The organism is Gordonia sp. NPDC003950 (genome assembly GCF_053605205.1).
The window spans coordinates 1-115,343 of sequence record NZ_JBSGIT010000003.1; the positions used below are offsets into that span (position 1 = coordinate 1).

The 115,343-nt window shown below is 67.7% G+C and carries 95 protein-coding genes, 1 tRNA gene, 1 other RNA gene, 1 pseudogene and 1 riboswitch (1 of these 99 running past the window's edge); of the genes and pseudogenes, 46 read left to right on the forward strand and 52 right to left on the reverse strand.

From position 1 onward, the window contains the following. The first annotated feature begins 302 nt into the window (after positions 1–302). Entirely contained in the window at positions 303–3,476 is a 3,174-nt protein-coding gene (locus ACWETB_RS03110) for a P-loop NTPase fold protein (protein WP_452209228.1), read from the forward strand. 135 nt (positions 3,477–3,611) lie between these two features. Here the strand turns inward: ACWETB_RS03110 and ACWETB_RS03115 are convergent, their stop codons facing one another. Beyond that, positions 3,612–4,349: a GntR family transcriptional regulator gene (locus ACWETB_RS03115; protein ID WP_452209230.1), complete on the reverse strand. Its 738-nt coding sequence runs from the start codon at positions 4,347–4,349 to the stop codon at positions 3,612–3,614. Continuing rightward, a pseudogene (locus tag ACWETB_RS03120) lies at positions 4,306–4,738 on the reverse strand (acyl-CoA dehydrogenase family protein); the annotation flags it as partial. The gene ACWETB_RS03115 and the pseudogene ACWETB_RS03120, both read right to left, overlap by 44 nt. Positions 4,739–4,843: 105 nt before the next feature. Here ACWETB_RS03120 and ACWETB_RS03125 point away from each other — a divergent pair. Then, positions 4,844–5,848: a hypothetical protein gene (locus tag ACWETB_RS03125; protein WP_452209232.1), complete on the forward strand. Its 1,005-nt coding sequence runs from the start codon at positions 4,844–4,846 to the stop codon at positions 5,846–5,848. 13 nt (positions 5,849–5,861) lie between these two features. Here the strand turns inward: ACWETB_RS03125 and ACWETB_RS03130 are convergent, their stop codons facing one another. Continuing rightward, positions 5,862–7,085, reverse strand: a complete 1,224-nt coding sequence (locus ACWETB_RS03130; protein WP_452209234.1) for a TetR/AcrR family transcriptional regulator — start codon at positions 7,083–7,085, stop codon at positions 5,862–5,864. A 187-nt stretch (positions 7,086–7,272) separates the two neighbouring features. Here ACWETB_RS03130 and ACWETB_RS03135 point away from each other — a divergent pair, with 187 nt between their 5' ends. The 5 genes from ACWETB_RS03135 (at position 7,273) to ACWETB_RS03155 (ending at position 12,625) form a co-directional block, all read left to right on the forward strand. Further along, complete coding sequence (locus tag ACWETB_RS03135) at positions 7,273–8,082, forward strand: enoyl-CoA hydratase-related protein (RefSeq protein WP_449743885.1); 810 nt, start codon at positions 7,273–7,275, stop codon at positions 8,080–8,082. 96 nt (positions 8,083–8,178) lie between these two features. Further along, entirely contained in the window at positions 8,179–9,783 is a 1,605-nt protein-coding gene (gene fadD5, locus ACWETB_RS03140) for a fatty-acid--CoA ligase FadD5 (protein ID WP_452209236.1), read from the forward strand. A gap of 208 nt (positions 9,784–9,991) precedes the next feature. Beyond that, positions 9,992–11,122: an NDMA-dependent alcohol dehydrogenase gene (locus ACWETB_RS03145; RefSeq protein ID WP_348804198.1), complete on the forward strand. Its 1,131-nt coding sequence runs from the start codon at positions 9,992–9,994 to the stop codon at positions 11,120–11,122. Positions 11,123–11,146: 24 nt separating this feature from the next. Beyond that, positions 11,147–11,965 (forward strand): serine hydrolase domain-containing protein, encoded by an 819-nt coding sequence (locus ACWETB_RS03150; protein ID WP_449743774.1) that lies wholly within the window; start codon positions 11,147–11,149, stop codon positions 11,963–11,965. Between the two features lie 141 nt (positions 11,966–12,106). After that, positions 12,107–12,625, forward strand: coding sequence for a DUF3145 domain-containing protein (locus ACWETB_RS03155; protein WP_348804196.1), 519 nt, complete (start codon positions 12,107–12,109; stop codon positions 12,623–12,625). A gap of 82 nt (positions 12,626–12,707) precedes the next feature. Here ACWETB_RS03155 and ACWETB_RS03160 read toward each other — a convergent pair whose 3' ends face one another. The 7 genes from ACWETB_RS03160 to aceE form a co-directional block, all read right to left on the reverse strand. Continuing rightward, positions 12,708–13,454 (reverse strand): hypothetical protein, encoded by a 747-nt coding sequence (locus tag ACWETB_RS03160; protein ID WP_452209239.1) that lies wholly within the window; start codon positions 13,452–13,454, stop codon positions 12,708–12,710. A 95-nt stretch (positions 13,455–13,549) separates the two neighbouring features. Continuing rightward, the gene (locus ACWETB_RS03165) at positions 13,550–15,001 is read right to left on the reverse strand and encodes an acyl-CoA carboxylase subunit beta (RefSeq protein WP_452209241.1); all 1,452 of its coding nucleotides are present in this window, start codon (positions 14,999–15,001) and stop codon (positions 13,550–13,552) included. Between the two features lie 30 nt (positions 15,002–15,031). Then, complete coding sequence (locus tag ACWETB_RS03170; protein WP_452209243.1) at positions 15,032–16,303, reverse strand: KasA/KasB family beta-ketoacyl-ACP synthase; 1,272 nt, start codon at positions 16,301–16,303, stop codon at positions 15,032–15,034. Continuing rightward, a complete protein-coding gene (acpM, locus tag ACWETB_RS03175) occupies positions 16,300–16,605 on the reverse strand; it encodes a meromycolate extension acyl carrier protein AcpM (RefSeq protein WP_348804192.1) in 306 nt (101 codons plus the stop codon). Before acpM ends, ACWETB_RS03170 begins: the two co-directional genes overlap by 4 nt. A 131-nt stretch (positions 16,606–16,736) precedes the next feature. Beyond that, the gene (locus tag ACWETB_RS03180; protein WP_348804191.1) at positions 16,737–17,645 is read right to left on the reverse strand and encodes an ACP S-malonyltransferase; all 909 of its coding nucleotides are present in this window, start codon (positions 17,643–17,645) and stop codon (positions 16,737–16,739) included. A 195-nt stretch (positions 17,646–17,840) separates the two neighbouring features. Beyond that, complete coding sequence (locus tag ACWETB_RS03185) at positions 17,841–19,112, reverse strand: PucR family transcriptional regulator (RefSeq protein ID WP_348804190.1); 1,272 nt, start codon at positions 19,110–19,112, stop codon at positions 17,841–17,843. A 326-nt stretch (positions 19,113–19,438) separates the two neighbouring features. Further along, positions 19,439–22,390: a pyruvate dehydrogenase (acetyl-transferring), homodimeric type gene (aceE, locus tag ACWETB_RS03190; protein WP_452209246.1), complete on the reverse strand. Its 2,952-nt coding sequence runs from the start codon at positions 22,388–22,390 to the stop codon at positions 19,439–19,441. Between the two features lie 105 nt (positions 22,391–22,495). On the opposite strand from aceE, the gene ACWETB_RS03195 reads away from it, so the two are divergent. The 4 genes from ACWETB_RS03195 to ACWETB_RS03210 all read left to right on the forward strand — a co-directional run bounded on the left by ACWETB_RS03195 (position 22,496) and on the right by ACWETB_RS03210 (position 25,194). Next, positions 22,496–23,092 (forward strand): hypothetical protein, encoded by a 597-nt coding sequence (locus ACWETB_RS03195; protein WP_449743771.1) that lies wholly within the window; start codon positions 22,496–22,498, stop codon positions 23,090–23,092. A gap of 129 nt (positions 23,093–23,221) precedes the next feature. Beyond that, positions 23,222–23,659: a DUF3052 domain-containing protein gene (locus tag ACWETB_RS03200; protein WP_348804187.1), complete on the forward strand. Its 438-nt coding sequence runs from the start codon at positions 23,222–23,224 to the stop codon at positions 23,657–23,659. After that, the gene (locus ACWETB_RS03205; protein ID WP_452209249.1) at positions 23,656–24,186 is read left to right on the forward strand and encodes a peroxiredoxin; all 531 of its coding nucleotides are present in this window, start codon (positions 23,656–23,658) and stop codon (positions 24,184–24,186) included. The genes ACWETB_RS03200 and ACWETB_RS03205 overlap by 4 nt, the downstream gene beginning before the upstream one ends. 117 nt (positions 24,187–24,303) lie before the next feature. Continuing rightward, the gene (locus tag ACWETB_RS03210) at positions 24,304–25,194 is read left to right on the forward strand and encodes an SGNH/GDSL hydrolase family protein (RefSeq protein WP_348804185.1); all 891 of its coding nucleotides are present in this window, start codon (positions 24,304–24,306) and stop codon (positions 25,192–25,194) included. A gap of 30 nt (positions 25,195–25,224) precedes the next feature. Here the strand turns inward: ACWETB_RS03210 and ACWETB_RS03215 are convergent, their stop codons facing one another. From ACWETB_RS03215 to ACWETB_RS03270, 12 genes are all read right to left on the reverse strand, one after another. Further along, positions 25,225–28,005 carry an acyltransferase family protein gene (locus tag ACWETB_RS03215; RefSeq protein ID WP_452209251.1) on the reverse strand — a complete coding sequence of 927 codons (2,781 nt, stop codon included), beginning with the start codon at positions 28,003–28,005 and terminating at the stop codon, positions 25,225–25,227. Between the two features lie 182 nt (positions 28,006–28,187). After that, complete coding sequence (locus ACWETB_RS03220) at positions 28,188–31,163, reverse strand: acyltransferase family protein (protein ID WP_452209253.1); 2,976 nt, start codon at positions 31,161–31,163, stop codon at positions 28,188–28,190. 230 nt (positions 31,164–31,393) lie between these two features. Further along, a complete protein-coding gene (locus tag ACWETB_RS03225) occupies positions 31,394–32,212 on the reverse strand; it encodes an SGNH/GDSL hydrolase family protein (RefSeq protein WP_348804182.1) in 819 nt (272 codons plus the stop codon). Positions 32,213–32,365: 153 nt separating this feature from the next. Next, the gene (locus tag ACWETB_RS03230) at positions 32,366–34,462 is read right to left on the reverse strand and encodes a protein kinase domain-containing protein (RefSeq protein WP_452209256.1); all 2,097 of its coding nucleotides are present in this window, start codon (positions 34,460–34,462) and stop codon (positions 32,366–32,368) included. A 52-nt stretch (positions 34,463–34,514) separates the two neighbouring features. Further along, positions 34,515–37,034: a protein kinase domain-containing protein gene (locus tag ACWETB_RS03235; protein ID WP_452209258.1), complete on the reverse strand. Its 2,520-nt coding sequence runs from the start codon at positions 37,032–37,034 to the stop codon at positions 34,515–34,517. Positions 37,035–37,175: 141 nt separating this feature from the next. Continuing rightward, entirely contained in the window at positions 37,176–38,090 is a 915-nt protein-coding gene (locus ACWETB_RS03240) for a YfaP family protein (protein WP_449743764.1), read from the reverse strand. Positions 38,091–38,438: 348 nt separating this feature from the next. Continuing rightward, positions 38,439–38,513, reverse strand: a tRNA-Val gene (locus ACWETB_RS03245). Between the two features lie 93 nt (positions 38,514–38,606). Continuing rightward, positions 38,607–39,308, reverse strand: coding sequence for a CPBP family glutamic-type intramembrane protease (locus ACWETB_RS03250; RefSeq protein WP_449743763.1), 702 nt, complete (start codon positions 39,306–39,308; stop codon positions 38,607–38,609). A gap of 4 nt (positions 39,309–39,312) precedes the next feature. Beyond that, positions 39,313–40,383, reverse strand: a complete 1,071-nt coding sequence (locus tag ACWETB_RS03255; RefSeq protein WP_452209261.1) for an NAD(P)H-binding protein — start codon at positions 40,381–40,383, stop codon at positions 39,313–39,315. Between the two features lie 95 nt (positions 40,384–40,478). After that, positions 40,479–41,462, reverse strand: a complete 984-nt coding sequence (locus ACWETB_RS03260) for a helix-turn-helix transcriptional regulator (protein ID WP_449743761.1) — start codon at positions 41,460–41,462, stop codon at positions 40,479–40,481. Between the two features lie 77 nt (positions 41,463–41,539). Continuing rightward, positions 41,540–43,393 carry a protein kinase domain-containing protein gene (locus ACWETB_RS03265; protein WP_452209263.1) on the reverse strand — a complete coding sequence of 618 codons (1,854 nt, stop codon included), beginning with the start codon at positions 43,391–43,393 and terminating at the stop codon, positions 41,540–41,542. A gap of 4 nt (positions 43,394–43,397) precedes the next feature. Beyond that, positions 43,398–44,375, reverse strand: coding sequence for an alpha/beta hydrolase family esterase (locus ACWETB_RS03270; RefSeq protein ID WP_452209265.1), 978 nt, complete (start codon positions 44,373–44,375; stop codon positions 43,398–43,400). Between the two features lie 176 nt (positions 44,376–44,551). On the opposite strand from ACWETB_RS03270, the gene ACWETB_RS03275 reads away from it, so the two are divergent. Continuing rightward, positions 44,552–45,373, forward strand: coding sequence for a maleylpyruvate isomerase family mycothiol-dependent enzyme (locus tag ACWETB_RS03275; protein WP_452209508.1), 822 nt, complete (start codon positions 44,552–44,554; stop codon positions 45,371–45,373). A gap of 97 nt (positions 45,374–45,470) precedes the next feature. Here ACWETB_RS03275 and ACWETB_RS03280 read toward each other — a convergent pair whose 3' ends face one another. Continuing rightward, the gene (locus tag ACWETB_RS03280) at positions 45,471–46,274 is read right to left on the reverse strand and encodes a spermidine synthase (RefSeq protein ID WP_449743758.1); all 804 of its coding nucleotides are present in this window, start codon (positions 46,272–46,274) and stop codon (positions 45,471–45,473) included. A 42-nt stretch (positions 46,275–46,316) separates the two neighbouring features. Between ACWETB_RS03280 and ACWETB_RS03285 the strand changes: the two genes are divergently transcribed. Beyond that, on the forward strand, positions 46,317–46,949 hold the full coding sequence (locus ACWETB_RS03285; protein ID WP_449743757.1) for a Type 1 glutamine amidotransferase-like domain-containing protein: 633 nt from the start codon (positions 46,317–46,319) through the stop codon (positions 46,947–46,949). After that, positions 46,949–47,911, forward strand: a complete 963-nt coding sequence (locus ACWETB_RS03290; protein WP_452209268.1) for a cobalamin biosynthesis protein — start codon at positions 46,949–46,951, stop codon at positions 47,909–47,911. Before ACWETB_RS03285 ends, ACWETB_RS03290 begins: the two co-directional genes overlap by 1 nt. On the opposite strand, the gene ACWETB_RS03295 is transcribed toward ACWETB_RS03290, so the two are convergent. After that, positions 47,889–48,926: an SURF1 family cytochrome oxidase biogenesis protein gene (locus ACWETB_RS03295; protein ID WP_449743755.1), complete on the reverse strand. Its 1,038-nt coding sequence runs from the start codon at positions 48,924–48,926 to the stop codon at positions 47,889–47,891. The two genes, ACWETB_RS03290 and ACWETB_RS03295, sit on opposite strands and share 23 nt — an antisense overlap. Positions 48,927–48,998: 72 nt before the next feature. Here ACWETB_RS03295 and ACWETB_RS03300 point away from each other — a divergent pair, with 72 nt between their 5' ends. Beyond that, positions 48,999–50,039, forward strand: a complete 1,041-nt coding sequence (locus ACWETB_RS03300) for a zinc-binding metallopeptidase family protein (protein ID WP_452209270.1) — start codon at positions 48,999–49,001, stop codon at positions 50,037–50,039. A 12-nt stretch (positions 50,040–50,051) separates the two neighbouring features. On the opposite strand, the gene ACWETB_RS03305 is transcribed toward ACWETB_RS03300, so the two are convergent. Beyond that, positions 50,052–50,528, reverse strand: coding sequence for a low molecular weight protein-tyrosine-phosphatase (locus ACWETB_RS03305; RefSeq protein WP_348804163.1), 477 nt, complete (start codon positions 50,526–50,528; stop codon positions 50,052–50,054). Next, a complete protein-coding gene (locus ACWETB_RS03310; protein WP_348804162.1) occupies positions 50,521–51,306 on the reverse strand; it encodes an HAD hydrolase-like protein in 786 nt (261 codons plus the stop codon). The genes ACWETB_RS03305 and ACWETB_RS03310 overlap by 8 nt, the downstream gene beginning before the upstream one ends. A gap of 9 nt (positions 51,307–51,315) precedes the next feature. Here ACWETB_RS03310 and cobC point away from each other — a divergent pair, with 9 nt between their 5' ends. The 4 genes from cobC to ACWETB_RS03330 all read left to right on the forward strand — a co-directional run bounded on the left by cobC (position 51,316) and on the right by ACWETB_RS03330 (position 55,139). Further along, positions 51,316–52,413, forward strand: a complete 1,098-nt coding sequence (cobC, locus tag ACWETB_RS03315; protein WP_452209273.1) for an Rv2231c family pyridoxal phosphate-dependent protein CobC — start codon at positions 51,316–51,318, stop codon at positions 52,411–52,413. After that, positions 52,400–53,551 carry a Nif3-like dinuclear metal center hexameric protein gene (locus ACWETB_RS03320; protein WP_452209275.1) on the forward strand — a complete coding sequence of 384 codons (1,152 nt, stop codon included), beginning with the start codon at positions 52,400–52,402 and terminating at the stop codon, positions 53,549–53,551. The genes cobC and ACWETB_RS03320 overlap by 14 nt, the downstream gene beginning before the upstream one ends. A gap of 194 nt (positions 53,552–53,745) precedes the next feature. Further along, a complete protein-coding gene (locus ACWETB_RS03325; protein WP_348804159.1) occupies positions 53,746–54,483 on the forward strand; it encodes a zinc ribbon domain-containing protein in 738 nt (245 codons plus the stop codon). Positions 54,484–54,521: 38 nt separating this feature from the next. After that, positions 54,522–55,139: a histidine phosphatase family protein gene (locus tag ACWETB_RS03330; protein ID WP_452209510.1), complete on the forward strand. Its 618-nt coding sequence runs from the start codon at positions 54,522–54,524 to the stop codon at positions 55,137–55,139. Between the two features lie 102 nt (positions 55,140–55,241). Here the strand turns inward: ACWETB_RS03330 and rnpB are convergent. Beyond that, positions 55,242–55,645, reverse strand: an RNA gene (gene rnpB / locus ACWETB_RS03335) — RNase P RNA component class A. Positions 55,646–55,799: 154 nt separating this feature from the next. Here rnpB and ACWETB_RS03340 point away from each other — a divergent pair. Then, on the forward strand, positions 55,800–57,218 hold the full coding sequence (locus ACWETB_RS03340; protein ID WP_452209278.1) for an RNB domain-containing ribonuclease: 1,419 nt from the start codon (positions 55,800–55,802) through the stop codon (positions 57,216–57,218). Between the two features lie 15 nt (positions 57,219–57,233). Here ACWETB_RS03340 and ACWETB_RS03345 read toward each other — a convergent pair whose 3' ends face one another. Beyond that, a complete protein-coding gene (locus tag ACWETB_RS03345) occupies positions 57,234–58,727 on the reverse strand; it encodes a CYTH and CHAD domain-containing protein (protein ID WP_452209280.1) in 1,494 nt (497 codons plus the stop codon). A 68-nt stretch (positions 58,728–58,795) separates the two neighbouring features. Then, entirely contained in the window at positions 58,796–59,764 is a 969-nt protein-coding gene (gene pip, locus ACWETB_RS03350; protein ID WP_452209282.1) for a prolyl aminopeptidase, read from the reverse strand. Between the two features lie 189 nt (positions 59,765–59,953). Between pip and ACWETB_RS03355 the strand changes: the two genes are divergently transcribed. Beyond that, entirely contained in the window at positions 59,954–60,571 is a 618-nt protein-coding gene (locus tag ACWETB_RS03355; RefSeq protein WP_452209284.1) for a variant leucine-rich repeat-containing protein, read from the forward strand. Between the two features lie 80 nt (positions 60,572–60,651). On the opposite strand, the gene panB is transcribed toward ACWETB_RS03355, so the two are convergent. Then, entirely contained in the window at positions 60,652–61,518 is an 867-nt protein-coding gene (gene panB, locus ACWETB_RS03360) for a 3-methyl-2-oxobutanoate hydroxymethyltransferase (protein ID WP_449743746.1), read from the reverse strand. Positions 61,519–61,839: 321 nt separating this feature from the next. Between panB and glnA (ACWETB_RS03365) the strand changes: the two genes are divergently transcribed. From glnA (ACWETB_RS03365) to ACWETB_RS03380, 4 genes are all read left to right on the forward strand, one after another. Next, on the forward strand, positions 61,840–63,180 hold the full coding sequence (gene glnA, locus ACWETB_RS03365) for a type I glutamate--ammonia ligase (RefSeq protein WP_449743745.1): 1,341 nt from the start codon (positions 61,840–61,842) through the stop codon (positions 63,178–63,180). A gap of 103 nt (positions 63,181–63,283) precedes the next feature. Continuing rightward, positions 63,284–66,295: a bifunctional [glutamine synthetase] adenylyltransferase/[glutamine synthetase]-adenylyl-L-tyrosine phosphorylase gene (locus tag ACWETB_RS03370; RefSeq protein ID WP_452209287.1), complete on the forward strand. Its 3,012-nt coding sequence runs from the start codon at positions 63,284–63,286 to the stop codon at positions 66,293–66,295. 2 nt (positions 66,296–66,297) lie between these two features. After that, a complete protein-coding gene (locus tag ACWETB_RS03375; protein WP_452209289.1) occupies positions 66,298–67,239 on the forward strand; it encodes an endonuclease/exonuclease/phosphatase family protein in 942 nt (313 codons plus the stop codon). 83 nt (positions 67,240–67,322) lie between these two features. Continuing rightward, on the forward strand, positions 67,323–67,979 hold the full coding sequence (locus ACWETB_RS03380) for a biliverdin-producing heme oxygenase (protein WP_449743742.1): 657 nt from the start codon (positions 67,323–67,325) through the stop codon (positions 67,977–67,979). A 16-nt stretch (positions 67,980–67,995) separates the two neighbouring features. Here ACWETB_RS03380 and ACWETB_RS03385 read toward each other — a convergent pair whose 3' ends face one another. Further along, a complete protein-coding gene (locus ACWETB_RS03385; protein WP_449743741.1) occupies positions 67,996–68,757 on the reverse strand; it encodes a TetR/AcrR family transcriptional regulator in 762 nt (253 codons plus the stop codon). Positions 68,758–68,856: 99 nt separating this feature from the next. On the opposite strand from ACWETB_RS03385, the gene ACWETB_RS03390 reads away from it, so the two are divergent. Continuing rightward, positions 68,857–70,383 (forward strand): MFS transporter, encoded by a 1,527-nt coding sequence (locus ACWETB_RS03390; protein ID WP_449743740.1) that lies wholly within the window; start codon positions 68,857–68,859, stop codon positions 70,381–70,383. 7 nt (positions 70,384–70,390) lie between these two features. Here the strand turns inward: ACWETB_RS03390 and ACWETB_RS03395 are convergent, their stop codons facing one another. The 3 genes from ACWETB_RS03395 to glnA (ACWETB_RS03405) form a co-directional block, all read right to left on the reverse strand. Beyond that, positions 70,391–70,804 carry a hypothetical protein gene (locus tag ACWETB_RS03395; protein WP_449743739.1) on the reverse strand — a complete coding sequence of 138 codons (414 nt, stop codon included), beginning with the start codon at positions 70,802–70,804 and terminating at the stop codon, positions 70,391–70,393. A gap of 79 nt (positions 70,805–70,883) precedes the next feature. After that, complete coding sequence (locus ACWETB_RS03400) at positions 70,884–71,069, reverse strand: hypothetical protein (RefSeq protein ID WP_348804146.1); 186 nt, start codon at positions 71,067–71,069, stop codon at positions 70,884–70,886. 189 nt (positions 71,070–71,258) lie between these two features. Beyond that, the gene (glnA, locus tag ACWETB_RS03405; RefSeq protein ID WP_452209292.1) at positions 71,259–72,692 is read right to left on the reverse strand and encodes a type I glutamate--ammonia ligase; all 1,434 of its coding nucleotides are present in this window, start codon (positions 72,690–72,692) and stop codon (positions 71,259–71,261) included. Between the two features lie 374 nt (positions 72,693–73,066). Here glnA (ACWETB_RS03405) and ACWETB_RS03410 point away from each other — a divergent pair, with 374 nt between their 5' ends. Next, positions 73,067–73,564: an RDD family protein gene (locus ACWETB_RS03410; RefSeq protein WP_449743738.1), complete on the forward strand. Its 498-nt coding sequence runs from the start codon at positions 73,067–73,069 to the stop codon at positions 73,562–73,564. A 74-nt stretch (positions 73,565–73,638) separates the two neighbouring features. On the opposite strand, the gene ACWETB_RS03415 is transcribed toward ACWETB_RS03410, so the two are convergent. The 6 genes from ACWETB_RS03415 to ACWETB_RS03440 all read right to left on the reverse strand — a co-directional run bounded on the left by ACWETB_RS03415 (position 73,639) and on the right by ACWETB_RS03440 (position 80,723). After that, positions 73,639–74,385 (reverse strand): DUF4191 domain-containing protein, encoded by a 747-nt coding sequence (locus ACWETB_RS03415; protein ID WP_452209295.1) that lies wholly within the window; start codon positions 74,383–74,385, stop codon positions 73,639–73,641. A 65-nt stretch (positions 74,386–74,450) separates the two neighbouring features. Continuing rightward, the gene (gene lipA / locus ACWETB_RS03420) at positions 74,451–75,497 is read right to left on the reverse strand and encodes a lipoyl synthase (protein WP_452209297.1); all 1,047 of its coding nucleotides are present in this window, start codon (positions 75,495–75,497) and stop codon (positions 74,451–74,453) included. Further along, entirely contained in the window at positions 75,494–76,276 is a 783-nt protein-coding gene (gene lipB, locus ACWETB_RS03425) for a lipoyl(octanoyl) transferase LipB (protein WP_449743735.1), read from the reverse strand. Before lipB ends, lipA begins: the two co-directional genes overlap by 4 nt. 40 nt (positions 76,277–76,316) lie before the next feature. Further along, on the reverse strand, positions 76,317–77,204 hold the full coding sequence (locus ACWETB_RS03430) for a TIGR01777 family oxidoreductase (RefSeq protein WP_449743734.1): 888 nt from the start codon (positions 77,202–77,204) through the stop codon (positions 76,317–76,319). Between the two features lie 7 nt (positions 77,205–77,211). Continuing rightward, complete coding sequence (sucB, locus tag ACWETB_RS03435; RefSeq protein ID WP_452209299.1) at positions 77,212–78,975, reverse strand: 2-oxoglutarate dehydrogenase, E2 component, dihydrolipoamide succinyltransferase; 1,764 nt, start codon at positions 78,973–78,975, stop codon at positions 77,212–77,214. A 221-nt stretch (positions 78,976–79,196) separates the two neighbouring features. Next, entirely contained in the window at positions 79,197–80,723 is a 1,527-nt protein-coding gene (locus ACWETB_RS03440; protein WP_452209301.1) for a leucyl aminopeptidase, read from the reverse strand. Positions 80,724–80,893: 170 nt separating this feature from the next. Here ACWETB_RS03440 and ACWETB_RS03445 point away from each other — a divergent pair, with 170 nt between their 5' ends. From ACWETB_RS03445 to ACWETB_RS03460, 4 genes are all read left to right on the forward strand, one after another. Beyond that, positions 80,894–81,466: a CHAP domain-containing protein gene (locus tag ACWETB_RS03445; protein ID WP_449743881.1), complete on the forward strand. Its 573-nt coding sequence runs from the start codon at positions 80,894–80,896 to the stop codon at positions 81,464–81,466. Positions 81,467–81,581: 115 nt separating this feature from the next. After that, positions 81,582–82,691, forward strand: a complete 1,110-nt coding sequence (gcvT, locus tag ACWETB_RS03450; RefSeq protein WP_452209303.1) for a glycine cleavage system aminomethyltransferase GcvT — start codon at positions 81,582–81,584, stop codon at positions 82,689–82,691. Between the two features lie 65 nt (positions 82,692–82,756). Further along, positions 82,757–83,863 (forward strand): branched-chain amino acid aminotransferase, encoded by a 1,107-nt coding sequence (locus ACWETB_RS03455; RefSeq protein WP_449743730.1) that lies wholly within the window; start codon positions 82,757–82,759, stop codon positions 83,861–83,863. A 128-nt stretch (positions 83,864–83,991) separates the two neighbouring features. Continuing rightward, positions 83,992–84,552 carry a mycothiol transferase gene (locus ACWETB_RS03460; protein ID WP_452209305.1) on the forward strand — a complete coding sequence of 187 codons (561 nt, stop codon included), beginning with the start codon at positions 83,992–83,994 and terminating at the stop codon, positions 84,550–84,552. A gap of 29 nt (positions 84,553–84,581) precedes the next feature. On the opposite strand, the gene ACWETB_RS03465 is transcribed toward ACWETB_RS03460, so the two are convergent. The 3 genes from ACWETB_RS03465 to ACWETB_RS03475 are packed head-to-tail and all read right to left on the reverse strand — an operon-like array spanning position 84,582 to position 87,877. Next, positions 84,582–85,370 (reverse strand): adenosylcobinamide-GDP ribazoletransferase, encoded by a 789-nt coding sequence (locus ACWETB_RS03465; protein WP_449743728.1) that lies wholly within the window; start codon positions 85,368–85,370, stop codon positions 84,582–84,584. Between the two features lie 11 nt (positions 85,371–85,381). Then, complete coding sequence (gene cobT, locus ACWETB_RS03470; protein WP_452209307.1) at positions 85,382–87,184, reverse strand: nicotinate-nucleotide--dimethylbenzimidazole phosphoribosyltransferase; 1,803 nt, start codon at positions 87,182–87,184, stop codon at positions 85,382–85,384. 9 nt (positions 87,185–87,193) lie between these two features. Further along, positions 87,194–87,877 (reverse strand): DUF3043 domain-containing protein, encoded by a 684-nt coding sequence (locus ACWETB_RS03475; RefSeq protein ID WP_452209309.1) that lies wholly within the window; start codon positions 87,875–87,877, stop codon positions 87,194–87,196. 101 nt (positions 87,878–87,978) lie between these two features. Here ACWETB_RS03475 and ACWETB_RS03480 point away from each other — a divergent pair, with 101 nt between their 5' ends. From ACWETB_RS03480 to ACWETB_RS03490, 3 genes are all read left to right on the forward strand, one after another. Continuing rightward, positions 87,979–89,040, forward strand: a complete 1,062-nt coding sequence (locus tag ACWETB_RS03480; protein WP_449743725.1) for a glycerate kinase family protein — start codon at positions 87,979–87,981, stop codon at positions 89,038–89,040. 225 nt (positions 89,041–89,265) lie between these two features. Next, positions 89,266–89,625 carry a HesB/IscA family protein gene (locus tag ACWETB_RS03485; RefSeq protein ID WP_348804129.1) on the forward strand — a complete coding sequence of 120 codons (360 nt, stop codon included), beginning with the start codon at positions 89,266–89,268 and terminating at the stop codon, positions 89,623–89,625. Positions 89,626–89,762: 137 nt separating this feature from the next. Continuing rightward, positions 89,763–90,734, forward strand: a complete 972-nt coding sequence (locus tag ACWETB_RS03490) for a carbohydrate kinase family protein (protein WP_452209311.1) — start codon at positions 89,763–89,765, stop codon at positions 90,732–90,734. Positions 90,735–91,118: 384 nt separating this feature from the next. Here the strand turns inward: ACWETB_RS03490 and asnB are convergent, their stop codons facing one another. Then, positions 91,119–93,044, reverse strand: coding sequence for an asparagine synthase (glutamine-hydrolyzing) (asnB, locus tag ACWETB_RS03495; protein ID WP_452209313.1), 1,926 nt, complete (start codon positions 93,042–93,044; stop codon positions 91,119–91,121). A gap of 426 nt (positions 93,045–93,470) precedes the next feature. On the opposite strand from asnB, the gene ctaC reads away from it, so the two are divergent. Both ctaC and ACWETB_RS03505 read left to right on the forward strand, forming a co-directional pair. Continuing rightward, a complete protein-coding gene (gene ctaC / locus ACWETB_RS03500; RefSeq protein ID WP_348804261.1) occupies positions 93,471–94,526 on the forward strand; it encodes an aa3-type cytochrome oxidase subunit II in 1,056 nt (351 codons plus the stop codon). A gap of 6 nt (positions 94,527–94,532) precedes the next feature. Beyond that, a complete protein-coding gene (locus ACWETB_RS03505) occupies positions 94,533–94,949 on the forward strand; it encodes a cytochrome c oxidase subunit 4 (protein WP_348804126.1) in 417 nt (138 codons plus the stop codon). A 226-nt stretch (positions 94,950–95,175) separates the two neighbouring features. On the opposite strand, the gene ACWETB_RS03510 is transcribed toward ACWETB_RS03505, so the two are convergent. From ACWETB_RS03510 to ctaE, 5 genes are all read right to left on the reverse strand, one after another. Next, positions 95,176–96,690 carry a diacylglycerol kinase family protein gene (locus ACWETB_RS03510; protein WP_452209315.1) on the reverse strand — a complete coding sequence of 505 codons (1,515 nt, stop codon included), beginning with the start codon at positions 96,688–96,690 and terminating at the stop codon, positions 95,176–95,178. A 175-nt stretch (positions 96,691–96,865) separates the two neighbouring features. Then, positions 96,866–98,488: a cytochrome bc1 complex cytochrome b subunit gene (gene qcrB, locus ACWETB_RS03515; protein WP_348804124.1), complete on the reverse strand. Its 1,623-nt coding sequence runs from the start codon at positions 98,486–98,488 to the stop codon at positions 96,866–96,868. Beyond that, positions 98,485–99,660 (reverse strand): cytochrome bc1 complex Rieske iron-sulfur subunit, encoded by a 1,176-nt coding sequence (gene qcrA, locus ACWETB_RS03520; RefSeq protein ID WP_348804123.1) that lies wholly within the window; start codon positions 99,658–99,660, stop codon positions 98,485–98,487. Before qcrA ends, qcrB begins: the two co-directional genes overlap by 4 nt. After that, entirely contained in the window at positions 99,657–100,586 is a 930-nt protein-coding gene (gene qcrC, locus ACWETB_RS03525; RefSeq protein WP_449743719.1) for a cytochrome bc1 complex diheme cytochrome c subunit, read from the reverse strand. The genes qcrA and qcrC overlap by 4 nt, the downstream gene beginning before the upstream one ends. 92 nt (positions 100,587–100,678) lie before the next feature. Next, complete coding sequence (gene ctaE / locus ACWETB_RS03530; protein WP_348804121.1) at positions 100,679–101,296, reverse strand: aa3-type cytochrome oxidase subunit III; 618 nt, start codon at positions 101,294–101,296, stop codon at positions 100,679–100,681. Positions 101,297–101,442: 146 nt separating this feature from the next. Between ctaE and ACWETB_RS03535 the strand changes: the two genes are divergently transcribed. Together ACWETB_RS03535 and trpD are read left to right on the forward strand one after the other, a co-directional pair. Then, a complete protein-coding gene (locus tag ACWETB_RS03535; protein ID WP_449743718.1) occupies positions 101,443–101,949 on the forward strand; it encodes a hypothetical protein in 507 nt (168 codons plus the stop codon). 154 nt (positions 101,950–102,103) lie between these two features. Further along, complete coding sequence (trpD, locus tag ACWETB_RS03540) at positions 102,104–103,168, forward strand: anthranilate phosphoribosyltransferase (protein WP_449743717.1); 1,065 nt, start codon at positions 102,104–102,106, stop codon at positions 103,166–103,168. Between the two features lie 45 nt (positions 103,169–103,213). Here trpD and ACWETB_RS03545 read toward each other — a convergent pair whose 3' ends face one another. Continuing rightward, positions 103,214–103,492, reverse strand: coding sequence for an Lrp/AsnC family transcriptional regulator (locus tag ACWETB_RS03545; RefSeq protein ID WP_348804118.1), 279 nt, complete (start codon positions 103,490–103,492; stop codon positions 103,214–103,216). A 42-nt stretch (positions 103,493–103,534) separates the two neighbouring features. Further along, positions 103,535–105,457: a DEDD exonuclease domain-containing protein gene (locus ACWETB_RS03550; RefSeq protein WP_452209320.1), complete on the reverse strand. Its 1,923-nt coding sequence runs from the start codon at positions 105,455–105,457 to the stop codon at positions 103,535–103,537. Between the two features lie 644 nt (positions 105,458–106,101). Then, positions 106,102–106,270, forward strand: a riboswitch (cyclic di-AMP (ydaO/yuaA leader). A 16-nt stretch (positions 106,271–106,286) separates the two neighbouring features. On the opposite strand from ACWETB_RS03550, the gene ACWETB_RS03555 reads away from it, so the two are divergent. From ACWETB_RS03555 to ACWETB_RS03570, 4 genes are all read left to right on the forward strand, one after another. Beyond that, positions 106,287–106,874, forward strand: a complete 588-nt coding sequence (locus ACWETB_RS03555; RefSeq protein WP_348804115.1) for a C40 family peptidase — start codon at positions 106,287–106,289, stop codon at positions 106,872–106,874. 133 nt (positions 106,875–107,007) lie between these two features. Beyond that, positions 107,008–108,084 carry an NlpC/P60 family protein gene (locus ACWETB_RS03560; protein ID WP_452209322.1) on the forward strand — a complete coding sequence of 359 codons (1,077 nt, stop codon included), beginning with the start codon at positions 107,008–107,010 and terminating at the stop codon, positions 108,082–108,084. 11 nt (positions 108,085–108,095) lie between these two features. Continuing rightward, on the forward strand, positions 108,096–109,526 hold the full coding sequence (locus ACWETB_RS03565) for a hypothetical protein (RefSeq protein ID WP_452209324.1): 1,431 nt from the start codon (positions 108,096–108,098) through the stop codon (positions 109,524–109,526). Positions 109,527–109,558: 32 nt separating this feature from the next. Beyond that, a complete protein-coding gene (locus ACWETB_RS03570; protein WP_449743713.1) occupies positions 109,559–110,686 on the forward strand; it encodes a glycosyltransferase family 4 protein in 1,128 nt (375 codons plus the stop codon). A 24-nt stretch (positions 110,687–110,710) separates the two neighbouring features. Here the strand turns inward: ACWETB_RS03570 and ACWETB_RS03575 are convergent, their stop codons facing one another. Then, a complete protein-coding gene (locus ACWETB_RS03575; protein WP_452209326.1) occupies positions 110,711–112,516 on the reverse strand; it encodes an AMP-dependent synthetase/ligase in 1,806 nt (601 codons plus the stop codon). Between the two features lie 132 nt (positions 112,517–112,648). On the opposite strand from ACWETB_RS03575, the gene ACWETB_RS03580 reads away from it, so the two are divergent. The 4 genes from ACWETB_RS03580 to ACWETB_RS03595 all read left to right on the forward strand — a co-directional run. Beyond that, positions 112,649–113,062 carry a hypothetical protein gene (locus tag ACWETB_RS03580; RefSeq protein ID WP_449743711.1) on the forward strand — a complete coding sequence of 138 codons (414 nt, stop codon included), beginning with the start codon at positions 112,649–112,651 and terminating at the stop codon, positions 113,060–113,062. Continuing rightward, on the forward strand, positions 113,062–113,499 hold the full coding sequence (locus ACWETB_RS03585; RefSeq protein ID WP_449743710.1) for an SRPBCC family protein: 438 nt from the start codon (positions 113,062–113,064) through the stop codon (positions 113,497–113,499). The genes ACWETB_RS03580 and ACWETB_RS03585 overlap by 1 nt, the downstream gene beginning before the upstream one ends. 20 nt (positions 113,500–113,519) lie before the next feature. Then, a complete protein-coding gene (locus ACWETB_RS03590) occupies positions 113,520–114,701 on the forward strand; it encodes an ArsA-related P-loop ATPase (RefSeq protein WP_449743880.1) in 1,182 nt (393 codons plus the stop codon). Between the two features lie 171 nt (positions 114,702–114,872). After that, a protein-coding gene (locus ACWETB_RS03595; protein WP_452209329.1) for a hypothetical protein crosses the window boundary here: on the forward strand, positions 114,873–115,343 show its 5' portion. 96 nt of this gene lie beyond the right edge of the window; only the first 471 of its 567 coding nucleotides appear in the window; its start codon is at positions 114,873–114,875; its stop codon lies beyond the right edge, outside the window.

A 115,343-nucleotide genomic window follows, 5' to 3' on the forward strand; every position in this document is an offset into this window, starting at 1 on the left:
ACCACGCTGAGCAACTCCACTACGCTCACATGCGCACCCTCAATCCGGAGGAGGCACTCACAACCTGAGCTCTCCGGAAATGCCGGGATGGATCATCCTCCGACGACGAACTGGACGTGCTCAATGTCGCAGAGCTCCCTGGGCTTTCGGCTGTTTCGGGCAGAGATGACCAGATCCAATTGAAACCCACCGCCGCTGCCGATGTGGCGATCGGTCTACGGTTGAGGAAGAGTCATACAGCTGGACGTCACGCTGGCGCAGTTGCGGTATGGGGCACTTGGGGGCGCGTCGGGAGGGACGCGGTGCTGGCCACCGGCGGCAGGGGAAGTGCGATTGGGCTGTGGAACGCCGTGACTGGTACCCACCGCGAGATCCAAACCGGGCACATCAATGGGGTGTTGTGGGGAGAGTGGGGCTGTGTCGGCGGAGAGATGGTGCTGGCAACCGGAGGTGGAGGCGGAACCACCCGATTGTGGAACCCTCGTTCCTGCAATGACATACAAGTCCTGCACGGCCACACAGGTGGTGTTCTCTGGGGAGCATGGGGCGTCGTCGGTAGGGACGCAATCTTGGCGACCGGGTCTACAGACGGAAGTGTTCGGCTGTGGAGCCCATGTGATGGCAAGGCGGTTCATGTGCTCAAGGGCCGGGGCAGCACTCCGCTGTGGGGAGCATGGGGGAGGTACGGACAGGCCGTTGTTCTCGCGGTCGGTGACGACGATGGACACATCGACATCTGGGACGCGACCACCGGTGGATCGGTAGATTCTCTGACTGGTCACCGTGGCGCGGTGCTATGGGGTGCTTGGGGGCGTCGCGGCGGCGATACAGTCCTTGCCACCGGCGGAGATGATGCGACGGTCCGGGTTTGGGATCTCGTTTCGGTTGGTGAGGTTCAAGCCCTCCGCGGCCATACCGGTGGTGTTCTTTGGGGAGCCTGGGGTCGTCAGGGCCAGGAAATGGTCCTCGCGACCGGTGGAGGCGGAGGAACGGTCCGTCTGTGGGATCCGAACGACGGCACCGAACGTCATGTCCTGACGGGCCATACAGGTGGTGTTCTGTGGGGATCATGGGGCAGGATTGGAGATGAAACCACGCTCGCCACAGGTGGCCGTGACGGCTCCATTCGTTTGTGGGACACGCGAAACGGAGCCGTGCACCAGGAGCTCCGGGGACACTCGGGCGCAGTGTTGTGGGGCGGGTGGGCGGACGTGGGCGGAGGTGCACTTACCACCGGTGCGGCCGACGGTTCCGTCGAGATGTGGCGTGTCGTACGAGAGCGTTCGGTGCCGCGGTTACCCGGTTACCGTTCTGACGCGGTGTCCTCGTCGGACTCGCTCGGGCGGCGTACCGAAGCAACGGCGTTGGCCGAACTCATCACCTCTCGCACCGCCCGACCGCCGCTCGCGATCGGGCTGTTCGGTGAGTGGGGCGAAGGGAAGAGTCATTTCGTCCAGTTGTTGTCAGACGAGGTGACGTGCACGGCACGAAGCGGAAGCCCAACCGTTTCACATCAGAACGTGCGGCAGGTGTGCTTCAACGCCTGGCACTATGCCGAGGCTGACTTGTGGGCCAGTCTGGTGTCGGAGGTATTCACGCAACTCGCCAAGGGCGGACGGGACGGCAGTGTCGGCGACGATCAGCGTCAGCGGTCGCGTCTGGCCGCCGAGATCGTTGCCGAGCGCCGTCTCAACGAGCGCATCTCCGCCGAACGTGCTCGGTCGGCGGAGCTTCGATTGGCGCTGCGCAACCCTGCGCCCACCGATCATTTCGACGACCGACGCAGCCAACTCGCCGGCGCGATACCCGACCTGGGCGAAGGAGCCGTCGACGACGTGTACAGGTCGGTGGCCTGCACGCGACAGTGGTTCCGGGTGCGGCGACTGCAGGGTAAGCAACTGATTCGTGCCCTATCGCCGGCCTGGTGGGCTTGTGCCGCGTTACTACTCGTCGCGGTGGCGGGCGCGGTCGTGTTCCGCGAGCGGCTGGAGGCCGTGATCCTCGCTGCGGCCGGACTGGTTGTTCTCGCACGCCCGATGGTACAGAACTATCGCAGTGTCGAACGGCAGGTTCGCAACGCGCGGGCCCGAGTGCGTGACCTCGTGAGTTCTTGGAATCTTCAAACGCAGAGCGCGTTGGACGTCAGTGAGGCGAGAGTTGCCGCGCTGAACCGGGAACTCCAGGACCTGACCGCCGCCGGACAACTTGCCGGTGTCGTCACCGACCGACTCGCCGAGGGCGGATACCGCCAGTCACTGGGGTTGATGACCCGGGTTCGCGAGGATTTCGAGCATATGGCGACGATCTTGATGCGTGATGACGGAGATGATCCTCGCCGCCGGCAGGAGTTGGAGGCGCCCGATTCCGGCGGTGACGAGCTTCCCCGCATCGACCGCATTGTGCTCTATGTCGACGACCTCGACCGCTGTCCGCCTCGGCGAGTGGTGGACATGCTGGAGGCTGTACATCTTCTGCTCGCGGTTCCGCTGTTTGTGGTGGTTGTTGCAGTGGACCCCCGTTGGTTGTTGCGCTCTGTTGCCGCCCATTATCGAGACATCCTCGTCTTCAACGACTCTCATCCGACGGAGGCGCCGAGCGCTGCTACGGAGGACGACCACCACCGGTGGTCGTCGACCCCCGAACACTACCTGGAGAAGATCTTCCAGGTCGCCTTCACTCTTCCACCGCTCAGCGAGCATGGCTTCACCACCATGCTCGACGAACTTGTCGGCGTGCGAGCCGACATTGGATCGCAGACGACACCAGCCGCCGCGCTCGTCCGACAGCAGCGCTCGTCGCCGACGGAGTTCATCGACTTCCGCGACGCGTCGACGATCGATGGAAACGACCTGGATACGACTACTCAGCTACCTGACCCGGTCGTCGTCAACCGGATCGACCCTCTGGCGCTCGAGCCGGATGAACTCCAGTTGCTGCGATACTTGGGTCCACCGCTCATCGCCACGCCGCGGTCGGTCAAGCGGCTGGCCAACAGTTACGGGTTGCTCGGCGCCATCCGCAGGCTTGAGGCGGGCGACACTTCCGCTGCAAGGCGCCTGTCAGCTCTGGTACTGCTCGCCGCTGTAATCGGCTTTCCTCACTTGGGCCCTGGACTACTCACGTGTTTGCACCGAGAATGCAATGAGCGCAGCGGATCTCAGGATCCGGACCACGGCACGTGGCTGCAGTTCGTCGATTCTCTGCGCCCGATCTACGATCCGGAACGTTCGCGATGGTCCAATCAGGCCGAGGAGTGGATATCTTCCGCGGAAGCTCACGACTGGACGGTGTTGGTCGGCGCACTGCTCCGTACCGTTGATCGTGTCCGCGCCGATGGAACCCTGAATCTTCCCGATGATCTGGATGTCTGGGCGTCGTCGGTCGTCAGTGTCGGACGTCTCTCATTCCCGGCGGGCAATATCGTGACCCGCATGCATCGCGACCAAGCGACCACGGGACGGGGAGTGATGCCGTGAAGATGGGTGCTGTGGCCGTCGCCTTGGTGCGCGTCTGGTTTTCGCACACGCCGAACTCCCATCTGCACACAATGCATTCCATGCAGGTGGGAGTTCAGCGTGTATCTGCGCCAAGTTGGGTCGGCCGACTCGGCGTCAGTCCCAAATCCCCGTCTGCTCAAGGTGTTTGACGAGTCGCGCGGCGCCGTCGGTGAACTGGCGGCGGGTCTGGGTGATGATCTCGTCGTGGTTGCCCGATCGGTAGGCAGTCAGAAGTCGGTCGTGGCTGTCGACGGCGACCTCACCCCATTCGTGATCGGAGGCGTAAAGCTGGGTCGGGGTGTACCGCGTCGCCGACAACAGGAACCAGGCGAGTTTCTTGCCGGCCGCGATCAGGTTGTGGGTGCGGTGGAACTCGAACTCGGCGTCGGTGACCGCTGCGGTGTCGCCGGCGTCGACGGCCTCGCGGAGAGTGCGGTTGCACCACTCGAGTTCGGCGAGTTGTTCCTCGGTGATCACCTCGGCGGTGCGTAGGGCGAGTTTGACGGCGATCTCGCCCTGCAGCCAGAACAGGTCGTCGACGTCGATGCGGCCGAGATCGGACACCCGGTAGCCTCGGTGCGGTTCGAGGCTGACCATCCCTTCGCCGCGGAGGGTGAGCAGTGCCTCGCGGACCGGGGTGACGCTGACGCCGAGCCGTTCGGCGGTCTCGTCCAGACGGATGAACTCGCCGGGTCGGAAGTCGGCGGTCATGATCAGATGACGGAGATGGGCCGCCACCTCTTCGGACAACTGTGGTCGGCGCCGCAGGCGGGACCGGTCGGTCCTGCCTGCGGCTGCCTTCGGACGCTCAGGGTCCGAAGGTCTTGCCGATGATGTCGCGCTGGAGTTCATTGGTGTCACCGTAGACCGTCGAGATGATTGCGCCACGCACGAGGTGTTCCGCGGCGAACTCTGTTGCGTAGCCGTAACCGCCCATCATCTGCGCGGCTTCGGTGGTCATACGCTACGTCTCGGTGACCTTCAAACTCGGCCATCGGCGCCTCGCGGGGCAGCGGGCGATCAGCAGGATCGATGTGGCGAAGTGGGCGTTGGTACACCAGCTCTTCTGGCCGTTGATGATCCAGCCGCCGTCGACCGTCTCGGCGCCGCACGTCAGGTTGGCGTGTCCGAGTCGGGGTTCCGACACCGAGATCGACAGAGAATCCCCGTCGCGCCCGCGCTGAGCACTCCTTCTTGAGCTGCTCGTCGGCGAACTTCTGATGGGCGGTCGCGGTGATCAGGGGGGTGTGGGACACCGCGTCACGCCGGATCTCCCATCGCATCACATACATGTGATATCACTAGTGGTGATCGGCGCCACAGCCGCAGTCGCTACATTGGTGGCCATGCCCAAGTCCGCGCCTGCGCCCCGACGGCCGAGCCCCGCCGGTGACCCTGACGCACTGAATGACGCGATCGCCCCCGATGCCATCGACCCAGCCGCCATTGACCCAGCCGCCATCGACCCAGCCGCCATTGACGCCGACGGCATCGACCCCGACGCGCAGCCGTCGGAAACAGAGTCCCGCGACACCGAAGGGCGAGCGTCGGCCACCGATACCGCCGACGACGATGTGACCCCGCTGGACGGTCAGAGTTTCCTTGACGCCAATCGGCGCAACCGGGAACAGATCCGTGCCGACGCCGAGCGCAAGGCCGACAAGCGACGAGGACGCACCGTCGACCTGAAGAATACTGACGCGACGGACGAGACCGGCGGCGACGCGTCCGCCGAGGCGTCGTCCCAGGTCACCGATCCTGATCGGATTCCCCGCAAGATGGACGGCTCGTTGTCATCCGGCCCGCGGCGTCGCCGACGGAAGCTGCAGGTCGCGGGCAGCCGGCGGCTGTTCGCGCTGGTGGCAGCTCTGGTTGCGGTGGTGATCGCGTTGGCCGTGGCCACGGGTGTCCTGGCCTATCAACTCGCCGACGCGAAACAGGCGGCCGCCGCGGGACCGTCGAACGCCGACCGCGTCGCCGTCATCGACGCGGCCAAGCGGTACGCGGCGTCGCTGAGTACATACGACGCTGCCGATTACAACGATCTCGATCGCCGGATCCGGGAGGTGTCGACGCCCGCATTCGCCAAGAATTTCATCGCGTCGTCACAGGATGCCCGTGCCGGCAATGCCAACGCCAAGGCCGCGTCGACGGGCACCGTCGACCATGCCGGGATCGAGTCGATGAGCGATACGCATGCGGTGGTGCTGGTCTCGATCGATCAGAAGGTGACCTCACCCGAGGTGGCCAGTCAGGTGCCCGACGGGATCACCTATCAGTCACGGGCATCGGTCACCCTCACCCGTGAGGACGGTCGTTGGCTGCTCGACGGCTTCGAGGTCGACAACTAGCATCCCCACCAGTTCAGTTCTTCCCCAACAGGATTCGTACTCCGACCGCGGTGATCCGGTCGGCATCGGGCGCGGCGTTGTCGCGCACCAGGTCGGCGATGGCGGCCAGTTCCGCATGCACCAGGAAACGGGCGGCGGTGGCCGAGATGTCCGGACGCTCGCGGGTCACCCACGTCGCCCATTCCTCGACATTGAGGCGCTGGTGATGGCGCAGCGTGGTGCGGGTCGCGGTGCCGAGATGACCCACCTCCGTCTCGTATACGGCGATGAGTTGTGGATTGTTGCAACACAAATCGACGTATCGGCGCACCAGTTCGGTGATCGCCTCGCGGGGGGTGCGCGAGGCGGCGAGGGCGTCGGCGATGATGGCGGCCGTCCGGTCCTGTGCCCGTAGGAACGTTGCCTCGAGGATCGCGACCTTGCTCGGGAAGTAGCGATACACACCGGACGCGCCGACACCGGACGCCTGGCCGATGTCCTCGATGGTCACATCGTGAAAACCGTTCGCCGCGAACAGGTTGATCGATTGGGAGAGGATCGTCTCGCGGCGGGCGCTCGGCGCGAGGCCGGTCGGTTGACCGGCGCTCTTCGCCGGGCGGGGCAGATCCAGATCGACCAGACTCATCGCCGCGTCGCGCAGGAGCGACGCAACCTCGCGGGCCGGCAGCGACGCGCGGTGGGTGGCGGGGCTCGCCACCACACTGGTCATCGCCGCGGTCAACAGGTCGGCATCGTGGCGGTCGAGGTCGGCGCGCACGCCGACGAGGGCGCAGCGCAGGCGGCAGTGCTGGTTGATGACCACGCTGCGGACGTACTCGCGGTCCGCGCCGAGGAGATATCGCGACTCCCAGCGGTAGAGGCCACCGGTTCGGCGATTGTCGACGGCGGTCGCCGCGATGGCGGCGAGCAACCGTGCCAGTTCGGTCGGCGGATCGTCGGTGTTCACGTCGATGCCGTCAATCGCATCGGCCAGACGCTGCGCCAACGTCGACGTCGCCTCGGCGAACAGGGCGTACTTGTTCGGGAAGTGTCGATAGAGTGCGGGCGCCGAGACGCCCGCGGCCTCGGCGATGTCGTCGAGGCGTACCGCGTGATAGCCCCCCTCGCTGAATCGGCGCGCGGCGACCTCGATCAGGTGACGTCGACGATCGGCGGGTCGGCGTACCCGCTCCCGGCGCTGCGCCGACTCGGCCCGGCGCGGGTCGTCGGGGGAGTCAACAGAGCTGCGGACGGTCACACGGGTCAGCGTAGCCGGAGACCCGCTTCACCATCGTAATGACGGGCAAAGTTGCAAAAACTGCAGGCAAACGGGCCCTAGCAATCATATATGTTAACCAATATTCTCGTGATTCAGATCTCACCATGGTGTACGGTGAGCGCTGTGTGACCCGTGTTGACGCGGGTTGGGAAACGACGTCAGGGGAGTGGTGGGCGACAACATCAACGATGGTGAGGCGACCGGTGTCGTGGTCACGCTGGACGACGACGGCGTCGGCAGACTGACGATCTCGCGCCCCGAGCGGATGAATGCACTCGACACCGCGGCGAGCACCACGATCATCGACACGTTGCACCGCTGGGCCACCGACGACGCGGTGCGCGTCGTCGTGCTCGACGGTGCCGGCGGCAGTTTCTCCACCGGTGCCGACGTGACGTCGATGGCCGAGGGCGGGGCGATCGACGGATTCAGCAAGGCTCAGGCGCGCGGCATCATCTCCAACGGTTCTGACCTGGCCCGCGCCGTGCGAGCGGTTCCGGTGCCGGTGGTGGCCGCGGTGGACGGTGCGGCCGCCGGTATCGGTGCCTCGTTGGCGCTCTCGGCCGACCTGATCTATGCCACCGCGCGCTCGTATTTCCTGCTCGCCTTCATCAACATCGGACTCATGCCCGATGGCGGGGCGTCGATGCTGGTATCCGCCGCGGTGGGGCGGGCACGGGCCAATGCCATGGCCTTGCTCGGCGAAAAGCTGCGTGCGCCTGCGGCATTCGACGCGGGACTGATCACCGATGTGGTGGCCGACCGGGACGTGCTGGACGAGACCGTCGGCGCCGTGGTCGCCAAACTCGCTGCCGCCTCGCCGACCGCCCTGCGGCTGACCAAGGCGGCGCTCGACGCACATACGATGGCCGGATTCGAAGCGGCACTCGCCCGCGAACTGGACGGCCAGGCCACCTTGCTCCAATCTCCCGAATTCTCCGCGGCGCTCGCGGCATTCGCCGCCGCGCGTCACTGACTCCCGGTTGGACGCCCACGGCGTCTGACCCCGACACGCCCCGTTCGATCGACAACCGAGCCCCGTTGCTCGCCAAGCATGAAGGAGCCATCGCCGATGACTGCCACCCTCGACAACGACCAGGACCTGACCACCGAGCCGCTGCGGTCACGTCGCAATCACTGGAACAACCAGGTCAAGCGCCATGCCGCGATGAACCCGGACGGGGCCGCGCTGAAGTTCCTCGGCCAGGTCACCACCTGGAAGCAACTCGACGAGCGCTCCCGTTCCTTCGCGGCGGCGTTGAGCCGCCGCGGCGTCGGCTTCGGCGACCGCATCCTGCTGGTGCTGCTCAACCGCACCGAGTACGTCGAGGCCGTGATGGGCGCCAACCTCATCGGGGCCATCCCGGTGCCGGTCAACGTGCGGATGAGCCCGGCCGAGATCTCCTTCCTCGTCAGTGACAGCGGCGCGAAGGTCATCGTCACCGAGTCGCTGCTCGCGCCGCTGGCCGACGCCGTCGGTGCCGCGACCGGGGCCATCGAGCAGATCATCGTCGTCGGCGACACGGCCAACGACGCGCATCTGTCCTTCGAGGCGCTGGCGAACGAGGATTCCGCCGATCTCTCGGAGATCGACGTACCCGAAGAGACCATCGCGCTCATCATGTACACCTCCGGCACCACCGGAAAGCCCAAGGGCGCCATGCTGACCCACCAGAACCTGCAGGCGCAGGCGGTGACCTGTCTGCAGGCGCTGCACACCCGGACCGACGACATCGGTTCGTGCGTGGCACCGATGTTCCACATCGCCGGCCTCGGTGCGATGGCGCCGTTGATCTACATGGGTGCCCTGTCGGTCATCCACCCACTCGGCGCGTTCGACCCCAACGACATGCTCGACACCCTGGAGAAAGAGGGCACCACCTCGATCTTCCTGGTGCCCGCGCAGTGGCAGGCCGTCTGCGCCGCGCAGCAGGCACGTCCGCGTGACCTGAAGCTTCGCGTGATCAGCTGGGGTGCCGCACCCGCGTCGGACTCGGTCCTGAACGCGATGAACGAGACCTTCCCCGAGGCGCTCAACGTCGCGGTGTTCGGTCAGACCGAGATGTCGCCGATCACCTGCGTGCTCGAGGGTCGTGACGCGCTGCGCAAGCTGGGATCGATCGGCAAGGTGGTCCCGGCGGTGACAGCGCGCGTCGTCGATCCGGAGATGAACGACGTCGCCCCCGGCGAGGTCGGCGAGATCGTCTACCGCGGACCCAACATGATGAAGGGCTACTGGCAGAACCCGCAGGGGACCGCTGACGCGTTCCACGGCGGGTGGTTCCACTCCGGCGACCTGGTCCGTCAGGACGAGGAGGGCTTCCTCTACGTCGTCGACCGCGCCAAGGACATGATCATCTCCGGTGGCGAGAACATCTACTGCGCCGAGGTCGAGAACGCGCTGTTCGGCCACGACAAGATCGCCGAGGCCGCGATCATCGGTCGGGCACACGAGAAGTGGGGCGAGGTCCCGGTGGCCGTCGTGGTGCTCGCCGAAGGCGTGCACGACCTCACGCTGACCGATCTCGAGCCGTACCTGAACGAGAACCTGGCCCGGTTCAAGCATCCCAAGGACCTCGTCATCGTCGACGAGCTGCCCCGCAACGCCGGCGGAAAGGTCATCAAGCCGACCCTGCGGTCGAGTTACGGCAGCAAGGACGCCGGACTCTCCGACTGATCCGGATCGACATCCCGGCGTCGGTGGACGCGGTGCGCACGGAGAAAAACTGCAACACGTTACACACCAAAACTGAAACACGTTACAATTCTGACCGGAGGCGTGACACGGGTCACGCTGCCTGGTTCTGCTGGTGAGGAATCCGCCCCGGTCGCGTCTGACGTGGCCGGCAGTGGTGTTCCGGGCCGGTCACGAGTGGAGGTTCACGTTGAAGACCAAGGGCGCGCTGCTGCGCGAACTCAACAAGCCGTGGGAGATCGAAGAGATCGAGATCGGCGATCCGAAGGCACACGAGATCAAGATCCGGATGGAAGCGGCCGGAATGTGCCACTCCGATCATCACCTGATGACCGGCGGAATCCCGATGGCGGGGTTCCCGATCCTCGGTGGCCACGAAGGCTCCGGTGTCGTCGAGGAGATCGGTGAGGGCGTCACCGACTTCGAGGTCGGCGACCACGTGGTTCTGTCGTTCATCCCGTCCTGCGGCAAATGCCCGTCCTGTAGGTCGGGGATGGCCAACCTGTGCGACATGGGTGCCATGCTCCTGCAGGGAGAAGCGGTCTCCGACAACACCTTCCGCATCCACACGGCCCAGGGTGAGAACGTCTACCCGATGACGCTACTGGGGACGTTTGCGCCGTACATGGTGGTTCACGAGGCATCGGCGGTCAAGATCGACAAGTCGATCCCCTTCGAGGTCGCCGCGCTCGTCGGGTGCGGTATCCCGACCGGCTACGGCTCGTCGACCCGCAGTGGCGATGTGCGTCCCGGCGAGGACGTCGCCATCGTCGGCGTCGGCGGCGTCGGAACCGCGGCGTTGCAGGGTGCCGTCATCTCCGGCGCGCGCAACGTCTTCGCGATCGATCCGGTCGAGTGGAAGCGCGAACAGGCGATGAAGTTCGGTGCCACAAAGACATTCGCCTCGGTCGAGGAGGCCGCCCCGGCGATCGCCGAGATCACCTACGGCCACATGGCACACAAGGTGATCGTCACCGTCGGCGAGGTGCACGGCAAGGATGTGGACTCGTGGATGGGGATCACCGCCAAGGGTGGTACCTGCGTCCTGACCGGCATGGGCAACATGCTCGAATCCGACGTGACCCTCAACCTCGCGATGCTGACCCTGTTGCAGAAGAACCTGCAGGGCACCATCTTCGGTGGCGCGAACCCGAAGCTCGACATCCCGCAGCTGTTGTCGATGTACCGGCTGGGCAAGCTCAACATCGAGGACATGATCACCCGGCAGTACCGTCTGGATCAGATCAACCAGGGCTATCAGGACATGCTGGACGGCAAGAACATTCGTGGCGTCATCCGCTACACCGACGAGGATCGGTGAGTCGATCCGCGTACGCTGCGTGATGTGTCAGCACTCGATGCCCTCGCGCAGTGGCCGGTCGACCACGTGTCGGCGGCCTGTGTCAGCGGAAACCGGATAGTCGCCGAGTACGGCGACACGCACCGCGTCTACGAACTCGCCTCGGTCACCAAACTCCTGGTGGCCGAGGCGGTTCTCGTCGCGGTCGAAGAGGGCGCCGTCGAACTCGACGACGCCGCCGGACCACCCGGCGCCACCGTCGCACACCTGCTCGCCCACGCCTCGGGGCTGGCGTTCGACGGTCGCGAGGTGCAGGCGCCGGTGGGCACCGCCCGGATCTACTCCAGCGCCGGCTTCGAGGTGCTCGCCGAGACCGTCGAACAGGCGACCGACATCGCGTTCGCCGACTACCTCGCCGACGCGGTGTGCGCGCCGTTGGGCTTGTCGGCGACCGCGCTGGTGGGTCCGGCCGGCCACGGGGCAACCTCGACGGCGGCCGACCTCGGCGTGTTCGCCGCCGACCTGCTGTCGCCGCGACTGATCTCGACGGAGTTGTCGGCGTCGGCGACGTCGGTGTGGTTCCCCGGTCTCGACGGCTTCGTCCCGGGATACGGAAAGCACCGGCCCAACGACTGGGGACTCGGGTTCGAGATCCGGTCCCACAAGTCGCCGCACTGGACCGGGACGACCAACTCGCCGTCCACGTTCGGTCATTTCGGTCAGTCGGGAACCTTCCTGTGGGTCGATCCCGACCTCGATGCGGCGTGCGTTGTGCTCACCGACCGGCCGTTCGGCACCTGGGCGAAACCGCTGTGGAGCGAGTTCAACGACGCCGTCGTCGCCGAACTACGGGCGTCTCGTTGACCACATTGAACGCACGAATTATCACCAGGAACTAGCGCAACACGTGCATCGTCAGGCACAATTGAACGCAGAACTGTGATATCCGGTGTTGCGAGGTGTGTTGGGGAAGACGTTCCTCGTCGACAACCGGAGGTGAACAAGGTGCGCAATCTGAATCAGTTTGCGGACATGACGACAGGAGTGGTGTACATCCACTCGGCGCCGGTGGCGCTGTGCCCGCATGTGGAGTGGGCTCTGTCGTCGACCCTGAATGCACGCGCGAACCTGAAGTGGTCGGCACAGGACGCCGAGCCCGGTCTGCAGCGCGCCACTGTCGACTGGGCGGGCCCGGTCGGTACCGGCGCGCGTCTGGTGACCGCGCTGCGCGAGTGGTCGGCGCTGCGCTTCGAGGTGACCGAGAACGCCAGTGAGGGCGTCGACGGCGAACGCTTCTGCTACGTGCCCGGATTGGGTCTGTGGCGCGGTTCGATGAGCGCCAACGGTGACGTGATCATCGGTGAGACCCAACTGCGCGCCATGATCGAGTCGCAACCCGACAGCGCCGGCCTGGCCGGCGAGATCGAGTCGGCGCTCGGCACCGCGTGGGACAACGCCCTGGAAAACTACCGGATGGGCGGCTACGGCGCCGAGGTCACCTGGCTGGCGCAGCGGGTGGGCTGATCTTCGAACACCGACGAGGACACCATGTTTCGGCCCCGGGATGGATTGCCCGGGGCCGAAATGTGTCGGTGGGTGCCGGTGACTACGCCCTCGGTGTGAACTGGCCGACGAGGGCGCCACTGGAGCGGGCGTGGCGGACTGCGGCGTCGATACGGGTCACCGTCGTGGTGGAGAGCATCGGTACCGACCACGGACGCGAGAGAATGCCGATCAGGGTGTGCGAAGGGTTGTACACCGGGCTGCCGGAGTCGCCGTAGATCGCGAAGGCAAAGGTGTCGAACTCGACCGCGCTGACCCGATCGATCACCCCACACCGTTCACCCGGGAAGATCACTCCGGGACCGTATTTGCAGGCGATCTCGCCGAGATATGGTGCACCGATCCGGGTGGGATGGATCGGTGCACCGGGGACCGGACCCACGCGCACACCGGGATGCAGGCGGATCAGGGCGTAGTCGAGTTGATCGATCTCGGTGATCTGCGTACCGGGAACCCGCCGCGCGATCACCGTGCCGAGCTCCGCGGTCTGGTCGATGGAGCGGACGATCGATCCCAGACCGGCGCAGTGACCCGCGGTGAATGCGAGCTGTTGCCCGGTGCTGTCGTGTCCGGCGCCGGCGAGGACGCAATAGACCACCTGGTCGGGCTCCGGGGTGGCGGCGATGATGAGACCGGCACCCACCTGCGGGGGCGCGGGTGTGGTGGCGTGGGCCTGGGGAGCCGGGGACAACGCGACGAGTGCCGCCGACGCGCACGCCATGATCGCCATCAGGGTGCGAATACGGGCGGGTGTCGTCGTTGACATGTTGTTGCCTCGGGTGGTGCTCATCTGGGGTCAAGTGTAGGCCCTGAGGAAACGAACGCGCGTGAAAAAGACGCCATCGCAGCGTTTTTGGGTACTTAGACCTATCTGTGTGCCGGGTGCTACAGCGGAATGTTCTTGTGCCGTCCGCGTCGTGCCGGCGCGGCCGCGAGAGCATCAGCGATGATGCTGCGGGTGCGGCCGGGATCGATCACCTCGTCGACGACGCCGATGGACTGCGCTCGGCCGACGCCGCCGGCGAGTGCCTCGTGTTCGGTGGCGAGACGATCGTGCAGGGCGTCACGTTCGTGGTCGGGTGCGGCCGCGAGCGCCTTCTTGTGCAGGATGCCGACGGCGGCCTTCGCGCCCATCACGGCGACCTCGGAGCCCGGCCAGGCGAACACCGCGGTGGCGCCGAGGGCTCGGGAGTTCATCGCGATGTAGGCGCCGCCATAGATCTTGCGGGTCACCAGCGTGACGCGCGGGACGGTGCACTCGGCGAAGGCGTGCAACAGTTTTGCGCCGCGGCGGACCACGCCGTTCCACTCCTGCCCGACGCCGGGGAGGTAGCCGGGGACGTCGGTGATGACCACCAGCGGGACGCCGAAGGCGTCACAGAGGCGGACGAAGCGGGACGCCTTCTCGGCGCTTTCGGAGTTGAGGCAGCCGCCCATGCGCAGCGGATTGTTGGCGACGACGCCGACGCTGCGCCCGGCCAGCCGGCCGAATCCGATCACGATGTTGGGCGCCCATTTGGCCTGCAATTCTTCGAAACTCGAGATCTCGGTGCGGCCGTCGGGGGCAAGCCCGCCGTCGAGGAGTGCCTCGATGACCGGGTGCACGTCGTAGGCACGCCGATTCGATTCGGGCAGAAGGGCTTTGAGGTCGGTGTCGCGGGCCCGTGCGTGGGCGGGGTCGATGCTGCCCTGGGCGGTGAAGGTGTGCACCAGGCGCCGCGCCCGCCAGTAGGCGTCGGATTCGGAGTTGGCGGTGATGTGGCTGACACCGGAGCGTTTGCCGTGAGTCAGCGGGCCGCCGAGCGTTTCCATGTCGACGTCCTCGCCGGTCACGCTGCGCACCACGTCGGGACCGGTGACGAACACGCGGCCCTCGGGGGCCATGATGACGACATCGGTCAGCGCCGGACCATAGGCCGCACCACCCGCGGCGAAACCGACGACGACGGAGATCTGCGGGACGAATCCGGACGCGCGGACCATCGCCTCGAACACCCCGCCGACGGCGTGCAGCGCCTCGACGCCCTCGGCGAGCCGGGCGCCGCCGGAATGCCAGATGCCCACCACCGGAGCCTGTTCGGTGATCGCGGTGTCGATGGCTCCGACGATGTGGGCACATCCGACCACACCCATGGCACCGCCCATCACGGTGCCATCGGTGCAGAAGGAGACGGTGCGTACGCCGTGGACCAGACCGATGGCGGCCTGCACACCCGACTTGTCGCGGGGATGCAGCAGCGACATCGAACCCACATCGAAGAAGGTGGTCAGTCGCAACACGGGGTCGCGGGGATCGGCAGATCCCGATTGGCCGTCGATGGGGGCCAATATGCTCAACGCGTCGTCTCCTGTCGGACAGAGGTGGCGTCAGTACCGCCCGAATGCGATGGCCACGTTGTGTCCACCGAACCCGAACGAGTTGTTCACCGCGTAATCGATCTGACCCTTGCGGGCCTCACCGTGTACGACGTCGATCTCGCATTCGGGGTCCTGATTCTCCAGGTTGAGCGTCGGCGGGATGATGCTCTCCTCGACGCTCTTGATCGTCAGTACCGACTCCAGTGCACCGACGGCGCCGATGGAGTGGCCCAGTGCCGACTTCGGGGCGTACACCGCGGCGTGGTCGCCGATGGCCGCCTTGATGCCGACCGCTTCGGCGGTGTCGCCGATCGGGGTCGAGGTGGCATGCGCATTGACGTGAGCGATGTCGCTCTTGGTCAACCCGGCGGTCTGGATGGCGCGTGCCATCGCCCGTGCGTTGCCCTGACCACTGGGATCGGGGGCGACGAGATGGAAACCGTCGGAGGTGATCCCGGCACCGAGGACGCGTGCGTGGATGTGCGCACCGCGCGCCTTGGCGTGCTCTTCGCGTTCGAGGATCAACATCGCGGCGGCCTCGCCGAAGACGAAGCCGTCCCGGTCCTTGTCGAATGGACGTGAGGCCGCGGCCGGGTCGTCGTTGCGGGTGCTCATCGCGCGCATCATGGAGAACGCGGCGATGGGGATCGCGTCGATGTGACCTTCCACGCCACCGGTGACCACCATGTCGGCGTCACCCATGACGATGTGGCGCCACGCGTGCGCGATCGCCTCGGCACCCGACGAGCAGGCGGAGACGGGCGTGATCACGCCGGCGCGGGCACCGACGTTGAGTCCGACGACGGCAGCAGGTCCGTTGGGCATGGCCATCGAGACGGCCAGCGGGGAGACCTTGCGGTAATTGCCGGATTCCTCGATGGCCTTGACCGCGTCGACCATGGCGTCACCGCCACCCTGACCGGTGCCGAGCACGACGGCCAGGCGTTCCGGATCGACCTCGGGTTCACCGGCCTGCGCCCACAGGCGCTTGCTCATGACGTGTGCGATGCGCTCGACATAGGCCATGCGGCGTGCCTCGACACGGGTGACCTCCTCGGCGGGATCGGCCAGTAGCCGTCCACCGACGCGGCACGGGAGTTCGCCGTACTTCGTGACGAAGTCGTCGGTCAGCTCCCGGATGCCGGTCTTGCCGTCGAGGAGACCCTGCCAGGTTGAGTCGAGGTCGACGCCGAGGGAGGTGGTGGCCACCATCGAGGTGACCACCACGCTCGGGAAGTTCCCGCCCAGCGTGGAGTACTCGCGGAGGGAAGGCGAGCTCACGAGTTCTGTTCTGCCTCGATCTGGGCCTGGATGGCAGCAGCGGCTTCTGGGTTCTCGGCCTCGAGCTTCTGGATGTAGCCGACGGCGTCGCCGACGGTGCGCAGGCCCGCGAGGTCCTCATCGGGGATCTTCACGCCGTACTTGTCCTCGGTCTGCACGGCGATCTCGACCATCGACAGCGAGTCGATGTCCAGGTCATCGACGAACGACTTGTCCATCGTCACCTCGGACGGCTCGATGCCGGTCACTTCCTCGATGATTTCGGCGATGCCGGCGATGAGTTGTTCCTGGGTGGCAGCCACGTGGGTGGATCCCTTCTGAATTCGAAAGTGATGTGTAACTCCGGAGCACCATGCGTGCACGACGCACTCACACGTTGCTTGGACATCCGGCACGAAGCCGGATTTCCGGGGGTCGCGGTCAGCCGCGACCGCTATCCAAGTTCGATGACCTTCTCGATGTCCTCGGGTGCCTTCCACGCGACGGTGGGAGTGCCCTTCAGTTCACGCTTGGCGATGCCGGCGAGCGCGCCGGCGGGCGGTAGTTCGACGAGGGCGGACACGCCGTTCTCGCGCAGGTACGCCGAGCACAGATCCCACCGCACCGGGCGGGTGACCTGCGCGACCAGCTTGGCCAGGGCGTCGGCGCCGTCGGTGACCGGGCGGCCGTCGGAGTTCGACAGCAGGGTCCGGTCGGGGTCGGCGGGAGTGATGGCGGCGGCCGCCTCGGCGACTGCGTCCTGGGCGGGTGCCATGAAGTGTGTGTGGAAGGCGCCGGCGACCGCGAGCTTGCGGGTACGGGCCTTCTCCGGTGGGGCGGCGATCAACTCGTCGATCGCGGCGGCCTGCCCAGCGGCCACGATCTGTCCGGCCGCATTCCGGTTGGCCGGGACCAGCGAGAGCTCATCGAGGCGGGCGAGCACCACCTGCTCGTCACCACCGAGCACCGCAGCCATGGTGGTGTCCTCGAGAGCGCATGCCTTGGCCATCTCGCCGCCGCGGATGGCGGCCAGCTTCACGGCCTCGTCGGGACTGATGACGCCGGTGATGGCCGCGGCCGCCAGTTCACCGACCGAGTGGCCGGCGATGACGGCGTCGGCGGGGAGTTCACCGCGCTTGCGGTACTCCTCGTAGGCGAGCAGCGCCGCGGTGACCACCAGTGGTTGCGTCACCGCGGTGTCGGTGATCTCCTCCGCGGTGGCCGTGGTGCCGAGGCGAAGCAGGTCCAGACGGATCAGCTTCGACCAGATGGCGAGCTGGTCGCGCACACCGGGGAGCTCGACCCAAGGAGTCAGCATGCCGGGAGTCTGAGAGCCCTGACCGGGCGCAAGCATCGTGAGCACGTGACCAGAGAACACTGTTTGACCGCCCGATGGCGGTGTAGAGGTTTATGAACCTCAGAACAAGGATTTGTAGGGTTCCCACAAAGGTGACCGGTGCGCCACCCGCATCGTCATCACTCTGAGATTCGTTACACGAACGTGTCCTTTGGGCGTCTGCCAGCAGAAATGTGGAAACAGGGGTGTGGCAAATGTTTCTCAAGTGGCTGCAGACGATGATTCGTTCCTGAAGTGTGTCAAACGACCCACCGTTGCGGCGACACGTAAGACGTACCCGTCGCGAGGGTTAGTTGGATCACGTCCTGTGACTTCTGCAATTTTCTTCAGTCGGTACCGAACAGTATTTGGATGGATGTACAGTTCGCGCGCGCAGGCCTCGACCGACCCCCCGGAGTCGAGGTACGCCTCGAGGGTGGTGTTGAGGACGGCGCCGCCGTGGGCGAGCGGGCGAACCAGGGTGTCGATGAGCGTGGCAGTGGCCGACGCGTCGCCGTTGAGGGCCCGCTCGGGAAGCAATTCGAGACTGTGCACCGGTCGCGGGGCGCCCGGCCATCCGACGACTGCGGCGATGCCGGCCATCGCCTCGGTGGCGCTGGTGTGGGCCGTTCCGAGATTGGGCATGGTGGGACCGATGACGACGGGACTGTCGGCGAAATGCCCGAGCAGAGCGGTCGTGAACGGGTCCGTCGGCCGGATCGCGCCGCTCACGATGGTCACCAGGGTACTGCCCTGAACCACCGAAAGTGCCGCTCGCTCATGGGCTTTGGCGGTGTTGTGAATGGCCAGCGGCACCGAGACGTTCTGTTCGGGTGGCGGCGCGCCGATGATCACCGTCGCCGGCGCGTCCGAATCCCAGTTGAGTGCCGCGGCCCGCGACATCAACTGTGGACCGGTGTCGCCGCGGATCACCGCGTCGACGACGAGGGCCTCGAGGCGAGAATCCCAGGCACCGCGTGACTCGGCCGCCGAGGCGTAGATGGCGGCCGCGGCGAAGCCGATCTCGCGCCCGTAGCGCAACACCGACTCGGTCAGGGCGCGCAGCTGGGCGTCGTTGCGGGCCAGCAACGGGAGCCATTTCTCGAAGAACTCCATCGCCACACGGACCATCTCGACGGTCTGCAGCAGCGTGATCCGGCGGGCGAGGTCCTGCGGGACCACCTGAAAGGCCTGCACGGTGAACTTGACGTTGCCCTCGGGATCTTGAATCCACTCGACGAAGTTGACCACCGCGGTCTGCACCACGAGCTGCACGCTGGCGCGTTGTGCGGCGTCGAGATCGGCGAAATACGGGAGCTGATCTTGCATCGAGTGCACGGCCTCGGTCGCGAGGCGACCGCTGTACTGCTTGACCCGACGCAGCAGGGTGTCGGGCAGTGCGTCGTGCACGGTCGCCGGTGCCGGAACGTGGGCGCCACGCTCACCGAAGACGTCGGTGGGTGGGGGCGTCTGGTTGGCGCGCGCGTCGGACATCTCTTCAATGTAGGCGGTGCCATACGTCCGACCGACCAGTCGCGGTGATCGTCATACTCGTCACCCGCCGTGAGCATCGACATCGACATGCATTCGGCCGGGAGTTCACCGCCGAGACCATGATCGCCGAACGACTCGACTACCTCGGCGAGGACCCCGACGATCTGGACGATCTCGACCCGATCACGCAGCGGATGATCGACGAGCTCACCACCGCCTTCGCGGCGAACCCACCGCTACCTGACCACCTGACGACGACCGCGGTGAGGGCGGTCATGACTGCCCTCACCGCGACGCATCGGCCTGCCGAGAACTCGGAGTGGCAGCTACGCGCTGCCGGTGTCGGCGAAGGACACCTGCGCGGCGGTCACGTCGGTGATCTTGTACTTCTCGGCGGCCTGCGCGGCCACCGAGGTGTCGATGTGGCCGTCGCGGGCCAACGCGACCAGCACGCCGACCACGATCGACTCGGCGTCGACGTTGAACACACGCCGGGCGGCCGGGCGGGTGTCGGAGAAGCCGAAGCCGTCGGTGCCCAGCGTCAGATAGGTGCCCGGGACGTAGGCGCGGATCTGGTCCTGGACTCCCCGCATGTAGTCGCTGACCGCGACGAACGGGCCGTCGGACTGCCCGAGGACCTTGGTGACGTAGGCCTGTCCGGGGTCGTCGGCGGGGTTGCGGACCGCGGCCTTGTCGACCTTGACACCGTCGCGGGCGAGTTCGGACCACGACGTCACCGAGTACACCGCGGCACCGACGTTCCAGTCCTCGGCGAGCATTCCCTGCGCCTTGAGGGCGTCGGGCATCGTCACGCCGGAGACCAGGATGTTGGCCGGGTACTGCTTACCCTCCGGTGCCGAGGCGAACTTGTAGATGCCCCTGAGGACACCCTCGACGTCGAGATCCTCCGGTTGCGCCGGCTGACTGATCGGCTCGTTGTAGACGGTGATGTAGTAGAAGATGTTCTCCGGCTGCTCGCCGTACATCCGCTTCAGACCGTCGGCGATGATGTGGCCGAGTTCGAACGCGAACGCCGGATCGTAGGCGACGACCGCCGGGTTGGTGGCCGCCAGCAGCGGCGAATGGCCGTCGGCGTGCTGCAGTCCCTCACCGGTCAGGGTGGTCCGCCCCGCGGTGGCACCGATGACGAAACCGCGGGCCATCTGATCCCCGGCCGCCCAGAAGCTGTCGCCGGTCCGCTGGAACCCGAACATCGAATAGAAGATGTAGAGCGGGATCATCGGCTCGTCGTGGGTGGCATACGACGTGCCGACCGCGGTGAACGATCCGGCCGATCCGGCCTCGTTGATGCCCTCGTGCAGGATCTGACCCTCCGAGCTCTCCTTGTAGGCGAGCATCAGTTCGGCGTCGACCGAGGTGTAGAGCTGGCCGTTGCGGTTGTAGATCTTGAGCGTCGGGAACCAGGAGTCCATCCCGAAGGTGCGGGCCTCGTCGGGGATGATCGGTACGATCCGCTTGCCGATCTCCTTGTCGCGCAACAACTCCTTGAAGATGCGGACCAGTGCCATGGTCGTCGCCACCTGCTGCTTGCCCGAACCCTTGCCCGCGGTCTTCAGTGCGCCGCTGACGTCGGGTTTCAGCGCCTTGGCCTTGGTGCGGCGCACCGGCAGGAAACCGCCGAGCTGCTTGCGTCGGTCGAGCATGTACTCGATCTCCGGGGCGTCCATCCCGGGGTGGTAGTACGGCGGCAGGTAGGGATCTTTTTCGAGCTCGGCGTCGCTGATCGGGATGCGGGTCGAGTCGCGGAAGGCCTTGAGGTCGTCGAGGGTCAGCTTCTTCATCTGGTGGGTCGCGTTGCGGCCCTCGAAGTGCTTGCCGAGCGTGTAGCCCTTGATGGTGTGGGCCAGGATCACCGTCGGCTGCCCCTTGTGGGCCATCGCCGCGGCGTAGGCGGCGTGGATCTTGCGGTAGTCGTGACCGCCGCGCTTGAGCTTCCAGATGTCGGCGTCGCTCATGTTCTTGACGAGTTCCTTCGTGCGCGGATCGCGGTTGAAGAAATGCTCACGGACGAACGCGCCGTCGTTGGCCTTGTAGCCCTGGAAGTCGCCGTCGGGGGTGGTGTTCATCAAGTTGACCAGGGCGCCGTCGCGGTCGGCGTGCAGCAGCGCGTCCCACTCGCGACCCCAGATGACCTTGATGACGTTCCAGCCGGCGCCACGGAAGAAGGACTCGAGTTCCTGGATGATCTTGCCGTTGCCGCGGACCGGTCCGTCGAGGCGCTGCAGGTTGCAGTTGATGACGAAGGTGAGGTTGTCCAGGCCCTCGGTGGCCGCGAAGCTGGCGAAGCCGCGCGATTCGGTCTCGTCCATCTCGCCGTCGCCGAGGAACGCCCAGACATGCTGGTCGGCGGTGTCCTTGATGCCGCGGTCGTGCAGGTAGTGGTTGAAGCGCGCCTGGTAGATCGCGTTCATCGGGCCCAGGCCCATCGAGACCGTCGGGAACTGCCAGAAGTCGGGCATCAGCCGGGGGTGTGGATACGACGGCAGTCCGCCGCCCTCGCCGGCGTGGCTGTGCTCCTGGCGGAAACCGTCCATCCGCTCGGGGCCGATGCGGCCCTCGAGGAAGGCCCGCGCGTAGATGCCGGGGGAGGCGTGTCCCTGGATGAAGATCTGATCGCCACCGCCGGCGTGATCGATCCCGCGGAAGAAGTGGTTGAAACCGACCTCGTAGAGGGCGGCCGACGACGCGTACGTCGAGATGTGGCCGCCGACGCCGACACCCGGACGCTGGGCGCGATGGACCATGATCGCGGCGTTCCAGCGCAGGAAATTGCGGAAGCTGCGTTCCACCTGCTCGTCGCCGGGGAACCACGGCTCGCTCTCGGTCGGGATGGAGTTGACGTAGTCGGTGGAGGTCAGCGACGGGATCGCCACACGGCTCTCGCCGGCGCGCTCGAGGAGGCGCAGCATCAGATAGCGGGCGCGGGCCGGGCCCTGTTCTTCGACGAGCTTGTCGAAGGACTCCAGCCACTCACTGGTCTCGTCGGGGTCGATGTCGGGCAGATACGAGGCGACGCCCTCGCGGATGACGCGCACGCGGGGTCCCTGCGGCCTTCCGGAGGCCGCCACGCCATCGGTCGCACTGACGTCCGTGGTCGCCTGCTCGGTCGTCGCTGCACGCTCGGTCGTCTCTGCCTGTTCGGTCACGGTGATGCCTACTCCTCGATCGGGGCCGGGACGGGGTGGTGCCCGGCAGTCGATGACACGCGGGCTCCGCGCGGCGAATGGTTGTCGACGCTGACGGAATCCGTTTCCCATCGTGCCCCATGACGGTGCGGTTGGCACCGGCTGCGTCGGTTTCGGCATGAACCCACTGACCTGCGGTAGCGTTCGACTTCGATTACCGACGAGTAAGGAGAGGCTGTGCGCCATCAACGGGTTTACCCGGGTGCGTCGCGGCGGGTGCGTCTGTTCGTGGCGTGCGTTTGCTCGGGTGCTCTGCTGATGGTGGGTGCCTGTGCGACGACGGTCCCGGGCTCGCCGGGCGCCGACTCCGACGAGGTCTCCCTGTATTCGTCGGAGCAGTCCGCATCGGCGGTGGCCGCGCAACGCGAGTCGACGGTGGCGCTGTGCCGTCAGGCGATGTCGTCGATGGTGGTGATGGTGCGCGGCTACAACACCTTCGTCGACAAGCTCAATGACGTGCAGTCCTACGATCGTGTCGGCGACCTCGACGACCGGGCGCGGGCCAGTCTCATCGCCGGTGCCGATCAGATCCGGGCCGAGGTCGCGGCGTCGATTCCGGCGACGGTAACCGACCCCGTCAACGCCTTCCTCGCCAGTTCGGATCGACTCGGCCAGGCGATCGCCCGTCGAGAGTTGGTGGGCCTCAACCCGATTGCCGATACGTGGACGCGTGACAAGCAGTCCGTGCTGACGGTGTGCGCCCAGTATCTGCCCACGCCGCCGGGCTTGTCCGGCGTGTCGAGCGCCGCCGCGACGCCGACGCCGACCCGCTGACCCGGTGTGTGACGGGCATGAGGAAATCGCCGTGTCCGCGAATTCATCTCGGTGAACCACCCCTTGGTGCACTACGCTGATTCCAAACAGCCGACAGGCACACACTCACACCTCAGGAGGTCTCGCGCGGTGGTAGCCGCCTCAGGGAGCACTGGCTCCGACGGCAGCAGTGCACAGAAGCTGGGGTTCGACCCCGGCATGGTGGTCCAGGAATTGGGTTGGGACACCGACACCGACGACGACCTGCGGGCCGACATCGAGGACGCAATCGACGCCGAGATGCTCGATGAGGACGCCGATGACGTCATCGACGTGGTGGTGTTGTGGTGGCGTGACGATGACGGTGACCTGGTGGACCGGTTGATGGATGCCATCACCCCACTCGCCGACGACGGGTACGTCTGGGTGTTCTCGCCGAAGACCGGCAATACCGGTTACGTCGACCCGAGCGAGATCGCCGAGGCGGCGCCGACCGCCGGACTGACGCAGACCAACGTGGTGAGTTTGGGGGACTGGTCGGGTTCTCGTCTGGTACAGCCGAAGTCGCGAGCCGGCAAGCGGCAATGAGCGATCCGGCCCTCCACGACGCCGACAGCCTGGCCTCCGACGTCGCGGTCGGGGACCGGCGTGCCCCCCTGGAGGTCGGTGATCTCGCACCGGACTTCGAACTGCGTGATCAGAACAATCAGCGGGTATCCCTCTCGCGACTGCTCGGTGAGGGTCGCTCGGTGCTGATCGTGTTCTTCCCGTTGGCGTTCACCGGGACCTGCCAGGGCGAACTCGGCTACATCCGCGACCATCTCCCGCAGTTCAGCAATGACGACCTCACCACGGTTGCCGTGTCGGTCGGGCCGCCACCGACACACAAGGTGTGGTCGTCCACGCAGGGATTTCTCTTCCCGATCCTCTCGGACTTCTGGCCGCACGGTGCCGTCGCGCGGGCCTACGGGGTGTTCAGCGCCGAGCGTGGATACGCCGATCGCGGCACCTTCGTGGTCGACGCGGACGGACGGATCGTGTTCGCCGACGTCGTCGGGCCGGGGGAGGCGCGCACCGAGGCGGTCTGGGACCGCGCCCTCGCGACGCTGGGTTGATCCCGGGCTCGGGCGTCCCGGTTCCGTCCGGTCCGGATCTCCTCGGTTCTTGACCAACTCGTAGCCCGCCAGATGTTGCGACAGAAGTGACTGGTGTAGTTCAGTGTGACTGTTGTGATGAAATTTTTCCGTTCTCAGTTCACTCGTCACCGGATCATCGCCAGGGGTGGTCTCGGTGCGATCGGTGCCGGCGTCGCGCTGGCCGTGCTCGGCACCGGACCTGCCGGCGCCGCGCCGCTCGATGACCTCTCCGGGATTCTCACCCAGCTGCCGAGCGGGTCGTCGACGACGGATCTGCCGGGTCTGCAGGATCTGCCGGGCGTGGTCGACGGGCTCCTCGGGACCCTGCAGGGAACCACGCCGGAGGGAATCACACAGCGGGGCGAGGGCACCTCACGGTGTACGACGGTGATCCAGATCGGTGACTCGACATCGGTGGCCGCCGACAATGCGGCGATGCTGCCCACCGCCGGGGACACCGCGACCGCGCAATACCGCCGGATCGGTGCCACCAAGGTCACGGTCGACGCGGTGAGCGGCCGGGCCGTCGTGGGCGGACCGTCACCCGACGCCGAACACGCCGTCGCATCGCGTCTCGCCGCCGGTGAGCGCGGATGCTGGGTCATCGCGATGGGTGTCAACGATGCCGGTGCCATCGCCGGTGGCGGGATCGGGGCCGCCGAACGGATCGATCGCATCATGACGCAACTGCAGGGCCAGCCGGTGCTGTGGCCGACGGTGACCTCATCCCACCCGAGCAACCAGGCCTTCGGTGCGGCCGCGATGGCCACCTTCAACACCGCGCTGCGCGATGCGACCACCCGATACGGCAATCTCGCCGTCTACGACTGGGCCGGACACGCCGGTGCCGACGACTTCGGTGGCGACGGTATCCACTACACCGCGGCCGGAACCGCCGAGCGCAACCGCGGGTTCGCCGATGCCTTGTCGGTCGCTTATCCACCCGGTGCGGGCGCCACCCCGTCGACCCGGTGGGTGACCGGCTGACCGGTCGGCGGGTCCGGGCGTCGACCGGACTCAGATCGGGCAGGAGATCGAGCGATCCCGCTGCCCGGTGACCGCCTGCCGTAGACCGGCGGTCACGGCGTCGGCATACATCCAGGTGCCCGGCCCGATCGGGTGGACGTCGTCGGGCCCGAGATTCTCCGGGTGCGCGGCGGCCGCCTGGCACCACGGCGCGAGGAAGACGTCGGCGTGTCGCGGTGCGTAGCGCAGGACCTGTTGCGCCGCCTGGGGGATGCCGTCGACGGGACCGAACGGAACCAGCAGGATGATCTTGTGGCCGGGCCCGATCTCTTTCAGGATGCGGTCGAGTTGACCGTCGAACGCCTGCCCGTTGGTGCCGAATCCGAGGACCACGTACTTGCGTAGCGCTCGGGTGGCGGCGAGATTCTGGATGACGCCCTCGCCGCCGGAATAGTGGCGGGAGACCTGCGCGTCGATGTAGATCCCGGGGAATCGGGCGATCAGGGCCTGCGACGAGGCCAGCATCACCGAGTCGCCGATCGCGGTGATGGTCCGCCCGGCCGGCAGGGTCGGGGCGACGGGTGTCGGACGCGGCGGAGGTTGTTGCTGCGCAAAAAGATTCGCTTGTTGCTGGAGTCGGGCGAGCTCTTCGAGTTGGGTCTCCAACTGTGACTTGGCCGGGCTGGTCCCCAGGGCCACGCCGGCGAAGAGCACCACGGCCATCGACGCGGCCATCGCGGCGGCGAGGGACGGGACGCGTTCCGACGAACCGAGGCCGGCAAGCACGCCACGGAAACCGCGGCGTCGGAACGGTGTCTCGATCCAGCGGTAGGACATCTCGGACAGGACCAGGGTGACAACGCCGGCGAGGATGCCGATCGCCCAGTCGGGCCACGCCTCGTGGGCGCGGGCGTTGCCGCCGTCGAGCCATTGCCGCAGGAACACCACGACCGGCCAATGCCACAGGTACAGGCTGAACGACCGTTCGCCGAGCCACCGCAGGACCCTGACGCGCAGCAGCGCCGCCACCGGTCCGGTTTCGCGGATGGCGTTGTGGACGACACACGCGGTGAGGATGCTCGCCACCACCAGGCCGCCGCGGTAGGTGATCGGCGCGGTGTCGGGAAGCGTGAACAGCAGGACGACGAGTCCGACGAAGGCCAACGGTGCGAGGGTCCACCCGATCACGGTCGCCGCACGGGCACCGACCCGTCGCGGCCACGAGTCGCGGGCCTCGGCGTCGGGTGTGGTGACCAGCAACGCCAGCACCACGCCGATGAGCAGCCCGAAGGAGTGGGTGTCACTGCCGAAGTAGACGCGACTCGGGTCGGTACTCGGGTCGTAGAGCAGCACCATCGCCGCCACCGACGCCGACGCGAGGCCGGCCGCGACCACCGCCATCATGCGCAGCCGCGTCCGCAGTCGAGCGCGCCGGAGCAGCCACAGCATCGCGATGAACACCAACGGCCAGACGAGGTAGAACTGCTCCTCGATAGCCAGCGACCAGTAATGCATGAAGATCTGCGGTGTGGTGTCGGCGAAGTAGCTGTGCGACTGGGCGATCTGTACCCAGTTGTTGACGAAGAACGCCGACCCGAGGAACTGATTGACCAGTGCGACGGCGACGTCACCGCTCATCAGGCCGGCGACCGCCGTGCAGATCACCAGCACGGTGATCGCCGCGGGCAGGATGCGTCGCGCTCGCCGTTGCCAGAACCGCGACAGGGAGGTGGCGTGGGTGGCGCCACGCTCGCGCACCAACAGCGAGGTGATGAGGAAACCGGACAGGACGAAGAAGATGTCGACGCCGAGATATCCACCGGGCATCGCGGGTCCGTAGAAGTGATACACGGCCACCGACAGCACCGCGACACCCCGCAGACCGTCGAGGGCGAGCGCATGCCGGATGCGACCGGGCGCCGCGGGGGTGGGCGGGGCCGGCTCGGTCTCGGCGGCGCCGGCCGCAGCGGGTGTGGCGGGCTCGTCGACGTGGACGGGGAAGGGTTCGGTGGCGGCGTCGGTGTCGGCCTCCGCGGTGGCGACGACCAGCGGGTCCGGGGCGGGCGTGTCCGGTCGGGCACCGAGGGGCGGCATCAACTCCCGGCGTCGCGGTCGCATGATCGGAATCGGTGCCGGCATCGGGGCCAGGTCGTCTGCTGGTTCGGCGACGTTTCCGACCCGGGAATCCGAGGCGTCGAACTCGGCCTCGTCGGACGGCTCGTCGGCCGGGGCTTCATCCGAGTCGGCGTCGGTGTGAGTGTCGGCGCGAGTGCCGGTGTGGTCGTCGGCGACGTCGCTCCCGGGCGTGGACGGCTCGCCAGGAGATTCATCGTGGGCGCAACGATCGGCCGGATCGCTCGCAGGCGTTGCCGCGTCCGGATCGCCTACCGACGGCGCTGTGTCGGGGACCCCGATGGCGTCGTCGCGTTCGAGCGTCGGTGCTGATTCCGCGTCGGTGGTGGGCGACGCGGTGGTGTCCGGCTCGGTGGTGTCAGGTTCGGTGGCGTCCGGCTCGGTGGTGGGCGCCGGATCGTCGGCAGTCGTGAAATCGACTGCCGGGTCCGACTCATCGTCGTCGACGAGCGACGTCGATGGGACCGGCGGCGGGGGATATCCGCTGATGGCGGGTCCGACACCGGCTCCGACGAGCTCATGGGCCTGTTCGGCGGCGGGAGCGGTGACGACCGGCTCCGAGGTGCCGGTGACCGTGGCGGCCTCGGTGCGCCGGGCCAGATGACGTGCCTGTACGCCGGTCAACCAGGACACGAGACGATTGACCACGGTGAGCAGGGCGAGCAGGAAATCGTTGATGGGTGTGGCCCCCGGGGACACGTCGGCGTTGGGTGGTTCGAGACGAGGGTTGGTTCGCGGCAGCGGCCGGTCAAAGTGTAGACCGCTGCGACCTTCGCGACATCATCGGCTTCCGGCCCTGTCGATCACGCGGGGGACAGGCCCCGTTCATGGGTGATCCTAATGGGGGACAGTGGGTTTCGCTCGCGACGCAACCCGGTGGGTCAGCCCTGGCGGGGCGGCGTTGCGGTCTGCGGGCTGGTCGGTGCGGGACGCGGTGTCGGCGACGGCGGGATCGTCTGCACGCCCGACGACTCGAGTAGGCATCCCTGAGGCGGTGCGTCGGTGGCCGGGAACACCGACGCCAAGGCGATCGAAAATCGGTAGGCGCGCTGGATGTAGCCGGCCGGGGTGTAGTGGATGCCGTCGCTGAACCAGTCGGGACGCGCCTCGGCGGCCCAGTTGTACAGACGCAGGTTCGGGTAGCGCTTGCAGGCGCGGAGCAGCGCCTTGTTGAACCGCTGCATGGCGGCATTGTTGTACGCCGGATTCTGGTTCAACGGGCTGGTGATCACCGTCGGCCAGAGCACCTGCTCGTCTTTCAGGGGGCCGAGCAGCCGGTCGATGCGCATGTCGACCGGTCCCTGGCCGCCGACCTCCACATTGGCGGTGTCGTTGATTCCCATCGCCATCACCCAGCAGCCACGTTCGCCGCGCGCCAGGTGACCCTGGATCGCGGTCACCGCGTTCGGCTCGCCGTTGACCAGTTCGAGGCTCGACCGGGCGCCCTGGATGTCGGTGATGACGTTCTTCGCACCGACTGCCCGGTATCGTCCGGCGATCCGGTCGGCGGGGTTGGGCAGGTTGTCGGGGTCGTTCATACCGATCGATGTCGAGTCACCGATGTGGATCACCGTCGTGCAGCTGGTGCGGCGTTGGGTGACCGGCAGCAGTGGCCCGGCCGGTCGGGTCGACGGCGTCGTCGGGAGATCCTCGGCCAGGGACGCATTGTCCAGCGAATCCGGGGTGTCGGCATGCAGTCCGCCGAGCGCGACGAGTCCGCCGACCGCCAGCGCGGCGACCACGACGATCGAGATGATCAGATGCGACTGCCGGCGACGTCGCCGCAGACTCGGTGTCGACGGAGCCGGGCCGTGCGGACCATGCGGCGGCTGACCGGGTCGGGGTGGCGCGACCGGGATGCGGGCGGTCTCGGCGTCGGCCGGGGAGGCCGGGCTTTCGTGAACCGGGCTCTCGTGAACCGGGCTTTCGAGAACGGGGGCGTCGTTCACCGGCTGCTCGTTCGCCACGAAATCGGTGGCGTCCAGCGCGGCCTCCACGTCGATGGCGACCGGGATCTGGACCGTGTCGGCGTCGGTCGGTCCGACCGCGGGTGTCGGTTCGGAACCGCCGAGGGTTTCGCCGGTGTCAGACGGGGCGTGATCGGCCGCGCTGCTCGGCTCACTGCTCATCGAGTCCGGGGTGTCGACAACCCGCATGATGGGAATCTCGATCGTGGCATCGTCATCGACGGCTGCGTCATCGACGGTCGCGGTCTCCTCGAGGTCCGCATCGGCGGCGGCGCGGGCCACCGGAATCTCGGCGGTGGCGTCGTCGTCCGTTGGTGCTTCGTCTGCCGGTGCGTCGGGTTCGGCCTTGGTGAGCGAGACGGCCGGGGTTTGCACGGTCTCGGTGGCCGGGAGGTAGCCCTCGTCGAGTGCGGCTTCGACGTCGATGGGCATGTCCGCGGACGAGAGCGTTTCGACCTCCATCGGATCGGGTGCCTCGGCCGGTGTGGGGTCTCCGGTGGGTGAGTTCTCGCCGGTGCTGACGTCGGCCGGTTCGGGCGCGGTGTCGCCGGGCACGCCGAGTTGCCAGCCCGACGTCGCCGGGACCGTCTCCGGTGCGGTCGACGACGTGGCCTGCGCGAGGGGACCGGCGGTGTCCGGGGTCAGGGTGTCCGGGGTCACGATCTCCGGTGTCGCGGTCTGCGCCGCGCGGGCTTCGACGCGCTGCTGGAGGGCGTCCAGCCATCCGGTGAAGCGGGTGGTGAGGGCGATCAACCAGGCCAGGAAGTGGTTCATGAGTGTGTCTTCTGGATCGCGGGGAGTGGTGAAGGCCTTGCGGAAACCCTGACGTCGGATCGGGTCCTCGACGTACCGCCAGGACAGTGACGACAGGATCAGCGTCGTGACGACGACGATGATGCCGGTGGTCACGGGTTTCTCGGACCGGAAGGTCGCCGGCATGAACGCGATGATCGGCATGTGCCAGAGGTAGATGCCGTAGGAGCGTTCACCGATCCATCGCAGTGGTGGGATCGCCAGCACCGTCGCGACCAGCGATTCCGGTACCACCGTGGCGATGAGGACCGCGACCGTTGCGATCGACAGGAGCGCGATGACGTTCTGATACAGCGACAGCGATCCGTCGGGGGTGGTCGCGATCAGGTAGACCATCAGACCCAGTCCGGCCAGTGCGAACACGTCGATGGTGCAGCGCTGATTGTGGCTGACCGTCCGGGCGCGGGCCGGCCACCAGAACGCCAACGCCGCTCCGAGGAGGAGTCCGCCGGCGCGGGTGTCGGTGCCCTCGTAGGCGCGGGTGTTGTCGAAGCCGGCGTGCGCCACGCCGTTGAGCAGCAGGAACGAGACCAGCGCCAGGGCGAGGATCACCAGGGTGACCCAGATCCGCTTCTTGAAGACCAGCAGGAGCAGCCCCAGGAGCAGCGGCCAGAACAGGTAGAACTGCTCCTCGATCGACAGCGACCAGAGGTGATCGAACGGGCCCGGTCCGCTGAACCTGTCGAAGTAGGAGTCCGACGATCCGATGTTGTACCAGTTGTTGACGTAGAACAGGGCCGAGAGCGCCTGCCAGGAGAACTTCGCGAGTTTGTCGGGCATCGCGATCGCGGCCGCGATCAGCGAGGTGCCCAGGACGAGCAACACCGCCGGGATGAGTCGGCGCGCACGTGCGAGCCAGAAACGTTTGAGTTCGAAGCCGCCGGTGCGTGCCCGCGTCGCCAGCAACAGCGACGTGATCAGGAATCCACTGAGGGTGAAGAACACCCCGACGCCCAGCAGTCCGCTGGAGAATCCCGGGACGTGGAGGTGGTAGAGCACGACGAAGCCGACCGCGAGCGCGCGGAGGCCGTCGAGTGCGGGGAGGTACGTGGACCCCTTGTGGGTGGGACGTGGCATACGGGCAGACTGCGGCTTCGTTCTGGAGGCGGGCGGGGGTGACAACTGTGTCCAGGTGCGCCGAAAGGGTGCACCAGCCGATCAGTGTAGCCATGTCCGCCGACAATTCCACAGCGCCGTCACGGGACTGTCGTCCGGACGGGTGAAGGTCTGTCCGATTCGCGAAATCAGAGTGTGTCACAAAGGTTTTCGATGCGGAGGTCCTTTGCATCCGCAAGGGTCTCGAGGACTCAGCCCGCGACCCATTTCACCGTCGGTGTGGCACCTGTTCCGGGAGGGAAAGCGGTGGCCAGCGCGTCGGCGAAGCGACGGTTGCGTTCGGCGGTACCGGCGGCGGTGTAGTGGATGCCGTCGGCGAACCAGCCCGGCTGGGCGACCGCCGCCCAGTCGTAGACGGCCAGGTTCGCATACCGCACCGACGCCCGACGCAACGCATTGTTGAACGACGTCATCGCCGCGGCGTCGTAGGCCTGATTGCTCGGGTCGGAGGTGGCGACCGTCGGCCACAGCACCGGCCGGCCCTGGAGCTGACCCATGATGCGGTCGATTCGTGCATCGGCGTCCACCGAACTGCCGACCGCGATGTTGGCGGCGTCATTGACACCCATCGCGATCACCCAGCAGCCCTGCTGTCCCTTGGCCAGATGGGCGGCCACGGCGTCGTCGGCGTTCGGGCGTCCGTTGAGCTTCTCCACGATCGAGCGGCCACCGTCGGCGTCGAGCTCGACCGTCGTCGCACCCACGCGCTTGTACTGTGCCGAGAGGGTGTCGGCGGCGGTGGGGACGTGGGAGGTGTCATCGACGCCGACCGAGGTGGAGTCACCGATCTGGATGACCGAGGTGCAACGTGTGGTTCCGGGTGCGCCGTCGGGGCGCAGCAGATCGCCCAGCCCGGGGATCGCGGGGAGCAGATCCTGAAGCCCACCGAGCTCCGACGACGAGTTGGGCAGTTGCCCGGCGATAGCGCCGGCGATGTCGTCGATCGGGTCGGCCGAGGCCGTTCCCGCTCCGAGGAAGGCGATGGCCGCCGACGCGCCGAGCGTGGCCACGCCCGCACGGCGCAGGGTCCGGCGGCGACGGCGTCCGGTGGTTCCGGGTCTGGTACCAAAGAATTGAGTCACAATAGTCCCACTGAACTACATCAGTAACTCCTGTTGCAATTCGAGGCGGGCTACAGGTTGATCACGAATGGATGATCCGTGTCAGGAGAAAGTGACCTTTGTCGGCGTTCGAACGGAGTCGGTGGTTCCGTTGCCGATCTCGCCGTAGCTGTTGAGTCCCCAGCAGTAGATGTCGTCGTCGGCGATGGCACATGTGGTTCCGCTGGCGATCGAGACCGCTGTCACATTCTTCAGACCCGCGACGTCGGCCGGGGTCAGTTGATCGTCGAAGCCGCGCGGCCCGCGGGAGTCTCCCCAGCACTTGAGGGTTCGTGTGGTGGTGATCGCGCAGGTTGACCCGTAGCCGGTCACGACCGCCAAGGTGTCGGGCAGCACCGTCACCGGGGTGAGTCGAGTGGTCGTCGTACCGTCGCCGATGGCCCCGGACGTGTTGTCCCCCCAGCAATACGCGGCATCGTCGGATCGGCGCGCACAGGTCGTCCCGTCGTCGAAGGTGTCGCCGGACGATATCGCCGCCGGATAGGTGAAATCCTTCACCTGGGTCGGGGTGAGCCTGTTGACGCGCGTACCGTCGCCGATCTGTCCCTGCTCGTTGTGTCCGAAGCAGTACGCGTCGCTGTCGGCGATGGCGCACGTCGTCTCGTCGCCCACGGACACATCGGTGACCGATTGCAGTGACTCGACCTTGGTGGGTGCGGTGCGCGCGGTCGTGGTGCCGTCGCCGAGTTGCCCCTCGGTGTTGGTGCCCCAGCAGTACAGGAAGCTGCCGGCGATGGCGCAGAAACTCGACCCGTTGGTGGAGATGTCGGTGACGTCGCTGATGCCCGGGACCTTGGTGGGGGTCCGGATGTTGTCCAGGGTTCCCCAGCAATACGCCTCACCGGAGGCCACCGCGCAGACGCTGCTGCCGCTGGCCGAGATGTCGGTGACATCGGTGATGCCGACCACCTTGGTGGGCGTCGTCTGGTTGCTGTTGGAGCCGTCGCCCAACTGGCCGTGATCGTTCTGTCCCCAGCAGTACGCCTCCCGGTCCCGGATGGCGCAGGACACGAAGACCCCGACGGAGATGTCGGTGAACGACGGAGCGGCCACCGCGTCCACCGGCGACGAATCGGACCGGTGCGTCGCCCACACGGTGGCGGCCACGGCGAGGACGGCCACCACGATCAGGGCGGCCGCCGCCAGGAGCAGGTGGCGTCGACGATGCGGTGACCGGTCACGCGATTCGAGGGTCGGGGCGTTGCCGTCGATCAGACCGGCTGCGGGCGCATCGGGGACGGGCGACGCGACCGCAGATGCCCCGAAGCTGCCCGAGGTGAGTGGGACGGAGTCGGCGGCCGGACCGTGGCCGGACGAGACGGCCAGCACGGCGGCGAGTTCGCCGGCGAGCGCGGCGCAGTCGGGGTAACGCTGCGCGGGGTCCTTGGCCAGGGCCCGCCCGAAGATGGGATCGAGAGCGGCGAGGTCCGGTCGCAGCGTCGAGATCGGCGGCGCCGGTTTCGCCAGCAGGGCGGCCATCATCGCCGACGGGGTGGGTGCCTCGAAAGGTGCTTGGCCGGTGAGGAGTTCGTAGATGGTGCAGGCCAGTGAGTACTGATCGGACGCTGGTCCGGCAGGTTGGCCGTCGATGATCTCGGGCGCGGCATAGGCGAGGGTGCCGATGAACGCGTGGGTGGCGGTCATCCGGGTCGAATCGGCGAGTTTGGCGATGCCGAAGTCGAGCAGGACGACCTGGTCGATGGAGTCGTCGGGTTCGCGGGTGCAGATGATGTTGGCGGGTTTGATGTCGCGATGGATGACCTGGTGCCGGTGGGCGTAATCGAGCGCGGTGGCGGCGCGGGTGGCGACGGTGGCGACATCGGTGTCGGGGAGACCGCCGTGGGTCAGGTCGGTGCCGTCGACGTAGGTCATGGTGAACCACGGAGCGTCGTCGGTGACGCCGTAGTGGTGGATGGCGACGATGCCGGGATGGTTCAGCATCGCTACCGTGCGGGCCTCGTTGACGAAGCGCTGATGGAATTCGGTGTCGTCGCTGACGGACAGGGAGATGATCTTGAGGGCTTCGCGGCGCAGCAGATGCGGGTGCTCGACGAGATACACCGCCCCCATGCCGCCGGAACCCAGTTTGTCCAGGACGTGGTAGCCCGCGAAGGAGCTGCCGATCTCCAGTTGTGCCATCTCTACCGGATCCCCTCAGTCCGCACCAGCGAGGGCAGCGTGTCCGCCCGCATCAGAACGCGACCTCGGTCGGCGACTCGACGTAGTCGGCGGTACCGATACCGGCCTCACCGTCCTGGTTGTAGCCCCAGCAGTACACCGACTGGTCGGTGGCGGCGCAGGTCGTCGCGGCCGCCGTCGTCACCGCTGTCGCCGTTCCGGTGATGCCGGTGACCTTGGTCGGTGTCAGCAGGTACCCGCGCGGGTCCTTCACCGCCGCGTTGCTGTTGTTGTTGCCCCAGCAATACGGTGCGTCGTCGGTGGTGGCGCAGATGGTCTGGCCTCCCAGCGCGACGCTGCGGACATTCGATACCCCGGCCACCTGTGTCGGCACGCGTGTGAGTCGTCGTGTCCCGTCGCCGATCTGGCCGTAGGTGTTGTTGCCCCAGCACCACAGGGTGGACTCGCTGACCGCGCACGTGGTGCCGACCGACGTCGTGAGGTCGGTGACCGACGCGATGTTCGGAATGCGGACCGGGGAGCGCTGGTCGGTCATCGTGCCGTCGCCCAGTTGGCCTTGCCGATTGTCGCCCCAGCAGTACACATCCCCCGAGCGGGTCAACGCGCAGGTCTGGGCAGAGTCGGTGGTCATTGCGGTGATGTCGGTGACGCCCCGGACCTTGGTCGGGGTGGTGCTCGGGTCGGTGGTGCCGTTGCCGATTTGACCGTGGGTGTTGGCTCCCCAGCAGTAGGCACCGCCGTCGGCGACCGCGCAGGTCGTCGACGCGGAGCGAACGTCGTTGCCGGACAGGTACACATCCGAGCCGACCGCCACCGATGTCACGTGGGTCAACGAGCCGACCTTGACGGGCGTCGGGTGGTCGGTGGTGGTGCCGTCGCCGAGTTGGCCGTCGGCGTTGCCGCCCCAGCAGTAGAGCGAACCGCCCGCCACCGCGCACGCCGAGGTCCAGCCCACCGAGATGGCGGTGACATTGCTCAGTCCCTCGACCTTCACCGGCGTCATCGCGGGCGTGGTGGCACCGTTCCCGAGTTTGCCGTCGGCGGAATCGCCCCAGCAGAAGGCCTGTTTGTCGCGGATCGTGCACGTGGTGCCGTGTCCGGTCGACAGCGTCGTGGCCGTCACTTGGGTCAGTTCACCGGACCCGTCGCCGACGACCAGCAGGGTGGCGCCCACGGCAACCGCCGCGACGATCACCGCGGCCAGGACGCCGAGGCCGATCGCCAGAGCGCGTCGCGGCCGACGGCGCGGCGTGGGTGTGGCGGCGTCGGGGTTCGGTGCCGTCGGGGCTGCGCTGCCGGGGTAGGTGTGGCCGACACGCTCCGGGCCGGGTGAGCGGTCGGCCGTTGGGGGTAGCGCGTCGGGCGAGGTCGTCCCCGATGGTGTCGCCGAAGGAGTGAGGAGGGCTTGCGACGAGGTGGAGGTCTGCGGCGGTCCGCTCACCGGCGGCGCAGCCGCGGGCGGGCGCGGAGGTTCGGTGAACGCCGACGGAACCGGTGGCGGAGGCGTCGTGTCGGTGGGCACCAGGGTGGGCGCCGATGCCGAGGGAGCGGCCGGTGGAGCGGCGAGTGCACCGGCCGACGGGGTACCTGTTGTCCCGGAGTCGGACTCCGGCGGTGTGGTGGCCGGCGCCGTGGTGTGTCTCGGTGCGGGCGCGGATGGCGGTGGAACGGGTGCCGCCTCGGGCGCGGGCGTGGATGACTGGCCGCGTCCACGCAGAGACGGTGCCGCCTCGGGTGCAACCGAAGGCGCTGCCGCGCCGGAACCGCCGAGTACCGCAGCGACACTGGCGACGAACGACCGGCAGTCCGGATAGCGACGGGTGGGCGCCTTGTCGAGGGCGTGTCCGAACACCCGGTCGGCGGCTGCGAGATCGGGGCGGCGGGCGCTCAGCGGCGGTGCCGGCCGATGGAGGTGCCCGTCGATCACCTCCGAATCCGATGATCCGATGAAAGGTGCTGTACCCGTGAGCAATTGGTAGAGGATGCACGCGAGTGAGTACTGGTCGGAGGCCGGGCCGGCGGTCTGCCCGCCGATGACCTCCGGTGCCGTGTAGATCGCGGTGCCCGCCAGCGGATCGAGTGTGGGGCGTCCGGTGAGGCCGATGACGCCGAGGTCGAGCAGGACGGCGCTGCCGGGCGCCCCGGCCGCGACGTCGGAGGCGAGCAGGATCTGATTCGGCGCGAGGTCCCCGTGGACCAGGTGACGACGGTGGGCATGATCGAGGGCGTCGGCGATCAGGTCTGCGATCGCGAGCGCCTGCGCGTCGGGCCGTCGGTCGCCGGTGAGGAGATGGCCGTCGACGTAACGGCTGGTCAGCCACGCCCGGCCGGCGTCGACGCCGAACTGCAGGACTCCGGCCAGGCCCGGATGGATGACACCCTGCATCGCTCGTGCCCGGTGGGCGAACTGCGACGGGGCCTCCGGCGTGCGGGTGTCGAGGGTGAGAATCCGCAAGACCTCACGCCGCGGCGGTGCGGAGTGGTCGGCGATGAACATCTGGCCGAGGGCGTCGGCGCGGATGGGCGCGACGAGTCGGTAGCCGCCGACAGTCCCGCCCGTGCTCGCGTTCAACCAGACCCCCTTTGGTGCGCCATCCGCGATGTCGACGTCACGATACCCAACCGATGTCGCGGATTTCCCGGGTGGTCATTCGATCGCACTGTCCGGACGGCACGTTCGCGCGTCGACGCGGCGTGCGGGACGGAGTGTGGTTCAGCCGACCTGGAAGGTGGTGACTTCGTGGATCTCGGAGGTGTCGGCAGTCCGGTTCGGGGTCGAGAGATTGCCCGTATAGGTCTGTGGTGCCTGCCCACCCACACTGACCGTCACCACATAGTTCGTCGAGGACGTGCCGCACGACGCGTACAGGTTGACATACACCGTGTAGGTGCCCGAAGCGGCCTGCGGGTAGGTGATGTTCTCGTTGCGCTTGCCGTCGATATCGCAGTCGGCGTTGGAGTCGAGATCGAGTTCACCGCCGCTCGACGAGGTCTTCTCGTTGAAGTAGATCTTGCTGCCCGACGGCTCCACGAGGATCAGGTCCAGGTCACTGTCGACGTCCCAGGACGCGGTCACCTGCACGGCACCGGTGCCCACCTTGATGGCCTTGACCTCCTGGCGTACCAACGGTCCCTGATTGCCGGATGCGTCGACGCCGGCGAAGTAGAAGGCGAAGTCCTCCGACGGCAAGGTCTGTGCCAAGGTCATCACTACCGACGCGTTGGAGGTGGCCGACCCCAGTTTCACCTCGGTGTATCCCGGTGCCGGCGCTCCGGTGGGCTGCCCGTTGCGCTTGGCCTCCAAGGCGATGCGCATCGACTGGATCGGGGCTGTCGAGGTGGTGTCCTGCAGCAACGAGCCACCGTTGACGGCGGTGACGTTGTCGCGGAGCGTCAGCTTGGGGCCCGCGTCGTCGCCGCCGCTCAGAGTGCCGCTGACCGTCGACGAACTCGCCCCGGAATCGTTGATCGCGGTGACGCCGGTGACGAAGCCGTCGATGGCGGGCCCGGCCGCGACGGGCGTACCGCTCACCGAGCATGCGGTCGTCAGACCGACGATGACGGAAAGAACTGCGACGACGATCCTGGCGTGGCGACCCCGGCCACGACGTGTCTGTGCGGACTCCATGCAGATGATTAAAGACACCTGAGACCGATTTCGCGAGGGTAATGGTCCGACGTGGCGTGTTTGCCGTGGCTTCGGGGTCGCGTCGGTTCATTCGGGCGGGGGACGTGGGGATCGCCGGACTTATGGGGTGTCGGCCGACTGTCCTTCATCTTCAGAACCGCGATCGCGGTGTGGCCGCAACCGACGACGAGCTGAACCGTGCCCGCCGCGCCGCGGGTGGCCTTGTTGAATTCCGGACCGTGTTGCGGTGTCCGAGGAGGGGGCGTGACGTCACGCCGGCCCTCGATGATCCGAAACGGATGCTGTCGGGATCGCTCGGCATGCAGAAGGCCGGACATGCGTCGATCGTGGTGCGCGCAAAGGGATTCGAACCCCTGACCGCTGGTGTGTAAGACCAGAGCTCTACCGCTGAGCTATACGCGCGGGTCGGTTGGTGAGTGCCGTACCAACACATGAATGTAGCGGTTTGGGTGTGTGACACCCAAACCCAGATCATCCCGAGATCCCGTGGCGGGCTCACCCGACGATCGGCGGCAGCGCGAACAGCACGATCGTCGACCACACGACGTGTGTGCACACGGGGGCGAGAACGCCACCGGTGGCGCGTCGCAGGACCGCGCACACGGTGCCCAGGATGATGGCGGCGAACCCCAGCATCACGTTGCCGCTGGCCAGCGTGGCCGCCACGTAGATCACCGTCGAGGTGATGAGCGGGCGATGGGGGACGGCGGCGGTGAAGACCGCGCCCCGGAAGAACAGTTCTTCTGCGACCCCGTTGCCGAGGGTGATGACCGCGACGAGGGCGAGGTTGCCGCTGTCGGCGAAGGCCAGCACCTGACCGATCAGGTCGTTGAGCGAGGGGATGAGGCGGGTGAGGAAGGCGCCGACGACGAAGCACACGCCGACCGCGACACCGACCACGACGCCGAGACCGGCAGCGGTGCGTACGTCGGCGGTTCCGGTGACGGCGAATCGGCCGGCTCGTAGCGGGCCGCCGAGGACACCACCGATCACCCACACCACGCCCAACGCAATGGTCAGTGGGTAGAACGAGGCGTCGCCAGGCGTCGCCGACAGCGAGAACCCCAGCAGCACGGCGCCGACCACGAGCACACCGGTGACGATCTGGCGTCGTCGGCGTTGATGTGTCGGTGCGGTCGTCTCGCCGTCGGCGGTGAGCGCGCGGTAGGCGGCGGTGAGTCGGGCGTGTGAGTCCACGTCGTCAGACTGGCAGCAGAGTGCGTCCGAGTCGACCCGCGGTGCCGGCGGCAGAGATGATCGCCCCGGCGATGCGTCGACGCAACCGGGGCACGTCGCCGCCGGCCCAGGACGGGTCGGTGGTGGCCAGATGGTGCGGATCGCGCAGGGCGCACACCGATCGCGGGGCCGGCGACGAGACCGCCGCACGCACGGCGTCGCGCATCGGTGTCAGGCCACCGGCGGGATCGGGTACCAGGTCGCGAATGCGATGTTCGGCGGCACGCATCGGGTGATCGAGCGAGGTGATCAGTTCCTCGGTGAGCGACGACGGGATGGGCACCAGGACACCGGCCACCTTCCCGACGAGTCGGGTGCCCACGAACGGTACCGAGAAGCGCACGCGCGGCATCCGGATGGAGTCGAGGTAGGCGTCGAGCACCGACCGGTACTGGCAGGAGTCGGGCCCGGCGATGTCGTAGTCGCCGGGTGGCAGGCCCGGATCGCAGGCCGCCGACAGGTAGTGCAGCACATCGCGAATCGAGATGGGGTCCATGGGGTTTCGGGTCCACGAGGGTTCCGGGATGACCGCCAGACGATCGCCGACGTACCGGATGATCTCGAACGACGTGGAACCCGCGCCGACGATGACCGCGGCCCGTAACCAGACGAGGTCGGCGCCACCGTCGACGCGCAGCGCCTCGCCGGCGTCGGCGCGGCTGCGCAGGTGCGCCGAGAGCTTCTCGTCGTCGGGGACGAAACCGCCCAGATAGATGATGCGCCGCACGCCCGCGTCCCGGGCGGCCGCGGCGACGTGGGAGGCCGCCCGGCGGTCGGCGTCGGCGAAGTCGGAGCGACCGATCCCGTGCACCAGGTAGTAGATCGCGTCGAGGTCACCTGCCCTGCTCAGGGCACGCGACACCGAGTCGGCGTCGTCGGCGTCCATCGACACCGCGGTGACGTCGTCGAACCAGTCGAATCGCGCCAGCCGATCGGTGTTCCGGGAGGTCACGATGACGTCGTGCCCGGCTGCGAGCAGCGTGCACACGAGTCGTGATCCGACGTAACCGGTTGCGCCGGTGACCAAGAGCTTCATGAGGACAACGTAGGTGCGATGTGCGCGCTGCGGAATCGGCCCACGCGACTCGTGGCGTAGTCGCAACGGGTCCGCCGGCATCGGTCACGAAAAGGTCACGACGACCCTCCGCACGCGCGACGGTATCGTGCCGCCAACGTCTCGTGATGGTCGGCGACGGCGCCCAACTCGACCCGCAGCGCATCGGGCTCGATCACCGAGAAGTCCGCGTCGAAGGCATGCATCCAGCGTGCGATGGAGGCCAGTGACGTGGAGAAGACCCGGAGTTCGCACGTCGTCTCGTCGGCGGACTCGAGGGTGCCCCACGAATCCGAGATCATTGGTGCCACCACGGCGAGCGGGGCGTGGATGCGGACCCGGGCCGAGGCCTTCCGGTACACCGACCCGATACTGCGTTCCAAGAACTCCGCGGCCCCGCCGTCGGGGAGTTCTCGAGGCGAGAACCGGGGTCCGGTTGGGGTTTTCGGTTTCATCCGATCCACCCGGAAGGACCGCCAGTCGTCGCGGTCGGGATCGAAGGCCACCAGATACCAGCGCATCCCGTTGCGTACCAACCGGTAGGGTTCCACATCGCGCCGTGACTCGGTGCCGTCGCCGCGGCGATAATCGAAGCGCAGCCGCTCGCGCCGGTGGCAGGTGGTGGCGATGTCGGTCAGTGTCTCGGCCGATACCGCGCCCGGACCGGGTTGGCGCGGAACGGCTTCCAACGACAACGCGTCGAGTCGGTGGCGCAGGCGCGACGGCATCACCTGCCGGAGTTTGCTCAACGCGCCCGCCGAGGCCTCGGCCATGTCGGCCACCGGTCCGGTGGTCACCGCGTCGAGACCGAGCGCGACGGCGAGCACCTCCTGATCGTCGAGTAGCAGCGGTGGCATCTCCGCCCCGGCGCCCAGCCGGTAGCCGCCGCCGACGCCAACCGTCGCATCGACCGGATAGCCGAGCTCACGGAGTTTGTCGACGTCGCGGCGGACGGTGCGGGTGGTGATGTCGAGGCGGTCGGCGAGCTCCTGCCCCGACCATTCCTGCCGCATCTGCAGCAGGGACAGCAGGTGCAGCAGCCGGGCCGAGGTTTCCAACATGGAACCCATGGTGCCCCAGAATGCGGACGATCACTGTCCGCATTCGGGGTCTGCGATCACCGTCGAGGGCCGACCCGTCAGCCGCCGCACTGGGCGGCGGGGATGTTGGTGGTCGGGTCGGTGGTGTTGTCGAGCCACTTGCCGTAGGACTGTCCGCCGAGCTGATTGCGCAGTCGGCAGATGTCGTCGATCGTCCGGCCGGCCACCTGATAGACGGCGTAGATGACATTGCCGTTGTCGTCGCGACGACGCAACGACGAGCACGACTGGTCGGTGCGCAGGTAACTCGAGCCGGGATATGCGTTCAGGTAACCCTGCACCTCGCTCGCCCACGTCGCCTCGTTGACGGCGTTGCCGACGACGACGATGCCGGTGCCGTCGCAGGCGGGGATGCTGATCGGCGTCGACAACCCGAGATCGAAGGCAGCCCGTCCGGTGGGGGCCGCAGTCGTGGGGGTGGCGGTCGTGGGGGTGGCGGTGGTGGGAGCGATCGTCGTCGGCGCGGTGGTCGCGGCCGGCGTCGTGGGTGCCACGGTGGGGATTACCGGTTGTGTCGTCGTCCCGGCCGCGCCGGGCACCTGGGTGTCGGCGCCGCCCCCGGAATTCGATCCGCGTACCAGCGCCCACGCGCCGATCCCGATCCCGGCGACGAGCAGCAGCGCGATGATGATCAGGATGATCAGCACCGGTGAGGTGCGGCGTGGTGGGGCCGCCGGCGCCGGATAGGTGTAGTGCCCGGTCGGCGCGTATGGAGCCGATTGGGTGGCGAAGTGTCCGCTCGGCGTCGGCTGTGGTTGCGGCGCAAACGGTTGCGACGGGAAGGGTTGGGATGGGGCGGGTTGCGGTGGGGCGGTCGGGGGTGCCGACGCATAGCCCCCTGCGACGGGTGTGCTCGGTTTGTTGAGTCGAACCGGGCCGGGCGCTTGGCCGCCCTGGGCGGGACGCCCGGCCGGTGACGGTGCCGGAGAGCGGGTCGACGGTGCCGAGCGGCCCGATGGGGTCTTTCCCGGCGAGTCTGATCCGGGCGGGGTCATGCCGGTGCCGCCGCCGACGACGGGACCGGCGGGCAGGATCGTCGGTGGGGAGATCCGGTGATGCCCGGTGGCACCCTCGTAGGCGGCGCGCGCGGCATCGATCAGCGCGCCCGCGGTCGGAAAGCGGGCACCCGGTTGCTTGGCCATGCCACGCGCGATGACCGGGTCGATCGGTGATCCCAACTGTGGTGGGTCCTGGTTCAGGTGTGCGGCGATGAGCTGTTCGAAGGTGGTGGCCGACACGAAAGGCTGTGAGCCGGAGAGTGTTTCGTAGAGGACGCAGGCCAGGGCGTACACATCGCCGGCGGCGCCGACCTCGCCCGGGCCGAACCGTTCGGGTGCCATGTAGGCGAACGACCCGATCGCGGCGCCGGCCGTTGTCAGTCGGGTGTCGGTATCGGCTTGTGCCAGACCGAAATCGGCGAGGTAGGCGAAGTCGCGGGTGTCGACGAGGATGTTGTCGGGTTTGACGTCACGATGCACGAGGCCGTCGGCGTGGGCGGCATCGAGGGCCTCGGCGGCCTGGGCGAGGATGGCCACCGCGCGGGTCGGTGGCAGTGCCCCTTCACGATTGAGGATGCCGCGCAGATCGGTTCCGTTGACCAATCGCATGTCGATGTAGAGCAGTCCGTCGATCTCACCCCAGTCGTGGATGGGGACGACATGCGGATCGTTGAGTTTGGCCGCGATGCGGGACTCGCGTTCGAATCGGTCGCGAAAGGTGTCGTTGTCGACGAGATCTGGATTGAGGAGTTTGAGGGCGACGATCCGGCCCTTGCCGTTGTCGGTGGCCCGATATACCTGTCCCATGCCGCCGCGCCCGAGCAGTTCCCCGATGGAGTAGGGCCCCAGGGTGGTCCCGGATCGATCCGAGATCGATCGGTCGTCGGTACTCATCGGTTCATACCGTCCGCGGGTGCCGGCCAAAGAACTGCCAGATCAGCTGGGTGGCAGCGACTTTCGTTCCCGGTCCGGTGGCGGTGGCCAGTCGTGCGCCGGGCCAGCCGTGGCCGGCCCCGGTGATCCGGTAGTGCACGATCTCGTGGCCGAGGGCGGCGCAGAGCGGGTAGTCGACGATGGTGGTGGTCGCACTGATGGGGGCCTGCACCGGAGCCGGTAGACACGCGTTTCGCCGAGACCATGCGGTGAGGACGTCGGGGATCGGCGTGTAGCGCTCACCGAAGCGGACGCCACCGTCGTAGTGGATGATCGGGTCGGAGGTCCCGTGAAAGTCGATGACCGACAACGGAGGTGCGCCGGCGCCGGTGCGTCCACCCGGGCAGGCCCGCCAGGTCTGGTCGTAGTAGGCGCCGTTGACGATCGCGTAGGCGGCGAAATCCCCGGACAGTCGGCACGTCAGCATGGACACCAGTCCGCCGCCGTTGGACCGCCCGACCGCGAAGGTTCGGTTGCGGTCGACGCAGAAGGCCGCGCGGATCTCGCGCAGCATCGTCGAGGAGAAGGCCACGTCGTCGGCCTTCGGCGAGGAGTACGGGGCACCCTGCCACGACGTGGTGGAGTCGGTGCCGATGGTGGCGTCCGGATAGACGACGATCGCGGGCAAGTCCGAAAGCCCGGTATAGCGCTCGAACTTCGGTGACTTCTCGCCGTGACCGTAGAAGGCGAGGACCAACGGGAAGGAACTGCGTCCGGTGTATCCGCGGGGCACATGCACCCGATAGGTCCGCGTCACGCCACCCACCCGGGTGGTGTGTGTGGTGTCCGCGCTGGGGACGCGGTTGCCGCCACATCCGGGCGTCACCGCGGATGCCGGTGAGGCGACACCGAGCAGTCCGAGCACGACACCGAGAATGAGCGCGACGGCGGTGAGGGCACGCAGCATGGCTATTCGCGGCAACCCTCGGTGACTTCCGTACACGCGTCTCAGACTAGGGCATGAGCGGCGGTCGGACCGCGAGTAGTCCCAGGTCACCCGAATGGTGGACAGGCTGCGGGACCGGGTGATCCGCGCGACGGCCTGCATCGGCAACGTCGTGGGGCGTAGCGTCACATCGTCAGCCCGACGTTCCCACCAGCCCCATGAGCGGAGACATGATGCCCACCACCACACTGTCGGCCACCGACCTCGTCCCGGCGCTGATCGGTGAGTGGGCGGCACTGCGAGCACTCGCGTCCGACCTCGACGACGCGCAGTGGTCGGCGCCGTCGATTCTTCCGGGCTGGACCAACGCCGACATCATCGCCCACATCGTCGGCACCGAGAGGATGCTCGACGGCCGCGATGTGACCGCGCCGGACGGACTCGCCGGCCGCGATCACGTTCGCAATCCGATCGGCGAACTGAACGAGAAGTGGGTCGAGTACTTCCGCACGCAGTCACGTGCGGAAGTACTCGAGGCATTCGACGAGGTGATCGCCGCCCGCACCGCGGCGCTGAGGGCGATGACCCAGGCGGAGTTCGACGCCGATGCGTTCACCCCGGCAGGCCCCGACACCTACGGCCGATTCATGCGCATCCGGGTGTTCGACTGCTGGATTCACGAGGTGGACCTGCGCGACGCGACGATCGGTGGGGCGCCCGACGAGGCGGCGACGGCCTGGGTGCTCGACGAGATCTCCGCGTCGCTGCCCTTCGTCGTCGGCAAGCGTGCCGGTGCACCGGACGGTACGACGGTGGTCTTCGACATCAGCGGGCCGGCCGCGCGGACGATCCGGGTCGCGGTGAACGGGCGTGCGAGGCTGGTGGATTCGTTCGACGGTGGTGACGATTCCGCCGACGTCACGCTGCGCCTGGAGGCCGCGGATCTGGCGCGCCTGGCCGGGGGACGCAGCTCGGCTAGGCGGGAACGGGTCACCGTGATCGGCGATCAGGACCTCGGGACGGCGATCCTCGACCGTATGGACTATGTGATCTGAGCCCAGTCGACGGTTAATGGCGCCCACTCGACGGGAAAGGGCGCCCACTCGACGGGAAAGGGCGCCCACTCGACGGGAAAGGGCGCCCACTCGACGGTTACGGGTCGTGTCGGGCGCCGCGGCCGAACGCGCGGGCCTCCTCGCCCGCGATCACCCGGGCCGGCAGCGGATCGCTGAGTAGCCGGCGAACCAGGGGCGCCGACGGCTCCACCGGGGTTCGGGAGCCGACCACCACGACGTTGCCGGTGCGTCGGCCCTTGAGCATGGCGGAGTCGCCGACGAGCATCACATGGCCGAACACCTCCGCGACCGCCGCGACGTCGGCGCGGACGAGCGTCAGGTCACGACCGTCACCGCAATTGGCCAGGTAGAGCCCATCCGGAGTGAGGACATCGGCGACCGCTGCCACGAACTCGACGGTGGTCAGATGGGCCGGGGTGCGGTCGCCGGCAAAGGCGTCGCGGACGACGACGTCGCGAGTCCGCGGCTGCAGCGACTCGGTGACCGCACGGGCGTCACCGACCCGGATACGCAGCCGCGGCGCCCTCGGCAGCTCGAACCATTCGCGGACCAGCCGGGCCAGTTGGGCGTCGACCTCCACGGCGACGTGCCGTGACTCCGGATACCGGTCGGCGAGGTAACGCGCCAGGGCGCACGCCGCGCCACCGAGATGAAGCACGCGCACGCGGTCCCCGGTGTCGAACCGATCGTCGATGACCGCGGCCATCTGCCGCAGATACTCGAAGTCGAGCACCGTCGGATCGTCGGGATCGATGTGTGAGGAGTGCGCGCCGTTGATCTGCAACAGCCATCCACCGGAAATCGGGTCCGGCGCCAACTCCGCGGTGCCGGTGTCGATCGGGTAGGTGCCGGCGATCGGGACCGGACGTGTGTGTGCCATGAGAATCCGAAGTGTATCCGCCGGCGTAGTAGCGTGGCGCAGGTGAATCTGCTGCTGCTGTCCTGGGGCTTCGGTGCGGTCCCCGGGTTTCTTGCCGACACGACGGGAAAGTCTCTGTCGCAGTTGACGATCGGCTACATCGACGACGCCAAGATCCCCTACGCTGACCCGTCCTGGGCGAAACCGGAACGCGACCGACTCGTCCGGCTGGGCGCGACCGTCGTCGATCTGTCCGGGGCGAGGCAGGAACGTGCGGAGTTCGCCACGACGATCGAGCGGACCGACGCGGTGTATGTGGCCGGCGGCAACACCTTCGCGCTGCTGTGGGCGCTGCGGCGGGCGGGTGCCGAACAGATCCTGGACGGCCGTGTGCGCGAGGGACTTCCGTACATCGGCTGCAGCGCGGGATCGGTGATCGCGGGACCCGACATCTCCCCGGTGGAGCGGATGGACGATCCGGGCGAGTCGCCGGGACCGGTGGACCCGCACGCGTTGGGGTGGATCGACACCGTCCCCATTCCGCACGCCGACGGGCAGATACCGATCTATCCGCCGTCGATGATCGAGTCCGTGCGGCGCGATTACGGAACCGACCGCGAGCTGACCATGATCGCCGACAACGAGGCGTTGCTGGTGCGCGGAACCGTGCGCACACTCGTCGCGTCCGCCGACTGATGCGGGCGTTCCGGCCCTCGCCGAGCGGCCTGGTCCTCGGTTATCTCCTCGATCGTGCCGTCGGCGATCCCCGTCGGTTCCATCCCGTCGCCGGGCTCGGCGGCCTGGCGGCCTCCCTGGAGGCGGTGACCTACGCCGACACCCGCACCGCCGGGGTGGTGCACTGTGCACTGTGCGTCGGCGCGGCCGTGGCGGTCGGCGCCGGTACGGGTGCGCTGGCGGCCGACCGCCCGGCGATGCGGGTCGCGTTCACCGCGGCGGCCACCTGGGCGGCGCTGGGCGGAACCACCCTGACACGTGTCGGCACGCAGGTGGCCGACGCGCTCGACGACGACGACCTCGCCGGTGCCCGCGGTCTGGTCCCGAGTCTGTGTGCGCGCGATCCCGACGCGCTCGACGCGGCCGGGATCTGCCGGGCCGCCACCGAATCGGTCGCCGAGAACACCTCGGATGCGACGGTCGGCCCGTTGGTGTGGGGAGCGCTCGCCGGTGTTCCGGGCATCGTCGGGTACCGCACCGCGAACACCCTCGACGCAATGGTCGGCTACCGCAACGATCGATACCGGCGGTTCGGGTGGTGTTCGGCCCGCGTCGACGATGCGCTGAACCTGCTACCGGCGCGCGTGTCGGGGATGCTCGTCGCGCTCCTCGGTCCCGATCGTGCGGGCGCGGTGCGAACCTGGCGGCGTGACGCGTCGGCGCATCCGAGTCCCAATGCCGGGGTGGTGGAGGCGGCGTTCGCGGGGGCGCTGGGTCTGCGGCTCGGTGGGCGTACCGTCTACCCGCACCGCGTCGAGCAGCGGCCGGTGCTCGGCGACGGACACCCGCCGACGACCGCCGATCTGGCTGCGGCGGTGCGGCTGTCGCGTCGGGTGCAGGTGGGTGCGGTGGTCGTCGCCGCGGCGCTCGCGTGGGCCCGGGTGCGAGCAGCAGAGTCGCTCAGCCGCCGTAGCGTTCGGTGAGTTTGTCGCGGATGGTCCCGGTGGCGTGTTCGGTGTCGGGTCCGGCGCCGATACCGACCGGAGCGGTGTCGTCGACGGGTGCGGGGTCCGCTGCCGGTGCGCCTGCGGCGGAACGCAACTCGGCGCGCAACTGTTTGCGACGTTCGGAGCGCGACAGGGGTGGCGGCGTGAGCGGTGCAGCCGGCTGCGGCCGATCGCCGAGTGGTGTCGGCGTCGCGTCGGGACGGTCGGGGTCGGGGCCCGCTGCCGGCGTCTGGGCGGCAGCCGCATGCGCCGCCGCGGCCCGGCGCCGCTGCCGGATCTCGGAGAAGATGAAGTAGCCGGCGCCCAGCGGTGCCATGATTCCGAACGCCAGCCACTGCAGGCCGTAGGAGAGGTACGGACCCGAATCGAGCTGCGGCAGTCCGATATCACCGAGCGCGCCCGGCTGACCGGGCGACAACATCAGATAGAACGGGTCCATGGCGGTCCCGGTCGCCGCCGACAGCTGCGCCGGATCGATCGTGTACACCGTCAGCGCGCCGCCCTCGACCCGGGCGCCCCGCCCGTCGGAGGTGCCCTCGGCGGCGCGGATACGCGCTGTGATCGTCGTCTCGCCGGCCGGCGGTGGCGGGATGACCGGGGTGGAACTCTGGTCGGGTCGGACATATCCGCGGTCGACGACGAGGACACGATCACTCCCGGCGACGCGGAAGGGTGTCAGCACCTCGATGGCCGGCCGCTCCTCCACCGACCGCAGCCGGACCAGTGCCTGCTTGTCGGTCAGAAATGACCCGGTGACGGTGACTTCGCGCCACTCGGTCTTCGGGGCGAACGGCGCACCGGGCGGGGCGAGCTCGCTGATCGGCACCGGATCGATGGCCACCGCGGACTTGATCAGGTCATTGCGTTCCGAGGTCGCCGTGTTCTTGCCGAGCTGCCAGGGTGCCAGCAGCATGAAACAGGCCGCCGCAAACGCCACCACGACGATCGACAGGGCGATCCACCCCGGCCGAATGCTTCGTAGTGCGCGCATGGTTCAACGGTACCGAGAAGCGGTCCGCGCGTTGTGCCCGGATTCGTGCGACGCCGCTACTAAGCTGTTCCGATGCGTGACTTTCTCTGCCGGCGGTGCGGCCAGCGCCTGACGTTCGAGAACAGTCTGTGTCTGCACTGCGGGAGCGCGCTGGGATTCTGGCCGGCCGCCGGCACGATGGTGCTGCTCGATGGTTCCGGGCACGCCGTCATCGCTGGGACGAGTGTTCGTCGATGCGCCAACAGTGTTCGTGCGCAATGCAATTGGTTGGTGCCGAAGGATCAGCGCAGCGCCTTGTGCGCGTCCTGTCGGCTCACCCGGACCCGCCCCCGCGACGAGGACGTCCGCGCGGTGGCAGTCTTCGGGCAGGTCGAAACCGCCAAGCGCCGAGTCATCTGGGAATTGTCCGAACTGGGCCTGCCGATCGTCGCGCGCGCCGATGATCCGCGTTCCGGACTCGCCTTCGACCTCCTGTCGAGCCGAGATGTGTCGGTGATCACCGGGCACTGCGCCGGTGTGATCACCCTCGATCTGGCCGAAGGGTATCCGGTGCATCGGGAACGTCAGCGCGTTGAACTGGCCGAGCGCTACCGCACGGTGATCGGACACTTTCGCCACGAGCTGGGGCATTACTACCAGATGGTGCTCGTCGACGGGGCCCCCGATCCGGCCCGGGCGGCCGAGTTCCGGCGGCTGTTCGGTGATCCCGATGCCGACTACGACGCCGCGCTGCGTCGTCACCACTCCCGAGGTGCTCCGCGCGACTGGTCGGCGAGTCACGTGTCCGGGTACGCGACGATGCATCCGCGGGAGGATTTCGCCGAGACATTCGCGCATTACCTGCACATCCGCGACACCCTCGACACCGCGGCGCGCTTCGCGATGGCGCCGTCGGAGGCAGCACTCGACGAGACGCCCGCCGACGTCGCGGATTTCGACCGGCTCATCGCATGCTGGTTACCGACGATCTGGGCGTTCAACCAGATCAATCGATCGATGGGGCACAGTGGCCTGTATCCGTTCGTGCTGGCCGAACCGGTCGTCGAGAAGATGCGGTTCGTGCACGACCTCACCCTCTCGGAACGGGTCGCCGAGCACGCACGAACGGCCTGATCGCCGGGCGTCTCAGTCGCCCAGGCGGTCCCGGACCCAGTCGAGGAGTCCGGGCATCGCCGCCTCGATCTGGCTGCGGGTGACCGCGAAATCCTCCGGTGTGCCGTAGTACGGATCGGACAGATCGAGATCGTCGGCGGGTGCCGCCGGGTCGAAACTTCGCAGCAGTCGGGTCCGATCGCCGAGCCGTTTACGTTCGAGTTCCTTCACGTGCCCGGCGTCGGCGGCGACGAACAGGTCCGCATCGATGTGCTCCGGGCCCAGCTGGGCGGCGACGTGACCGTCGGGGTAGCCGTGGGCGAGCAGTTCGGTCCGGGCACGGTTGTCGGCGGCCTCGCCGACATGCCAGCCGCTGGTTCCGCAGCTGCTCACCTCGACGCGGTCGGACAGGCCGGCGTCGAGTAGCGACTGGGCGAAAATATTCTGTCCCATCGGGGAACGGCAGATGTTGCCGGTACAGACGAAACAGACGTGGAGTAGGTCAGACACCGAGTACCTCGCGCAGATCTTCCATCGACTCGACGCTCCAAGAGGCAGCGTCGCGCTCGCCGGGCAGGGCATACCCCCAGCCCACGATGACGGTCGGGATGCCGAATCCGGCAGCACCTTCCACATCGTGGGATCTGTCGCCGATCATCACCGCCGGTTGCTGCGGTCGGTGTGTCTGCGGGTCGAGCGGTATGCCCAATTGTGCCAGCGCATGGGCGATCACGTCGGACTTGTGACGCCGGGTGCCGTCATCGCTGGCACCGGCGATCACCCGGAAGTTGGCGGAGAGCCCGAAGTGATCCAGGATGGCCCGCGCGGTGTTCTGGTTCTTCGACGTCGCGACGGCCAGTGTGCGTCCGGCGGCGTACAGGTCGGCCAACAGTTGCGCCATACCGTCGAAGACCGCATTCTCCAGCCAGCCGACGTCGGTGTAGCGCGCACGATAGGCGCGCATCGCCGCATCGGCGGTCTCCTCGTCGAGACCGAGCGCCATCAGTGTGTCGATCATCGGGGGGCCGGCCACGCCGGCGACCACACTCTCGGGTGGCGGTGGCGCACCGACCTCGGCGAGTGCGTGTCGGAAACTGTTGGCGATCCCGGTGAAACTGTCGGTGATCGTGCCGTCGAGGTCGACGAGCAGGACGGTACCCGGGTCGGCAGGGTTCGGTGACCCCGCAGCGCTCGGAGACCCTGCAGCGCTCGGTGGTTCTGCGGCATGGCAGGGCTCGGTGGTCGTGGGTCGCTCGGTGGTGGACGACTCTGGGTCTGGCCGGGACATCACCCGTCCATGGTGCACGTAGTCTCTGACGGTATGACATCGGGGCTGCACGCACTCGACCGCCACGGCGATCAGGAGGCCGGCGACGGCATGCTCGACTTCGCCGTCAACGTCCGCGGCCCGGCGCCGTCGTTCGTGCGGTCGGCGATCGGGGTCACCCTCGATGACCTGGCCCGATACCCGTCGCACGCGGCGAGCGCGCGGACCTGCGCGGCGATCGCGAATGTGCACGGACGTGCCACCGACGAGGTGATGCTGCTGGCCGGTGCCGCCGACGGCTTCGAGTTGTTGCCGAAACTCGGCGTGCGCCACGCCGCACTCCTGCAGCCGTCGTTCACCGAACCCGAATTGGTGCTGCGTGCCGCGGGGATCGCGGTGACGCAGGTCGTGATCGACCCGGCGCAACCGATCGATGTCGACGTCGCGTCCCGCATTCCCCCCGATGCGGACCTGGTGGTCGTCGGCAATCCGACCAACCCGACGTCGATGCTGCACGACGCCGACGGGCTGGCGGGGCTGCGTCGTCCGGGTCGGGTGCTCGTCGTCGACGAGGCCTTCGCCGACCTGACCATCGACCCGATCAGCGGGCGCACCGAACCCCAGTCCCTGGCGCATCGTCGGTTCGATGACGTGATCGTCGTCCGCAGTGTCACCAAGACCTTCGGGCTGGCGGGGCTGCGGGCCGGTTATCTGCTGGGTGCGCCGGACCTGCTGGCCCGCCTGCAATCGGGGCGGCGGGCCTGGCCGTTGTCATCGCCGGCGCTGGCCGCGTTGGCCGCGTGTGTGTCCGAGCAGGGGGTGCGGTTCTGCGCCGAGCAGGCCATCGCGGTTCGCGCCGAGCGTGACCATCTGGTGCGGCGGCTCGACGAGATCGGGGTGTCGGTGAGTGCCCCGCCGTCGGCGCCCTTCGTCCTGATCGAGCTACCGCACGCATTCGCCATCCGGGAGTCGTTGCGCAACAACGGTATTGCGGTGCGAAGCGCTGCGAATTTCGTCGGTCTCGGCGACGACCATGTGCGGTTGGCGGTGCGGCCGGCCGACCAGGTCGACCGTCTCGTCACGGCGTTGGAGCGGGCGCGAGAGGAGATCTCCGTTGGCCGTTCATGAGGATGTGCCGGTGACGGTCGGTGCGGTCGTCGAGGTGCTCGAGGCGGCCTATCCACCACATCTGGCCGAGACATGGGACGCCGTCGGTCTGGTGTGCGGGGACCGCGCCGAATCAGCGGGTCGGATCCTGGTATGCGTCGACGTCACCGACGACGTCGTCGATGCGGCGGTCGCCGGCGGATACGACATGATCCTCGCGCACCATCCGCTGCTGCTGCGCGGCGTCGAATCGGTGGCTGCCGACACCGCCAAGGGCCGCATCGTGCACCGCCTGATCCGAGCCGGGATCGCGCTGTTCACCGCCCACACCAACGCCGACAAGGCTCGCCCCGGTGTCTCCGACGCGCTCGCCGACGCCCTGGGTCTCCTCGACACCCGGCCCGTCGAAACCGAACCCGTTGCTCGCCTCGACAAGTGGGTGGTGATGGTGCCCGAGGGCAATGCCGAACAGGTCAGCGAGGCGATGTTCGCCGCCGGCGCCGGACAGATCGGCGATTACCGCGACTGCGCGTGGACGGTGGTCGGCGTCGGGCAGTTCGAGGCGCGCGACGGGGCGAATCCGACGATCGGTGAGATCGGGGTGCGCGAGCGTGTCGACGAGGCACGGGTGGAGATGGTGGCGCGGGTGGAGATGGTGGCGCGCCGGGGTCTGCGGGCCGCGGTGCTCACCGCCCTGCGTGCGGCGCACCCGTACGAGGAACCCGCCTTCGACGTCATCGAAATGGCGTCACTGCCTTCTGAACTCGGACTCGGACGGATCGGGCGACTCCCGAAGCCGGCGACGGTCGGGGAGTTCGCCGCCGACGCCGCCCGGGTGTTGGGCACGCCGTGGGGTGTGCGGGCCACCGGTGACCCCGACCGCCGGATCGAGACCGTCGCGGTGTGCGGTGGCGCCGGCGACTCCTTGCTCGACGCGGTGCGCCGCGCGGGCGTCGATGCGTATCTCACCGGCGACCTCCGGCACCATCCCGTCGACGAGTCGCTGCGCGCCGGTGGGCCGGTGCTCATCGACGCAGGACACTGGGCCACCGAATTCCCGTGGTGTGCTCAGGCCGCCACACTGATCGCCGCGGCCACCGGATCGGCGGTCGAGGTGTACACCACTCCCACGGATCCGTTCACCGTTTGCGCACCGTGACGTCGCGGCGCGTAGCGTGAACGTTCACCCAGACAGACGAGGGCGGCCCGGGAGGCTGCCACGTCCATGACACGCCGCATCCATGACACACCGCATCCATGACACACCGCATCCATGACACACCGCATCCATGACACACCGCATCCATGACACAACGTCCATGACACAACTTCCATGACACAAGGAGACACCCGATGAAGGTCGATGCCGCCCGGCAACGACTCCTGCTCGAGTTGGCCGATGTCGACGCCGGACTGGCGAGGCTCGACCACCGCGCCCGCAATCTGCCCGAGGATGCCGAGATCGCCGAGGCGACGCGCGGCATCGACGCCGCCCGCGACGATCTGGTGCGCGCGGAGATCTCCGCCGAGGACCTCGATCGGGACTATCGCAAGATGGACAGCGAGATCACCGGTATGCGGGATCGGGAGCAGAAGGATTCGGCGTTGTTGACCGCCGGAGGCCTCGCCCCCAAGGCGCTCTCGGAGTTGCAACACGAGCTGACCGGACTCGGACGTCGCCGGCAGGTGCTCGAGGACGATCTGCTGGAGCTGATGGAACGGCAGGAGGCCGTGGTCGCGGAGCAGGAGCGCGCCTCGGCGACCGTGGCGCATCTCGAGACCGAGCTCGCGGCCCTGCAGGGTCGGCGCGAGGAGGCGCTCGCCACGGTGACCGCCGATCGGGAGGCCCTCGACGCCCGGCGCGCCGACATCGGTGCCGAGGTGCCCACCGAACTGATGCCGATCTATGACCGCCAGCGGGCCGCGGGCAAGGTCGGTGCCGGTCTGCTGCGGGCGCGGCGCTGTGGTGCCTGTCGGATGGAGCTCGACCGCGGCACGTTGTCGGCGATCGGTGCCGCCGATCCCGACGAGGTGATCCGGTGTGAGGAGTGCGGTGCGATCCTCATCCGTACCCACGAATCCGGTCTGTGAGCACCCGGCCGGTGAGCGCTCCCTCCTGGCAGGGACAGATGGCCGCACCCACCCGCCTGGTGCTGGTGCGGCATGGACAGACGCCGTTGTCGGTTGAGCGCCGCTACTCGGGGCGGGGTAATCCGGCACTGACCGGGCTGGGCGTCGCCCAGGCCGCCGGTGCCGCCGAACGCATCGCGCTGGAATCCGAGGTGGCCGCTGTCATCAGTTCGCCGCTGGAGCGGACGCGGGCGACCGCGCAGGCCATCGTCGATCGCGTCGGCGGTGAGGTCATCGTCGACGAGGGCTTCGTCGAGAACGACTTCGGCACGTGGGAGGGCCTGACGTTCTCCGAGGCCAAGGCCCGTGACCCGGAGATCCACGCGCGGTGGCTCGGCGATCCGTCGGTGCCCGCACCGGGGGGCGAGAGTTTCACCCAGACCGCCGAGCGTGTCATCGCCGCCAAAGAACGGCTACTCGCACAGTTCCCCGGTCAGACCGTGGTGGTGGTGTCGCACGTGACGCCGATCAAGTCACTGCTGCGGCATGCGCTCGACGTCGGCCCACAGTTGCTCTTCCGATTGCACCTCGACCTCGCGTCGGTGTCGGTGACGGAGTTCTTCCCGGACGGTGGTGCCGTTGTGCGGTCGGTCAACGAGACCGCCCATCTGCGCTGACGGCGCTCGGTTCTGCACTGACGGCGCTCGCCATGTTGTCGACGGCGCTCGCCGTGTCGTTGACGGCGCCCAGAATCGGCGCAGCGGCGGCTCGGGGAAGGGCGAACGAGTCGGCGTGTAAGCCGGATCCTGTTCCGACCATAGGTCGGCGGCGACCATCCATCTGGGCACTCCGTCGCCGGGTACCTCAAGCGGCCCACCCGCGGGCTGGGGCGAGCAGCCCTCGTAACACCCGCGCACACGCACCCTGCGGTCCGTGCTTCGGCCTTGCTCCGGGTGGGGTTTACCGAGCCGACGCGGTCACCCGCATCGCTGGTGCGCTCTTACCGCACCGTTTCACCCTTACCGACCTCGCGGTCGGCGGTCTGTTCTCTGTGGCACTGTCCCGCGGGTCACCCCGGGTTGCCGTTGACAACCACCCTGCTCTGTGGAGTCCGGACTTTCCTCGGCGCCTGGCGTTTCCAGTGACTGGTCGTCCCATGCGCCGCGGCCGCCCGGCCGACTCGTTCGCCCGTACAGGATACGCCGGGCGCAATCGGGGACTGATAGGTGCTGTCGCCGAACACGAGAGCGCCGGCAACGAGGGAGGCAGCGCCGTCAACGAGATGGCGTACGCCGGATTCCGTGGAACCGGTGCGGCGCCGCGGTTAGGGTCGGGGAGTGCAACGCAGATTCTCCGCGCCGGATATCGATTTCGACGCGATCCGCGGCGAACTGGGTGTCTCCGAGGATTACGGCGAGGCCGCACTCGACGAGGCGGAGAACGCGGTCGACCGGCACGCCGACGAACGCACCGACGACACGCATATCCCCTTCGTCACGATCGATCCTCCCGGCTCGATGGATCTCGATCAGGCGGTCCACATCGAGGCCGTCGGTGACGGCTTCGTCGTCCGCTACGCGATCGCCGACGTCGCGGCCCTGATCGAGCCGGAGGGGGCGCTCGATCAGGAAAGCCGCCGCCGCGGCTCCACGATCTACTTTCCGGACCGATCGGTGCCGCTGCACCCACGGGTGTTGTCGGAGGGCAGTGGTTCGCTGCTGCCGGAGGTGACGCGGCCGGCAGTGCTGTGGACCATCGCGGTGGCCGGAGCGGGTGAGGTCACCGATGTCGACGTCCGACGCGCGACCGTGCGGTCGGCGGCCCGTCTCGACTACGAGCAGGTCACCGCCGACGCCGCCGCAGGGGCGCTGCATCCCTCCATCGTCGACCTGCCGCGATTCGGCGAGCTGCGCCGTCGGGTTGCGTTGTCGCGCGGTGCGATCGAACTCGACCTGCCCGATCAGGAAGTGGTGCGCGACGCCGCCGGGTGGAGTCTGCGGCTCGCTCCGCACACCGCGGCGGACATGTGGAACTCACAGGTCTCACTGTTGACGGGGATGAGCGCCGGACAGATCATGGCCGCCCACGGCGTGGGATTGCTGCGCACCCTGCCGCCCGCACCGGCCGAATCGGTCACCGACCTTCGTGCCACCGCCGCGGCCCTGCGTGTTCCGTGGCCGGCGGAGGCGACTCCGGGCGAATTCCTGGCGTCGCTGCCGCCCGACGAGCCGACGACCCTCGCGCTCATGTCCCACGCGGGCGGACTCATGCGCGGGTCGGGATACCTCGCCCTGACCGGATCCGAAACGACCGACGCGGCCCCGGAGTCCATGGTGCACGCGGCGATCGGCGGGGTCTACGCACACGTCACCGCTCCGCTCCGCCGCCTCGGGGACCGGTTTGCGACCGAGGTGTGCCTGGCGGTCACCGCCGGAAAACCGGTGCCCGACTGGGTGATCCGCGCGCTCCCCGCCCTGCCCAAGGTGCTGCGGTCGGCCGACGCCCTCGGCTCGGCCGCCGACCGGGAGAGCATCGACCTGGCCGAGGCGATGGTGCTCGCCGACCGCGTCGGTGACCGATTCGATGCGGTCGTGCTGTCCGCCGCGGAAGCGAAGAAGCCTGCGCGCATCTTCATCGACGACCCGGCCGTGATGGCGCGCTGCGACGGTACGCCGCCGCAGGCCACGCGCATCACGGTGCGGCTGACCACCGCCGATCCGACGCGCCGCACCGTCGGGTTCGCGCCGGTCGTCTGACGCGGAGTCGTTGCGCTACAGCGCTTTCGCGGCCGTGCGATACGCGGCCAGGGCACGTTCGCCCGCGGCCTCCTGGAGCGTGTCGATCCGGCCCAGGAGGAACATGTCCCGCCCGCTGAGCGTGGTGGTGGTGTCGACGATCTCGCTCAGCCGGGCGCGGTTGATGCGGGTGTCGTTGTAATCGCCGAGTGCCGACTGGATCTTCTTCGCGACAGCGGCAACCTTTTGATACTTCTTGATCTGCAGCGGTTCTCCGGCATCGGTGGCATAGCGCAGCTTCTTGGCCCGCTTGCGGATCACGTGCAGTTGCTCCTGCCATTCGTGCGAACCCTCGGTGAGCGAGGCCAACTCGGCCTGCGCCTTCCGAATCTTCTTGCGGTTCTTGGCAATCGCGGCACCGACTGCCGACGATGCGGGTATGTCGGCGTCCGGGCCGGCCGGCGGGTCGGTGATCAGGGCGTCGATGTCGTCGAGGAGTGTGAAGTACCGCTGGGAGTTCATCGCGGCGTGGGCGGCCCGGATCGCCCGATCGTGGATGGCCGATTCGGTATCGGTGAGTGCGGCCGCCAGGGTTTCGGACGGTTCGAGCCCACGCAGCAGGTTCGTGTCGATCTCCAGTTGGACCTCAGAGTCCCGGGCCTCGCCCAGAATGCGTGCGAGCAGCTGCAATTCGTCGTTGAGATGGCCGGTGCGGTCCGGGTCGAGCACGGTGGGGAATCCGCTGAGGATGCTGCGGATGCGGCGGGTGGCCACCCGCATCTGGTGGACCGCGTCGGAGGCGTCGACGCGCACCTCGGGATCGTAGGCGATCAACGCGTTGCGATGAATCGCGAGGTCGGTGACGACCAGTTCCAGTGCGGTGGGGCGCTTTCCGAGCCGCGGCTCGGAGTGGACCGGGGTGGAGCCGATCGCCCGCGCGAGTTTCGACGCACTCGACGGCTCGTGTGCACCCGCCGCGCGGAGGTGCTTGTGGGCGGCCTTCAGTAGTCGTGGGGTGCCGCCGGCGAGGAGTTCGAACTCCCACTCCGACCACTGCTGGATGTCGCCGCCGGGCAGCAGTGACCGGGCGGTGACGTGATCCTCGGCGAACTCCGCGAGTTCGACGTCGTCGACGCCGAGCAGCGTGGTGATGGTGCGGGTGGTCGAGATGACCGCGACCGGGATGAGGCTGCGGTGGCGGGTGAGGGCGAGCACCGGGAGCATCAGTGCGTCGGGGATGTCACCGTCGGCGGGGGCCTCGTCGAATCCGATCCGCAGTTCCTTGCGGGCACCGGGAATGTCGGTGGGCCGCTTGAGATGCCACCCACTGTCGTGCCCGCCGGTGCGGCGGCGCATGGTGATCCGGTTGCCCGCCAGATCGAGGTTGTCGGTGTCGAAGTAGGTGGCGTCGAGGGTGAAGGTCTCGGGTGTGCGTGCACTCACCACTCCCGGCAGAGCCCGCAGATCCGGGGCGACGATGCCGGCCTCGACATCGAACTTCAGCTCAACTTCGACCTGCTCAGCGGCCACGGGTCCTCCTGTCGAGAAAACAGATATATCCGAAGTCTATGCGGTGGATCGTGGTGGCCGTCGCAGGCTCAGCGATCGGCGAAGCCGTCCGTCGCCTCGATCAGATGATGACGAATCCCCGGTTCAAAAGAGGCATGTCCGGCGTCGTCGACGATGTGCAGCGTCGCCGACGGCCACGCCCGGTGTAGATCCCACGCACTGCGCATGGGGCACACCACGTCGTAACGACCCTGCACGATCACGGCCGGGATGTCGGCGATGCGATCGATGTCGCGCAGCAGTTGTCCGTCGTCGAGGAAACCGTGGTGCACAAAGTAGTGGTTCTCGATGGCGGCGAAGGCGATGTCGAACCGCGGGCCGGCGTCCTCTTTGGCCGCGGCCGCCTCCGCCGGCTTGGGTACCAGGTAACTCGTCGCCTGTTCCCATCCGGTCCAGGCCCGCGCGGCGGTCGCCGCGATGCTCCGATCCTCGGAGGCGAGCAGTCGGTGATATGCGGCGACGAGATCGCCGTCGCGTTCGGCCTCCGGGATCGGGGCGAGGTAGGACTCCCACTCGTCGGGGTAGATGTGGGCGGCGCCGCCGTTGTAGTACCAGTCGATCTCGCTGCGGCGCAGCAGGAAGATGCCACGCAGGACGAGTTCGGTGACGCGATCGGGATGGGTTTGGGCGTAGGCCAGGCCCAGTGTGGAGCCCCACGAGCCGCCGAAGACCTGCCAGCGGTCGATGCCCAGGTGTTCGCGCAACGCCTCCATGTCGGCGATGAGTCCGGGGGTGGTGTTGACGGCGAGGTCGGCACCGTCGGCGATGTGGGGTCGCGACTTTCCGCATCCGCGCTGATCGAACAGCACGATCCGGTACCTGGCCGGGTCGAAGAACCGGCGTTGATCCGGCGCGGTCCCGCCACCCGGACCACCGTGGACGAACACCACCGGCTTGCCGTCCGGGTTACCGGAGGTCTCCCAATAGATTTGCTGACCGTCCGTGGTGCCCAGATGTCCCGACGCATAGGGCTCGATCTCCGGATAGAACTCGCGCATGTCTCGACCCTAGGGCATCGATGTGCGACCCATCGCGCGCCGACCGACGTCCTGGTCGTACATCACGGTGCGATGTGAGTTCGTCCGACCGGATGAAACCGGGCGGACGAACCGGGTGTGGGCGTCGGACTGCCGTAACGTGCGATGCGCGAAAGCGAACCGAGGCGCGGAAAGGACCACCAGTCGCCGATGATCGAACACATGCATCTGGCCGGACCGGCAGCGGTCGACGTCCTGGCCCGCCGCCGCGGCGGAAGCTACTCCATCTCCGGGAGCATCGGTTACATCATTGGCATCATCGTCCTGATCGCGGCGATCGCGGCGGGGAAGTGGCTGTGGCAGAACCGGGAGATGGTGGCCCGCCGACTTCGGCAGCTGCAAGCACCCGGAAACCAGAACTCGATGCCGCCCAACGGGATGTCACCGACTGCGATGCCGCCCGGCTCGATGCAGCCGGGGATGATGCCGCCGGTGTCTCCGTACGGTCAGATGCCGCCCGCCCCGGCGCCGACGGCGGGGCCGCCCATCGGAGCCGCGCCGCCACCGCCGCCGCCCCCGCCTCCCGCGTCGCCCCCGCCTCCCGCGTCGCCAGGTGCACCGCGCCCGGCTCCTGCTCCGGTCCCGCATGCGACGCCGGCACCGTCGGCTCCGGCCGCGTTGCCGGGCGATGTCCGGATGGCACGTGACCCGCAGACCCCTCGACACGTGCTGGTCCACATGGCCAACAACGCGCCGCAACTGCATCCGCATCTACTGGAGAATCCTGCGCTCGAACCCGGCCTGCGTCAGTGGTTGTCCACCCGCTGAGAAATCCCCGAAGATCACCGAACGCGACATGACGATGCCCGCCGATCACGGCGGGCATCGTCATGGTGGTATCGGGGAACTCAGTAGCTGTGCTCGGGGCCGGGGAAGACTCCGCGGCGCACCTCGTCGGCGTATTCGGCTGCGGCCGAACGGAGTTCACCGCCGACGTCGGCGAAGCGCTTGACGAACCTGGCGGTGCGGCCGTGGGTGAACCCGGCCATGTCCTGCCAGACGAGGACCTGTGCGTCGGTCTCGTTGCCCGCGCCGATACCCACGGTGGGGATGGTGAGCTTGCGGGTGATCTGGCCGGCGAGATCGGCCGGGACCATCTCCATGACGACGGCGAAGGCTCCGGCCTCCTGTACTGCGATGGCGTCGGCGATGGTCTGATCGGCGGCGTCGCCGCGGCCCTGGACGCGGAAACCGCCGAGTCCGTTGACGCTCTGCGGGGTGAACCCGATGTGGGCCATCACCGGGATGCCGGCGGCGGTCAGTGTGGCGATCTGATCCGCGACGCGTTCGCCGCCCTCGAGTTTGACTGCGTGGCAGCCGGTCTCCTTGAAGAAGCGCACCGCGGTCTCGAGGGCTTGCTGCGGGCCGGCCTCGTAGCTGCCGAAGGGGAGGTCGGCGACGACGAGGGCATGCGGTGCGCCACGGACCACGGCGCGCGCCAGCGGGATGAGTTCGTCGGTGCTGACCGGGATCGTGGTGTCGTAACCGAGGACGACGTTGGCCGCCGAGTCGCCGACGAGCAGGACCGGGATCTCGGCGTCGTCGAAGATTCGCGCGGTGGAGTAGTCGTAGGCGGTGAGCATCGACCATTTCTCGCCCTCGGCCTTCATCTGGGCGAGGTGATGAACGCGGGTGACTCGACGGCGCGCGGGTGCGGCGCCGGAATCTGCGGGAGTGGCCGGTGCGGACGCACCGTAGATGGAAACGTCGGACATCGTTGTCTCTTTTCTTCCTCGAGTCCTGCGTCGGCAGGTACCCGGGCGGGTGGGACAACTCATTGTCCCACCCGACGTTCACCCACAGGGCGCCGTCGCCTATGGGTTTGGTCACATCGGCGCCTCGGCGCTCGGCGCGAATCACGAGCTGATCGGCCGGGCGGATCGCTTCCGGCCGTGGTCCATGACGCCCAGGGCCATGTTCCACGATGAGAGAACAGTCGTCCGAATCGCGAGACGAGATGTCGAAAGTTGCAGGATGTTGCGTTCGACTTGTGAACGTAACACGGATTTAACAGGGCATCCCTAATGTCGGCGGTCATGGATCGCCAAAAGGAATTCGTGCTCCGGACCCTCGAAGAGCGCGACATCCGATTCGTGAGGCTATGGTTCACCGACGTTCTGGGATATCTCAAGTCCGTCGCGATCGCGCCGGCAGAGCTCGAGGGAGCGTTCTCCGAAGGGATCGGGTTCGACGGCTCGGCCATCGAAGGGTTCTCGCGGGTGTCGGAGGCCGACACCATCGCCAAGCCGGATCCGTCGACCTTCCAGATCCTGCCCTGGACCACCTCGGCCGGCCGTCATCACTCCGCACGCATGTTCTGTGACATCGCGATGCCCGACGGCACCCCGAGCTGGGCGGATTCCCGGCACGTGCTGCGCCGGCAGTTGAACAAGGCCGCCGATCTCGGATTCAGTTGCTACGTCCACCCCGAGATCGAGTTCTTCCTCCTCAAGGACGCGCCGCTGGACGGCAGCGTGCCCACCCCGGCGGATTCGGGCGGTTACTTCGATCAGGCCGTCCACGACGCGGCGCCCAACTTCCGTCGACATGCCATCGAGGCGCTCGAATCGATGGGCATCTCGGTGGAGTTCTCCCACCACGAGGGTGCACCCGGGCAGCAGGAGATCGATCTGCGCTACGCCGACGCGCTCTCGATGGCCGACAACGTGATGACCTTCCGCTACGTCATCAAAGAGGTCGCCATCGACGAGGGCACCTGGGCGACGTTCATGCCCAAGCCGTTCAGCGATCACCCGGGCTCGGCGATGCACACCCATATGAGCCTGTTCGAGGGCGAGACCAACGCGTTCCACAACCCCGACGATCCGATGCAGCTCTCCGACACCGGCAAGAAGTTCATCGCCGGCATCCTGCATCACGCCGCCGAGATCAGCGCGGTCACCAATCAGTGGGTGAACAGCTACAAGCGCCTCATCCACGGCGGTGAGGCCCCCACCGCGGCCACCTGGGGCGGCGCCAACCGGTCGGCGCTCATCCGCCTGCCGCTTTACACCCCCAACAAGGCGTCCTCGCGGCGCGTCGAGGTGCGCAGCCCCGACTCGGCCTGCAACCCCTACCTCACCTTTGCGGTCCTGCTCGCCGCCGGACTCAAGGGCATCGCCGAGGATTACGAACTCCCCGACGAGGCCGAGGACGACGTCTGGGCGCTGACCCCGGCGGAGCGTCGCGCCATGGGATACAAGGAACTGCCCGGCAGCCTCGCCGACGCGCTGCAGGCGATGGAGTCCTCCGAACTCGTTGCCGAAGCCCTCGGCGAGCACGTCTTCGAGTACTTCCTGCGCAACAAGTGGACCGAATGGACCAACTACCGCAGCCTGGTCACACCGTTCGAACTGAGGAATTACCTGCCGCTGTGACGCCGGTGCGCCCGGCACATCGGGCAACCGGCGCGCAGTTCGGCAGACACGCTGAAGGGGGACCGGCGTCGGTGTCCGGCGTGCGGGGCGTTATTTTCGTGGGGTGACATCGCTCCACGGTCGAGGTGCCGTCCCCAGCGCCGGGCGGTTGGGTCTGCTCAACTCGTCCGCGCCCGCCGACCTGGCCGAGTTGGGGTGGGATTCGGAGACGTCGATCGATCTGCTGTGGGCGCTGTCGCGGGCGCCCGATGCCGATCTGGCCCTGCGCGCGCTGACCCGGCTCCGTGCCGCCGCCGCGCCGGGCGACTGGGATGAGATCGATACCTTGCTGCGGGCGGACAAGGGGTTTCGAGGGCGGCTCTTCGGGATTCTCGGTTCCTCCGACGCCCTCGGCGATCACCTCGTCGCCGAGTCGTCGTCGTGGCGCACGCTCATCTCCGACACGCTCCCGAGCCTCGACGAGATCTACTCCTCGATGCTGGCGTCGGTCGACGCGGTGGCCGAACCCGGTGAACTGGAGAAGGGCAACAAGGTCTTTCGGGCCGGGTTCAGTGGGCCCAAGGCGGTTGTGGCGATGCGGCTGGCCTACCGTGACCTGATCCTGCAGCTCGCCGCGCACGACGTCGCCTCCACCGTCGAGGACGAGCAGGTGATGTGGTTCCCCGAGGTCGGGGCGTTCCTGGCCGATCTCGCCGACGCGGCATTGACCACCGCACTGGCGGTGGCCATCCGAGAGGTGTGCGGTGACGCGCCGTTGACCGTTCGGCTCGGAGTCATTGCGATGGGCAAATGCGGTGCGCGCGAACTGAATTACGTCAGCGACGTCGACGTGGTGTTCGTCAGCGAACCCGCCGACGGCCGCTCGGCCCGCATCGCCGGTGAGCTGATGCGGGTCGGATCGCTCGCGTTCTTCGAGGTCGACGCGGCGCTGCGCCCGGAGGGCAAGGCCGGGGCACTGACCCGCACGCTCGAATCACACATCGCCTATTACGACCGGTGGGCCAAGACCTGGGAGTTCCAGGCCCAGCTCAAGGCCCGGCCGATGACCGGCGACCTGGAACTGGCCAACGCGTACTACGAGGCGATCAACCCGCTCGTCTGGCAGGCGGCCGAACGCGAGGACTTCGTGCACGAGGTGCAGGCGATGCGTCGCCGCGTGGAGGAACTCGTCCCCGAGGACGAACGAGAACGCAACCTGAAGCTGGGCAGCGGCAGCCTGCGTGACGTCGAATTCGCCGTGCAACTGCTGCAGATGGTGCACGGCCGGGTCAACGAGAACCTCCGCGTCCGCGCCACCGTCGACGCGCTCGAGGCGCTGACCGCCGGTGGCTACGTGGGACGCGACGACGGGGCCAACCTCATCGCGTCGTACCAGTTCCTGCGGCTCCTCGAACATCGACTCCAGCTGCAGAAGATGACGCGGACCCATCTGCTGCCCGAGTTCGACGACGACGAGAGCATGCGGTGGCTCGCGCGCGCGGCCCACATCCGACGCGAAGGCGACCTGGACGCCACGGCGGTGTTGCGTCGCCAGATCAAACACCAGGCGCTGCGGGTGCGTCGGCTGCACCAGAAACTCTTCTATCGGCCGCTGTTGGAGGCCGCGACCCGCTTCAACCCCGAGGAACTGACGCTCAGCGACAAATCCGCCGAGAGGCGTCTGGCCGCGCTGGGCTACGCACAGCCCGAGCGGGCGCTCAGCCACATCCGGGCCCTCGCATCGGCGCCGGGGCGACGCGGTCAGGTGCAGTTGCTGATCCTGCCGCAACTCCTCGAGCACATCGGCGACACCCCGGACCCGGACGCCGGACTGCTCAACTACCGCCGGCTCTGTGAGGAGATGGACAACGACTGGTTCCTGCGGCTGCTCCGCGACGACGGTGTGGTCGCCGAACGCCTGATGAAGGTGTTGGGGACCTCCGAGTTCATCGCGAATCTGCTGATGCGCTCGCCGGAGGTCATCCACCTCTACTCCGACGGGGCCAACGGGCCCAAACTCTGCGAGGCCCGCCCCGAGGACGTGGCCAAGGGCCTCGTCGCCTCCGCGGTGCGCCAGACCGATCTGCAGCGGGCTGTCGCCGTGGCACGGTCGCACCGCCGTGCCGAGCTGGCCCGCATCGCCTCGGCCGACGTCCTGGGAATGATGGATGTGCCGCAGGTCTGCCACGCCTTGTCGAGCATCTGGGCCGCGGTCCTCAACGCGGCGCTCACCGTGGCCACCAACGCCTCCGAAGCGGAACGGGGCGCGGAGGCGCCGGCGCTCATCGCGGTCATCGGTATGGGACGTCTGGGCGGACTGGAGCTGGGCTACGGCTCCGACGCCGACGTGCTGTTTGTCTGCCAGCCCAAACCCGGCGCCGACGAGCAGGTCGCGGTGCGCTGGGCGCAGAGCATTGCCGAACGGGTCCGGTCGATGCTGGGTTCGCCCAGTCAGGATCCGCCCCTGGTGGTCGACACCGGTCTGCGTCCCGAGGGGCGCAACGGGCCGGTGGTGCGCACCCTGGCGGCGTACGAGGCGTACTACGAGCAGTGGGCCCAGCCGTGGGAGATCCAGGCATTGCTGCGGGCCCATCAGGTGGCCGGCGACAATCAACTCGGCATCGACTTCCTGCACATGGCCGACCGGATCCGGTACCCGGCCGGCGGGGTGTCGTCGGCGGCGGTGCGTGAGATCCGGCGGATCAAGGCCCGCGTCGACTCCGAACGGCTGCCGCGTGGCGCCGACCCGGCCACCCACACCAAACTGGGACGCGGGGGTCTTGCCGACGTCGAGTGGACCGTGCAGCTCATGCAGCTGCGCTACGCCCACCGATACGCGTCCCTGCACAACACCTCGACCCTGCAGACCCTCGACGCGATCGGTTCTGCGGAACTGCTGGGGGAGAACGATGTCGCGACCCTCAAACAGGCGTGGCTGACCGCGACCAAGGCCCGCAACGCGCTGGTCCTGGTGCGTGGTAAGCCGGTCGATCAACTGCCGGCGCCCGGAAAGCAGTTGCGGCAGATCGCTTTTGCGGCCGGCTGGCCGGAGGATCAGGCGGCGGAGTTTCTGGAGAACTACCTGCGGGTGACCCGCCGGGCAAAGAACGTGGTGCGCAAGGTCTTCGGGGCCTAGCAGTGCGCAGACTGCTTGCCTTCGTCGCGATCACCATCGGATGGATCCTGCTCGCGGCCACCGGCGTCGCCGACTTTCTACACTTCTTCACCTCCCGTGGCACCTATGCGATCTACGCCACCGCACTGGTCCCGCTGACGATCGTGACCGGCGTGGCGGCGTTCGTGTTCTTCCTCGTGCTTCGGCGGTGGGTGGCGCTGGCGCTGACGGTCGTCGCGATCGCGGTGTTGTGCTTCACGCAAGGACCGCTCTGGGTGTCCCAGACCGCCCCCGCCGGTGACCGTTTCACCGTGGTCACCGCCAATCTTCAGTTCGGCGGTGGCAACGTCGACGACGTCGCGGCGGCCGCTGCGGACGCCGACCTCGTCTCCTTGCAGGAGGTCACCCCGGAGGCACTCGCCCGGGTCCGCGAAAGTGCGCTGGCACAACGACTTCGGTATGAGTACGCGATTCCGGGACCGCAGGCCGCAGGCACCGTCCTGCTCAGCAGTCGGCCACTTACCGACGAGCAGCGTATCCCCAACATGGTGCTCAACAACCTCTCCGCACGTACCCCGGTCCCGGGCGCGCGGTCGACGAGAGTGCTGGCGGTGCACACGCCGGCGCCGTTGAGCGGGCATGCCGGCGACTGGGCGCAGGACATGGGCCTGCTCAAAGCGCAACTCCAGGCTTTGCCCGACGGCCCGGTGATCGTGGCCGGCGACGTCAACGCGACCTGGGATCACGTGCAGTGCCGAGACCTCTTGACCGACGGATTCGCCGACACCACCTCCCAGGCCGGGGCCGGATGGCGCCCGACCTTCCCGACCGATCGATTCGGTGACCGACCTCTCGCGGCGATCGATCACGTGATCGTGCGCGGGTTCATTGCGACCTCGGTGCGGACTTTCTCGGTGTCGGGGTCGGACCATCGGGGTGTGGTGGTCACCCTGGTGGCCGCCTGACCGTCCGCGCCGGGGGCTGGTGGTGTGATCAGGTTTGCCACACCTTTCCTCCGTCGTGCCCAGGGTGGTATCAAAGGTGCATCATGACGTCGATTTCCGATCCCCCCGCCACGGTCCCCCCGGCCACGGTGTCCGCGCGGCTGCGTGCGGCCACCGCGGTGGCACATGAGCAGGCCGAGAGTTCCCCGTTTATCGACGACCTGATGTCGGGCCGACTCGATGTCGATGCGTACGCCGGGCTGGCGCAGCAACTGCTGTTCGTCTATCGCGCTCTGGAAGATGTCGGGGATCGGCTCGCCGGTGACCCGGTGGCCGACGCGGTCCGTGACGAGAGGCTACGGCGGGTCCCGCGGCTGACGGCCGATCTCACCGCCCTGGGTGTGGACGTCGATGCCCTCACTCCTTCGCCGGCGGTGGTGGGCTATGTTTCGGCGATCGAGGCCACCGCGGTCGACCCGGCTCGCTACGTCGCCCACCACTACACGCGGTACCTCGGCGACCTCAGCGGGGGACAGGTCGTCGCGCACCGGATGCGTCAGCATTACGGCGTCGACGACGCCGCGCTGACCTTCTACGCCTTCGACATCGACAAGCTCAAGCGCTACAAGGATTCCTACCGGGACAGCCTCGACGCGCTGCCCCTCGATGCCGAGGGCGTCGACCGTCTCGTCGACGAGGCGATCGGGGCGTTCGGCCACAATCAGGCGCTCTTCGCCGACCTGGCGGCCGATCGCGACTGATCGTTTGGTGGATGGCTCACGCGCGCTCGATCGTGTGCGCCAGTCCGTCGAGAATCACCTCGAGCCCGAATTCGAGTTGCTCGGTCACGAAGTCGTCGTTGTCGTCGGTCAGCCGGGCGTCGCCCACCGCACCGAGCAGCGCGGGATAGTGGGTGTCGTCGATGAGGTGGACGACCATCTCCTCATAGCTCATCGCCGACGGGGATTCCGGGCGGGCGCTGCCGAGCAGGCCCATCTGCGTCGCCTGCCGGAGGGTCTGACGGACGAAACCGTCGACGAGCAGGAGTGCGTTCATCTTGTGCTGACCCGAGAGCGCTGTGCCGTCGAAGCAGCGGATGCCGGCCTCGGTCCAGGACAGGACGTTGGGGCCCACCGGCGGCCGCGACATCGGGATCTCGGTGAGCCAGGGCCGTCGTCGTAGGTCCGCCGCAGCCGTCATGGCCCACTCGCCGATGCGCTCGCGCCAGGTTCCGCGAGTGCCCAGCGCGTCGTCGGCGGGGCCGTATGCCTCGTCGACGAGCAGGTCGATGATGTCGGCCTTGCTGTCGACGTAGCGATACAACGCCATGGTGCTCAGCCCGACGGCGTCGGCGATGGCCTTCATCGACACCGCCTCCCACCCCCGTTCGTCGGCGACCGACACCGCGGCGCGGGCGATGTCTCGGACGGTCAGCGCCGGTCTCGGGCCGCGTTTGGTCGTCGGAACCGAACGACCCCACAACGCTGCGATCGATCTCGGGAGGGATGCGGCGACGTCCGCGTCGTCGGATGAGGGCATGCCTCCATCGTACTAATTGCTTGTGCTGTACGCAGATAACTCCTATCATCTGGATATGACATAAACAGTATGTGTCATACGCAGAAAGGAGTTGTTCTCATGACCTCTCGTTCCCCGTGGCTGTCGGTGGTGATCCTCTGCCTACCGATGCTGATCGTCTCGATGGATGTCTCGGTGCTGTTCTTCGCCGTGCCCTACATCGCGGCCGACCTCAATCCTTCTCCCGTGCAACAACTCTGGATCTTCGATGTCTACGGCTTCGTTCTCGCCGGGCTCCTGCTGACCATGGGGTCGGTGGCCGATCGGGTCGGGCACCGACGGCTGTTGATGTGGGGCGCAGCGGGATTCGGCGCCGCCTCCGTCCTCGCGGCGACAGCCTCTTCGCCGGCGATGCTCATCGGTGCGCGCGCCGTCCTGGCGATGTCGGGTGCCACGCTCATGCCCACCACGCTGGCCCTCATCAAGTACGTCTTCGACGGTGACGACGCGCGCCGGGCCAAGGCCATCGCGACCTGGAATGCCGTGCTGGCGGGCGGAGTGGCCGTCGGCCCCATCATCTCCGGACTACTCCTCGAGCACTTCTGGTGGGGATCGGTTTTCCTGATCAACCTGCCGGTGATGGCGCTGCTGCTGATCGTGGCGCCGTTCGTGCTTCCCGGGGCGACGGCGGTGGCCGGGCGGCACGTCGACCTGCCCAGCGCGGTGCTGGCGCTGGCCGGTGTGCTGCCGACGGTGTACGCGCTCAAGGAGTTGGCCGCGAACGGCTGGTCACCACAGCGTGGCCTGATGCTGGTCGTCGGTGTGGTGGCATTGTGTGCCTTCGTTGTTCGCCAGCAGCGTCTGACGGTACCGATGCTCGATCTCGGGCTTCTGGCACAACGGCGGTTCGCGGTGTCGGTCACGACGAATCTGGTGTGCATGTTCGCGCTGCTCGGCAACTCGGTGATCGTCACCCAGTATCTGCAGTCGGTGCTCGGCTACAGTCCGCTGCGGGCCGCGGTGTGGAGTGTGCTGCCGACGGTGGCGGTTGCCGTCGCCGCGCCGGTCGCGGTGAGCGCCGCCGCACGCATGGGAAGGCCCGTGGTGATGATCAGCGGGCTACTCGTGGGGGTCGGGGGATATGTGGTGCTCGCGTTCTCCGGAACACACACCTTGATCACGGCGCTCGTCGGATCGGCACTGCTCGCGTCGGGGATCGTCGCGACGACGTCGGTGGTGGCCGATCATGTCGTCGGTCTCGCCCCGACGGAACGCGCAGGTGCCACGGCCGGACTCTTGGAGACCACCAGCGAACTCGGCGGCGCGCTCGGTATCGCGGTGCTCGGTAGTGTCGTGAGCGTGGTGTATCGGTCGGCGTTCCCCTCCGCGGCAGGATCGGGGGCGGCGGCGGACAGTCTCGCCGGTGCCGTCGCCCAGTCTCATTCGCTGCCGCCCGGCGACGCCGCAACAGTGGTGGACGCGGCACGTGCCGCGTATGTGAGCGGGATGTCGGCGGCGGCGTGGACCGGCGCCGCGGTGCTCCTCGCCTGCGCGGCACTGGTCGCATGGGCAACCTGGATGCCCCGTCGACGGCTTCGGCGCGTCGAACCACTGGGGATCGTTGCGCCGATCGGAGGCCGCGGGTGAGTGGTGGTCAGTTCTTGGCGTCGGACGCGTTCTCGCGGGCTTCGCGGATGCCGGCCTTGGCGAGCAAGAAGGGAACGACGAGAGTCGCGAGCGCGGTCACCAGCCACACGATGACGGTGGCGGCGATCCAGGTGGGGATGCCGGTGATCGAGATGCCGTCACCGACGGGGAGCAACTGCGTCAGCAGCAGGGCGACGAAGGTGGACACCAGCCCGACCCCACCGAGCAGCGCCTCGGCGTTCTTGGCGACGAACTTGGTGATGAACGGTCCCAGAATCAGTTGTGCCGCAGAAAAAATCACCAGCGCGAGCAGAAATCCGGCCCAGTGGATCGTCATATCGTCGAGCACCGCGGTGGCGACCAACAATCCGATGGCCGCCGAGATCAGATACACGAGCGTGCGGATGAGTATGCGGATCATGGCCTCACCCTAAGACGGTCTCGTCATGTTCTGTGGTTCTGTGGGAGAACTCGGCGTGTGCGAAACGCCGGCGAATTCGTCAGAGAACTTCGACTTTTGAGCCGGTCTTGAGAACGAATTGCTCGCGATCATCGGAGCTGTGGACGAGTTCGACGAGGCGCTCGTCGGTTCCATGCGGGACCTGCTTGCGCACGACAGCGGTAACGCCGTCCACGCTGATGCGATCACCGGGAGCCAAATCTTCAACAAAAAGCATACGGGACATGTGGGAAAGGTTACGGCCTGCGCTGTGATTGCGTGAGAGGAAAAGGTCCCGCGTGGGATCCTTCACACACAGTTGACGTAACGGCCGGGATTTTGACGATTCTCTCGCATCCGGATGCCGAATGGCCCACCGGCAATGCCGGTGGGCCATTGGATTCCGTGCATGCGGCCGGGTCACCGACCGTCCGCGTCAGCAGTCGTAGTAGAGCGCGAACTCATACGGATGCGGACGGATCTGCACCGGCTCGATCTCGTTCTCGCGCTTGAGCGCGATCCAGGTCTCGATGAGGTCCTCGGTGAACACGCCACCGGCGGTGAGGTATTCGTGATCCTCTTCGAGCTTGTCGATGACCGCCGACAGCGAGGTCGGGGCCTGCGGGATGCCCTTGGCCTCCTCCGGCGGGAGCTCGTAGAGGTCCTTGTCGACGGGCTCGTGCGGCTCGATCTTGTTCTTGATGCCGTCGAGACCGGCCATCATCATCGCCGCGAAGGCCAGGTACGGGTTACCCGAGCTGTCCGGGCAACGGAACTCGAGGCGCTTGGCCTTCGGGTTGTTGCCGGTGATCGGGATACGCACGCAGGCGCTGCGGTTTCGCTGGCTGTAGACCAGGTTGATCGGGGCCTCGTAGCCGGGCACCAGACGCTTGTAGGAGTTCACCGTCGGGTTGGTAAAGGCCAGCAGCGACGGGGCGTGGTGCAGGATGCCGCCGATGTAGTAACGCGCCAGGTCCGACAGGCCCGCGTAGCCTGCCTCGTCGTGGAACAGCGGCTTGCCGTCCTTCCACAGCGACTGGTGGGCGTGCATGCCCGAGCCGTTGTCACCGAAGAGCGGCTTCGGCATGAAGGTGACCGTCTTGCCGTTGGCGTATGCGGTGTTCTTGATGATGTACTTGAACAGCAGAACGTCGTCGGCCGCATGCAGCAACGTGTTGAACTTGTAGTTGATCTCGGCCTGGCCACCGGTGCCGACCTCGTGGTGACCGCGCTCGAGCTCGAAACCGGCGTTGGTCAGGTTGGACGACATCTCGTCGCGCAGGTCGACGTAGTGGTCGTAGGGGGCCACCGGGAAGTACCCGCCCTTGGGGCGGACCTTGTAGCCGAGGTTCGGGCTGCCGTCCGGATCGGTCGGCGAACCGGAGTTCCACCAGCCCGATTCGGACTCGACCTCGTAGAAGGTGCCGTTCATCTGCGAGTCGAAGGCGACCGAGTCGAAGATGTAGAACTCGGCCTCGGCGCCGAAGAAGCAGGTGTCGGCGATGCCGGTGGAGGCGAGGTAGTCCTCGGCCTTGCGGGCGACGTTGCGCGGGTCGCGGCTGTAGGCCTCGCGGGTGAACGGGTCGTGGACGAAGAAGCTGACGTTCATCGTCTTGGCCTTGCGGAACGGGTCGATCCGCGCGGTGGCCGGGTCGGGCAGCAGCATCATGTCCGACTCGTCGATCGACTGGAATCCACGGACCGACGATCCGTCGAACGCCAGACCGTCCTCGAACACCGACTCGTCGAACGCCGAGGCGGGAATCGAGAAGTGCTGCATCACACCGGGCAGGTCGCAGAAGCGGATGTCGACGTACTCGACACCCGACGACTTGATGCCCTCGAGAAGTTCTTCGTTGCTGCTGTACACCGTGCGGTGACTCCTTCATGTTGTCGGGGTCAGGCCGCGTGAGCGTGACCTGACACGCCTGGTCCGCTTTCGAGAGGCGACAGCGGATCTCAGACTGAACCGTATGGACGTGACGTTGCCCGTACGTCAAAGCCATGTTTCTCGTGTGTTACGCGGATCTGGCGGTCGGGGCGTCGTACCCAGTGCAACTATTCCGTATCGACCACGCGGGGGGAAAGGGATCCCCCTCATTGCCCTCGTGGACCAACCCCGGGCGGGATCGGGCGCGGCGGCCGGGCCCACAATCAGGCCTCTACCATGGGACTCATGCACGATCCGGAGTTCTGTTCCCGTCCTATCGCCACGTCGACGTCACCGGCGGAGGTGATCTGCTGATGGGACGCGCCACCGGATCGTGGTTGTCGGGTCCACAGTCCAGCCGGCCCGTCGATCTCGAGTACCGCGGTGCCGATCTCGGGCTGCCCGAGTGCGGGCCGGGTTCCCTGGTCGGGGGCTGGCCGCGCACCCTCGCACTGCTCATCGACTGGCTGATCGGCGGCGGGTTGGCCCTGCTGTTCGTGAGCTTCGGTTCACCCAACCTCGGCCTGGCGGTCCTCGCGGTCTGGTTCGTCATCGGCGTGGTCTCGGTGACGCTCTTCGGATTCACGCCCGGCCAGTTCGCCGTGGGGATCCGGGTGGCCCGCGTCGATCACGGACCCGATCGGATGGCCGACGAGGTGGCCGGCGCCGTGCCGATCGCGTCGGTCGGGCCGATCCGGGCTCTGGCGCGTCAGGTGCTGATCGTGTTCCTGGTGCCCGCACTCATGAACGATTACAACGGCCGCGCCCTGCATGACCGCGCCACCGGCACGGCGATGGTGCACACGCGCTGACGCGGGAGTTGCCGGATCGGTGCGCCGATCCGGTCATCACTCACTGCGGGGCCCATCGAGGGGCGGGTGGACGCTCAGGCGCCCCGGCGGCGCGCGGTGCGCTGCATGCTGCGCACCTTGGCGTTGCCCGGGATCGGACCCTTGGGCATACCCGGACCCGGCTGGCGGCTGCCGAGCGCCGACAGCCGGCCCTCGAGGGTTTCCATCCGCTTGCGATCGATGTTGCCGGGCAGCTTGTTCAGGTGACGTTCGAGTTTGGACAGCGGCACCTGGCCGTCGTCGTTGCCGACCATGATCTCGTAGATCGGGGTATCACCGACGACGCGGGCCACCTTCTTCTTCTCTTGTCCGAGAAGGGTCTTCACGCGGGCGGGGGAGCCCTCGCCGACGAGGATCACACCCGGCTTGCCGATCACCCGGTGCACGGCGTCGAGATGTGAGGTGCCGGTGACGGCCTGCTGGACTCGCCACTGACCGCGCATATTGGACAGCGCCCATCCGGCCGCACCGGGCTGGCCCTCGGCCTTGGTGTACACGGTCTTCTGGACGCGTCGCCCGAAGAGCAGGAAGGCGGCGAGGATGCCGAGCACGACGCCGAGCGGGATCAACAACCACGGAGAGCCGATCAGCAGGCCGATGACCACGAAGATCGCCACGATCAGCACGAAGAGGCCGACCATGTACGGGATCAGCCGTTTGTCTTCCTTGCGCTGCATCTGGAAGGCCTGCCAGAGCTGCGTGATGCGCTCCTTGCTTGCCTGCCTACGGGCCTTCCTCGCGGCCTTCTTGTCCTCTTTGCTCGCCGCCTGCGCCTTTGCCATGCCCTCCAGGATACGTCCGAACCGGACGCGATCGACACGTGGTCACGACTCGGGGTGAACAGTCGTCAGCGGGCCAGTCGGGTCATCAGCGACGAGGCCTCCTGGCTGGCCGAACCCTCGGCGGCGAGGTGCGCGAGGGAATCGGAGAGTGTGCGGCCGTGGTGGGCCATCGCCTGCGCGTAGAGCCGTCCGGCGCGATAGGACGAGCGGACCAGCGGACCGGCCATCACCCCGGCGAACCCGATCTCCTCGGCGAACTCCGAGTGATCGACGAACTCCTCCGGCTTGACCCACCGCTCGACCGGATGATGCCGCGGCGAGGGACGCAGGTACTGGGTGATCGTCAGGATGTCGCAGCCTGCCTCGTGCAGGTCGACGATCGCCGACTGCACCTCCTCGGGGGTCTCGCCCATGCCGAGGATCAGGTTGGACTTGGTGACCAGACCGAAGTCACGCGCCTGGGTGAGGACGTCGAGTGACCGCTCGTAGCGGAACGCCGGCCGGATCCGCTTGAAGATTCGCGGCACGGTCTCCAGGTTGTGTGCGAGCACCTCGGGACGGGCGTCGAAGACTTCGGCGAGCAGATCGGGCTTCGCATGGAAATCGGGGATCAGGTTCTCCACGCCGGTACCCGGGTTCAGCCGATGGATCGCCCGGACCGTCTCGGCGTAGAGCCACGCACCCTCGTCCGGCAGGTCGTCGCGCGCGACACCGGTGATCGTCGAATACCGCAGACCCATCGCCTGCACGCTCTCGGCGACGCGGCGCGGTTCGTCACGATCGAGTTCGGCAGGTTTACCCGTGTCGATCTGGCAGAAGTCGCAACGTCGGGTGCACTGCTCGCCGCCGATGAGGAAGGTGGCCTCGCGGTCCTCCCAGCATTCGAAGATGTTGGGGCAGCCTGCTTCCTCGCAGACCGTGTGCAGCCCTTCGCGTTTCACCAGCCCCTTGAGCTCGGTGTACTCCGGGCCCATTGTGGCCCGCGTCTTGATCCAGCTCGGCTTGCGTTCGATCGGGGTCTGCGCGTTGCGGACCTCGAGGCGCAACAGTTTGCGGCCTTCGGGCGGTACGCCGGGGGAGGCGGACTGGGGGGTATCGGGTGCCACGGTCACTGCTCCGATCCTACGCGCGGCGTACGAGCGTCACCGTCTGCAGCCGACGATGTGGGCCGGTCGATCGCGTCGAGGACCGCGGTGATCACCTCGTCGGTGATCGCGGCGACGGTGACCGGGTGAGAAGACTCACGCGACAGCGAGGTGACCCCGGCGTCGGCGATGCCGCACGGGACGATCGCGTCGAAGGCGCTCAGATCGGGGTCGACGTTGAGTGCGAACCCGTGCAGCGCGACACCGCGCGCGACCCGGATGCCGATCTGACCGAGTTTGCGTTCGGGGCTTCGGCCCGGCGCCGGCGTGACGTCGGGACCGTCGATCACCCAAACCCCGGAACGTCCCTCGACCCGAGTGGTGGCGACGCCGCGACCGGCGCACACCGCCATCAACGCGGCCTCCAACCGGCGCACGTACTCGACGACGTCAAGGGGTTCGGCGAGCTTGACGATCGGGTAGCCGACGAGCTGTCCCGGACCGTGCCAGGTAATCCGGCCGCCGCGGTCGACGTCGATCACCTCGGCGCCGTTGGTCGGGCGATCGGAGTCCTCCGTGCGCTTACCCGCGGTGTAGATCGAGGGGTGCTCCAGGACCAGCAGCAGATCGTGATCGAGGGTGCCCTCGGCGCGCTCGGCGGCCAGCCGGTGCTGCAGGTCGTAGGCCTCGCGGTAGCCGAGCACACCCAGGTGGCGGACCTCGACCGGCGTCGACGCCGACCGCACCGATATCCGGCGGTCGCCGGGTGCGGGGGAGGTGGACTTCTCGTCGAGATCAGTGGCCATGTGCGTGGTCCGGTGTGGCGGCGTTGGTCGGTGGGTGAGATCAGTGGCCATTGGCGTAGTCCAAGGCCGCGGCGATTGTCGGGTGGGTGAATTCGAAGTCGTGATCGGTCAGCACAGCGGGTGCAACGCGTTGGGAGGCCAGAACCATTTCCTCGATCATCTCACCGCCGACCGCCCGCGCCGCGAACGCCGGGACCGCGAACAGGGTGGGACGGTGCACGGACGAACCCAGTGCGTCGACGAAGGTGGCGAAATGCACGGCCGACGGCGCGCACAGGTTGACCGGGCCGCTGATCTGCGACTCGAGCACGAAAGTGATCGCACGCACCTCGTCGAGCAGTGAGATCCACGAAAAGTACTGTCGCCCATTGCCTATCGTGCCACCGAGCCCCAGCTTGAACAGCGGTCGCAACCGCGACAGGATGCCACCGTTGCGGGCGAGGACGGGCGCCGTGCGTAACAGCGCCAGACGGGTGTCGGTGCCGACGTTGTCGGTGGCGGCCTTCTCCCAGTCGGTGGTCAGCTCGGCGAGGAATCCGGAGCCGGCGTCGTCGGCCTCGGTGACCACCCGATCGCCGGTGTCACCGTAGAAACCGGTGGCGCTGGCGGAGATCAGGGTCGGCACGCCGGCGTCGCGGACGGCTTCGGCGATCACCTGGGTCGGGGTGATCCGGGAGTCGCGGAGCTCCTGTTTGAACCGTCCGCTCCACCGGCCGTTGCCGATCCCGACACCGCCGAGACTGATCACCGCGTCGACGCCGTCGAGGGCCTCGTCCGGCACCCCGAACGATTCCGGGTCCCAGCTGAACTCGCCGGGTTCGGACGCCTCGCGCCGGACCAGTCGCCGGACGGTGTGGCCGGCGGATTCCAGCGCCGGAGCCAGGGCCGAACCGATCAGGCCCGAGGCTCCGGCGAGGGCAATCCGCATCGTGGCCTTAGAGCCCGAGGTCGGCGGCGAACTCGCCGGCCTCGAGTCGCTTCTTGATGGTCGTCAGGAAGCGACCGGCGTCGGCACCGTCGATGAGGCGGTGATCGTAGGTCAGCGGCAGATACGACATCGACCGCACGGCGATCGACTCCGAGCCGTCGGTGGTGATGACGACCGGACGCTTGACGATCGCACCGGTGCCGAGCATCGCCGCCTGCGGCGGGACCAGGATCGGGGTGTCGAACAAGGCGCCCTGGCTACCGATGTTGGTGATGGTGAACGTGCCACCGGCCAACTCGTCGGGCTTGAGGCCATTGCTGCGGGCGCGTGAGGCGATGTCGGCGATAGCGCGGGCCAGCCCGGCGATCGAGAGATCGTCGGCGTTGTGGATCACCGGTGACAGGAGTCCCTGTGGAGTGTCCACGGCGATACCGAGATGCACCTTGTCGTAGTAGGTGATCTCCTTCTTGTCCTCGTCGATGGAGGCGTTGACGTTCGGATGCAGCTTGAGCGACTCGACGACGGCCTTCGCGATGAACGGCAGGAAGGTGAGGTTGACCCCCTCGGACGCCTTGAACGAATCCTTGGCGGCCTTGCGCAGCGTCACGATCTTGGTCATGTCGACCTCGAAGACCTGGGTGAGCTGCGCGCTCGTCTGCAGCGACTCGCGGGTCTTCTTCGCGGTGATCTGCCGAATCCGGTTGATCTTCTGGGTGGTGCCGCGCAGCGCCGCCAGGTCGGGGTTGACCTCCGGGGACGCCTTCGGCGCGGCGGCGGGAGCGGCTGCCGGTGCGGGGGCGGCCGGTGCCTGCGGCTCGGGTGCCGGCGCCTTCTTGGCCTCGGCCGCGGCGAGCACATCCTGCTTGCGTATGCGACCGCCGACGCCGGTGCCCTTGAGGCTCGACAGGTCGATGTCGTTCTCGGCGGCCAGCTTGCGCACCAGAGGCGTCACATACGGCGTCGACTGCAGATCGTTGGAATCATCTGCGGGAGGAGCGGATTCGACCTTGACCGGTTCGGCCTCCGTCTTGGCCGGGGTCGGCGCGGCCTCTTCCTTCACGGGTTCCGGCTCGGGCTCGGGCTCGGGTTCCGGCTCCGGCTCGGGAGCGGAGGTGGCCGCGGAGGCATCGCCGATCACCGCGAGCTTGCCGCCGACCTCGACGACGTCATCCTCCTGCGCGAAGATCTCCAGCAGCGTGCCGGCGACCGGTGACGGGATCTCGGTGTCGACCTTATCGGTCGAGACCTCCAGCAGCGGTTCGTCTTCGGCGACCTCGTCGCCGACGGCCTTGAGCCAGTTGGTCACGGTGCCCTCGGTGACCGACTCGCCCAGCGCGGGCATCACCACATCGGTTCCGGAGGCGCCGCTGCCGCCGTTGGCGGCGGGCTTCTCGGCGGGGGCGTCGGCCTCGGTCGACGGTGCTTCGGCAGCTTCTTCGGGTTCGCCGGCGTCGGTGGGCTCGTCGCCCCCGGCCGAATCCTCGGAGCCCGAATCGTCGGAGCCCGAGTCGTCGGAATCGCCCGCGGACTCGCCGGCCTCACCGATCAGCGCCAGTTCGCCGCCGATCTCGACGACGTCGTCCTCCTGGGCGATGATCTTGGTCAGCACGCCCGATGCGGGGGCGGGGATCTCCGTGTCGACCTTGTCGGTGGAGACCTCCAGCAAGGGCTCGTCGGCCTCGACCGTGTCGCCTTCCTCCTTCAGCCACCGGGTGACTGTCCCCTCGGTGACACTCTCACCAAGGGCGGGCATTTGGACGGAGAAGGCCATTGCTGTTGACTCCTGAACTCGACGCGGTGGGTCCGATGATCCGGTGGGCCGACGGTGTGTGCGCCATCGGTCCCGGGCGGCGTCTGGGTGGTCGGCCGCCCTCCGGCTAAACCCTACCCGGCGAGGGTCGGCCAGTCCTGACGTGTCCGAACATTCGGTGCCCGTGTGTTGACCGCCGCCACGGCCGGCCTGTTGTCGCCGCGCCCCGCGGCGACCCCGCCTCAGCCGTTCTCGGCGATGTCCTCGAGGACCCGTGCGATCGTCCGAACCGGTACGCCCGTACCACCCTTGGGGGTGTATCCCCAGGGGCCGCCGGTGTTGAAAGCGGGTCCGGCGATGTCGATGTGGGCCCACTGCACTCCCTCGGGCACGAACTCCTTGAGGAAGAGTCCGGCCGCGAGCATGCCGCCCCAGCGGGCCGGGGTGACGTTGGCGATGTCGGCGACACGGGACTTGAGATCGGCGCGCAGTTCCGCCGGAAGCGGCATCGGCCAGGCGTTCTCGCCGACCTCCTGGGACAGGGTCGCCACGCGATCGCGGAACTCGTCGGTCCCCATCACGCCGGGGGTGCGGGTGCCCAGGGCCACCATCTGCGCCCCGGTCAGGGTGGCGGTGTCGATCAGATAATCGGGGTCGTCCTCGCCGGCGCGGACCATCGCGTCGGCCAGCACCAGCCGGCCCTCGGCGTCGGTGTTGAGGACCTCCACGGTCATGCCGCCGTACTGGGTGAGCACGTCTCCGGGGCGCTGCGCGGTTCCCGACGGCATGTTCTCGGCCATCGGCACCGTCGCGGTCACCGACACCGGCAACTCCAGGCGCGCGGCCAGGATGGTCGCGGCGATCACCGCGGCCGCACCTCCCATGTCGGAGGTCATCTGATCCATGTTGGCGGCCGGTTTGATGGAGATGCCGCCGGTGTCGAAGGTGATGCCCTTGCCGACGAGGGCGACCTTCTTGGCCGACTTCTTGCCGGTGTGGCTGAGACGGACCAGGCGCGGCAGGCGCGACGAGCCCTTGCCGACACCCACGATGCCGCCGTAGCCGCCCTTCTCCAGGGAGTCGAAGTCGAGGATCTCCACCTTGAGGCCGGCCTTCGATCCGAGGGCGCGGGCGCGTTCGGCGAACTCCTCCGGATACAGGTGACTCGGCGGGGTGTTGACGAAGTCGCGGGCGATCGCCACCGAATCGGCCACCGCGAGCGCGTGCGCGAGATCGGCCTTCGCGGTCTTGGACGCGGAATCGACGAGCAGGTCGATGGTGGTGGGCGGCAGCTTCTTCGGTGCCGACTTCTCCGAGCGGAACTCGTCGAAGCGGTACGCGCCGAGGAACAGGCCCTCGGTCGCGGCCTGCAGGTCGGCGGCGGCCAAGGTGGTGGCGACCTGATCGAAACCGTCGAGGGCGCGGGCCACCACGCCGGCGGCCTGACGCACCTTCTCGGGATCGTCGGCCGACGCCTCGTCGCCGAGGCCGACGGCCACGACGACGGAGACCCCGAGTGATTCCGGCGCGGCGATCCGGGTGACCTCGCCGTGCGATCCGGTCGCGCCGAGCGCCGCGAGCCCGGCGCTGATCTGGGCGGCCTGCGCGTCGTCGAGGACGTCGGCGGCCAGCAGCAGCGTGGGGGACTCCTCGGTATCGCCGGCGGCCGACAACAGGCCCACGACGAGTGCCTCGTCCTTCTTGTCCAGCGACGTGGTCAGGGTGATCTGGGGGCCGCGCGTGCGGTCGACGTTCTCGTTCTTGCTCACCCGGTCCACATTGCCACAGCGACGTCGCCCGGGTGGCCCGTCATTCGCGCGTCGGAGGGTTACGGCCGGGGTCACTGCGTGCACGTCGCCGTCCTTCTATTCTCGGCACGGTGAGATCTGCGGTGAACTCGCCACGGTCGCGGACGCGATGGGCCCTCGGTATCGGCGTGCTGCTCGTCGTCGCCTGCGTGGCCGCGGTGATCGGGGTGCGGGCGGTGGGCGGTGACGGCGATCCGTTGTCGCGGGCGGTCGGTGCGCTGGTGCCGTCGGCCCGGCCCGCCTTCCCCGCCGTCGACACCGCCACGCTCGACCCTCAGCGGCGCGCGATCATCGAGGCCGTTCACCGCGAATACGACGCGAACGCGCCCGCGACCACCTTCTCCGAGGGCGTCAACGAACCGTGGTGCGCCGACTTCGTCAGCACCGTGATGCGCGAATCCGGTGTGCCGCTGCGCAATCCGAATTCGGGTTCCTGGCGCATCCCGGGTGTGGCGACGCTGACGGACTACCTGCGCGATTCCGGCCGCTGGCGCGGGGCACAGTACCGTCCGCAACCTGGCGACATCGTCGTCTACGACCACCCGAGCCCCTGGGGGCAGCACACCAACATCGTCGTCGCGGTCGACGGCGATCGGGTGAGCACCGTCGGCGGCAATCAGCCGCCGGACGGCATCACCCTGCACACCACCGATCTGGGTGCCGACGCGGGGGTGCAGGGTTTCGGTGTGCCGGCCGCCGGATAGCGGACCGGTGGCATACGGGCTGTGGCATACGGACGGTGGCATACGGACGGTGACACACGGACAGTGACACACGGACTGGGCGGCGGACCCGGCGGGACGCGGTAGGTTCTAGGCCATGACTGAGCTTCTGGCCGGACCGATCGCAGACCGTCATCAGGCCCTCGGCGCCTCCTTCGCCGAGTTCGGTGGGTGGGACATGCCGGTGTCGTACTCGGGCACCGTCGCCGAGCACACCGCGGTGCGCGAGGCGGTCGGCATCTTCGATGTCAGCCACCTCGGCAAGGCGCTCGTGGCCGGGCCCGGAGCCGCCGACTTCGTCAACGCCACGCTCACCAACGACCTCGGCAAGATCGGCGTCGGCAAGGCTCAATACACGTTGTGTTGCAACGATTCCGGTGGCGTCGTCGACGACCTGATCGCCTATCTCGTCGGGCCCGACGAGGTTTTCCTGGTGCCGAATGCCGCCAACACCGCGTCGGTGGTGGCGGCGCTGACGGCGGTCGCCCCCGATGGGGTGACGGTAACCGACCAGCACCGCGACTTCGCGGTGTTTGCGGTGCAGGGACCGAAGAGTCCCGAGGTGCTCGCCGCCGTCGGTCTGCCCACCGACATGGAGTACATGGCCTTCGCCGATGCCGACCTGTCCGTCGGCGACGCCGCCTACCCCGTGCGGGTGTGCCGGACCGGGTACACCGGCGAACGCGGCTACGAGATCCTGCCGCGGTGGGACGACGCCGGCGCGGTGTTCGACGCCCTGCTGACCCAGGTCAGTGCGGCCGGTGGCCTGCCCGCCGGCCTCGGCGCCCGGGACACGTTACGCACCGAGATGGGGTATGCGCTGCACGGTCACGAACTGTCCGTGGACGTCACGCCCATCCAGGCCCGGTGTAGCTGGGCGGTGGGCTGGGGCAAACCCGAATTCTTTGGTCGCGCAGCACTATTGGCGGAGAAGGAAGCCGGACCGAAGCGCCGGCTCTACGGTCTGCGCGCCACCGGTCGCGGCGTGCCCCGGGCCGGATGTGCGGTGCTCGGCGGACCCGGCGGCGAGGTGATCGGAGAATGCACATCCGGCACCTTCTCCCCGACCCTGAAGCAGGGCATCGCGCTCGCGCTGATCGACACCGCGTCCGGTGTCGGCAAGGGTGCGCAGGTCGTCGTCGACGTGCGCGGGCGAGAGCTTCCCGTCGAGGTCCTCATCCCGCCGTTCGTGCCGTCGCACGTGTAGCGTCCGCTCACCGCACGCGACGGGCGGGGGAGAAACACGTTGCGCGGCGGCGGTACCATTGGCCAATGACCTTGCAGTTCACCCGTACCGAGCATCCCCATCCGGTGTCGGAGTCGCAGCGCGCGGACATTCTCGCCGCGCCCGGTTTCGGCAAGTACTTCACCGACAACATGGTGATGGTGGATTACGACGTAGACCGCGGGTGGCACAACGCGAAGGTGACGCCCTACGGTCCGATCGCGCTCGACCCGTCGGCGATGGTGCTGCACTACGGCCAGGAGGTCTTCGAAGGACTCAAGGCCTACCGGCAGCCCGACGGCTCGATCGCCGCGTTCCGCCCGGAGGCCAACGGCCTGCGTCTGCAGCGGTCGGGAGAACGGCTGGCGATGCCGCCGCTGTCGGTCGAGGACTTCCTCGGCTCACTGCGTGCACTTCTCGACGCCGACAATGAGTGGGTGCCCGCTGCCGGCGGCGAAGAGGCGCTCTACCTCCGCCCGTTCATGTTCGCCTCGCAGGCCGGACTCGGCGTCAACGCGCCGTCGTCGGAATACCGGTACTGCGTCATCGCCTCACCGGCAGGCGCCTACTTCTCCGGCGGCATCCGGCCCGTCAGCGTGTGGCTGTCCACCGAGTACGTCCGCGCGGTGCCCGGCGGCACCGGCTTCGCCAAGTGCGGCGGAAACTATGCCGCGAGCTTTCTCGCCCAGCAGCAGGCCACCGCCAAGGGATGCGATCAGGTCGTGTGGCTCGACGCCGTCGAGCGCCGCTTCATCGAGGAGATGGGCGGCATGAACCTGTTCTTCGTGTTCGGTTCCGGAGCCGATGCCCGCCTGGTCACCCCGGAGCTCACGGGATCGCTGCTGCCCGGTATCACCCGGGAATCGCTGCTGACCCTCGCCATCGATGCCGGATTCGCCGTCGAGGAACGCAAGATCTCAACCGAGGAACTGCGCAAGGGCGTGGCCTCCGGAGACATCACCGAGGTGTTCGCCTGCGGCACCGCCGCCGTGATCACCCCCGTCGGCCACGTCAAGAGCGAGACAGACGACTACGCCATCGGCGACGGTCAACCGGGTGAGGTGACCCTCGCACTGCGTGACACCCTTACAGGCATCCAGCGCGGAAAGTTCGCCGACACCCACGGCTGGATGACGGAGCTCTACCGGCGCTGAGCGCGGGGCCGCACCGGCGCTGAGCCGGACGTTTCTCCCGGACTTCTCCCTCGCGCGCATTGCGGACACGGATTGTCCGCAATACGCGCGATGCTGGTGGCAGTATCGCCCGATCAGAGGAGAACATCATGGGTTTTCTCGCCCCGCCCGTCACCGACGAGCACGACGCCATCACCCGGTTCCTGGTTCAGCAGATGGGTCAACTGCGGACCAGCGTTCACGGACTCACCGACGAGCAGTCGCGGCGGACGCCGGTGCCCAGCGCTCTGTCGATCCTCGGGTTGCTGACCCACATCGCCCAGGGCGTCGAACAATGGATCAACGCCGTCGAGATCGCACCGGAACAACGGACCCGGGACACGATCGTCTCGGTGTCCGAGCGGATGGGATTGGGCGACGGGTTTTTTGGCGGGGCCGAGCTTCCCGAACTGAACCTGGACGAGGTCCTGACGATTTATGACCGGGTTCTCGACTCGGTGCCCGCGCGGGTCGCCGCGATCGACCTGGACACGCGGGTTCCGGTACCCGACGCGCCGTGGTTCCCCGACGATCTCGACACATGGAATGCCCGTTGGGTTTTCGACCACCTGATGACCGAGGTCGCGCGGCACGCCGGGCATGCCGACATCATCCGTGAGGCACTCGACGGTGCGAACTCGTACGAACTGAATGCCCGCGTCGACGCCTGAGGTCGCCGACGGCCAAGAGTGGGGTGTGGTCAGAGGAGCATGCCGAGGAGCGTGATCGCGGTGCCGATCTCGATGACCGCACCGAGCACGTCGCCGGTGATGCCACCCATCCGCCGCGCACAGTGGGCGGAGAACACCCAGGTCACGGCGAGTGCGACGAGCGTGGTGACGCCGAGTCGGGTGGCCGAAGCGGCGGAGAACCCGGCCGATTCCGTCGCCAGACCGCCGATCACCACAGCGGCGCCGAGAGCGATGATCGACCACATGGCGACGGAAAGTCGCCCGGTGCCCGCCACCATCGATCCGAAACCGTTCGCGTGGGCCGGCGGCAACGACCGACGGGTGGCGATCACCGCGGCGACCCGCCCCAGGGTGATCGCGAAAGCCAGCTCCCACCAACGTCTTTCGGTGGTGAGTGTGGCGTATCCGATGATCTCGGTGGCGATCACCACGATGAGCGTGACCACCCCGAACGGTCCCACCGAGCCCGAGCGCATGACCTCGGCGACCCGCTCCGGCGGTCCGTAACAGCCGAGGCCGTCGGCGGTGTCGGCCAGACCGTCGACGTGCATCCCGCGGGTCAGCAGGGCCAGGGCGGCCGCCACGAGGATTCCGATGAGTGCGGGGGGTGCGTCGGTGTGCGACAGCCCCCACGCGAGTGCGGTGACGAGTGCGCCGAGGGCCACGCCGACCACAGGCACGGCGGCCATCACCGCTCGCCCGGTCGCGCGGTCCGGGTCGGAGGGTGTCCAACGATGCGGCACCGGCAGCACGGTCAGCCACGAGAAGGCGACGACGACGCCGCGCGCGGTGAGCATCGTCGAATCGCTCAGCTGGTCGGTATCGGCTGCGGCGCAGGCGAATCCGGATTGTCGTCGCCGGCGTCGGTATCCCGATCCGCGGCGTCGGATACCCCGGCCTCGCCGAACGTCGACATCGACCGCATCACGTCGACCGCCGAGATCACCGTCGGCAGTGCGGTCAACGCACCGGTACCCTCGCCGAGTCGCATCGACAGCTCCAGCAGAGGCTCGAGGTCGAGGTACTCCAACGCGAACGCATGCGCAGGTTCGGCCGACCGGTGTCCGGCGAGCCACCACCGGGTGGCACCCGGCGCCATCTCGATCGCGATCAGCGCTGCGGCGGTGACCACCACGCCGTCGAGGATCACCGGGGTGCGCCGTTTGGCGGCCTGCGCGAGGAAACCGGCCATCGCGGCGATGTCGGCACCGCCGACCGCCGCGACCAGAGCCAGGGGATCGCTGCGGTGCCTGCGCCCGCGGCGCATCCCGTCGCGGATTGCGGCCGTCTTGCGCATCCAGCCCAGATCGTCGATGCCGGTGCCGCGGCCGACCACCTCGACCGGCTCGTGCCGGGTGAGTGTGCCGATGATGACCGCCGACGGCGTCGTGTTGCCGATACCCATGTCGCCGGCGATGAGCAGATCCACGCCGGAGTCGACGAGGTCGTCGGCGATGGCGCGTCCGGCGGCGATCGCGGTCCGCGCCTCGGTGACCGTCAGTGCATCGGTGGTGCGGAGATCGTTGCTCGAACGGCGCACCTTGTAGGTCGAGACCTCCGGTGCGGTATCGGCGTCCACCGCCATGTCGACCACCCGCACGTGGGCGCCGCATCGGCGGGCGAGGACATTGACTGCGGCGCCGCCGCCGGCGATGTTGGCGACCATCTGTGCGGTGACCTCGGGCGGGTAGGCCGACACGCCACCGGCCTGGGCGACGCCGTGGTCGCCGGCGAACACGACCACCGACGGTGCCTCGATCGCCCGCGGCGGGCACACCCCCTGGCACGCCGAGATCCACACCCCGAGTTCCTCCATGCGGCCCAGGGAGCCGACCGGTTTGGTGAGGTCCCGCTGACGGGCGCGGGCCGCCTCGGCGACATCCTCGTCGGGAGGGGCGATCGCGGAGAAGACCTCGGCGTCGGTCGGATCGAGCGCTGTCAGTGGACGCGCGGGCGCTGTCGACGAGGTTTCGGGCGCTGTCGACGAGGTTTCGGGCGCTGTCGACGAGGTTTCGGGCGCTGTCGGTGGGGTGGCGGTCGCCGGTACCGGGGCGGGAGCGGACACCGTCGGCGGAACGACGAGCTCGACGACGCGGCCCGCGACCACCAGCACCACGCGGTCGCAGACCCGGGCCACCGCCTCGTTGAGAGCACCCAACTCATCCTGGAACAGGCGCCCGGCCGGCGTCGGGGCCACCGGAGACATGCCGACCTCGGAGCTGATGAGCACCAGATCGCCACGATGTGCGGCGATCCCGGCGCACAGGTAGGCGGTCTCGGCCGCCCGGTCCGGGGCAACCGGGGCCGACCAGGCCTGCGTCGCATCCAGCCGAGCGGCGAGCCAGTTGCCGAGGTCGTCGACGAGGGTGGCGCCGTCGGGATTCGCGTGCAGGTGCTCGGCGAGCGAAGTGGTCTCGACGGTGGTGTAGCGCGCGTCGCGGCGGGCTCGGTGCCGTTCGACCCGAGCCGTCCACTCGGCGTCCGAAGTCAGGGTCGGACCCGTGGCGATGTAGCTGACCCGGTCGGCTCCGCGGAGCAGTGACTCGCCGAAACCCGACTTGCCCGACCGCACGCCGCCCAGGACGAGGGTGCGTGTCCCCGATGTGGCCATCTGAAACCGTCAGACTTCGTCGCCGACGGACACCTGCGGCTTGGGTGCCCGCATCTGACGTAGCTGCATGGCGCGGGTGAACGCATACCAGCCGAGCTTGAGGCCGCCGTCGGTGCTGTCGGGGTAGCGTTCGCGCACCCGCTTGCTGACCAGCCGGCCCAGGATCACGCCGTCGATCGCCATCAGCACGACGAAGGCGAGCAGCAGGAAGGTGGAGTACACCGCGATCGACGGTACGAACATGACGACGATCAGCACGATCGCGAAGGGCATGAACAACCCGGCGAAATTGCGCCGGGAATCGACGATGTTGCGGGTGTAGCGGCGCACATCACCCTTGTCGCGCGGCATCAGATACCGCTCGTCGCCGGCCATCATCTTCTCGCGCTGCTCAAGGCGCTGCGCCCGACGGTCGGCGGCCACCGCCTTCTTCTCTTCCTTGCTCATCGAGCTCTTGAGCTCTTTCTTGCGGGCGCGGGCCTCGGCGCGGGTCGTCGGCGGGGGCGCCACCGGTCCGCGTCGACGTCCCTGAGCCTGCTTGCGTGAGGGCGTCGGCCGCCCCTTACCCGGTGTGTACGCGCTGCCCCGCTCTGACTTGGCGAGATCCACCGAACCCGTCGAATCATCGACATCCGACGCCTCGTCGGCACCGGACGCCGGCGCGGAATCGTCCTTCTTCCATGGCAGCTTCACACCTCGAGCGTAGGTGATCCGCGCTGCCGCGATGCGCAGACCTCCCTATACTTGCCGCGCATGGCGGCATGGGCATTCCACATCGGCGGGCGGGGGGCGCGATGCGCATCTTGATCGCACCGGACTCCTTCGGAAACACCCTCACCGCGGTTGCCGCGGCCGACGCCATCGCCCGGGGATGGTCGGCGTCGCGCCCCGACGACGACCTCGTCCACGCACCCCAATCCGACGGTGGCCCCGGCTTCGTCGCGGTGCTCGCCGATCGCTTCGGAACCGTGCACACCGAGACGGTTCCCGGCCCGCTGGGTGCCGCGGTGAGCGCACAGTGGCTGCTCGATGATCGTGACCCGCATCGGCCGGTCGCCTACATCGAATGCGCTCAGGCATGCGGCCTGCATCAACTCGGTGGTGCGCCGACCCCACGTACCGCGTTGGCCGCCGACACCGTCGGGGTCGGACAACTCGTCGATGCCGCATTGACCGCGGGTGCCACGTCGATCGTCGTCGGACTCGGCGGCAGCGCGAGCAGCGACGGTGGACGCGGACTCATCGACGCCCTCGGCGGTCCGGCGCAGGCGAAGGCCCGATGCGCCGGCGTCGACATCGTCGCGGCCTCCGACGTGGAGAATCCGTTGCTTGGTCCGAGCGGTGCGGTCGCGGTGTTCGGTCCCCAGAAGGGCGCCGACGCGGACGCCCTGTCGCGACTCGAGGAACGGATGACCCAGTGGAACCGGGTGTTGGCGACCATGGCGGGTCGCGACATCAGTGCGCAGGATGGTGCCGGCGCGGCCGGTGGATTGGGTGCCGCGCTCCTGGCGCTGGGCGGTCGGCGGATCTCGGGTGCATCGGTGGTCGCCGAGGCCACCGACCGTGACGGGGACATGGCCCGGGCCGATCTCCTGATCACCGGGGAAGGAAAGTTCGATTCGCAGACGCTGAAGGGCAAGGTCGTCTCGGCGCTGACCTCCTCGGCACAGGCCGCGGGGGTCCCGACCGTCGTCGTCGCGGGACAGGTGGCGCTGAGCGCCGAGGAGATCGCGGGTGCCGGGATCGCTGCCGCCTACGCCATCGTCGATCATGCCGGTTCGGTGCAGCTCGCGATGGACGATGCCGACCATCAACTCGAGTCGATGGTCTCCACGATCGCCGCGGCATGGGATTGAGGTCAGCGTCCGCGGCGTTGCCGGTGAACCACTCGCCTCCGGCGGGAATACCGGGCGACAAGGTACCGTTGATGGCGTAAGCGTGTAAACGTGCGTCCCGCGTACGTGCGCGGGGGTGTTCGGACGGACCAGCCCCGAAGGTACCGGCGACCGTGGTGGCCGGCCTCGAGAAATACATGAGAGCAAGTACTTCAGACGGGTACTGACAAGCACTGAGGAGCATCGATGACCGTGCAGAACGAATCCGGCGCCGTGACCGACACCGGGGTCATCCTGACCGACGCCGCCGCCTCGAAGGCCAAGGCACTGCTCGATCAGGAGGGTCGCGACGATCTGTCGCTGCGGATCGCCGTCCAGCCCGGCGGTTGCGCCGGCCTGCGGTACCAACTGTTCTTCGACGACCGCAGCCTCGACGGTGACCTCACCGCCGACTTCGCCGGCGTCACCCTCGCCGTCGACCGGATGAGCGCCCCGTATGTCCAGGGAGCGACCATCGACTTCGTCGACACCATCGAGAAGCAGGGTTTCACCATCGATAACCCGAACGCGACCGGCAGCTGCGCCTGCGGCGACTCCTTCAACTGAGCCCCGCCGACTCGAGCGATCACGACCGCATCCCCACCCGAATGGATCGGGTGGGGATGCGGTCGTTTGCGTCGACGGTCCGGTCGGTAGCGTGAAGGGTCGTTGAACGTGGACCGAATGAAGGGCTGATCTGACCCGTGAGCATCTTTGTGTGTGGCTCGATCGCGACCGACCATCTGATGAAGTTCCCCGGCAAGTTCTCCGAGCAACTGCTCGGTGATCACCTCGATCACATTTCGTTGAGCTTCCTCGCCGAGGATCTCGTCGTTCGTCGAGGCGGGGTCGCGGGCAACATCTGCTATGCGATGGGAGAACTCGGTGGCGCACCGGTCCTCATCGGTGCGGTCGGCGCCGACTTCGCCGACTACCGCGAATGGCTCGAGAACCGCGGGGTCGACTGCCAGGCCGTGCGCGTGTCCGATCGGCATCAGACGGCCCGATTCACCTGCACCACCGATGAGGCCATGGCGCAGCTCGCCTTCTTCTATGCGGGGGCGATGAGTGAGGCCCGTGAGATCGCGCTGGCCGACGTGATCGCGCGGACCGCGACACCCGACCTCGTCCTGATCGGTGCCGACGACCCGGAGGCGATGGTCGCCCATACCGCCGAATGCCGCGATCTGGGCATCCCGTTCGCCGCCGATCCGTCGCAGCAGCTTGCCCGTCTCGACGGCGAGGCCGCCCGCACCCTCATCGACGGCGCGACGTACCTGTTCACCAACGAGTACGAGTGGGGTCTGCTGCGCGAGAAGACCGGACTCACCGAGGATCGGGTCGCGGAGATGGTCGGCACCCGCATCACCACCCTCGGGGCCGGCGGCGTCGAGATCATCGAGCGCGACGGCAGTCGCATTCACGTCCCCGTGGTCCCGGAGACCGCCAAGGTCGATCCGACCGGCGTCGGCGACGGCTTCCGCGCAGGCTTTCTCACTGCGGTGAGCAAGGGACTCGGCTTCGAACGAGCCGCGCAACTCGGTTCGATGGTCGCGGTCCTCGTCCTGGAGACGGTGTCCACGCAGGACTGGAACTGGGATCACGACGCGGCCATCGCCCGCATCGAAGGCGCCTACGGAGCCGAGGCGGCCAAAGAAATCGCTGCTGTTTATTAGAGCCCGCGCCGCCAACACGCCAGGCTTTGGCGTCGGGTCTTCCTCCTCAGCGCATCATTTCGACGGAGCTCAACGCGGCGGCTTCGCCCGCTCTTCGTCGTGCAGACCCGACGCGACTGGCTCGTTGCCGGCGCGGACTCGCGAGGTGGGCCGATTGTGCGTGTCGCTCAAAGGTTTTCGTCGTGGTGAGTCCTCGCAAACCCGCTCACCACGCCCGCGGCGGGTGCCGAACTAGCCAGCGCCCACCCGGCACTTCGGACGACCACGCCCGGCGGGCGCGCCACGTCTGCACGACGAAGAGCGAGGAGCGAAGCGACGATGCGATGAGGAGGAAGTCGTGGTGCTTTGGCCCGCCGGGCACGCGCCGGCGGAGCCGGCGCCAAATTACAATCTCACCGGGTACGTCCGATCGGTGATGTCGGGGACGAGGGTCTTTTCGACGAAGATCGCGTGCCACACCATGAACATCAGCAGGGTCCAGAGGCGTCGGCTGTTGTCGACGACGCCGTCTCGGTGCTCGTCGAGCATCGCCAGGATGGCGGGCTTGTTGAGCAGGTGCTCGGTCTGTGAGGTGGTGATGGTGTCGCGGGCCCAGTCGTACATCTGGCCACCGGCCAGCCAGTGGCGGATGGGCACGGGGAAGCCGAGTTTCTTGCGGTGCAGCACATGCGGCGGGACGATCTGTTCGATCGCCTTGCGCAGTGCGTATTTGGTGGTGCCGTGGGAGATCTTCTCGTCGAAGGGTAGTGCTTCGGCGATCTTGAACACCTCGGGGTCGAGGAAGGGCACGCGCAGTTCGAGTGAGTTGGCCATGGTCATCTTGTCGGCCTTGACCAGGATGTCGCCGCGCAGCCAGGTGAACAGGTCGATGTGCTGCATCCGCGCGACGGGGTCCCATCCCTGGCTGCGGGCGTAGATCGGTGCCGTGACGTCGGTGTGGGTCCATTCGGGACGGTAATCCTTGAGGACGGCACGCAGGCGCGCGTCGTCGAAGCTGCGGGCGTTGCCGTAGTAGCGGTCCTCGAGGGGCAGTGAACCGCGGTGCAGCAGACTCTTGCCGCGGGTGCCCTCGGGGATCCGGTCGGAGACCTTTCCGGCGAGTCGGCGCAGCGAGCCCGGCAGTTTGTCGAATGTCGCCAGCGACAGTGGTTCCTTGTAGATGGTGTAGCCGCCGAAGAGTTCGTCGGCGCCTTCGCCGGAGAGCACCACCTTGACGTGTTTGCGCGCCTCGGCGGCGACGAAGTACAGCGGTACCAGGGCGGGGTCGGCGACAGGATCGTCGAGGTACCAGACGATCTTGGGGAGGGCGGCGATGAATTCGTTCTCGTCGACGACCTTGACGATGTGGCGTGCACCGATCGCCTCGGCCGATTCGACGGCGACGTCGACCTCGGAGTAACCGTCGCGCTCGAATCCGGTGGTGAAGGTGACCAGGTCGGGATTGTGGCGGATCGCGAGGGCTGCGATGGCGGTGGAGTCGATGCCGCCGGACAGGAATGAGCCGACGGTGACGTCGGCGCGCATGTGCTTGGCCACCGAGTCGGCGAGGACGTCGGCGATCTCGTCGTAGCGCTTCTGGCGGTCGGCGTCGGTGAACGGTCGCACGGTGAAATGCGGTGTGAAGTAGCGGGTGACCGAGGGTGGCTGCCCTGGCCGGAGCGTCGCATGACAGCCGGACTCGAGCCGGCGGATGCCGGCGTGCAGGGTTTCCGGCTCGGGAACGTATTGCAGCACGGTGTAGTGCTCGAGCGCGCGGGGGTCGAGATCGTGGGGGAGGGCGAGCCGGTCGAGGAGTTCGAGGACGCTCTTCTTCTCGCTGCCGAAGGCGGTGCCGCCGGGCCCGGTCGCGAGGAACATGGGTTTGATGCCGAATGGGTCGCGTGCGAGAAACAGGGTGCGGGTCTCGGTGTCCCAGATCGCGAACGCGAACATGCCGCGTAGGCGCCGGACGGCGTCGGGTCCCCAGTAGTGGAATGCGGCGACGATGGCCTCGCCGTCACCTTCGGTGTGGAAGACGGCGTGCTCGTCGGCGGCCAGTTCGGCGCGGATCTCGAGGTAGTTGTAGATCTCCCCGTTGAACACGAGGGCGTAGCGCTCGGGATTCTCCGGCGGCCCCCACCGCAGCGGTTGATGGGAGTGTTCGATGTCGATGATCGACAGTCGATTGAACCCGAGGACGAGATCGTCGTCGTGCCAGGTGCCCGGCTCGTCGGGTCCGCGGTGGCGCATGCAGTGCGAGGCCGTTGCGATGAGGTCGACGGCGGTGGCCGCCGAACCGTCGGAGGTCAGCAGACCAAGCAAGCCACACACCAGATACGTCACCCTTTGTCACTCGATGGAACGGTTCCGGGCGCACGGCGTCCCGGCCGCGTCCGAGTATGCCGTATCGCTGCCGGAGGGGCCGGATCGCATGGCCCGGCCGGTGCGCAGAATCCCACGCGAACAGGCCTTCGGAGGTCGGGGTTGCGGAATTCGACGCGCTGATCCACCCCAACCGAAAAAGTTCCCGGGAGTTGGTCTACGCTGCGTAGTACATGGGCGCGGCCACGGTGGAAACCGTGGTGTCCGTGGGCGTTCGGCCGATCGGGCCGAGGGTCGGCGGATGTGGCGCGTCCAGGCAGGTCATGTGGCATGCGACTCGTCCGGCGTCTCGTCGCGACGAGCGAGCAGGAAGGCGTGAAATTGGCACACGGTGGACGGCCCCCGGCCCGACGTGTTTCGTCCGCGTCGCGGACGGTGAAGCGGCTCGGGATCGTCGCGATCCTCGCCGTCGGCGCGCTGTTGATGACGGGATGCAGCGGCGAGGAGATCGTGCGGTTTGGCTGGCCGGTCGGTGTGACCCCCGAGGCCGAGGTGATGCGCAAGCTGTGGACGTGGTCGGTCATCGCCGCGTTGCTGATGGGCATCCTGGTGTGGGCCCTGATCTTCTGGACCATCACCTTCCATCGCCACAAGGACGGTAAGGACGAGTTCCCGCGGCAGACGGCCTACAACGTGCCGCTGGAACTGACCTACACCGCCATTCCCTTCGTCATCATCGCGGTCCTGTTCTACTTCACCGTGATCGTGCAGAACCAGGTCGAGAAGAAGACCGACGATCCGAAGGTCGTCGTCGATGTAACCGCCTTCCAGTGGAATTGGAAGTTCGGTTACCGCGAAGCCGAGTTGGGTGGCCAACGCACCGAGTTCCCCAGTGCGCTGGGCAGTCCGTTTGATCTGCAGCTGCAGGAGAACACCCATCACGGCGAGCCCCTTCCGGGTCCGGCCGGCGGACGTGACGACGACATCCGTAACTACCTGCGGTTCGACAAGATCGAGACGCTCGGTACCTCGACCACGATCCCGGTGCTGGTGCTGCCGACCGATCAGCGTATCCAGTTCGAACTGGCCGCCGCGGACGTCGTGCACTCGTTCTGGGTCCCCGAGTTCCTGTTCAAGCGCGACGTGATGCCCTTCCCCGAGCAGAACCACACCGACAACGTCTTCCAGATCGAGAAGATCGAACGTGAGGGCGCCTTCGTCGGGCGTTGTGCGGAAATGTGCGGCACCTACCACTCGATGATGAACTTCGAGGTCCGCGCGGTCTCGCCGGCCGATTTCGAGCGGTACCTGCGCTACCGCGACACGAATCCGGACGCCACCAACGGTGAAGCGCTGCAGGCGATCTGCCAGCAGCCCGAGTCCGTGGTGACCGTCCCGTTCGACACCCGTCGCAAGAGTAATGGCACCGCCACCGCCACCGGCGACCCGAACAACACCCGTATCCCCGGCTGCACCCCTCAAGGAGCGTGACGTCCAATGAAGGTTGAAGCGAGGCTCTTCGAGCTGCTCACGGCGTTCTTCTTCCTCGCCGCCATCATCTACACGCTGTGCACAGTGTTCACCTCGCGTGGCGTCGAGTGGGTCGGTGTGGTCGCCATGTTCTTCAGTGGTGGTTTGACGCTGATCGCGGGCACGTACTTCCGGTTCGTCGCCCGTCGCGTCGAGATCCGTCCGGAAGACTACGAGGATGCCGAGATCGAGGACGGCGCAGGCGAACTCGGTTTCTTCAGTCCGCACTCGTGGTGGCCGATCCTCATCGCCGGTTCGGCCGCGATGTTTGCGATCGCCTTCGCCACCGGCAACATCTGGCTGGCCATTTTCGCGGCCGCCTGCATCATCGGCAGCGCGTGTGGCCTGGTGTTCGAGTACCACGTCGGCCCGGAAAAGCACTGACCGAGAAGCACTGAAAGCTGCTACATACAGCCGCATTCCCCGCGTGGGGATGCGGCTGTTGTGTTGCCTGGTGCACCCGCCATGAACGTTGAGCGCGTTCCACATCAACGGCGCTCTCACCTGACTTCCAAGACGGCGCTGTCAACGCATTCGAGAGCGCTGTCAACGTCGGACAGAGCGCTGTCAACGTCGGACAGAGCGCTGTCAGTGTCGGGGGTGGGCACTGTCAGCGCGGGGTGATGCTCGATCCGTAGATCTGCAGTGCGCGGTAGAAGACGGTGATCGTGGCCTCGTCGTACGACTCGCCGATTTCGCCGTCGTGCGCGATCACCACGGGCTCATCGGCGGTGAAGGTGAACTCGGGAACCTGCATCTCCCGGTAGGCCTGTGATCGCTGCAGACGTCCGGTCAGTAGACCGTAGACGACGCGCAGGAAGGCGAAGCGGGGCCCGGCGACGAGGAACCGGACATCGAGGAGACCGTCGTCGAGGCGTTCACGGCGGGCCGGTGCGAATCCCGACGACCCGTACATCGAGCTGCCCAGCAGGAATAGGGTGACGTCGAGGTCCTCGTTGTTGACGCGGATACGTTGTGGGCGGGAATGCCGGAGCACGTGCACGGCGGCGATGACCGAGCCCATCGCCTTGCCGGTGCGTCTCTCGATGCGCTGGCGGGTGCGGACGAAGTGCGGATAGGCCCCGATCGACGCGGTGTTGAGAATGACCCGGTCGTCGTTGAGGCGGGCGGCGTCCACGCGGGTGATGCGCCCGTCGCGCATCGCGGCGAGGGTGTCGTCGGCGGTGGGAGTGCCGATGTCGCGGGCGAAGTGGTTGAAGGTTCCCGCGGCGAACACCGCGAGCGGGATGTCGGCCGTCAGCGCCGCGGACGCGGCGGTGGCGACGGTACCGTCGCCACCCACGACAGCCAGGACCTGCGCGGACTCCGCCGCGCGATGGGCGGCCGCGGCGTAATCGTCGAGGGCGGAGAGATCGACGATGGTGGCCCCCGGGAGTTCGTCGACGATGCGGCGGCAGATCTGTTCGCCGGAACCCTGCCCGGAAGATGGGTTCACCAGCACGGTGACGCCGGTGCCGTCGCCGATCGAAGGTCCGTCGACGGTGGTCGGCGCCGGAATGGAGATGCGCCGGCGCACGATCGGTGGGGCGACCTGCGCTCCGGCGGTCGCCACCGCCGCGCCGATGCCGAGTCCGATCGCGACATCACCGGGGTAGTGCGCGCCGGTGGCCACCCGCGACAGTCCGACGAGCCCGGCCAACGCAGACAGGGCCAGACCCGCAACGGGGCTCTCGATGGCGACCCCGGTGGCGAAGGCCGCGGCACTCGCCGAGTGTCCCGAGGGCAGCGAATTCGACCGGGGTATCGACCGTCCTCGTCGTGGGACCGGAACCAGCGACGACGAGGGACGTGGGCGTCGCCGAACACGTTTGGCGAACTGGTTGGTCAACACGCTGGTCACCGCCAGCGAACCCACTCCGCGGACCGCGCCGCGTTGCAGGTTCGGTCGGCCGCTGAGACCCATGGCCACCGCGATCGCGAACCAGAGCTTGCTGTGGTCGGCGGCGTGGGTCAGCGGTGGCATCGTCGCATCGAGCAGCGGACTCGGCGATCCGGCGATCGAGTCGTAGATCGCGGAGTCGAGTGAACCCATGCCGCGGGTGACCTTGCGGATCTGGCGGCTCACCGCGCGGCTCTGCCGGCGACCGAGTGGAATGCGGGGCATGGGTTCACCGTATCGGCAGGTGTGCCGTCGTGGAGGTAGTGGGTGGGGGAGGGGAGGGGCGTGGCGAACGCCGACGAGAAGGTCCCCGCTCAGACGCCCGGATGTACCTGTAGCAGGTGGGCGTCCCAGCGGGGACCTCGGTATTCGATTGTGCGGGCGCGATTCTCGCCCTGGACTAGTCCTCGAGCGGATTGCCGCCCTTGGCCTGGAGTTCGCGCAGGGCCTTGGTCTCGGCGATTTCCTGCTCGTGCTCGTGGGCGATGTTGCGGCTCTGCTGCTCCGGCGGATCGGCCGTCAGGATCGAACCCGTGCCCGGTGCACCGGCGGAACCGAGCTTGTTCATCCGCTTCGGGACCGCGGCGCCCTCGTACGGCAACGGGATCGGGTGACCATGGCTGTCGACCGGGCCGAGCGGCTGATGCAGTTCGATGTACTCGCCCTGCGGCAGGCGCTTGATGATGCCGGTCTCGATGCCGTGGGCCAGCACCGCACGGTCGCTGCGTTGCAACGCCAGTGCCCACCGGTAGGCGATGAAGTAGGCGAGTGGCGGAATGACGATCATGCCGATACGCCCGAACCAGGTGACCGCGTTGACGGAGACATGGAACTTCAACGCGATGATGTCGTTCATACACATCAGCGTGAGCAGGATGTAGAAGGAGAACGCCATCGCTCCGATACCGGTGCGGACCGGGGTGTCACGCGGACGCTGCAACAGATTGTGGTGCGCATCGTCGCCGGTCAGGCGCTTCTCGATCCACGGGTAGGCGAACATCCCGACGAACATGAGCGTGATGACCACGACCGTCCAGAACACCGACGGAATTGTGTAGTGGCCCAGATAGAGTTCCCACGCGGGTATCAGACGTACCAGACCGTCGGTCCACATCATGTAGATGTCGGGCTGTGAACCTGCCGAGACCTGCGCCGGGTTGTACGGGCCGAGAACCCACACCGGGTTGATCTGGAAGATACCGGCCATGATCGCCAGGATGCCGGTGACCATCGCGAACATCGCGCCACCCTTGGCGGCGAACACCGGCATGATGCGCACGCCGACGACGTTCTTCTCGGTGCGGCCGGGGCCGGGGAACTGGGTGTGCTTCTGGTACCAGACCAGGGCCAGGTGAGCACCGATCAGCGCCAGGATGATGCCCGGGAACAGCAGGATATGCAGCACGTACAGGCGCGGGATGATGATCTCGCCGGGGAACTGGCCACCGAACAACGCCCAGTGAATCCAGGTGCCCACCAACGGAAGACCGAGCACGATGCCACTCATGGCGGCGCGGACGCCGGTGCCGGAGAGCAGGTCGTCGGGCAGTGAGTAGCCGAAGAATCCCTCGAACATCGCCAGGATCAGCAGCAGGCAGCCGATGATCCAGTTGGCCTCACGGGGCCGGCGGAACGCACCGGTGAAGAAGATGCGCGCCATGTGGATGATGATCGACGCGGCGAACAGCAGGGCCGCCCAGTGATGGATCTGCCGGACGAACAAGCCGCCACGCACCTCGAACGAGATGTTCAGCGTCGTCTCGTAGGCGCGCGTCATCATCACGCCCTTGAGGGGTTCGTAGTCGCCCTGGTAGATGACCTCACTCATCGACGGGTCGAAGAACAGGGTCAGGTACACACCCGACAGCAGCAGGATGATGAAGCTGTAGAGCGCGACCTCACCGAGCAGGAACGACCAGTGCGTCGGGAAGACCTTGTTGATCTGGCGACGCATGCCCGCGGCGAGGTGATACCGCGAGTCGACCTCTTCGGCCTGCGTTGCCATGCGGTCGGCGATGGTCATGAGTCACGCTCCCAGAATGCCGGTCCGACGGGTTCGATGTAGTTGCCGCGGTTGATGGCGGCGTTGGCGACCATATAGCCCTGATCATTCACCGTGATCGGCAGCTGCGCCAGCGCCCGGGCCGCGGGACCGAAGACCGGCTTGGCGGAGTCGAGAGCATTGAACTGCGACTGGTGGCACGGGCAGAGGATGCGGTTGGTGCGCTGCTCGTAGAGCGACGTCGGGCATCCGAGGTGGCTGCAGACCTTCGTGTAGGCGAAGTAATCGCCGTAGTTGAAGCTCTCCTGCCCCTTGCGCTTGATCACGCTGACGGCGTCGGCGGGACGCAGACGGATCAACATCACCGGGTTGCTGACGTAACGCAGACCCCAGATCAGCTTGTGGCGGGACTCTTCGGTCTCACCGAGACCGTCGGACACGCGCCACGGGAAGACGGTCTCCATCGCGCCCGAGTCCAGATCCTCGGGACGCACCAGGGCCACCCGCAGCGGATCACCGACGTCGCGGCGCAGGAACACCGTCTCGTTCGGGTCGGTCTTGGAGTTGTAGATCGGCGACCAACCGGAGTTCCACAGCGGTGCGTCGTCACGCTTGGCCCACGGATTCTTGATGAACCCGCCGAGCGCGGCGACGGTGCCGGTGAGTGCCAGAGCACCGAAGGCGAAGATGCCGCTGCCGATGATCATCTTGCGACGACCCAGTGTGGAGGTGGTCCCGGTGTCCTTGAGCTCGGCGACGATGGTCGCCTTGTCGACGTCACTGGAACCCGGACCGTCGTGACGGTCCTGCACCGAGATCTCCGACGGCAGGAACTTCTTGGTGATCAGCACCAGGGCGACGCCGATTGCGAGGATCGACAGGCCGAAGGTGATGCCCAGCAACGGCGTGTTGAGGGTGTACCACCAGTAATTCGGCTCGTTGGGCATGACGAACTGCCAGTGGTTGAAGCAGAAGATCACGAAGCAGGCCACGGCCGAGATCCCGGCGATGGTCAGCCAGATGGCGACCTGCCGCTCGGCGCGCTTCTCGACGCCGGTGCCCGGCTCGGGATAGCGCTCGCCGCGGTGGATGATCTCCACCCCGTCAAGGTTGGTGCCGAGCTTGACGAGATCGTCATTGCTCATCTGATCGAGTTCGTCCTTGGTGGGGACGTCCTTGCCGCTGGCGCTCATGCTCGAGATCCCATCCACATCGCGGCGGCAACAATTGCCACGACACCGACAAACCACATCACCATGCCCTCGCTGACCGGGCCGAATCCGCCGATGCCGAAGCCACCCTGCGGCTTGGACTCGGTGACGTACTTGATGAAGCCGATGATGTTCTCCTTCTCCTCCGTCGAGAGTTGGCGGTTGGAGAACTTCGGCATGTTCTGCGGGCCGGTCAGCATGGCCGTGTAGATCTGCTGTTCCTTCACGCCGTCGAGCGGGGGAGCGAACTTACCGCCGGACAACGCACCACCACGACCGGTGAAGTTGTGGCAGGAGGCGCAGTTGAGGCGGAACAATTCGCCACCCTGGCCGAGGTTGTCACCGCGCAGCGATTCCTGTGCGATGACGCGCACGCCGTTCTCGGTTTTGATCGAACCGTCCGGGTTGTGCTCGTACATCACGGTCGGGCCACCGCCCTGCGACTGCACGAATGCACCGAGCTGGTCGATCTGCGCCGTGGTGAACTTCGGCGGCTTGCGCAGCGCCTGGGCCTCACCGCGAGCGGCGGGCATACGACCGGAGGACACCTGGAAGTACACGGCGGCGTCACCGACACCGAGCAGCGACGGACCGCGGTCGGGCACACCCTGGAGGTTGGCGCCGTGGCAGGTCACACACGAGGTCTCGTACAGCTGCTTGCCGGCCGAGATCAGCGCGGCGTTGTCGACGTCGGCGGTGGCGACCTGCGGCTTCGGTGTCAGCAGCGACGCAATCATGCCGGCCATGAACAGGCCGGCGAGCAGCAGGAGCGTGCCGCTGGCACGCCGACGCAGCTTGCGTCGCGATTTCGCCTTGCGTGCCGCGGTCGGCGACGGAGTCGACGACGCGACCGTGTCGACGGCGTCTGCTGCGTCGCTATCCGACGATCGCGGTGGAGATGAACTCATCTTGGTCTCTCTACTAGCGGACGGACTCTGGGCTGTGCGGGGTCATCCCGCGTGAAGATCGGAGTCTTCTCGACGACCGTCGACTCGGCGGATCATCGGATGAAGTAGATCGTGACGAACAGGGCGATCCACACGATGTCGACGAAGTGCCAGTAATACGACACGACGATCGCCGCGGTTGCCTGCGCGGGGGTGAATTTCGACAGCTTGGTGCGGATCAGCAGGAAGATGAAGGCCACCAGACCGCCGATCACGTGGAGTCCGTGGAAGCCGGTCGCCATATAGAAGACGGAGCCGTACGCGCTCGAGGAGAGCGTCGTTCCCTCGTGCACCAGGTGGTAGTACTCGTAGCCCTGGCCGCAGACGAAGAAGGCGCCCATCAGGAAGGTGAGGACATACCAGCGCCGCAGGCCGAAGACGTCGCCACGCTCGGCGGCGAACACGCCCATCTGGCAGGTCACCGACGACAGGATCAGGACGGTGGTGACCGGGATCGCGAGCGCGAGATTCAGCTCGGTCGGTTCCGGCGGCCAGCCCTGCTCCGGATTGGCATTGGCTCGCGCGACGAAATACATCGCGAAGAGGCCAGCGAAGAACATCAGCTCACTGGACAGCCACACGATCGTGCCGACACTCACCATGTTGGGGCGGTTGAGTGAGTGCACGCGCGCGGTGATGGCCGTTCCCGAGGTACCTACAGCGCTAGTCACAGAGTGAAGTATGACGGTTCGTAGTACGCGGTGACCACTTGGGTCCGAGATTGGTCGGAACTTTTTCTCTTCTCGCTGGTCGGGGCATGTCATCGCCGACCCCTCGGCGTGTCCGTGGGGGCGCCCGGACGTGGTTTGCTCGAGGGATGACCCACTCATTCGACGACGACGCCGCGAGCGGCCCGCGAGACGTCAACGGGCGTCCGATCGAGCCGACCCGATTGCAGCGCATGGCAACACGATTCGGTCGCCGCGGCCCGGCGCCGGGCCTGCGGATCGACGCCGCCGATCTGGTGGTGGTGGCCGCCTCGGTGGACGACGCCGCGTCGAGCTCGGCGGTGCTCGAGGCGTCGGCGTGGCGACCGGATGAGCAGGCGGTGGTGCGACACCTCGTCGTGCTGCCCCATGACCGCGTGCCGCAGGCCGTGGCGCTGGCCGCGCAAGACGGCTACGCCCGAACCCGGCCGGACGCAGCCGATCTGGCGATGGTCACCGCCGACGTCGTCGTGCACCCCGGGGCGGAGATCGTGGTCCTGGCGCGTGCGCAGTTGCTCGACGCGCTGCACCTGTCCCAGGAGCGATCCCGGATGGCGAGTCTCGGTGCACGACACGGCGGCACGGTGGTCGGTTGGCAGGTGCTGCAGCGGCAGTAGGCGATTCGGTCGGTGGGTGTGGCCGGTCGGTCGGTTCGGTCCGGTGGGGATTACCGTCTCCGCTGCCCGCGACGCATTTGGCTCACCGAGCGAGATGCGCTCACCTGCCGCGACCCGCTGAGGGTGTCCGAGCACATGCCATAGAGTGCTTGACGTGAAAAGCGCGCAAACCCACACGTGGCCGCAGATTCTCGGCCGGGTCACCGACGGCATCGATCTGAGCGCCGACGAGGCGGCGTGGGCGATGAACGAGATCATGACCGACGGCGCGACCGGAGCACAGATCGCGGCGTTCGGTGTAGGCGTCAAGATGAAGGGCGCCGCACCCGCGGAGTTGCGGGGGCTGGCCGCGGCGATGCTCGAGCACGCCGTGCCCGTGCACGTGACGCGACCGGCCATCGACGTGGTCGGTACGGGCGGCGATCGCTCCCACACCGTGAACATCTCGACGATGACCGCCATCGTCATCGCCGCCGCCGGGGTCGCGGTGGTCAAACACGGCAACCGCGCGGCATCGTCGAAGAGTGGTGGGGCCGACGTCCTCGAGGCGCTCGGGGTGACCATCGGACTCGGCGCGGATCAGGTGGCCCGGTGTGTCGACGAGATCGGCATCGGATTCTGCTTTGCGCCGGTGTTCCATCCGGCCTTCCGATTCACCGGTCCGCCGCGGCGCGAGATCGGCATCCCCACGGTCTTCAATGTGCTCGGGCCGCTCACCAACCCGGCGCGGCCGAGCCGCGGACTCATCGGATGTGCGTTCGCCGATCTCGCCGGGGTCCTCGCCCAGGCGTTCGCCGAACGCGATGCGACGGTGCTCGTGGTGCGTGGCGACGACGGGCTCGACGAACTGACCACGACCACCACATCCACGGTGTGGCAGGTCGTCGGTGGGCGCGTGATCCAACTGACCCTCGATCCGCGGGAGTTGGGCATCGACTTCGTCGAACTGTCGGCGTTGCAGGGCGGCGACGCCACCGTCAACGCCGGGATCGCCCGCGAGTTGTTCGCCGGTGAGCGCGGACCGGTCCGAGACGCCGTCCTGCTGAACGCGGCGGGTGCGATCGTGTCGGCGGAGATGACCGAACCCTTCGACGATGCCGGGCTGCGGGGCGCGATGGCGCAGGCGATCGCGCGGTCGGCCGAGACGATCGATTCGGGTGCGGCAGCCGCGCTGCTGGATCGCTGGGCCACACTGTCCGTCGAACTCGCGCAGAAGTAGTAGGGCGAGCCCGGGGTCGGTGGGCTCACGCGCACCCGGAGACGATCACTCCTCGCCGATGGAGAACCCGCCCTCGACCTCGGAACTGGAGTAACTGCGGAACGCGATGTGGGTGGCGGTGTGGGTGACCCCCGGCAGCCGATTGATCCGTCCCGTCACCACATCGGCGATCTCGGCGTGGTCGCGCACCTTGATCTTGGCGATCAGATCCACATCGCCCGCGCACGAATACACTTCGGCGACTCCGGCGATGTCCGCGACGGCCTGCGCCGTCTCCGGGATCTGATGAACATCGGCGTGGATCAAGACGATGGCGGTGATCATGGGGATCAGCCTAGTGTTCCAGCCGGTCGCTGTTTCCGCCCATCAGCATTTCTGGGAACCCGTCAGTGCTCCGGGGGCATCGGTGTTCGGGAGCGCCGCCGCCGGTGGTGCCGGGATGGCTCCGGTCGTCGGTGACGCCGCCCGGCGTACCGGCGACCCCGGCACCGGGGTCCGGGCGGCCACGGGACGCGACCGCCGACGGCCACCGGATTCCGCGGCATGCCGGGCACACGCCGCCCACCTCGTGCGGCCCTCCGCGGAACCGGCGGGTAGCCACAGCGGCTCACTGGTGGTGACGATGCGGGCCCCCGGTTCGCTGATCCACCGGTAGAGCAGGGCGGCCTCCTCGGGCGAGGCCCCCATCAAGGGACCGTCGGCGGGAATGACCGTCTCCGCCGATGCGGTGAGCATGTCGATCACCGGCATCGGGGCCACCCCGCGTCGGGCGATGCCGGCCGACGCGAGTCGACCGTGCCGGATCACCGCCAGCTCCCACCCGCGGGCGTCGTCGGGTCGGGCGACGACGATCTCGGCGACGCGGCACAGCGACGCCAGGCGCTGGGTGCGCGCCAACACCTCGATGGTCGCGGCGACCCGATCACGGTGCCGCGCGGCGGTTTCGAACATCTGGGCCTCGGTGAGCCGGTCGAGTTCGGCCACCATCGAATCCAGCAGGGCCACGGTGTGGCCGGTCATCAGGTCGTGTGCGGCCTGCACCCGGGGCAGGTAGTCCGGCAGGGTCAGGGGGCCCTCGGATGCCGCCGCACACCCGCCGATGAGGTCGCCACCGTCGGCGGCGGTTCGGCACCAGTGGTGGCCGGCGGACGCGGGCAGCCGCGTCCGACAGGTGCGCAGGCCCGATGCCCGGGACATCAGCTCGGCGAGCTCGGATGCGCGGGTGCGGTTGGGGATCGGACCGACCGCATTCTCGGTGGCGGTGCGGCTGATCTGTAACCGCGGAAAGCGCTCCGCTGTCAGCGTGATCCACCAGCCGCGGTGCGGCTGCGTCGACCGCCGGTTGTAGGCCGGCGTGTGGGCGGCGATGAGTCGCAACTCGCGCACTCCCGCCTCCAGCGCGTGGGCGCACTCGACGTGATCGACCCGGGTGGCCAACGAGACCATCTCGCCGATCCGGGCCCGCGGGTCCGAACCGGTGAAGTACGTCATCACCCGCCGGCGCAGATCGGTCGCGGTCCCGACATAGAGGACCTCATCAGAGGGTCCGCGAAACAGGTACACGCCGGGCCGGGCGGGGAGGGCGTCGGCCAGATGCCGTTTGGCCCGCAGCCGAGGGTTTCCGCGCGGCAGGTAGGCCGTCAGGTCGCCGTAGGTGCGGACGCCCTGATTCCCGATTCGCTCGAGGAGGTGATGGAGCACCTCCACGGTGGCGCGCGCGTCGTCGAGGGCCCGGTGTGTGGGCCGGACCGATACGTCGAACAACTCCGCCAGCGCACCCAGCCGCACTGTCGGTGCCTCGTCGCGGGTGAGGACGCGACGTGCCAGTCGGACGGTGCACAGGCTGGTGACAAACGGCCACTCCCGCCCGAGGCGGGTGGCGTTGTGCCGGAGGAAGCCGGTGTCGAAGCGCGCGTTGTGCGCGACCAGGAGGCACCCGCGGGCGAACTCGATGAAGGACGACAGCACCTCGGGGATACGCGGGGCGTCGTAGACCATCGCCTCGGTGATCCCGGTCAGCGCGACGATCTTGGGTGGGATCGACCGCTCGGGATCGACCAGGGTGGCGAACTCCCCGATCACCTCGCCGCCGCGGACCTTGACCGCCCCGATCTCGGTGATCGCGTCGCGGGCGGGATCACCGCCGGTCGTCTCGAGGTCCACGACCACGAACGTCGTGTCGAACAGGGACTCCTCGCCGAAGGTCGGGTCGGCGGCCACATCATCGCCGCCGCGGCCGGCCGCGGTCATCAGGTCGGCGAAGGACAGCTGAACGGGATCTCCCACCACGGCGCGAACACTAGTTCGCACCACCGACAAGGGCGGTCTCCCGCGGGCCGACGTCGTCGTCGACCTCGGCGTCGGCGAAAACTGTCGGTGGTCATCTCTAGCGTGTGTTCCCGATGGCGGATCGCACGGCGCATCGGCGTCACGCGAGACGTGGCTCCCGAGACATGACCCCCGAGGCATGACTCGGGGTGTCCGCGTGGGGAATCCGGCGTCGACACGGCCAGAGACCGCAAATGAGATGGAGATCACAGATGTACATCGACTGCAGCAGTTGTCCAGGTCGCCGCACCGCGTGTGACGGCTGCATGATGAACGTCCTCATCACCCCTGCGACCAGCGAGGACGGGTCGGTTCTGGTGGCGATGAACGGGGGCGGCGGGCACGCGATCGCCGACGCCGAGATCGGTTCGGCCATCGATGCGTTCACGGCTGCTTCGATGGCGAGCACTGAGGCTGCACGATCGGCAAGGGCGGGCATCGGCCCAGCGTGCGGGCCTGATTCGCGGCCGGGATTGACGATTCTGCGCGCGGGGTGATTTTCCGGGCGGCTAGGGCCCTTTGTCCCCTAGTGGACAGACACGCATCCGATTTCGTAACCTTTCCGAGACCTTCGCGGAGCGTCCTACTTCAACAGAAGTGGTCTGCGGAGATCACCGCTCAATCGCCCGATGGGCGAACCGGGGAACCACACGTTTTCGGAGCAATCCGAATTGGGGTGAATCGCGCCCTGGGCACGCCTGTGCCCGGGTGTGTAGGGCCATTCTCTCGGCCCGAACCCGACAGCTAACTCGGTAGGCGGTCAGGGGAGAACAAAAGGAGAACCTCTTTCGTGGCCAAACATCGTTTGGAACAGCCGAATCGCGGAGGCGTCGCCAAGAAGGCGATGATCGCGGGCTCGTTGACCGTCGGCTCGCTTGCTGTCGCCGCCGGTCCGGCCCTGGCCGCACCGGCTCCGGCGCCCAGCGCCACCATCGAGATCCCGAACCTGGGGAAGTTCACGCTGCCCGGCGTCGACCAGAACCAGGTTCCCAGCCAGTTCCGGCCCGGCGGCGGCGGAATCATCACCCCGCAGCTGACCGCGGGACAGAAGGCTGTCCAGGCCGCGGAAACCAAGATCGGCGCCCCGTACAGCTACGGCGCAGCCGGACCCAACGCTTTCGACTGCTCGGGTCTCGTCTACTGGTCCTACCAGCAGGCCGGGAAGACCCTTCCGCGTGACAGCTACGGTCAGCTCGGCGGTGGCCGTGCGGTGAACTACGCCGACGCCCAGCCCGGCGACGTCCTCATCTTCAACGGTGGCGGTCACGCGGGTCTCTACATCGGCAACGGCCAGTTCATCCACGCCTCGACCTACGGGGTGCCGGTGCAGAAGGCATCGGTCAAGGAGTGGTCGCTGGTGGGAGTTCGGCGGTACTGAGTCCACGTACCGGTGGGACGTGTGAACATGTATCGGGCGGATCGCGCATAGCGCGGTTCGCCCGAGCCTGTCGTCGGCGGGGGATGACGTCCACCTATCGGGATGTGGCCGAGCGACGGGGTAGCAAGGGAGTGTGGTGACAACCGTGAGAGCGGGATCGACGAGCGGCGTGAGGGGATCGACCCGATGGGTCCTCACGACCGCCCTCGCGGCGGTCATGATCGCCATGGCGCAGCTCGGTGGGTTGGTCGGTGTGCCGGAGGCCGCCGCGCAACCGCAGACCGCCGATCAGTTGCTGACCCGGTACCGTGCGCTGAGCCAGGAGGCCGAGAAGTCGGCCGAGGCCATGCACAACGCCCAGATCGAGTACGACAAGCAGCGACGCATCGTCGTACAGTCCCGCCAGGCGGCCGCCGCAGCCCAGACGACCTTGGATCGGTCCGAGGCGACGTTGTCGTCGGTGCAGCAGCGCTTCGACTCGCTGATCCGGGTCAGCTATATGGGTGGCCGCTCCAATCGGCTCTACGCGGTGCTGACCAGCGATTCGCCGCAGTCCCTGCTCGATCAGATGTCGGGGCTGGAAATGGTCTCCAGGCAGACCGCGGCCCAACTCGCGACACTGAAGAAGACCCGGGCGCAGACGGTGTCGGCCCGCGACGAGGCCAACGCCACCGCGGCAACGGCCACCCAGGCCGTCACCGAGGCCGAGCGGGTCCGTGGTGACCTGCAGAAGCGTCAGGCCGAACTGCAGTTGCAGGCGGCGCAGATCCGGGTCATTTATCAGTCGATGACCGGCAAGCAACTCGCCGCGTTGGCCGGCCCCCGATTCGACTTCGACCCGGCCGCGATCCCGCGGGGCACCTCCCCGGCGCTGGTGGCCGTACAGGCCGCGCTGACGCGCATCGGCGATCCGTATGTGTGGGGTGCCACCGGTCCCAACTCGTTCGACTGTTCGGGACTGATGGTCTGGGCGTACAAGCAGGCCGGCAAGACGCTGCCGCGTTCCAGTGAGGCGCAGATGGCCTCGGGGACGGCCGTGGCGCGGCAGGACCTGCAGCCCGGCGACCTCATCATCTATTACTCCGACGCCCACCACGTCGGGATGTACGTGGGCGACGGCTACGTGATTCACGCCTCGACTTTCGGGGTTCCGGTGAAGGTCGTGCCGATCGACGACGCCGGGCCGTTCAACGCCGGTCGTCGGTACTGAGTAGTTCCGACGTGACCCGTCGCCGCGCCGATCGCCGTCGCGGAACGATCCGCCATCCCGCGTTGCTGTGCGTGATCGTCATCATCGTTGTCGCATTGGGGTTGTCGGCGTGCGGGGGTGAATCGGTGACGACGTCGCCGTCGAGTCCGGGGGCATCGCCGACGACATCGCAGACCACGACGAACATCTATCTGGAACAGCGGACCGCCGGCGTGCGGGACCTGCTCACCTCACTGTCACGGGTCCTGACCGACGGCACCCCCGCCGATCTCGATGCGCTCGTCGATCCCTCGGCGACGCCCGCGTTCCGCGCCGGCCTGCACACCGTGCAGGCCAACCTGTCGGCGGCGGTGTTCCGCGCCGGTCCGGCTCGCCCACCCCGCGGAACCCGTTTGGTGCTCAGGGACTTTCGCTACCAGCCGGCACCCACCGAGGAAGCCGAGACGCAGGTGGACGCCGATGTCCGGCAACGGCTTGACGAACAGGGGAGTTCCGACGACTGGGTGGCCCCGGTGGAGATTTACAGTGCGCTCGGCGGTGCGGCGAATCCCGGGATCGACGAGGACCCGGTGGTCGTCACCACCCAGCTCGTCGTCGCGCGCTATGGCGATGACTGGAAGGTGGTCGGCGACGCCACGCTGGTCGGCGAGCCCGCGCCACCGACCCAGCTGTGGAACGTGCCGGGGCTGGCGGCATCCGATGTTCCCACACTCGGTGGCACCTCGGTGATCGGCTCCTACCCGGACACCGGCCCCCTCGTCGAGCGTGTCGGCCGATTGCTGCCGGGCGCGGTGCGCGCGGTGACCGCCTGGTGGGGACCGCGCTGGCCACGCCGCGCGGTGGTCGTCACCACCGCCACCGACGACGAGTTCCAGGCGTTGGCCGGGACCGCCTCGGACACCGGTGCCGCAGCGGCCACCATCTATGCACATCTCGATCTGTCCGCGGCCAGTGCCACCGGACAGCGGATCGTCCTCACCCCCGAGGTTGCCGACCTCCCCGATCCCGCGCTGGAGGTGGTCCTGCGCCACGAACTCACCCACGTCGCGACACGGGCGCAGACGGCCCCCACCGCCCCGATGTGGATCACCGAAGGCGTCCCGGAGTACGTGGGGCGCAAGGGAACCTACACGCGCCTCGAAGATGCCGCCCCTGACCTCGCGGCCGCGGTACGGTCCGGCCGGACACCGGCCGGTCTGCCCGCCGATGAGCAGTTCGCGGTGGGCAGCGACGCCTCACGCCTGGCGTATCAAACCGCGTGGTCGATGGCGGCGTTCGTCGCCGGACGCTTCGGCGAGGAGAAACTCAAGTCGCTCTACGTCGGTGTCGCCGCGAGCGGGGAACAGGCCCGCCAGGATGCGGCGATCGCGGCGACACTGGGGATTCCGCGCGACACACTGGTCGGACAGTGGCGTGGGTGGCTGACCCGTGAACTCCGGTGACCATCGTGATCTGATCACCGTATGGTGAGGTGGTGACGCACCGAACCCTGTTGGTGACCAATGACTTCCCGCCCCGTCAGGGGGGTATCCAGTCGTATCTGCAGAATCTCGTGGATCGGCTCGATCCGGAGAATGTGGTGGTGTATGCACCGCGGTGGCGGGGGAACAGCCACGTCGACTTCGACGCGTCGGTGCCGTATCGGGTCTATCGGCATCCCACCACCCTGATGTTGCCGACGCCGTTCGTGGCCCGACGGGCGGCGAAGATCATTCGGGAGGAAGGCATCTCGACGGTGTGGTTCGGGGCCGCCGCGCCGCTCGCGATGCTCGCCGGACATCTTCGCAAGGCCGGGGCGAGCCGGGCGATCGCCTGCACCCACGGTCACGAGGTCGGCTGGTCGATGCTGCCCGGGGCACGAAGTGTGTTGCGGTACATCGGGACTCACACCGACACCGTCACCTTCGTCAGTCGCTACACGCGTGGACGTTTCGCGTCGGCGTTCGGTCCGCAGGCCTGCCTGGAGTACCTCCCACCCGGTGTGGACATCGAGCGGTTCGCGCCGGATGCGGCGGCGCGGCAACGGATTCGGAGAGATCTGGGTCTCGGTGACCGTCGCACCGTGCTCTGCCTGTCGCGTCTGGTACCCCGCAAGGGGCAGGACGTGCTGATCCGGGCGTTACCGCTGATCCGGTCGGAGATCGACGACGCGGTCCTCGTCATCGTCGGCGGCGGACCCTACGCCGACCGATTGCACGAGATCGCCCGGGAGGAGGGGGTGGCCGAGCATGTGATCTTCACCGGGTCGGTTCCCGCCGCCGATCTCGCCGCCTACCACACGATTGCCGACGTCTTCGCGATGCCGTCGCGGACGCGCGCCGGCGGACTCGACGTGGAGGGGTTGGGCATCGTCTACCTCGAGGCGTCGGCCACCGGGGTGCCCGTGGTCGCGGGGCTCTCCGGCGGCGCACCGGAAACCGTTCGGGAAGGCGTCACCGGCACCGTCGTCGACGGCACCGACGTGGCCGGTGTGGCGCTCGCGCTCATCGGTATCCTCTCCGATCCGGTCGCCGCTGCCGAGATGGGCAGGCAGGGAAGGATTTTCGTCGAGGAGAACTGGCAGTGGTCACAGATGGCGGCGCGGTTGCGTCAACTCCTGTGACCTCGCCGGTGCACCACCGCCGTGCTACCGCTTGGTGTACAACGACTCGATGTCGTCAGAGAACTTGTCGACGACGACGCTGCGCTTGACCTTCAGCGTCGGCGTCATCTCGCCGGTCTCCTCGCTGAAATCCGCGGGAAGAATCCGGAACTTCTTGATGGCCTCGGCGTGACTGACGGTCTTGTTGGCATCATCGATGGCGGACTGGATGGCGGCCCGCAGATCGGGGTCGTCGGACAGATCGGCCACACTCGCGTCGGCGGGCTTGTTGTTGCGTTCCTTCCATCCGGGGAAGGTCTCCGGGTCGATGGTGATCAACGCGGCGATGAAGGGCTTGGCGTCCCCGACGACGACGGCCTGGGAGATCAATGCGTGCGCGCGCATCACGTCCTCGAGGCCCGCCGGTGACACGTTCTTGCCGCCCGCGGTGACGATGAGTTCCTTCTTTCGGCCGGTGATCCGGAGGAATCCCTGATCGTCGAGTGAGCCGAGATCGCCGGTGTGGAACCAGCCGTTCTCGACCGCGGCTGCGGTGGCCTCCGGGTTGCGCCAGTACTCGGCGAACACGACGGCGCCGCGGAGCATGATCTCGCCGTCGTCGGCGATCCGGACGGAGTTGCCCGCCAACGGTTTTCCGACGGTGCCCACCTTGACCGCCCCGGGCGTGTTGACGGTGACGGCGGCGGTGGTCTCGGTCAGGCCGTAGCCCTCGTACACCGGGATGCCCACGCCACTGAAGAAGTAGCCCAGTCGCGCGCCGAGCGGTCCGCCGCCGGAGATGGCGAGCTCGCACTGGCCGCCGAGAGCGGCGCGCAACTTGGCGTAGACGAGTTTGTCGAAGACGGCATGCTTGGCGCGCAACAGGATTCCGACGTTTCCGCGTTCGGAGGCGGCGGCGAAGGCGACGGCGGTGTCGGCAGCGAGATCGAAGATCTTGCCCTTGCCGCCGTCGTGGGCGCCCTGACGGGCGGAGTTGTAGACCTTCTCGAAGACGCGGGGTACCGACAGGATCAGCGAGGGACGGAAGGCCGCGAACTCCGGGACCAGCGCGGAGACGTCGTGGGTGAAACCGACCTCGACGCCGGCCTCGAGTGCGACCAGGGTGATGGCGTGCGCGAGGACGTGCGCGAGGGGCAGGAACATCAGCAGGCGCTTGCCGTCGCCGAGCAGCGTCGACAGGTCCCCTTCGAGGACCCCGCGGACCTCTGAGAGCATGTTCGCGTGGGTGAGTTCGCATCCCTTGGGCCGGCCGGTGGTGCCGGAGGTGTAGATCAACGTCGCCGGGGTGGCGGCACCGACCGAAGCCCGTCGTTTGACGATCTCCTCGTCGTCGATGTCGGCGCCGGCGGCTCGGAGGTACTCGATGGCACCGGTGCCGTCGGCGACGTCGATCTGGAGTGCCCGGACCTCCTGTGGGAGCCCGGTGACCTGATCGAACTGCACGCGATGCTCGGCGTCCTCGAGGATGATGGTGGTCGCCCCGGAATCCTGCAGGATCCACTCGATCTGACCGGCCGACGAGGAGTCGTAGATCGGCACGGTGATGGCGCCGGCCGACCAGATGGCGAAGTCGAGGAGGATCCAGTCCAGGCGGGTCCGGCACAGCAGCGCGACCCGATCACCGGGATTGACGCCGACGGCGGCGAGACCCTTGGCCAGTTCGGTGATGCGCCGGGCCACGTCATCGGCTCGCACGGGCTCCCACTGCCCGTCGCGCTTCTCGCGGAACACGGTCTTGGCCGGATTGCGCTCGACGATACCGAAAATGATCGAGGTGGCGTTCTCGTCAGTCCCGACGGTGAATGAGGCGGGAACGCTGTACTCGCTCATGTGTGGACCCTTTCCGCATCGAAATCATGGGTTACTACTCCATGGTAACCAACGTCCTCACCGCGCTCGCCGGGCATACCCCGGGGACCGGTGCCCTACCGATGCCGAGGCCGAGTATGTGAAGCTAAGACCGTGACGAGCATTCAGGTGGCGGACGACACCTTTGTCGCCGCGGCGCCGGAGCTGGGGGCCGGGGTGGTCGGGGATCGGGGCAGATGGCGGCGCTGGTGGCCGGATCTGCGTCTGGAAGTCGTCGAGGACCGTGGGACCGCCGGTGTGCGGTGGCGGGTGTCCGGGCCGTTGTCGGGGACGATGGAGATCTGGTGTGAGCCGGTGCTCGACGGATTCGTGCTGCATTACTTTCTGCACGCCGAACCGACCGCCGCGCTGCCCACCGACGACCAGGCACGGATGCGCGCGGTGGCCGAGCTCAATCGTCGACGCCGGGTCGCGGGCAAGGTGATGGCGTTCGAGGTCAAGGCCGACCTCGAGGGGCTCCGCGGCGCGGGTGAACCGGCCGTCGACGCCGTGCAGGCGGGTCACTGATGGCCGACCACACCGAGCGGTCGGTGATCGTCAACGCCGATGCCGCCGACGTCATGGCGGTGATCGCGGATTTCGAGAACTATCCGCGATGGGTGAGTGCGGCCCGTGAGGTCGAGGTGACCGAACGTGATGCCGCCGGCCGTCCCCGGCAGGTGCGGTTCGTCCTCGATGCCGGTGTCCTGCAGGACACCTACGAATTGCGCTACGAGTGGGACGACGACAACTCCGGGGTGTCATGGAGACTGGTGTCCAGCGACCTTCAACGTGATCAGCGGGGCCGCTACGAGGTCACCCAGCAGGTGCCGGGGTCGACGAAGGTGACCTACACCCTGATGGTCGACCTGGTGGTGCCGATGATCGGCCAACTCAAACGGCGCGCGGAGAAGGCCATCACCGACACCGCGCTCAACGACCTGAAGAAGAGGGTCGAAGGCTGATCGATCTCACCCCCATCCACCTGGTGCTGGGTCCGGGCGGCTCCGGGATCTCGGTTGTCGCGGCAGCCGGAGCCATGCGTCGTGACCGCGGCACCCGACGCCGGTCTCCGACGCCGCTGACCCCACCGGACCGGCACACTCTGCTGATCACGGTCGATCGATTGTCGGCGACGCCGGATCTTCTCGGCGTCTTCCGGGTGTCCGGTGAACCGGTCGCGGTCGCATCCGGACTTCACCTGCTGACGCTGGACCGGCTGGATCTGCTGGAACACTCATGGAGGGCCTTCGGGTCGTTGCTGGGTATGAGCGTGCGCGAATCCAAGGTGGCACTGCCCATCGTGAGCACCATCGCCGGTATCGACGCGGCCGAGCTCGCATCGCTGCCCGGCGTCGAGGAGTTCTTGTTGCTCAAGCGGATTCGCGATGAAGCGACGAGCGGCGAGTGGCAGCGCGTGGTGGTGGACCTGTCGGGTACGGGTGATCCGTTCGCGGTGCTGCGCGCGCCCGCGGTGCTCGGTCAGGCGCTCGAACGCCTCTGGCCCCGGCACCGGCGGCTGGCCGCGGCCGCGGAGAAGCCGCTGTGGGCGCAACTGACCGCGGCGATCGACGCGATCGCCCGCGACTGTGACGACATCACCGAGCTGCTGGTCGACGCCGACGTGGTGGCCGCCCATCTTGTCGTCTCGGCCGATCGTCGCGGCGGACGGGTGCTGTCCCGGCATCTCGCCGTCGCCGACGTGATGGGGTTGCCGGTGCGTTCGGTCGTCGTCAACGAGGGCGTGTGCGCCGGGCCGGCGGCGGTGGTGACACTCCAGGATCCGCAGCTGTCGCTGGTCACGGTGGCCGCGGCGGACGCGCCGGTGGACCGGCCGGCGCGACTGCGCAGACTTGCTGTGGCACTGGCGAAACCGTCAGGCCAGGCGCGCGGCAGCGCGGACCCGACGGTCGTCACGGTGTCGGGTACCGGGGTGGATTCGGTGTTCGAGATGGCCTGGGCGCAACGGCTGCCGGACCCGCAACGCTTCGACCTCGGGCGCAGCGGCGACGACCTGTTGGTCACCGTCGACGGGTTCCGGTACGGCGTTCGTCTGCCGTCGGTCCTGCGGCGCTGCGTCGTCCGAACCGCCCGGTGGGACGGGACGCACGTGCGGGTGCAGTTCACTCCCGACCCCGCCGTCTGGCCCCGCGATCGCGGGGCCTGAGCGGTCCCTTCACTTGGGCGCCCCGCTGATGCAATGGGGTGGGTTCACCGGGTACCGTGCCATTGCACGATCCGCCATTACACGATCCGCCACCACCGGACACGATCCGCCACTGCACGATTATTGACGGCCGAGGCTCCCACCGGATCGCCTCGCCGAGATGGAGCACACATGGGAACCGACGACAGCGGGCACGCCGGCAACGGTGCGCCCGGGTCCCAGTCCGGTTCGCATCAGTCCGGTTCGCATCAGTCCGGTTCGCATCAGTCGGGTTCGCGCCGCCACGAGACGGTGGGGGATCCGCTGCGTGATCTGCTGTTGGCGCTGGCCGCCCAGATCGACACCGTGGCGTCGTGGTTCGGCTCGGGCAACGCCGCCGCGGGTTCGGCGGGTGCGGGTTCGGCGAGTTCGATACCCGGCATGGATTCGTTTGTGCGCGAAGGCTTCGGTGCCGACGCCATCGGCGAGATCGGTTCGCTGATCCGGGAGATCAGTGATCTTTTGGCCCGGCTGATCGCGGCCCTCATCACGGTGCTCGAGGCCGTCGTGGAGGCGCTGCGCAGCGTTCCGCCCGAGAACGCGCCGCCGCCGCGTCACTACCAGCCGATCACGGTGCAACTCGATGTTCCGCCGTCGCGCCCG

Bases quoted from the DNA above. Each gene is read 5' to 3' on its own strand.
- ACWETB_RS03115 (WP_452209230.1), bottom strand. From the start codon at position 4,349: ATGAACTCCAGCGCGACATCATCGGCAAGACCTTCGGACCCTGAGCGT.
- ACWETB_RS03125 (WP_452209232.1), top strand. From the start codon at position 4,844: ATGCCCAAGTCCGCGCCTGCGCCCCGACGGCCGAGCCCCGCCGGTGAC.
- fadD5 (WP_452209236.1), top strand. From the start codon at position 8,179: ATGACTGCCACCCTCGACAACGACCAGGACCTGACCACCGAGCCGCTG.
- ACWETB_RS03160 (WP_452209239.1), bottom strand. From the start codon at position 13,454: ATGAGCACCACCCGAGGCAACAACATGTCAACGACGACACCCGCCCGT.
- ACWETB_RS03185 (WP_348804190.1), bottom strand. From the start codon at position 19,112: ATGTCCGACGCGCGCGCCAACCAGACGCCCCCACCCACCGACGTCTTC.
- aceE (WP_452209246.1), bottom strand. From the start codon at position 22,390: ATGGGAAACGGATTCCGTCAGCGTCGACAACCATTCGCCGCGCGGAGC.
- ACWETB_RS03205 (WP_452209249.1), top strand. From the start codon at position 23,656: ATGAGCGATCCGGCCCTCCACGACGCCGACAGCCTGGCCTCCGACGTC.
- ACWETB_RS03210 (WP_348804185.1), top strand. From the start codon at position 24,304: ATGAAATTTTTCCGTTCTCAGTTCACTCGTCACCGGATCATCGCCAGG.
- ACWETB_RS03220 (WP_452209253.1), bottom strand. From the start codon at position 31,163: ATGCCACGTCCCACCCACAAGGGGTCCACGTACCTCCCCGCACTCGAC.
- ACWETB_RS03230 (WP_452209256.1), bottom strand. From the start codon at position 34,462: ATGGCACAACTGGAGATCGGCAGCTCCTTCGCGGGCTACCACGTCCTG.
- ACWETB_RS03240 (WP_449743764.1), bottom strand. From the start codon at position 38,090: ATGGAGTCCGCACAGACACGTCGTGGCCGGGGTCGCCACGCCAGGATC.
- ACWETB_RS03255 (WP_452209261.1), bottom strand. From the start codon at position 40,383: ATGAAGCTCTTGGTCACCGGCGCAACCGGTTACGTCGGATCACGACTC.
- ACWETB_RS03260 (WP_449743761.1), bottom strand. From the start codon at position 41,462: ATGTTGGAAACCTCGGCCCGGCTGCTGCACCTGCTGTCCCTGCTGCAG.
- ACWETB_RS03265 (WP_452209263.1), bottom strand. From the start codon at position 43,393: ATGAGTACCGACGACCGATCGATCTCGGATCGATCCGGGACCACCCTG.
- ACWETB_RS03275 (WP_452209508.1), top strand. From the start codon at position 44,552: ATGCCCACCACCACACTGTCGGCCACCGACCTCGTCCCGGCGCTGATC.
- ACWETB_RS03280 (WP_449743758.1), bottom strand. From the start codon at position 46,274: ATGGCACACACACGTCCGGTCCCGATCGCCGGCACCTACCCGATCGAC.
- ACWETB_RS03290 (WP_452209268.1), top strand. From the start codon at position 46,949: ATGCGGGCGTTCCGGCCCTCGCCGAGCGGCCTGGTCCTCGGTTATCTC.
- ACWETB_RS03295 (WP_449743755.1), bottom strand. From the start codon at position 48,926: ATGCGCGCACTACGAAGCATTCGGCCGGGGTGGATCGCCCTGTCGATC.
- ACWETB_RS03300 (WP_452209270.1), top strand. From the start codon at position 48,999: ATGCGTGACTTTCTCTGCCGGCGGTGCGGCCAGCGCCTGACGTTCGAG.
- ACWETB_RS03310 (WP_348804162.1), bottom strand. From the start codon at position 51,306: ATGTCCCGGCCAGACCCAGAGTCGTCCACCACCGAGCGACCCACGACC.
- cobC (WP_452209273.1), top strand. From the start codon at position 51,316: ATGGTGCACGTAGTCTCTGACGGTATGACATCGGGGCTGCACGCACTC.
- ACWETB_RS03325 (WP_348804159.1), top strand. From the start codon at position 53,746: ATGAAGGTCGATGCCGCCCGGCAACGACTCCTGCTCGAGTTGGCCGAT.
- ACWETB_RS03330 (WP_452209510.1), top strand. From the start codon at position 54,522: ATGGCCGCACCCACCCGCCTGGTGCTGGTGCGGCATGGACAGACGCCG.
- pip (WP_452209282.1), bottom strand. From the start codon at position 59,764: ATGCGCGAGTTCTATCCGGAGATCGAGCCCTATGCGTCGGGACATCTG.
- ACWETB_RS03355 (WP_452209284.1), top strand. From the start codon at position 59,954: ATGATCGAACACATGCATCTGGCCGGACCGGCAGCGGTCGACGTCCTG.
- panB (WP_449743746.1), bottom strand. From the start codon at position 61,518: ATGTCCGACGTTTCCATCTACGGTGCGTCCGCACCGGCCACTCCCGCA.
- glnA (WP_449743745.1), top strand. From the start codon at position 61,840: ATGGATCGCCAAAAGGAATTCGTGCTCCGGACCCTCGAAGAGCGCGAC.
- ACWETB_RS03380 (WP_449743742.1), top strand. From the start codon at position 67,323: ATGACGTCGATTTCCGATCCCCCCGCCACGGTCCCCCCGGCCACGGTG.
- ACWETB_RS03385 (WP_449743741.1), bottom strand. From the start codon at position 68,757: ATGCCCTCATCCGACGACGCGGACGTCGCCGCATCCCTCCCGAGATCG.
- ACWETB_RS03390 (WP_449743740.1), top strand. From the start codon at position 68,857: ATGACCTCTCGTTCCCCGTGGCTGTCGGTGGTGATCCTCTGCCTACCG.
- ACWETB_RS03395 (WP_449743739.1), bottom strand. From the start codon at position 70,804: ATGATCCGCATACTCATCCGCACGCTCGTGTATCTGATCTCGGCGGCC.
- ACWETB_RS03400 (WP_348804146.1), bottom strand. From the start codon at position 71,069: ATGTCCCGTATGCTTTTTGTTGAAGATTTGGCTCCCGGTGATCGCATC.
- ACWETB_RS03410 (WP_449743738.1), top strand. From the start codon at position 73,067: ATGGGACGCGCCACCGGATCGTGGTTGTCGGGTCCACAGTCCAGCCGG.
- ACWETB_RS03415 (WP_452209295.1), bottom strand. From the start codon at position 74,385: ATGGCAAAGGCGCAGGCGGCGAGCAAAGAGGACAAGAAGGCCGCGAGG.
- lipB (WP_449743735.1), bottom strand. From the start codon at position 76,276: ATGGCCACTGATCTCGACGAGAAGTCCACCTCCCCCGCACCCGGCGAC.
- ACWETB_RS03430 (WP_449743734.1), bottom strand. From the start codon at position 77,204: ATGCGGATTGCCCTCGCCGGAGCCTCGGGCCTGATCGGTTCGGCCCTG.
- sucB (WP_452209299.1), bottom strand. From the start codon at position 78,975: ATGGCCTTCTCCGTCCAAATGCCCGCCCTTGGTGAGAGTGTCACCGAG.
- gcvT (WP_452209303.1), top strand. From the start codon at position 81,582: ATGACTGAGCTTCTGGCCGGACCGATCGCAGACCGTCATCAGGCCCTC.
- ACWETB_RS03455 (WP_449743730.1), top strand. From the start codon at position 82,757: ATGACCTTGCAGTTCACCCGTACCGAGCATCCCCATCCGGTGTCGGAG.
- ACWETB_RS03460 (WP_452209305.1), top strand. From the start codon at position 83,992: ATGGGTTTTCTCGCCCCGCCCGTCACCGACGAGCACGACGCCATCACC.
- ACWETB_RS03465 (WP_449743728.1), bottom strand. From the start codon at position 85,370: ATGCTCACCGCGCGCGGCGTCGTCGTCGCCTTCTCGTGGCTGACCGTG.
- cobT (WP_452209307.1), bottom strand. From the start codon at position 87,184: ATGGCCACATCGGGGACACGCACCCTCGTCCTGGGCGGCGTGCGGTCG.
- ACWETB_RS03480 (WP_449743725.1), top strand. From the start codon at position 87,979: ATGCGCATCTTGATCGCACCGGACTCCTTCGGAAACACCCTCACCGCG.
- ACWETB_RS03485 (WP_348804129.1), top strand. From the start codon at position 89,266: ATGACCGTGCAGAACGAATCCGGCGCCGTGACCGACACCGGGGTCATC.
- ACWETB_RS03505 (WP_348804126.1), top strand. From the start codon at position 94,533: ATGAAGGTTGAAGCGAGGCTCTTCGAGCTGCTCACGGCGTTCTTCTTC.
- ACWETB_RS03510 (WP_452209315.1), bottom strand. From the start codon at position 96,690: ATGCCCCGCATTCCACTCGGTCGCCGGCAGAGCCGCGCGGTGAGCCGC.
- qcrB (WP_348804124.1), bottom strand. From the start codon at position 98,488: ATGACCATCGCCGACCGCATGGCAACGCAGGCCGAAGAGGTCGACTCG.
- qcrA (WP_348804123.1), bottom strand. From the start codon at position 99,660: ATGAGCGCCAGCGGCAAGGACGTCCCCACCAAGGACGAACTCGATCAG.
- qcrC (WP_449743719.1), bottom strand. From the start codon at position 100,586: ATGAGTTCATCTCCACCGCGATCGTCGGATAGCGACGCAGCAGACGCC.
- ACWETB_RS03535 (WP_449743718.1), top strand. From the start codon at position 101,443: ATGACCCACTCATTCGACGACGACGCCGCGAGCGGCCCGCGAGACGTC.
- ACWETB_RS03545 (WP_348804118.1), bottom strand. From the start codon at position 103,492: ATGATCACCGCCATCGTCTTGATCCACGCCGATGTTCATCAGATCCCG.
- ACWETB_RS03575 (WP_452209326.1), bottom strand. From the start codon at position 112,516: ATGAGCGAGTACAGCGTTCCCGCCTCATTCACCGTCGGGACTGACGAG.
- ACWETB_RS03585 (WP_449743710.1), top strand. From the start codon at position 113,062: ATGGCCGACCACACCGAGCGGTCGGTGATCGTCAACGCCGATGCCGCC.